Source organism: Agaribacillus sp. DX54, assembly GCF_056858335.1.
Map to the genome: position 1 here is coordinate 115,344 of NZ_JBXEQE010000008.1, position 91,591 is coordinate 206,934.

A 91,591-nucleotide genomic window follows, 5' to 3' on the forward strand; every position below is an offset into this window, starting at 1 on the left:
ATGTTGCCATGCAAATTGCAGCTATGAATCCTTTGGCGGTCGATAAAGATGGTGTGGATCAAACTTTGGTTAACAAGGAAATTGAGATCGGCAAGGAACAGGCCCTGGCCGAAGGCAAACCTGAAAACATCGTGGAAAAGATTGCCATGGGCAAACTAAATAAATTCTTCAAAGAAAACACCCTGTTGAATCAGGCATTTGTCAAGGACTCATCCATGACTGTTGCCAAATACCTGGAAAGCGTAAAAACAGGTCTAACGGTAGCGTCTTTTAAAAGGATTTCTATTGGCGGATAACCGGTATTTGGTTATAGACAGGATGTTTTTCTCCTATAAATAGCGTAAGCGTCTTGTTATTGTTGCTTGACGTTTACGGTTGAAATTCTTTATCCCTCGGTATCTCCTATGTTGAAAAGCAAGGCCAAGCGCTGTTTTTTGATATAGGAAACACTAAAGCTCAAACAACTTTGTGGAAAACGTTATATAAGAGCCACTTCTATTATTAACCATAACCTTAGTGACTCTTCGTGTTTCCGTGACTTCGTGGTTAAAAAAGCCCCCCCACAGAGACAGCAGCCCACAAAAAATTTAAAAAAAATACTATTTAGTCGACTCTATCCCAGACTCCTGCAAATCAATGGTTTGCGGACTTTTATTCTCATAAGTCACCCGGTGGATAGATCTCCGAAACGAGTAGGGCATGAATTCAGAGTAACCCAACCTTATCAGCAACAAAGGTTGTTGATTATCAGGAAGTCCTAAATATGCGGCCAGTTTTTTTCTGACTTCAATTTCTTCGCAAGGCATATTCAGATGTGCATGTTTAATATTCAGGACTGTAGCGGTAAGTGCTACCCTTTCAAAGGCCCTTCCCAGGTTTATCCAGTTTTTCTTTTGATTTGACTCTGCGATAAAAACCATCATTGCCGAAGAGGACTTTACCAGCTTTTCAACCCTTTTAGCTTCTCCCGATGGTTTAATGAGCCTCATTATCAACCTTCCGAGCCAGCTTGGAACAGAGGGAAAACCCATTGAAGCCGCGTATAGTCCATCACCTGTTTGTTTTGCTGCCCGGGTATTAAACCTGATCCAATAAATAAGTTCATGCTTGAATGAGCTATTTGAAAATTGCAAAAAACTGGCTTCCTTGATAAATTCAATCAATGGCAGAATTTCCTGTTGCCCGGAAAAAACAAGGGTTCTTACTCCTTCATAATGTGCAGCATTTTGCAAAGCTTTCATGTCTTCCCCCGGGATTTTGCGTCCGTTATAACGATTTCGGGCAGATTGTCTGTTATCTATGGCCTCAAACAGCCGGTTGTCCGGATCAACGCGGCCCTCGGTTAACCTGATCCGGATACATTCATTGTTTTCCAGGGGAGGGAAATAATCAATATCCGCCCGATAGCCAAAGTGATTGGCGGCAATGACCAGATTTTCTACCGCACAACCCAAGCTGATAAACAGCGCATGGTCGTCCTGATCCGCCACTGGCAACCTGCGGTTATAATCCGGGAATACTTTTAATTACATTGTTTCGGTAGGCAAATCTCCAGGGCTGTGTATTGTGACCTGAGGGTGCCTTAATGGCATATTTGATTAGTATTTCAATGATATTCCGCATGACTTAGAAGCAGTTACAGTTAAGTTTCAAGCTAACATTTTTGAATAAAGATCGAAATGATATGGATCAGCACACGTGTTGATTTGGCTTACCAATCCTCTTTTGACATAAATCCGGACCACGGCCGTAAGATTTGATGATCTTACCCAATTGTCGCAATGCATTTCAGTTCAATGGCTATGGGGGTCGGCAGGCTACTGACCTCTACAGTTGTGCGGCAGGGCTGATTGTCTTTGAAATATGCTGCATAAACTTTATTGTATTTTTTAAAATCATCTTTCATGTTAGTCAAAAACACGGTAACATCCACGAGCCTATCCCAGGATGAACCGGCGTCTTCAAGAATGAGTTTTACGTTGTTAAAAACCGAATGACACTGTTTTTCAATGTCATATTCAACTATAGTCCCCTGCTCGTCCAAAGTCACACCCGGAATTTGCCTGGTGCCTCTTTCCCGGGGCCCTACCCCGGACAAAAACAATAAATTACCTACGCGCCGGGCGTGTGGATATAATCCTACAGGTTCCGGGGCTTTGTCCGAATTCAAAATATGATCTGCCATTTTCCTTTTTTTAGTAACTTTCAGGTAACCGGATTTTTCGGGATCTGATCGGTTCATACCTGTTGGGTATGCTTAATCTGTCTTTTGCTTGAGTGTAAAACAAAAACCCCTTGTAACTGGTCATATATTTCCAAACCTTTGTAAATACACCTGCCGGCGCTTCTGCAACCAATGCGTTTCCCATTTTTGCCATTAATCCTGAAAAGTCATCAGGATCAATTTTAATAATGGCCCCTGAGGCCTTGATGGCATTTTGAATGGCTTGCCGGGCTGCCGCAACCCCTGCTGCTCCGCTCATAATTTATTTACTTTGTGTTCATGATTTCTTCAATTTCTTCCGCATCAATGGGTATTTGCTTCATTAAGTTTAAGGTCCCCTTTTCGGTAATCAACACATTATCTTCCAGGCGTATTCCCAGATTTTCCTCTCTGATATATATGCCCGGCTCCACAGTAAAAACATTCCCTGCGCGCATCGGCTGACTTAAGCTACCCACATCGTGTACATCCAATCCCAGGTGGTGGGAGGTGCCATGCATGAAGTATTTCTTGTAAGCCGGATTTTCCGGATCCTGATTTTTTATATCTGTTTTATCCAGTAGTTTTAAGCCCAACAGTTCACTTGCCATAATTTTTCCAACCTCCTCGTGATAGGCTTTTATGGTATTCCCCGGTGCCAGCATTCCGGCCGCTTCATTTTTGACCCTGAGTACAGCGTTGTATACTGCTTTTTGTCTATCCGTAAACCGGCCGCTGACAGGAATAGCCCTGGTCATATCAGCATTGTAATTCGCATACTCTGCCCCTACATCCATTAGCAACACATCACCGGCCTGGCACACTTTGTTGTTTTCGATATAGTGCAAAACACAGGCATTTAATCCCGAAGCGATAATCGGGGCATAAGCAAATCCTCGCGACCGGTTTCTAACGAATTCGTGTATGTATTCCGCTTCAATTTCATACTCCATTACACCTGGCTTCACAAATTCCAACACCCGCCGGAATCCACCGGCCGTAATATCACAGGCCTTTTGCAGTAAAGTGATTTCTATCTCTGATTTCACAGATCGCAAATCGCGCATGATTGGCGCCAGTCTTTCATAGCAATGTAATGGGAAGCGTTTTTTACACCAGTTGATAAACCTTTCATCTCTGGTTTCCACAACATTATCAGCCCTGCTATGTTCATTAGCGTTGAGGTAAATATACTCGGCCTGCTCCATCAGGAGCGGTAACATCTTCTCAAGTTCGGTGTTTGGAAAAACGCTTTTTATCCCACTGATCTCAGTAGCTTCTTCCCGGGTAAGCTTATGCCCTTCCCAGATAGCTATTAACTCACTGGTTTCTTTAACAAACAAGATCTCTCTGAATTTTTCTTCATAAAAATCCGGCATCAATACCAGCGTTGTTTCCTCCTGATCAATGCCAGAAAGATAAAAAAGATCGTTATTTTGTCTGAAAGGCATGGTACCGTCCGCATTGGTAGGCATAATATCATTGGCATTTAATACTGCAATGCTGTTAGTTTTTAGCTGTTTTATCAAATTGGACCGGTTTAATTTGAATAGTCCTGCGCCAATGGGTAAATATTTCATAAATAAAACAAACTTTTTGTCCATGTTTTCCGTGAATTTAACAAATAATATGGCATGTTGATTTGATTATTATTTATTAACTTGGTAATTACATAATAAAATTTGTCGGTGTATAATGCGGTTTCGTTACCATTTATTCATGCTGTTTTCGCTGATACCTGTCTGTCTTTCCGCACAGGAATCGGGCCGGTATTGGGTTAACTTTGCCGACAAAGGGTATTTTCCCGAATTAAAACCCGCGATTTCTTCCGAAACGATCGGCAATCGAAAGAAATTGGGCCTGGATCTGTTCCAGCAAAGTGATCTACCGTTAAATCAGACATACATCGACAGCCTGGCATATTATGGTATCGAACCTATACATCGCTCGAAATGGTTAAATGCTGTCAGTGCCGAAATTCCATCGGAAATCATCAAAAAAATTGAATCACTGGATTTTGTGGATGCCGTTTCCAGGGTGGATGGGCGGATGAAAGTGCTGCACGTAAATGACCACGTCAATCCGGAGTACACGGTCGTCTTGGACCAGATCAATGCGCATGCCATAAAAGCGCAAGGGTTGGATGGCAGCGGGGTTAAAATCGGAATTATTGATGTGGGGTATTTTGGCGCTAAAATCAATGCCAGCCTGAAACCGATTTTTGCCGATGGACGCGTGTTGGGTTTCAGGGATTATTTACAGCCCGATAACGTTAAACCTTTCAGCAATCTTCAGCCTTTCTCCAATTCCCACGGTACAACCGTCTGGAAAATGGTAGCCGGGTATAACAAATCTTCCAACACACAATATGGTTTGGCCACAGGCTCGGGATATTATCTGGCAAGGACCGATAATACCAATTATGAGTACCGGGGTGAAGAGGATTATTGGATTGAAGCCATAGAATGGTTAGATAGCCTGGGTGTGCGCCTGGTAAATACGTCTTTGGGTTATTCTTTGGGCTTTGATGATCCGAAAGAAAACTACCGCCCGGAGGAAATGGATGGTAAATCCAGTAAAATTTCTATTGCTGCCCATATAGCGGCTGAGGAGAAAGGTATGTTGATTGTTGTGGCGGCAGGCAATGAAGGACACGACCCCGACTGGAGGGTGGTTTCGGCACCGGCAGATGCGGAAGGTGTCATTTCTGTAGGTGCTACTGTTGCAGGAAGTTGTGCAAAAATTCGTTATAGTGCCCTGGGGCCTGATTTTTTAGATTACATTAAACCAAATATTGCCTGTTTTTCAAACAACGGCACTTCATTTTCAGCCCCTATTATCACCGGCCTGGCAGCTTGCATTATGCAAAAAAACCCGGAGCTGACCAATCATGAAGTCAAAGAAATCATCGAACGCTCGGGTAACCTGTATCCATTTGGAAATAACTACGTGGGTTATGGCGTGCCGGATAGCTACCGGATTGTAAAGTTGATAGAAGACATCGGCCATGACTTCAACAGAAGTGAAAAGGTATGGGCTAAAAACAATCATTACAATCTCCCTATCAACTCAGAGCAAGAAGAAAGAGTGGTTGTTTTTCACAAAAAAAACGCTTTCGCCGTTATCAATCAGCAGGAACTCATCCACAAAGAAAACAAACTAAAAATTCACCGCCCCGAAGGCTGCCGGCAAAGTACCATAGCCCTGAAACATCGTGTAATAGAAATTATCTGGCCCTAACCCCACACTCAAACTCAAACCCAAACTCCATTCACCCTTTCCACCCACCTTATTCCTCCAAAGCGATAAGTTCCTCACCTGACACCTTCCCCAAAAAAGTAGCAATACCCCTCACACCCAAACCCACACCCACTCTCACGCTCGATTATCCTATTTCGATGGTAACATCATCAGTCAAAGGGTGCCCGACACAGGTAAGTACGTAACCTTCTTCGCGTTCATCCTGGGAGAGGCCTTCGTCTTCATCCATTTTAACCTTGCCCGAGAGGCATTTTCCGCGGCAGGCGGTGCATAATCCGGCCTGACAGGAATATGGTAAGTCGATATTTTCATCCAGGGCTGTTTCCAAGATGGTTTTCCCGGGTTCTACGGTAATACTATATTCCTCGCCTTCGTACTTGATTTTAACCGTTCTGGTTTTTAGCGTGGCTTCGCCCTCCTGGTCAGCTTTATCTTCTTTGTCGATAGTGCCGGCTACGAAGCTCTCTTTAATGATCTTGTCCCTGGTGACGTTGTGTCGGGCCAGCAATGTTTCCACGTTATTCATCATTCCTTGCGGCCCGCACATAAGGTAGGTGGTTTTTTCCTCGCCCCAATCCGGGATCCTTTCCAGCAATTTAGTCAGCATCTCATGGTTAAGCAAACCTGAATGGCCTTGCCAGTTCATCGGCGCCTCATCCAAAATATGGATTACCTGCAACCTGCCTTCGTGCCGGGTTTGCCACTTATCCAATTCGGCCTTAAAAATGATAGAGTCGATGTTCCTGTTGGCGTAAATTAGTGATACAACGCTTTCAGGCTCCTGGGTAAGGATTGATTTCATCAAGCTCATCATTGGTGTGATACCGCTGCCACCGGCAAACATGATAATGTGCCTTTTATCGCCCGGGTCAAATTCTGTAGTAAAATTACCCATAGGTTCCATGACCCTAACCGAATCGCCGACATTCAGGTAATCGGGCAGGTAATTGGACATTAATCCCCCTTCCACTCTTTTGATGGTAACAGCAATGTCTTCGTCAATGCCTGGCGCACTGCAAAATGAGTACGATCTTCTTACTTCCTTTCCATCAATTTGCCGGATGATGGTAAGGAACTGCCCTGATTTGTAAGACATTTCAGGTGCTGGCATCTCAAAAACAATCGATATAGCATCCTTTGTTTCACGGACTATATTTTTTACTTTTAAATTATAGTAATGGCTGTTGGAAGGTTTCCCATCTTCCAGGCCAACTGAATGCTGCTTCTTATCTTTATTTTTTTTAAAAAATCCAAACGCCATGTCAAAACTATATTATGCCTTCACTCAATACTGATTTCCTGGCAAAACTAATAAATATCACCTAATATCAGGGGCAAATTATCATATTAATAGTGCCAATAATTTATCAACATCCAGGAAGGGATTAGGTTCTTTTTCAGGGATAAATTTATATTTTTGTCTTCTCCAAAAGCATAAAATATGATGGATCCGAACCCTTTATCCGCCATTTCACCAGTTGACGGCCGTTATCATCAACAAACCCAGGTACTTAGCGAATATTTTTCGGAATTTGGGTTAATAAAATACAGGGCAATGGTTGAGATAGAATATTTCATTGCCTTATGCGAGTTACCGTTGCCACAGTTGAAAGGCTTTGATCAGGGGCTTTTTGGAAAGCTAAGGGATATTGCCGGTGGTTTTAACCACCATGATGCCCAAAAAGTCAAAGAAATCGAGAAAACCACCAACCATGATGTAAAAGCTTTGGAATACTTTTTAAAAGAAAGGTTCGAGGCCCTGGGCGTAGGGGATCACAAGGAATTCATCCATTTCGGGTTAACCTCACAAGATATTAACAACACAGGTATTCCGTTGTCGTTAAAAAATGGCCTGGAAAAAGTGTACCTGCCATTACTGAATGAAGTCAATGATTTATTAGGCACACTGGCTAATAAATGGAAGGATATACCCATGCTGGCCAAAACGCATGGTCAACCGGCTTCCCCCACCAGGCTGGGTAAAGAATTGTCAGTTTTTAAGGAAAGGGTGGATAAACAGCTATTATTACTCCAATCAGTGCCCTATTCGGCTAAATTTGGCGGGGCTACGGGAAACTTTAATGCCCACCACATAGCATACCCCGGTTTTGATTGGAAAAAGTTTGGAGACAGGTTCGTAAATAGTTATTTAGGGTTGCAACGTAGCGACCCAACTACACAAATTGAGCATTACGATAATCTGGCGGCCTTGTTTGACAACCTGAAAAGGATTAATAACATACTTATCGACTTGTGCAGGGATGTTTGGCAATACATCAGTATGGGCTATTTCCGGCAAAAAATCAAAGAAGGAGAAGTTGGTTCATCGGCTATGCCACACAAAGTTAACCCGATAGACTTCGAAAATGCGGAAGGTAACATGGGCATGGCCAATGCATTTTTCACCTATTTATCAGCCAAGCTACCTATCTCAAGGCTGCAAAGAGACCTGACAGACTCGACCGTGCTGAGAAATATTGGGGTACCCTTATCACATGGGTTGATTGCTTTCAATGCTCTGAAAAAAGGATTGGGTAAAATTGAATTAAACCAGGCTCCTATGAACGCCGACCTTGAAAACAACTGGGCGGTAGTAGCAGAGGCCATCCAAACCGTGCTAAGAAGAGAAGCTTACCCACAGCCCTATGAAGCCTTAAAAGCGCTCACCAGGAAAAATACCGCAATCACCGCCCAAACCATTGCCAACTTTATCGATTCACTGGAGGTAAGCGAAGCCGTTAAAAAAGAGCTGAAGCAGATCAGCCCGTTTAATTATACTGGTATATAATCCTATCGATATTCTTTTATTTTTTATGCATTGTAATAATGGTGGCAAGTTGATTGCTTTCAATAAATTGCGTTTCCACAGAAGCCAAAAACTCATCATTTTCGTACAATTTGATTTTTTCATCTGTAGAGGGGATTTCCTCAAACTGCTGTTTTTTCAACTCCATAGGAAAAGTGTGAAAAGCTTCGCCAACTGTCAGATAATTGACCATCTGGTTAGGCTTCACCTTAATCAGCAAATTTTTTCGTTCATTCACCCAGGCCTTGTCCGTTTTTTCATAGGTCCACTGATAGTTAATCTTGTTTAAGATAGGTCCTACGCTGTCGGGGCTAAACGTTACCAGTTTCATTAAATCTTTCGGATTAATTTCCCTGTCTTTTACCCCCGCGTAGGTTTCAATGGTAGAACTATTGGTCAAAAGCTCTATCATGGTAGGGTCTTTGGCAGAATAAACCAACTCCACCTTCTGGCCCTTGTAAAAGCTTTTAAATTCATCTTCCCCGACGCTCTCTTTGACGATCATTTGTTTACCATCCTTGGTTTTAAACATTACGGTAACATCATAATTACCTCCTCGCCGTGTTTTAAGAGAACTACCGTCAATAATTTTTCCGGTAACCTTCAGCCCATGAGCCAGTAACTCCTCCTTTTCGTTGGAAGAGAAATTCATTGCGAAAACAAATACCATAACAATACCAGGCAAGACCATCCATGGTGTAATCTTGTGCGCCAGGGTTTTCTTCCCGGATTCAGGGTTATTAAATTCCTTGTAAGATTTATAATCCCCGATAGTCTGGACAAGAAAAAAGGTCCACAATGTCGCTCCGATCATCGAAACAATGACCGGTGACAGGTTGAATATTGAATTTGGTATCAAATAGTAAAACAGCACGAAAGTGGCAATCACTCCCAATAGCCAGAATGCCTTTCTTTTGTTCATGTCTAATAATCGTTAAGAGTCGAATTGAAAAATCTTCGGACAAAGAAAGGGCATTGATATATACAATACCTGATGAATAAACCCAATCCTTGACAAGAGTGAGTTTTTGTCAAAAATAGCACAATTATCCGGGCCTAGCCGATTACGGACCGGTATTTATCTCCACAAAATGGCCGTTGTATAATCCAGAAATCTGGCATTAATTCTGACGGTCAGGCTAATGCCCGCACATCTTAATTCCCATTTAGTAACGTACATAGGTAATCCAAAATTCATCATGCCTCTCATTTCTACCTGAAAAGTCCCGCCAGGTCTTTGCTACCTGTTAACTATCACAGACATGTAAACAGCGGTATATACTGATCAGCCATCACCACATACTGGCGCAACCTGTCTACCCTGTGTTAGTTTTTACCTTTTTTTGAAAATATAGCTCTCATGTAAATAGGAGTATTCAATTTCTTCTCCTGTAACAACCCTTAGGTCACCAATGATCCTATATACTGTTCTTTCGGAAATAGAAAACTTATTAGCCAGCATTTTAGGGGAGCCCGTTGCCTTTAACTCGATGAGTCTCCTAACGCCTTCCATACGTTCATAAACTTTTAATCCAGACATAGCACAAGTTTTATTGTTAACACTTATTTAAAACTCCTGTGCCCTATCTGAGTAATAAACTCACTTAACAATTAACTTATCTCTTTCTAGATTTTGATTCTAATTTGTACATTAAAGTTACAAATTTTTTACATAAATAAATAATTAATATTGCATAGTATACATAATTATTTACATAAGCAGATTATAACAACCTCAGTTTACCTTTCCAACTCCTTCAGTAATAAATCGTCTCTTTCAAAATCATATAAACTAAGCATTCTCAATCTGAAGTATGCCTCCCAGAAATTCTGCAAAGAGGTGATATAGTTTCTTTTGGCGGCATCTTTATCCCTGAGGGCTATGTTTAAAGTGGTGATATCAATCTTTCCTATTAAAAATAGCTGTTTACTGATTTCATATTTTCTGGACTCAATATCGTCCGATTTTTTCCGGACTTTGACCTGTTCCCGCAGCATGTCAAATCTTTTAACATGGGTTATGATTTCCTGTTCAAAATTTAATTTTTCCTGGTTGATCTGATATTGTACAAGCTGTTGATTAGCTTCGGCTGTTTTGATCCTGGATTTCTGCCTGCCCCAGTCGAGAAGGGGCACTGTAAGGTTCAGGGAAACTGTCTGCTGGTTATTGGGGTCCGTGTAGATGTCGCCCAGTTCACCTCCACTGTTGTTTAACCCGAAGGAGGCAGCCAGATCCAGATTAACGCCATTATCGCCTCTCGCTTGTGCAATCTCCCTGTCCCCCTCCAACAATCTTCTTTTGAATGAGACAGGATCTACCCGGTTTTTATTAGCTTCAAAGAGTGCTTTTTCTTCATCTACTTTAAATTCCGGGATTTCGGCTGGCAGCATTAACAAAATGTTACTTGTATCGACCAATCCCACATAGGATCTCAGGTTTAATGTGGAAGTCTCTAAATCCAGTTTTGCCTGCGCCACATCCAATTCCGAATTTATGAGATTAGCCTCCAGTTGCAACAGGTCATTTTCGCCGATTTTACCCAGTTGGTAGCGTCCCTGGGCAATTTTATAGATCGTATCATTGTTTGCCAGGTTTTTTTGTGCCATTTCCAGGTTGATCTGGGCCAATAGAACCGCAAAATATTGTTGTGTCGTTTCAATAGAAATGTCTTCCAACTCTTCAAAATACTCTTTCTGCGATTCCTCGTATCTCAAAGGTTCGATTTTTTTATCCCACGCAAGATTGTTGAACTGAAAGATAGGCTGCACAAAGCCAATAGAAACCGGAGCTCCGTTGTAGGTTGTAAAGTCATTATCAAAGTCATCGAATCTTGCCGCACTGGAATTGATAGAGACCCTTGCCCCGGTTGCACTGATATTCTGTATAAGCCGTAAGCTTAAATCGGAGTTATTATTGGAGACTGACCGGAATACTATATTACCATCAGGCTGGGTTACTCCGGTAAACCGTCTCTGATAGTCTGGCAGCGAACCTTCCAGTTGTAACTGGGGATTGTAATTGGATTTAAAGGTACGGAACTGCCAATAGCGGTTTTCCTTTCTTGTTTCTGCCTGCAACCAGGCCGGAGATTGTGATTTAGCTAATTGTATGATATCTACAAGATCATAAACGCTGCTGCTTGGGTTTTCCTGGGAAAAACAAAAGTTAATCGAAGCTGTAAGTAGAAAATAGGTTAGGATTAATTTGTATTTATTCATGTCTCAACGATGTAATTGGATCCTGGCTGGCGGCCCGTCGAGCGGGAGTAATACCAAAAATCAAACCCACCGTTGCCGCTACACCAAAAGATAAAATAATAGATGGAATGGTAATGATTGTGGGGATGTCAGCTACCTGTGAGACGACCGTGGCCAGGGTAATCCCTAAAAAAATACCAATCAAACCACCTGAGACGCTAATCATTACCGCCTCGCACAAAAATTGCAGCACGATATCCAGTTTTTTCGCTCCCAAAGATAATCTTAAGCCGATTTCTTTAATTCTTTCCATAACTGAGGCCAGCATGATATTCATGATCCCAATGCCTCCTACAAGTAATGAAATCCCCGCAATCGCCCCTAAAACAAAGTTGAAAATACTTTTAGTGCGTTGTTGTTGCTTGAGTAGCAATTCCGGAATTTGTATTTCATAATCCACTACATCATAGTGACGCCTTTTTAAAAGCCTGGAAATCACCTCCGCAGCCGGACTGATAGTATTGGTTTCGGCTACCTGTACCACCAGTCTGTCCAACTGATGGTAATTGGTAGGCCCTTTGTTCTCGCTGCTATGCTTTTGTTCTCCATTATCAATGCTTTTACTTTGCCTCTTAATCATAGCTTCAGTGACCAAAGAACGGTTTTTGTAACGGATCAATACCGTTTTCAGCGGTGTGTAAACATCCATATTGTAATCACGAATCCCCAGGTTATCAATGCTTTTGGTTGAAATATTCCGTTCTTTCAATACCCCCACTACCTTTAACCAATGCCTGCCAACCTTGATATTTTTTCCCAGCGGTTCCTCCCGGCTAAAAAATTTAGCAGCTATTCCACTTCCTATGATACATACAGGTTCTCCCTTAATCAAGTGGGTTTTACTGAAATATCTGCCAGTTGCCAGCTCAAAGGATGAAATTGAAAAATAATCGTTTTCCACGCCCACCAGTTTTGCAGTTCGCCGAAGACCATCCTTGATGATATAGGTTTCAATCAGAATTTCCGGACTAACCGCTTTGATGCCAGGGATTACATCCTGAATACTTTGCATGTCCAAAAGTGTCAATCCTGTTGAAAACTTCCTTTGCTGACTGGCTTTATCAGGATCGGCCTCCACTTCCTCCTCTGATTGCTCCACAACCGGGTTTACAACAATGTTGTTTAATCCTACCAGCTTTATCTGCTCCAGAATTTCCTGCTGGGCACCGCTACCGATCGCCAACATGGCGATCACGGCCGCCACACCAAAGATAATTCCTAATGCAGTAAGCAAAGAGCGTATTTTGTTGGCTATAACTGCTTCCAGGGCTATATAAAAATTCAATAGTATCTTTTGTATCATTATCCGGGAATTACGGCTGGTTGTCAGCTACCAACTCGTCCTTTAAATAAACTACATTAGCTTCCTGGGCACCTTCAGGAACCGATAAATAAATTCTGTCACCTTCACTTACGCCTTCATTAATGATAATATCATTGGTATTTGATTTACCGAGCGATACCTCCTGCTTAACAAAGCCTATACCGCTTTTTTTAATTACAAAACTCAATGAATCTCCCTGACTATGCAGGCATTCCAGGGGAATAAAGACTTTATCGGAAATGACTTCAGCGATGATGGTATTACTGGTGGTCATAGCCGGCCTCAGGGTTGTATCCCTTTGATGAACTTCTACTTTTACCTGAAACACTTTGGCATCAGAGTTGGGTTTCTGTTCACCAATGTTGGCAACACCGATTACTTTACCTGTTAGTTTTTTATCCGGAAAAGCATCCAGTCCAATCTTTACGTCCTGACCTCTTTTGACAACCCTGATATCCACTTCGTTGATATATGTGGTAGATATCATCCTACTCAGGTCAGGTAACGTGGCAACGGTAGGGTCCCAGGGACTAATAGTAGAGCCGGCGGTAATTTTTGAACCGTCCCAATCCCGGCGGTAAATAACCATACCATCTTCAGGCGCCAGAATGTTAAATTCTTCCAGGAGCTTGTTCAGATAATCGAACTTATTCTGGTCCTCTGCCAGATTGGCCGCGGCTTCCTGCATTTGGGCCACGGCTTTGTTGGATTTCAATTTGTAGTTTTCTATCGCCTGGCTATACGTTCTTTTCGCTTTTTCCAAATCGATTTCCGCTTGTTTGATAGTAGCAGGGGGTTCAAATTTAGATTGGGATAAAACGATTTCCTTTTCCTCTACAGCGAATTTGAGATTGATTAACTCATCCCGGGCGGCTCGTAGTTCAAGGGCCGTGTCAAGTTTTGTCTGGGTGTATTTTGAAAGGCTTTGCTGGAGGTCATTATTCCGGTTTTGAATTTTATCAATTAATTCTGACTGATCAAGCCGAGCAATGTATTCACCTTTTTTTACCTGCGTACCTTCATCAACAATGTGCTCAATTTTTATATTCCAGATTTGTGCAGCCCGTAATCCGTTAGGACCCTGGACTTTTATCGAATTCTTAGCCCCCAACTCTCCGGTGGTGGTGATATCTATCTGAAAATCACCCTTTTTGGCCGTTATTAAAATATCTTCATTGCCCTCAGTACTTTTGCCCCATACTAAGAAGTATAAAAGTATCAAGCCAACAGTTACTCCTAAGGCGATCAAGACTTTTTTTTGCATTTTGGTAGATTTGGATTAGTAAAATTCAAAATTCGTATATTCTAGGTCGAAACCAACCAACCATTAAAAAGTCACCGAATCCATGTCCTCCACTAGTAATGCTGGTCGTTTCCCCTTCTGAATTCAATGGTACAATTGCTTTAATTAAATAATGCGTTTTCAGCCCAATTATTATTTTATACTCTAAAAAAAAACAATGGTTGCGGCTTCGCATGGATAAAAAAATTATTTAATAATAAGGGCTGATTTTCGAATAATTCATCCTCTCGTTTGATTTACCACTTGCTTTCGCCGCTTATCTCTTTTTCAGTAATGCTTTCCACGGCCTGCTCCAAAGTTATTTTCTGCTGATTGTAATCTTTTAGTACAGAGCCTTTGACAATCAGATTCAACTTTTCAGGTTGGTCACAACTGAGACAGTCGGACATTTTGGTTGCCATCATTAAAATCTCATCAGCCTGCAGGCTTTTGAGCGTTTTTCCATACCTGATCAGATCTTGTTTAAGCTTTAGTTTCAATTCCAGGTAAGCCTTTTCCCGTTGCTTTTTGTACGCATCCATTTTTTCATTGTATTTTTCAGGAATTGTATAAATGTTTGCCCGGTCTTTTCGATCACCAATTTCTTTGATCCCCGAAGCAATCGAAAAGGCAGACACACCGGCAGATCCGACTAATAAAGAGAGCCGCAGTGACATTTCATATATAACCCCCAATCCATCTATCCTTTCAAAACCAATCGGCCGGTCATGGCCAAATGAACCGGCCCGGTGGCTATATAACTTTTCAAATATACGTGACAGTATGATAAATTCCTGATCTACAGCCTCATTTAAGGATTTTTCAGAAAAGCGGATGTTTTTGACAAACTGTTTTTCAGTGGTATTGGCCTTTTTGTAACTGAGGATGTCCTCAAAGTCGACCTGGGCGGTAACCTTTGAAGCCGGTTTTATTTCTTCCACCCCCTCGTCTTTCAACCTCCGCCGGATAAATGGGTTGACTGCATAATTTGGCTGACCATAGATATCCGATCCGTAGATTACCAGAATATTGTCATTTGCATCCAATTGACTGATTAAATCACCATAGCCTGTGAAAAATGACTTAACAGTTTCTTTGAAATGATTGTTTTCAGCTTTGTGAACGCTATCTATTTTGTCTTTCGCAAAAACATTTTTATCAAAGGCAGATTGCGCGTAACTTTCTGAGAGAATAGTATTAATTCTGGCTAAATTCTCACTTCCCAGGAAATAGTTTTTACTTCTGGGAATTTTAAATACAAGTCCAAATCCAGGCAGGTAGTTACCACTCACCTGGTTCCAGCCTGAGTTATTTCTATTGTTTTGAAAAAACATCTGGCTAAGGATGCTTTCCATTACCTCAATATCCTGATCCATTTGATTTTCATCCATACCTTGTGCCAGACTCACTGAGGAAATCATAGTTATCAATAAACCTATTGTTATAATTTCGATCTTATTCATCGCAGTATTAATTAATAATTCTTGTCTTTAACAGTTTGAATCAGGCTGGCTATTACCTGATCGGTTTCCAGTTTTTTCAAATCCGAATCCTGCTTTAAGGATTCCAGGCTTGCTTCTATCTTTCTAAGATCTTCAACTCGTTGTGATTGCAAGTAAATCGCAAATTCCGAAAATAGTGATTTGATGTATGCCTCCTGCTGCACCTGGGAGGCTTTGACTACTTCGGAAAACAATTGCAGGTTTTGCTCCGATATTTTCCGTGCCAGTTCTTCCATATCCTGTTGGTCACCCCCTGGTATTTCTTCTGAAGCGACAACTGCCGGACGTTGTGCCTCGTTTTCCAAAACCTTGACATCGAATTCCAGTGAAGCCAGTCTTCGGGTTAATATCCGGTTTTCCCGGATTAGCAATGCATTTACTTTTTCCATGAGTTGTTGTTGCGTGGAATCATTTCGATTCGATACCGTTTTGATTTCTTGCCCAGGGTTCTGTGGCGATGTAGCCGGGGTTACCTGATTTTTGGAAAAAGCAATGGTCAAAGCCTGATTACTGTAGGTGAGATTCAGCCCTGTGACTTTGGCCAATATCAATCCTATGACAAACACGGCGGCGGCCGCGGCAGCTTTTTGAAAGAAACGGTTTTGAAATATATTCAAAAATGAATAACTGCCGGGCTTATTGCCCAGCATAATCACCGGCTGGGTCACTTCTATATCTTCGATGTTCTGAAGGATGCCACGTAGTTGCTGCAGACCCTCGTACTCCGCAGCTTCCAGCGGGTGATTCTGCAAATAGGTAGCTACCTCACTTGCCTCTTCTTCTGACAACTCGCCATACAAATAGGCGATAATCTTTTCTTTACTTGCCTTAGGATCCATAGTATATTTCCTCCTTGTTTATTTTCCATTGATCTAAGATTTTTTTCAGGGCTTTTAAGCCATAATAAAGCCTGGATTTGGCCGTATTCTCTGAAATCCGTAACGCATCCGCGATTTCCCTGAATTTCAATCCTTCGTATTCTTTCATTATCAAAACTACTTTTTGCTCGGCCGGTATTTGTGCCAATGCCTTCATCAATATCGTCGACAGCTCTTCTTTTTGGAAGCAAACCTCAGGGTCATACCTATTTTCATGATGGCTGTGCAAGCCGGGTGACTCAAAGTCTGTTTCCTTTTTCTTTAAGGAATTAAAGGAAACTGCCCATTTTTTGTGGTGCCTCCTGTCTTCCTCACGACAATAGTTTACGGCAATGGCGTACAACCAACCGGAAAAACTGTTTGTGTTTTTTAACTTACCAATGTTACTGTAGGCGGCAATAAAGGTTTTTTGCGTCACTTCCATGGCCAGATCGTAGTCAAAAAAATACTTGTAGTTGAAATTAAATATTCTTCGATACCATGACTGTACCAATTTGGTAAAAGCCTGTTCGTCGCCTTGCACCGCCCTATCAACCAAAACCATTGTATCGCTTCTTTCTGGCATTTAGCTATTTTTTTGCCTGAGCATTGTCTATTGGTTAGATGAATTGATTTGTAAAAAAGTTTTAATGAATTAATTAAATTTACTCATTGCCCTGACAAGCCCCTGTAACCGGGCATACGCAATCATTTTACAATTTGTATATTTGCTTCACTTTTGCCAATAAGGTAGCAAAATCGATAGCCATGAAAAAGATTATTAGTTTAATAATCAGAAAGGTTCCACGAAAATATCTCCAGATGGTAAGCCCCCTGGTTTTAAAGTCCATTGGCTTTTTTTACCGGGGACATAATGTTACCTGTCCTATTATCAACCGGAGTTATCGTAAGTTCCTGCCCTATGGGAGGGTCAACCCAAGACCCAATGCTCTGTGCCCTGATTCCCTGTCATTGGAAAGGCACCGGTTGCTGTGGCTGTTTTTGAAAGAAGAGACTAACTTTTTTTCCGAAAAGCTGAAAGTTCTCCATATTGCCCCGGAGCAATGTTTTTTGAATAAGTTTGAGGAGCGGCATGGTGAAAATTATATCACGGCCGATATAGAATCACCCCTGGCCAAAGTCAAAATGGATATCCATGATATCCCGCTTGAAGAAAATACTTTTGATGTGGCTATTTGTAATCATGTGATGGAACATGTCGATGATGACATCAGGGCCATGGGTGAGATCAGGAGGGTTTTGAAACCTGGTGGATGGGCTATCATTCAGGTGCCATTTTTTCCACCGCTTCCCGATAAAACGTTTGAGGACTTTTCTATCACCGACCTCAAAGAACGGGAGAAGGTTTTTGGGCAGGATGACCATGTAAGGCTGTATGGCAAGGATTATGCAGAAAGGCTGGCGAGCGCGGGTTTTAAGGTCCGGGAAGATGACTATGTGAAGCGAATCAGTGAGGAAAAAATCCGGAAATACGCCTTGCCCAGCGAAGAGATCATTTATTACTGCGTAAAATAACCGTTTATAAATCTTTTTATGCCCTCTTTTACAAGGGGTACATTAAAGTTTATTAGAATACCCAAACGTTTGTCTGCCAACTTCAGGTATGTGAGGATTTGAGCATAGTGTACACGTAAAATGATTTCAACTGCCTTTATTTCTACGATGATGTTTTCTTGTATCAAAAAAATCTATCCGAAAATCCGCGCTTAGTTCTTCACCTTTATAATGAACCGGCAAATTCAATTGACTTTGAAAAGATATATTTCTCTTTGAAAATTCTTTGCATAGGCAAACTTCATATACCCGTTCAAGAAGACCTGGTACGAGCTCTCTATGTACATGGTATGCGCAGTCAACGATTTCTTTTGCCAGTTCATTGTGTTCTGACTGGTTCATAGTTTAAAAAATCAAAAAAAAGTCTAAAAAATAAACATATTCAAGTTACAACAATTTCGATATGTTCCAAAACCTCTGTGCCTCTTTGTGTCTTGGTGACTTTGTGGTTAACTTTTTTACCACGGAGGCACGGAGACACAAAGTAGGTAAGATGTATTTGTTATCCCCTAAAGACTCTCCGGATTCCTTCGGTGAAAAATCCCAGGCCGTAGGCCGATAGCTGGATGAAAGAGGCGGCAATACTCAGGATACCGACTTTGAGACTTTTGTTTTTTACCGAGGCATCCAAAAAAATCAGGAAAAAGTAGACTCCGAATAGTAAGGAACCCCATTTAAACAATGACAGGCTGATGAGCGGCAAAAGGAAATACGATATCACACCTAACAAAAACAACAGCGGAAAAAAGTGGACTGCCTTTAATTCACCAGCATAAAACCGGGATACATTGATGCGGGCCCTGCCAAAAAAGTGCAATTGCCTGAAAAACTGGCCAAGACTGGTTCTTCGTTTATGGTACACATAAGCATCCGGAATCAGACCGGTCTTGAAGCCGTTTTCAATAATCCGGATGCTAAATTCAATATCTTCACCCATAAAGGGTATAATATAGCCCTTCGTTTTTTCAAATACTTCACGGGAAATGCCCATGTTAAAACTGCGGGGATGAAAGGTGCCGATATGTTGTTTTCTTCCCCTTATGCCTCCGGTTGTAAAAAGGGAGGTCATAGAATAACTGATGGCCTTTTGTATAGCAGTAAAAGAATCATGCGACTTATCAGGGCCTCCATAGGCATCCAGACAGGTGGCATTCAGGTGCTTTTCAACTGCTTCAAAGTAGTGAGGAGGAATGATGCAATCGGAATCAAAAACCACAAAATAGTCACCTTTAGCCCTTTCATAGCCATAATTACGGCTAAATCCCTGCCCTGAATTGGTTTTATACAAATAGGTGACATTCAGCCTGTCACCAAAAGACGCAACAATATCTTCACACTTGCTGGTGGAGCCATCTTCAACCACCAGCACTTCAAAATGATTGTAGGTTTGCTTTGTAAGACTTTCAAGCAGTTCCCTGATTTCAGCAGGGCGATTATAAACAGGAATGATAACCGAATACAGGCGCATAAAACAATGTTAAAAGCAGCGATGCAAAAAATTAGTCCAATCCGATCTTATCTTCAATGAGATACCCCCCTTTTTTATAGCTGCCAATGGAAATCATCTCAGCAAGAAATCCTGCTAAAAACAATTGCACGCCAACAATCAAGGCAACGATGGCCAGAAAAAACAAAGGTTGCTCAGTGACCCCCCGGGCCGATTGATGCAGGTACCAGTTGTAATACACCTTTTCGCCAATTAACCAGCCGGTAATTACCAACCCTAAAAGAAAAGAAAATGTACCCATCGTACCAAAAAAGTGCATAGGCTTTTTTTTAAACTTCGATACAAATGTAATAGACAGCAAATCCAGGAATCCGAAAATGTATCGCTCAATCCCAAATTTGGTAACCCCATATTTTCTGGGCTGGTGCTGCACTTCCTTTTCAGTGATTTTTGTAAAGCCATTCCATTTGGCAATGGCCGGAATATAACGGTGCATTTCCCCGTACACGTCAATGCTTTTTACCAGGTAGCTTTTATAGGCTTTCAAACCGCAATTGAAATCGTGGATTTTTATCCCGGAAATTTTTCTGGTGACGTAATTAAAAAATTTCGAAGGCAGTTTTTTACTTAAAGGATCAAACCTTTTTTTCTTCCATCCTGAGACAAGATCGAACCCATTTTCCTTAATCATTTGGTAAAGCTCCGGAATTTCATCGGGACTATCCTGCAAATCCGCATCCATGGTGATGACAACCTCTCCCTGACTTTCCCTGAAACCTGTATCGAGGGCAGCAGATTTCCCATAATTTCTTTTAAATTTTATGCCTTTTATACAAGGGTTTTCTTTCGTTAACGCCTGGATTTTCTGCCAGGATGAATCAGTACTGCCATCATCTACAATAATTACCTCATAATTAAAGCCGTGCATCTGCATTACACGGCCTATCCATTCACATAATTCCCTGATAGATTCTTCTTCATTATACAAGGGAATTACAACCGAGATATCCTTGGTTTCTGGCATATTAAAATTCCTATACTTCTACTTCCGGATTTGAATTTTTGGTGATGGCAGCAACGATCAATGAAATGATAAAACCAACAAATAGGGTGTATAACAGTCCTAACAAGACCAACATGGCCGGTGTTTGAAACATGGAGGCCATTTCCATCGCCTGGTCAATTTGTGCATCGCTCAATCCCTGTTCTTCCATTTTCTCTATTTGCTCCTGCATCGCCTGTTCCATAACGGAATTGTCCACGAATTTGATATAAATGGCAGAGAAGATACTGGATATCAGGCCAGAAACAAGCGCAATCACCATTCCAATGCCCAGCCCCTGACCATAAGACATAAAGCCATCCCCTCCTTCTTTAAAAGCCTTATGTCCCATGAAGCTTACGATACTGAAGAAGATCACCATGAGCGCGAAAGCCAGCCAGCGGTTGGCTGCCAGCCCCGCAAGGTTCAATATCAATGAATAAGCAATAGTGATCAAGGCCAAAATAAGTCCATATTTAAGTCCTGTTTGAAAAACTGTAGGTTTTTGTTCCATGTTTGTAAAGGTTTAGATGGTTACTTTCTAAGAAAAATTGAAATGATAAATGTAGCTATAAATCCAATTAACATTTTTCTTGCAAAATCATCCAGTGCAATGTGATAAACGGTCGTCTTTCTTATATCAGCCAGGACTTTCTCATAAGTGTCTTCATCAAATGTTTCAATAAAACCGGCTTTATTCCGCTCAAAATTTAAAATATTAAAATTGATCAATTCCTGTAGTAATTCCTGGTCATAATAACTTAAAAAAACGAATATAAAAACGGAAGAAATTAAAGCAATAATCAGGTAATTTACAAATCCTGTCACCAGTCCCTGCCAAAATCTAAGCTCGCCGCCATTAAAATAATCCCTGAACTCTTTTATACTGAAAAAGACCAATAGTGGAAGCAGAATAATTCCAAAGGGTATTTTTTTTGTCGTTAGGAGGGGATTTTGGTCAAAAACATACAATATAATGAAAAGTATTGCCGCCAGGAATCCGCCAATGATTCCAAACTTTGCACCTGTCTTAAGTATGGGGTTTTTCAACATCATATTACAAAAGTCCGTCTTCCAGGTAAGCTTTTCCGTTGTTAAACACCCCTACAGATTTGCCGGTGAGTGTTTGTCCCAAAAAAGGAGAGTTTTTCGATTTCGAAAGATTACTTTCCTCACTGTAATCCCATTTTTTCTCCGGATCAAACAATGTCAGATCGGCTATTTCCCCGACTTTGATTTGTGGTACCGGTAAGCCCAGAATTTCCCTCGGTTTGATCGTGAAGCTGGGAATCAAATCTTCCGGAGGTATACCCCGGTAGTGGCCTATAATCACGGCAATGAATGTTTGCAGGCCGATGATCCCAAAATCGGCCAGGTCAAACTCCAGGTTTTTGCTTTCTTCGTCCTGGGGGTTGTGGGCCGAAACTATCAGGTCAATTGTTCCATCTTTCAGACCTTTGATGAGTGCACGGTTATCATTGCTTTGCCTGAATGGGGGATTTACCTTAAAGTTGGTATCGTAGTTTACCAGGGCTTTATCATCAAAAGCGATTTGGTGTACAGCCACATCACAGGTAACAGCCAGCCCGCTTTTCTTGGCTTTTCTGATTAAATCGACCGAGCCGGCGGTAGAAATGTTGCTGAAATGGATTTTCCCTCCCGCATAGGCCAGCAATTGCAGATCACGTTGTACCATAACTTCTTCTGCCAAACCTGGCATCCCTTTCAGGCCCAGCAGGGTGCTTTGCTTCCCTTCATGCATACTTCCAAATATGGTTAACATCTTATCTTCAGGACGGTTGATCAGCAGCCCATCAAATTTTTGCAGGTATTGCAGCGTCTTAAGCAAAATATCGGTATGCCATATCGGATTAAAACCATCAGTAAAACCTACCGCTCCGGCATGATGTAAATCGATCATTTCTGTCAGTTCCTTTCCTTCCGTCCTGTTGGATACCGCCCCCAGGGCATATAGCTGGGTCAACTCATTCCGGTTACTACCGGTGATATAGGAAACTTCATTCTTGGTTTGAACTGTGGGGTTGGTGTTCGGCAAAACCGCCACTCCGGTAAATCCGCTTTTTTTAGCCATGTTTCTTCCGCTTTCCAGGTTTTCTTTATGCTCAAAACCCGGATCGGCAAAGTGTGCCCCCATATCAAACCAGCCCACCGAAAGTTTCAATCCTTTCCCATCGACCGATTTTCCGGCCTCTATCTTGCGGCTTGAAATAGCAGTGATGATGCCATTCTTGATATGGACATTTCTTTGTTTACCATGGAAGGGCGATTGTTTATCTATTATCTCTACTGAATTGAGGACTATATCCATTTATAGGTAGCGTATGATCAAAATTTCGGCCAATAATGCTAATAATGAAACAATCAACATGTATTTCCACAGGGGAATCCCGCTATGTAATTCTCTTAGCGAACGTGTAAAGTCATTAGTATCATCGGCGTTGTAAACATTTACATTTTCGTGGTTTCCGGCCACTTCATTTAAGGCTGAAAGGTCGTATTGTGCCAGAATCGACTCATCAGGATTGTAGTTAAATGACAAAACCTTTTTAATTCCGCTGTCATTGAAAACATCATAATAACCTGTATTCATAACATTTTTTGGCAATTCCATGATAAGGTCCCGCCCTAATATCCGCTGAGCCGGAATAAGCTCCTGGTCTTCATTTTTCAGTTTGTAGATCACATTCTTGGAGATTGAATCGACCCTCAGGCTGACGATCGACTGATTCAGCGAATAATAGAGATCATCGCTCAGCACATTGCTCAACGATGCAATCCGGTACATGACAGGAACAAATATAGCATGCTGGTGAAAGTTGGTGAATTCCTCTTTTAAAGGTGCTGCAAACAAAAATATATTTTTGTTGCCTACCACTCTGGATAGAAAGGGATCCCTGTTCCTGAGGCTCAGTATCGTTTCTCCTGGCGCCAAGGTAGTGATTTTTCCTGAACCCAGCGGCATTTCAAATATATCATCACTTTCGATGAACATATTGGCGAAGAAAGGATGGGATAAATCCGGTGTTCGCAGCGTTGCTTTCAACACGTCGCTACCGTTAACAGACTTTTCACGTACCGGTAAGATACGGGCGTACGTATTCACATCTGTTTGCTGCGCAGGAATGATGGCGATGGTGCCGTTATTTTCAAGAAAGCCCAATAATACATTGGCCAATGAGGGAGATATGGTGGATACTTCATTTAACACAATTAAATCGGTATTATCAACCGCGTTGTAGTTCAGGTTGTCAACCGGAAAAGAGGTGAAATTAAAAAGTTTATCGTTGGCATACACCTGGGCCACGTTATCTGAGGATTGATCCGACCTGATTTCCAGCACATCCACCCGGGCATCGACATTCAAAGTAAAGTAAAAATCATTGTCGAAAGTTACCGGAAACTCTTCAAAAGAAACTTTTCCCCGGTTAATCCGCTTCAAAGATTGAGTAAGTTCGAAGCTTTCATCCAAAGTACCATTAGCAACTATGGTCAGGCTGGTATTGGCCACCTGGTTATCATTGATAAAAAGTTTTACCGGAAGATCCTCAACCGCTTTATTTCCTGCATTTTTAAAAGAAATGATCAAACTATTCTTTTCATTCTCCAGCAAAAAAGGACTCGACAGATAAATGGAATCGATATAGACATTATCAGGGGCCCGGTACGCAAAGGGTACCAGGTAGTAATTGGCACTTGTATCAAAACTTATACGCTGCCAGTCACCAACCGTGGATCGCTGAAAATCAGAAAGCCAAAAAATATCTTTTTTATCCTCCTTAACATTCAGAAAGTCCTTCAACTGACGGTTGTTCGCTTCTTCCAAAGTCCTCCCTATACCGGAAAAGCTGATTTCTGCCAAAAGGTCTTTGATCTCATTTTTAGTTTTCAGTAAGTCCCCGCTTGGAAGAAATTCATTGGTCAATAGCTTAAATCTGGTGTTTTGAGGATAAATATCCACCAGTTCATCAATAAAACTGATCCCCTGATCAAGTGATGTTAAGTCCTGTGCCACCTCATTGGACATGCTGTAGGAATTATCCAGGTAAACATAAACCAGATCGTTTTTCAGGGACTCTTTAAGCCCGGGGATAAAAGGCTGGGCAAAAGCTAAAACCAGGAACAAAATAAATAATAACCGCGCTGCCAGGGTGAGGTAGTGTTTCAGCTTTCTTTTGGCGGTACTGACTTCTTTAATATTTTTTAGAAACAGGTTATTTGAAAATTGAATTTTCTTTGTCTTTCTAAAGTTAAAAAGATGAACAATGATCGGAATTGAAAGAGTTAATAATCCTAAAAGAAACTGGGGATACAAAAAATTCATTAATTGCAAAAGTACAAAACTCTGACAATACCGGAAACTAATTTATCGGTAACAATTTAAACCATTGGTTAAATATTGTTAAATTGCAGCAGACCCCTATTCCGGGTAAAACAGTTGAATTATATTTACGTTAATAAGGTTATGAAATCTTACAATTTGTGGAGTTAATTATGCAAATATCAATAATATGGGAAAAAGACAATTTATCATAGGAATAATATTTGCCTCATTGTTGGGTGGGGTTATTGCTTTGGGAGGTTATCAAATCTTTGCTGAAAAGGAAGCAATTCCTTACGAAAGCTTTGAAGAACGACAAAGTGTGGTATTGTCCAGGTTTGAGGATGGTAACGCGCCCAAGGTGGTAGTACCGGAGGGACTTAATTTTGTAAATGCGGCCAAAATTGTAACACCGGGGGTGGTGCATATAAAATCCGAATATGAAGGGAGTGAAGGATATGCTTCAAGAAATCCCATCTATGATTATTTTGGATTTGGAAATCCCAACGGAAGAAAATCAAGGGCCTCGGGCTCAGGGGTTATTATATCTGATGATGGTTACATCGTTACCAATAACCATGTCATCGAAAATGCCAGCGAGGTGCAGGTGACCCTTAATAGCAATCAAAAATACCAGGCCAAAGTGGTAGGTACCGACCCAACAACTGATTTGGCGTTGATTAAAATCAAAGGAAAAGATTTACCATTTGTCAAATTTGGAAACTCAGATGAACTGGAGATTGGAGAGTGGGTACTGGCCGTGGGTAATCCTTTTGACCTGACATCTACAGTTACCGCCGGTATTGTGAGTGCCAAAGGAAGAAATATCAACATTTTGAGAGATGAAAATCACCGACAGATAGAATCATTTATTCAAACCGACGCGGTGGTAAACCCAGGTAATAGTGGGGGTGCCCTGGTGGATTTGAATGGTCAATTGGTCGGAATCAATACAGCGATAGCTTCGCCGACAGGCTCTTATACCGGATATTCATTTGCCGTACCGGTTTCTTTGGTAAAAAAGGTAATGAATGACCTGCGGGAATTCGGGGAAGTGCAGCGGGCAATGCTCGGTGTAAGAATCGCCGATCTGGATGATCCAAGGGTCGGAGAGGATGTTGATGAATTGAAAGGCGTGTATATTATAGGAATAACACCTGGTAGTGGTGCAGAGGATGCAGGATTGGAAGCAGGGGATATTATTGTAAGGGTAAATGATGAAAGGGTAGGTTCTGTACCGGAGTTACAGGAAAAGGTTGCTCAAAACCGACCCGGTGCCAAGGTCGATATCACCTATAAACGTAACGGCAGGGAGAAAACCGTCACAGCGACGCTTAAAAATATCGAGGGTACCTTTGCAGTTGTCAGAAGAGCCGAGCCGGTAGAAATTGAAGGCGCCATATTTGAGGACGTTTCATCCAGGGATAAGGCAAGGCTGGATATCAACGGAGGCGTGCAGATAACGGATCTAAATGGTGGAAAATGGGAAGAGGCCGGTGTTAACAAAGGGTTTATTATTACCAACATTGATAAAGAAAGTGTAAACAACGTGAAAGGTCTGAAAGAGGTTCTGAAAGGAAAGAATGATTATATAACCGTGCTGGGTGTTTATCCGGACGGAACTAAAGACTACTATTCGATTAAATGGTAAATAAATCTTGATGAAAAAACCCTGGTAACCAACACCGGGGTTTTTTTATGCCTGTTTTTTTTTAAAATAATTGTTCCTGAAACCCCTCTTATTAAACCGATACTTTTTATAGCTTTGTGAGAATTTAATAAACAACAACAGACAATGTCGGAAGATCAATTTGGAGTTAAACAGGCCCTTGCGGCCCTAGGGATCAGAGAGTTAAATCAAGGGGCTTCAACGGGCGGCAAGTGGCTGACTACCACCGGCGCTAAAATCGACGCTGTTTCGCCTGTCGATGGCAAACTAATAGCCAGCGTCAACTCCGCTGCTGAGACGGATTATCACAAAGTGATAGAACAGGCAAGTGGGGCATTCAAATACTGGAGGGCTGTACCTGCTCCCGGAAGGGGCGAAATTGTGAGGCAAATAGGCGAAGCGTTACGCAGACATAAGGAAGACCTGGGAAAATTGGTTTCGTATGAGATGGGCAAATCGTACCAGGAGGGACTGGGTGAGGTACAGGAAATGATAGACATCTGCGATTTTGCTGTGGGCTTATCCCGGCAGTTATACGGGCTTACGATGCATTCGGAACGCCCCTCCCATCGTATGTATGAACAATACCATCCTCTTGGTATCGTAGGCATTATTTCCGCATTCAATTTTCCTGTGGCAGTATGGTCGTGGAATGCCATGCTGGCATGGGTTTGTGGTGATGTCTGTGTTTGGAAACCCTCTGAAAAAACTCCGTTATCCGCCATCGCGTGCCAGCTTATTGTGGGAAAGGTATTCAGGCAAAACGACGTTCCCGAGGGTGTGTCGAATTTAATCATCGGTGACCATACCGTTGGTAAGTTATTGTCTCATGACCAGCGGGTTCCACTTGTGTCGGCTACGGGGTCCACCCGTATGGGAAAAGCAGTGGGGCAGGCCGTGGGCGCAAGATTGGGCAGGGCACTTTTAGAATTGGGCGGAAACAACGCCATAATCATCAGCAAAGATGCTGATCTCGACATGTCAATTCGCGGGGCTCTTTTCGGGGCCGTAGGCACAGCCGGGCAAAGATGCACCACTACCAGAAGATTGATCATCCACGAAAGTGTGTACGAGCAAGTAAAAGAAAAGCTTGCAAAAGCCTATGATCAGCTAAAAATCGGCAATCCGCTGGATGAAAATAACCATGTAGGGCCTTTGATAGACAGCCAGGCGGTCAGATCATACCTAGGCGCTATAGAAAAGATCAAACAGGAAGGTGGGAAAGCCGTGATACCCGGAGGAGTACTTGAAGGTGTCGATTACGGCTCAGGCTGTTACGTGAAGCCTGCTGTATATGAGGTGGAAAGTCACTTTGAGATCATACAACATGAAACCTTTGCCCCGATTTTGTATTTAATCCGGTTCTCAGAAATCGAAGAAGCAATTACCATACAAAATAATGTACCTCAAGGGTTATCTTCGGCAATTATGACTAACAACATATTGGAGTCAGAATTATTTCTCTCCAACGCCGGCTCCGATTGCGGAATTGCCAATGTAAATATAGGCACCTCGGGAGCAGAGATCGGAGGCGCCTTTGGCGGTGAAAAGGAAACCGGAGGCGGCAGAGAATCAGGGTCAGATGCATGGAAAGCATACATGAGAAGACAAACAAACACGATCAATTACGGAAAGGAACTACCTCTGGCACAAGGTATTAAATTCGACCTTTAACCAGAATAAATTGGCTATCTAATTAAAATAATCAATTTTTTTGAGGAAATTGTTTAAATCACTTATATTGCCTTATATTTTTTATTTACTACTGATAATTATATCTTTAATAGCGATTCAAAGCATATAGAATATGGCGGATAAAAACAGCGAAAAATACCACGCAGTCATGTTGATCGACGACAATGAGATCGATAATCTCATCAACCAAAAAATGATAGAGGCGTCGAATATCACAAACAATATTTTTACCCATACTGGCGCCAGAAGTGCCATAGAGTTTTTGAAAAACATTGAAAAGCTGGAAGGTATATCTGACAATGCGCTGCCGGACATTATATTCCTGGATATCGATATGCCGTTAATGGATGGATTCCAGTTTCTGGATGAATTTGAAAAGTTAAATGACAAAACGAGGGAAAAATGCAACATTGTCATGCTCACATCTTCTATCAACCCTCAGGACCTAAACAAGTCAAAAAAGTATAAGTCTGTTAAAAAATATATTAATAAGCCACTGACCCAGGAAAATCTTTTAAAACTGGATGTATAAGAATAAGTTGAGCATGTTAGCTCAACTTATTGATAAATTTCTCATCTAACTTCACATACAGGGTAGGTGCAAAGTAATTCACGGTACAGTTTTTCATCTTTTCTACAAGTGTCCTGATTTTATCCGATTTATTCTTCTTTACATCATTGATAGAGGTTTTCAGAATTTTAGTGAAGATCAGGATATGCTCGCAGTTGTCTTTACCCAGCAACCTGATTTGTCTCTGAATACTGTTTATTAATTGATTGAAAAGATCATAATCATTCATTAAACAATATTGCAGGGCCAAAATTACCTTTACCTCAAGTTGTGCATATGGAAAATTTTTTAAGCTTATTTCATTTAACAAATTGTTGATCCACCTGGCTGCCTCATCAGGTTTGTCCGAATAGTAGCACGACAATGCCCGGTAAGTGACATAGGTGACATACTTTGGAATGTCATTTTTATCACATTCAAAGTCGTGGAATAACAAATCATTTTCTTCATACATTTCCAGCTCGTTGCCCAACCGGTTATGCCGTTTGATTTTGGTCAGTAAAAACTGGGGCGGATAGGAAAACAAGCTGTAATTGGACATCAGGTTGCCAGCAGCTTCATTTACCTCTTCAAAAAAGTTTTCAGCTTTTCGATATACTTTGTAATGGTTATAATATTCGAGCTTCAGGAATTCGTAAACCAGCTTAAGGTGATAATAAATGGAGTCAAGATGATATGAGTTAAAGATCTTTTCAATGTTATCGAGAATATCTTCAATGGGTTCGAGGTCATCGTCTATAGATTCGTCTACTTCCACAAACATGCGGTGAAAAATATTCATACAACTTTGGTATACATACAACCGGTGTGAATCATAGAGCCCGCAAACGTTTGACATTTCTTTATTTAACAAAGTCAACTCGAGCTTATCGTTTTCGGAACCGGAAAGTGTATAGTGACCGTATTTCTTGAAATATTCGGCCAGCAGATCTTCCGCCTTATCCACAGCCAACATATAGGCAACATGCTGGTTATACAGTTGGGAATAGTTGAAGTGATCGGGAGAGTTTATGTGTAGTTTTTTTAATGACTTATAAACTACCGTTAGCTCATTGGACAGATCATAATCCAGCAATTCCTTTTCCAGCTTTTTTAATGTAGCTATGGCAATGGCTTTTTTCTTGGTAAATAAAATTTCATTGATGTTTGCAACTTTTTTAAGGATGTCCGTGCGTGGATTTTCCATTTGCTGCAACAAATACTCTTCAATTTTTTGGTTAAGTCTGGACCGAAGCGTATAGTAAGCATTGGTATTTACTTCCAACTCATCCATTACTTTATTGTCAGACATTTGCTTTTCACGCATGGACTTCAACAAATAAGCCGACTTTTCAGCATTACTCTCTATTAACTGGCTATGGATTGCCTCGTAATCTCCTTCCGAAAGTTGCTTTATAATATTTTTTAGTTTAGCCATATAAGCTCCTGAATTTTAATTAATTAGTGATTTCAAAATCTTGTTAAATCTAAGAAAAATATTACATCTAAAAAACTTGATTATTTGCAGAACATATTAAATTATTTTAATAAATATTACGTTTTCAGCCTATTTTTCTCAAAAAATCGCGTGCCAGAACTTATCAAAGTAGGTAGGGCGCGGATTGTTACATATCAAAATATACCTGATAACTTTTAGAATCGCAGTTTAATTATTTTAATTTTCTTACACTTTTTTTTGGAACGCATTCCACAATATTTCTACCGGATGCAAAGCCTGTTTCCCGGTGCCATCCATAATCTGATGACGGCAACTCGTGCCCGGCGCAGCAATCAAAACGTCTTCAGGCTGGTTTCTGACAGTGGGAAACAATACCAATTCGCCGATGTCCATTGATAACGCATAATGTTCCTTTTCATACCCAAATGAACCGGCCATACCGCAGCAACCCGATGGAATTAACTGAACCGTATAATTGGCAGGTAACGAGAGCATCTTTTTGGTACTGGTTAAGGATGACAACGCTTTTTGATGACAATGTCCATGAAGTTTTATCAGTTGCTTTTCCGTGGTAAACGCATCCCTGGTTATATGGCCCCGGTCAATTTCCCCGGCTATAAACTCATCTATCAAAAATGTATTGGCCGCCAGTGACCGGGCTGCCGCCATGTCCTCTTTATCGGCCAGATCGGGATATTCATCCCTGAGCGTCAGAATGGCCGAGGGTTCAATACCAATTAATGGTGTCGTCTCATCCACTTCTTTTTCCAGCAATCTGATATTCTCTTTAGCCAGTTCATGAGCTTTTTTAAGCATACCTTTGGAAATGTAGGTTCGGGCACTCTCCTCATGGTTTGGCAACTGTACTTTATAACCCAGACCCGTAAGCAACCTGATGGCTTTGATACCAATCTCTGTGTCATTTAAATTGGTAAACTCATCACAAAACAGATTAACCGTCCCCCGCCATTTCGTTGCAGGTGATAAACCAAAATTGTTTTTCCTGTTACGCAGATACCACTTACGTAACGTTGTTTTATGCAGTAATGGTAGTGATCTTTCCCGGGCAAAACCCATTACCGATTTGATCAGTAATGAAGAAAGCCGGTTTTTTGCAAAAAAATTGAAAAACTGCGGGAACATGGCGCCCATCGCATAGGCCCTGTTAAAACTCCCTATCATACGGGTACGAAATGGAATTCCATGGGACTGATAGTACTGAAAACTGGCTTCTGCCTTTAACTTGGCTATGTCAACATTGGATGGGCATTCTGATTTACAACCTTTGCATGATAAGCACAAATCCATAACCTCCCTGATCTCTTCACTGTCCAAGGGGTTGTCTTTCTGCATATAGGTAATTGCCTCTCTAATGATATTGGCCCTTGCCCGGGTGGTATCTTTTTCATTACGGGTCACCATGTAACTCGGGCACATGGTGCCACCCGTCAGGGCTATTTTCCGGCAATCTCCCGATCCGTTGCATTGCTCAGCCGCCCTGAGAATACCCTGGTTGGCATCAAAGTTCAGCAATGTCTTCAATTCCGGATACTTGTGCTCCGGTTGATACCTCAATTGCTGATTCATCGATGGTGTGTCAACGATTTTTCCGGGATTAAAAATATTGTTCGGATCCCATGTTTTTTTCACCTTTTCAAGCAACGCATATGTTTCAGGGCCAACCATGTATTTGATAAATTCACCCCTTAACCTTCCATCTCCGTGCTCTCCGCTTAAAGATCCGTTATATTTTTTGACCAGCGTAGCTATTTCCCCGGCGATTGTTCGAAAGAGTCGATTTCCCTTTTCTGTTTTAAGGTTTATGATAGGCCTCAAATGTAATTCACCAGAGCCTGCATGCGCATAGTGTACACTGTAGAGATCATGTTTTTTGAGAATATCGTTAAAGTCCCTGATATAATCCGGCAAGTCCTCAACCGCCACCGCCGTGTCTTCAATAACCGGCACCGCCTTGGCATCGCCCGGAATATTGGCCAACAAACCCAGGCCTGCCTTTCTCAACGTCCACACCTTATTGATGTCATCACCGGTAACCAGAGGAAAATGATACCCTAATTGATGATCTTTTAAATCCTCAATCAGCGCCGCTGCTTTTTCATTGACCTCCGCCGCTTTATGCCCCGGCAGTTCCACCACCAATATGGCCTTGGGATCCCCTGAGACAAAAAACCGGTTTTGGCTTTGTTCAATATTCTTTTTGGTGCATTCTAAAATATAATGATCCATCAACTCGCAAGCTGACGGATTGTATTTCAGGGCAATAAGGTTAGCACGGAGAGAATCATCAATTGAATTGAAATGGGCACATAGTAACCCCTTATGCTTTGGTGGCAAAGTATTTACATGGAGTTTTATCTCAGTAATAAAAGCCAGCGTTCCCTCAGAGCCCGCTATTAGCTTGCAAAAGTTAAAAGGTTCATGCCCGATACCGAAAGGCTCAGCATTCAATAACAAATCAAGGGCATAACCCGTATTTCTGCGTGGAATAGCAGGTTTAGGGAAAGATTGACGTATCAGTCCCTGATTCTCAGGCTTTTCCAAGATTTGTTTCGCCCCCTGGTAAATTTGTTGTTCCAGGCTGCTAACCGTGCCAATACCCTGGCATTTTTCTTCAAATGCTTCGCGCGACAAAGATCTGAATTTCGTTGCTGAACCATCGCTCAATAATACTTCTACTTCCAGCAAATGGTCCCTCGTACTGCCATACACCACCGAATTGGAACCACAAGAGTTGTTGCCTACCATGCCTCCGATCATCGCCCTGTTGGCTGTCGATGTTTCAGGACCGAAAAACAATCCATGCGGCTTTAGAAAATGATTCAGTTCATCCCTGATCACACCAGGCTGAACACGTACCCATCCTTCGCTTTCATTTAACTCCAGTATTTTGTTAAAATGTTTGGAAACGTCCACCACAATACCCGCACCAACTACCTGTCCGGCCAACGAAGTACCCGCTGTTCTCGGTATAAGGGAAACATGATGCGTTAACGCTAGATCGATCAGTTTTTTTATATCTTCCTTTGATTTGGGTATAGCTACCGCCAGGGGCATCTCGCGGTAAGCGGACGCATCTGTGGCATAAAGGGTTCGCATTACTTGGTCGACGTGTAGGTCGCCATCAAAGCCCCCGGCCATGTCTTCGATCAGTTTGCTCAGCTCCTGCATATTTGCATTTTGATGACAGCCAAAATTAAAACATGATGTTTAGTTTATCTGCACAGTATTAAAAAATTTTGCCGGTTAGCTAAATTATTTGTGGCCACAGCAACAACTTAAATAAGGGCAAGCCTTGTCAACTGTTGCACAATCTATGCCTGTTCCTTGTCGGTGACAAGGATTCTATCGTGCTGAATTTTCAACTCCATTTAATCCCATAGTACAAGTGTCAGTGGTTATTGCACAACGCAAGAATGTGCCTGTATTTTTATTCTATAGCCGAAAACCTCTGTGTGCCTTGGTGGTTAACCATTTTTCACCACCAAGGCACCAAGCCACCAAGAGACACAAAGAATTTTGTCAAAAACGTTGCGTAACGGCTACGGATGCTCATGCCAGGTTAAGAATTAAGTTTATAGAGTGATTATACCGGTTCAGCCGTAACTTTTTACCCCCGGATAGACGTATAATGAAAATTAAACGTTACTATCCAAAAATTCCTAAAAAAGAAACGGCTCGGACAATTATGAGTAACACCAGACCCATTCATTGGATTGCTTTTGTTTTTGGTTTGACTTTTCTTGTACTTTTTACCTGGTGGACCACACCATTTAAGTCCTATGATTTCAACAAATCACCCGGAATTGTCAAAAAAGACAGTACTGCGCTTGTTATTCCGGTTAAATTAAAAAGTGTCATTAATAACTATGACTCCTGGGTAAAAGAGCATATCAAATCCAATCAATCACCGGGAGCCGCTGTGGCTATTGTCAAGGGAGGAAAGGTCATTCATTTGCAGGGCTATGGCCTGAAATCCACCACAGCGTCCGACTCCATTGACGAGCATACGGTTTTTCGAATTGCTTCGGTCTCAAAAGGGTTTGCCTCGGTTTTGGCGGGTGTGCTTGCCGAAGACAGCGTCATGCATTGGAATGATCCGGTTTCCACGTATTTGCCTGACTTCGCTCTCAAAGATACCCTAAATAGCAAGGAACTGACTATCAGGCATATATTAAGCCATACCACAGGGCTACCGAGACATGCCTATACGGACCTGATTGAATCCGGTTCCAGTTATCAGAATATGCTCAACAGCATTCAGCAATTACCCTTAATCGGTCCGGTAGGTAAATATTATTCCTACCAAAACGTCATTTACAGCCTTTTTAGCGATATAGCGGTTGCCGCTACCAACATTCCTTACGACCACCTGATGTATCAACAGCTTTTCAATCCCATTGGCATGAAAGATGCTTCGGTAAGCTATGAGTCCATGATCAAAAGCCGGAATTTTGCCTTACCCCACATCAGAACCTACGAAGGATGGCTGCCTACCGACCTCAGTAAGAGTTATTATAACGTCATTCCTGCCGCAGGAGTAAATGCCAGCATTTCAGACATGGCCAAATGGCTGATCACACTCATGGGCAATACACCCGAGGTCATTTCTTCCAACACCCTGGAAAAACTGTTTACCCCGGTGATAGAAACACCACGACGGCGGTACCTCCATCACTGGCCGGCATTGAAAAAAGCCTATTATGGACTAGGATGGCGAATCTTTAAGTACGGAGACCATGAGATAATTTATCACGGAGGTTATGTAAATGACTACCGGGCCGAAATTGGCTTTGACAACGATGAACAGGTCGGTATCGTCCTGCTCACCAATGCCGCATGCCATTTGGCTAACGAAGGTATAGCTACCTTTTTTAAGTCTTACTTTCAGCAATATTCCCAACCCGTACTCTAAGATAAGTGCAAACAAGTAAGTGCAATTGGCAATTGATAGTTGACAATGAACAATGGACAATTATTTTACAGTAGACACCTTTGGGCCGGCAATTATAAAATCATCTGATCCTCTCATCATTAAGGCCATCGGATAGGGTAAGCGTCGCGGTTGTGCTACTCCGGCGTTGAGAGGCACAAGCAAGACGTGGATGTTGCACAACTTGAGAATTTAACTGAATTTTCATTTTATTCGGCAAAACCTCTGTGTGTCTTGGTGTTCTTTTTGATACCGGTACTTTTCTTCCCTGGAAGGACTGGTCGAACCATCGGTCTGTGCAAACACCATTGGATGCATAAAAACTGCAAAAATCAATAAAATCCGTCGTGTACCCATGGTGTTTAAAATTTCCAGGATGGCCATGGTAAAACACACTACAAAATTCCTGCCTGTATAGCATCTGGTTCGGTCATGGCTGGTGGCAATGAAAGTGTTGAAGATTTAGTAGATAGATAGCTATGTCAGGATTTTAAGTAACCGGCTTTTGAAGACCCTAGAGAAGCTAAAAGAAGAAAACCTTGTTGTTTAGGAGAAAATGATTACGAAATCAGATTTCAAACAAGCTTTTTTATTATATTTAACTATATATTACAATTTTTTCAGAATATTATTATACTTACTAGCCCGACCATGAACTTCTTACAACGCTTTAAAACCAAGATCAAAAGATCCCTGAGTATGCTCAAACCAGCTATCGTCGAAGAGGTGCCGGCTGAGGTTGTCGGCTGTATGATGTGTAACGAGACCGGTTGTACACATGAGGAGATTCAAAAATGTCCAAACAGGCAGTACCATGAGAAAATGTACAGTTCTCTTCCGCAAAATCCCCCTACTCCACCCCCGGATAACAAAGCAGGTGAATGAGCTTTTTATTCCGGTAATCAATATCCTTCAGTTGGTTGGAGCGGCTGTTTCCGATAGCTATCCAGGTCCTTGATTCAGGTTCACTTAATAAAAGTCTATGATAGCAAATACCCCTTTTTTAATCGTTTTTTATATAGTGGTGTCTGGATAATTATTCCTCTTCATCTGATAAGTTTTACATTGGTTGTTCGGTTAGTCTTAAGGAAGGTGCTTCTTAACCATTACCGATAAAACCCAAACAACCTTTTTAAAAAAAATTACATCCAAATTATTGCAAAATAGGAATCGGAAAGCTAATATTGCAGTCCATTTTTGGGATATAAAATTCCCCCTTAGCTCAGTTGGTTAGAGCGGCTGACTGTTAATCAGTAGGTCCTTGGTTCGAGTCCAAGAGGGGGAGCTTGATAATCAGTCAGTTACGCGCGGTAACTGGCTTTTTTGTTTTAGTGCGGCGTGCTTTCGGCGTGTTATTCTCTATTTGCTGTATTTTGCATCAGACTCATGATATTCATTATATATCTTAGCTAATGCCTCTATTAGGTTGGGTATGTATTTGATCTCTATTTCCGGCCCGGGGTAGATATGCCCATCTTGTGATTTGCTTAATCTTACTGTTCCACCCTTTACAAATGTAGTACGGAGCTTGGTATCTGGATCATCCCATCCTAATGGTACTTCCAAATATGAGTTGTTAGATTGATCTGATTGGTATTCCATATTTTAGATATTAGTTATATTTTACTCGCCTTGGTTTTTAAAACCACCATCTGTAGGTTCGACCAATTCCAGTTCATCAAAGCTAAACCACTGTGGTTTGAAAGTAGTATTCGGAAGCAAATGTTCACATAAAGCCTGATCGTCTTTGACTTCCTGAACATTCATTGGAAAACCTCCGTTAATTAGTCGGTTCTTATGTCTGACACTGTCACCTTCTTTGATTGGTATTTTCATATTTCTATAATTGTTTTATTTAAAGATACCAAAAAATAAACAACCTAGTGCTGAGGTAACGGCACGTTATATTGAAGATAAATTTAACCAGTATTTTATTTGTAGAGTCTGTTATAAAAAAGAAACCCGGCACTAAGGCCGGGTCTTGAATTAATCTACTCACATTGGGCGCAGGAGTTTATTTTCAGGGTAAAAAATACCCTAACCAAATAAGCTAAGAACAAAAGCAATGATAAGAATACCACCCGCCAAAAATAACAGGTTCGCAAGGATGCGGGCAAAGTGTTCCGATACATTGTTTTTGACGGCATCCTTGTAGGTATCAAATTCCTCTACCCCATAGGCGTTTCTGCGATTAAATTTTTTCTCGCTTATCCGGTTATTGATTTTGTACGCAATAACCATCAAGACAATGCCGAATACCAGTAATAACACGATCATAGCAAATTGAATTAATCGAGAAAAAAAACTTCAACATTTCCCGCATATTGCCCGGTGATAATCAGATCATCTGCACCACGAAACACTTTAGCGTTAAAATCAACAAACAGGCTGTCGTTTTCCAACCGGACATCCACCGTGCCCGTATCAATGATATGGCCGATTTCTCCGTCATCCAGATTGGCATGAAATTGCACCCAATAGTATTCCTGATCTTCATTAACTCCGGCGATTTTTTCATACCTGCCTTCCGTAAAAAAGTCACCGTCTTTAACCGTAAGCCACATGAAAATTTCATTGTTATCATTGATAACGTCTCCTTCTTCTTTATCCCAGGTTCCGTCAGTTAGAAAAAGAAGCCGGGTTCTTTTGGTATTGTTTCCTCTAGGGCTTAAATCCGCAATATAGGCTTCTGTAAGATTAAATCTATTGCCATTAGCTTCAACATACCCGCTTATTAATTCGCCGGCTTCCTCATCATCACTACCGCATGAGGTAGCGAGTATGGCCAGCGCACTATGTATCAAGGTTTTAAATAAAATATCTCGTTTCATTTCGTTATTCTTAAAAAAGTTTGGACAAATAAATTGAGGTGTCCCCCGCAACAACAAGGGACATTTATAAATGAGGTTTCCTGCAGAAAGGCCGAATTCAAAAGTATAAAAAAAATAGTTATGGGACAAAAAACCGTAGTTATATATTTTCACTCTTCCTAGTTTCGACCATGACGGTTGAAGAAGCCTTCGGGGTTGTATTAAAAAAACTGCGTGAAGAACGCAGGCTTTCGCAAATGGAAATTGTGCGGCGTACGGGGCTGGATCGGACAACCGTACCCAAATACGAAAAGGGCGTACGATCCCCCAATCTTAAATCAATCCTTCTTATAGCGGACGCGCTGGACATCCCGGCCAGTGAGTTCATTGACAAGGTTGTCACCGTTTTGAAAAAAGGGTAGCCGGATTATTATTCTTTCCAGAACTTATAAGCCAGATCAAGAATGGTTCCCGGGGAAACATCCATAGCTTCGGCAATCAGGATAATGTTTTTGACCATAGGAACACGGCGGCCAGAGTCATAACGCTGGAAAACGGCTCTTTCAATGCCAGACCGTTTGACGACATCCGATTGTGATAGTCCTTTTTCCTTGCGTAACTGTTTGAGTGCTTTCCCAAAAGCCTGTTCTAGCGATTTCATTATGCGGTAAAACTAAAAATACCAACGCGCTAATCCTACAACCGGACGGCAGGCATCCGATTGGATGCTACCATTAAAATTCATAACTTTATGATGCCGGTCAATAGTGGCCTGTGGGCTTTTTAAATAAAAATATAATATGGATAATTTAATGGATAACTTAGAAGAAATGATAAACAATACCTATGGAAAGGATCATTTGCTCATGAAAATTGAAGAATGGATACAGTTTGTGGTGCTGGATATGGAGCCGGAAAATCATGCGGGCAAAGATTTGCACCTGGAGTTGCTTGATTTTTTATTCACCTTCAAAAAGGCACTGAAATCCGAATGAGCAAGGGGAGTTGCAGTGTGAGTAACAGGAAGGCCGGATTGTTCTAAAATCGGGAAACACTATTAAAAACGGAAAATCTGAAAAATACCCCTCATCGTAACGGATGAGGGGTATTTATTTTCAGGTCGTGTCACCGATTATTTTCTTGGTGATACTAAAAATATCGTTTTTGTCAACATCCTGACTATGGCCATTGTCATTAGCCGGAGGGGTCAGTAAAGGATCACTGCCAAGCAGGGGGAAGTGTTCATTCGGTAAGAACACAATCCGCCCATTCAACACATCTGCCCAGCAGTACAGATTGAAAGAAGTGGGTGTCCTTGCACCGCATTCCCACTTGCTGACCAGGCGATCGGCAACATTAAGCGCGTTATTAACGTCCTCTTGCCTTAATTTAAGCTTTATTCGTCGCCTGACCATTGGCCTGACCACATCATGCAGAAAGTCCTGTCGGACTTTGGGGGGATAATTGAATTTTTTATTCATAATAACTCTCCTTTCTTGTTTGAGTTTGAGACATCAGAAAGCAATATCCCCGAATGCTATACGCACAAAAAGGTCTGTTCGGTTATTGGATTACAACAAATACGACTGTGTTTATGGCCTATAATCAGTGCGTGTATTAATGGGCAGCAAAGAGGTATTCCCGAGTTCAATCTTAAAACTGAAAGAGGAAAAACTATGGTAAACACGATTGATAACAATTCCGTCATCCTTATCGACCCTGACGAAGAAATTAAGGTTGTGGCGCGGCTACTGCTTGATATGAATGCATTCGCATCTATCAAAACGGCGGAACTGGCAACAACGCTGGATAAAGCCACCCAATACCGCGAACGTAAAGAGGGACGTTTCCCCAAGCTCCATTGCTTAACCCATCATGGGCGGCGCAAAGCCTATAAAATAAAGGACTTGAAAAGCTGGCTTGATAATCCGTTAGAATACAAGCCTGAATAATTACTTAGTCTGGCTCAATTAAAAAAACTGCCCTGCTTGTTGATGAGCGGGCAGTTTTTTTATTTATCGTTTCAGTTTTTGGTAATATCGGTTTTTCTCATGATGCCTTGTAGGTGCTCCAGACTTGCACCTTGCCCGTATTTGGGGCGGTGGAATTTATGCCCCATCAGTTGGCATTGAATGCGGTCTGGCAATTCAAGGGCATTCAAACGGTCTTGGAAGCTGTGCCTAAGAGAATACAGGCTGTGTTTCTCCGTTGGCCGTAAATTGTTTCTGGTTAGAAACTGATTGATCGCGGACGTGGCCTTATCCGATTTGCCCCGGTAATGATCAAATCCGCTTGGATAGGTCTTAAATGCTTTTGAGGCACAGCCAACCAGCGGAATTTTACGCTCACTCTCTTTGGTTTTAAGCGAATAACCCTTTCTTGGCCGGATATGGATATGGGGGACAGGCGTATCCAGATAGATGTCATCCCCTGCCAGGTTGACCAACTCAATCGGCCTTGCCCCTGTATTGGCGCAGGCATAAAGGATATGTCGCGCTTCCTTATCCAAATCTTTGAGGGTTTCAGGGTTCAGGATTTTCTTTTTGATAAACGCCGTTGTATAGGCATGTCTTGTGCCCTGTTTGTCCTCCTTGATATGGATTTTCTTGAATATCGCCTCAATATTAAGGTCAAGCTGCTCATGGGTGCTAACGGTTTCAAGAATGCCTTTAAGGTGGGTAAAATCCTTATTAACCGTATCAGCCTTAATATTGTCATCTTTCATACGTTCCAGCCACCAGTCCCGAAACCGGATAAGGTCAAGATTGGTTATCTCGGTCATGTTTTTGTCGCCAACCTGATTGATAAAGTTCCTGACCGCCTTGATACGTGGGTTTTTCCATTTGCGTTGCTGATCCTTGTTTTTATTCAGCAGAACAGGTTTTGAATAGTCCCAAAACTTTTCCAAAGCTTCGGACAAAAAAATATCCGGCCTTTCCTCTGTCCCTAACACTACCTTGACACAATCAGGTTCATTAAGACCGTCCCTGACTGCAAAAACACGCTCCAATAAATCTTGCCAAGGTATATCAACCAGTTTACTGGATGGCACATAGGTAAAGCCGAGTTGTCTGGCTGTGGTCACCAGCGCCTTGAATTTGTCTTTTGTGTGCGTTTGTTTAAGCCTGATTAGTGTTTTCCAATAGCTCTCAATCTCATCATTAATGACGGTGAGTTTTTTCATAGCTGTTGTTTCACATTTGGTATTGAGGGCAATACGCACACGCTGCCGGGTATCAAAGGCTTTCAGGTAGTCAGGCACACGGCGGTTATAGACATACCAGCCGTTGCGAAGGGTAAGATATTTCATGGTGCACTCCACGGTTCATATAATGGTTCACATATCGAACGGTGTGTCCCTTCATGAAAACCAATGACACCATAAAACAAATTATTTCAATGAGTTACGCACCATAATGAGTGCAAAACTGGCGGAGAGGATGGGATTGATTATTCAAACCATTACTCTACCAAACCATTGAAATAAAACAAAATCCGTCATCTGTCTTGTTTTATAAGTCGCGGCGTGGTTCACATTGCAGTACACATCGTAACGATGATTAATTATGGATCATTGGCCGCAATTTGTAAAGCAATACTTCTGTAGGAAAGTTCTTTTTTTCTACGTTCGATTTCATTGTGAATGCGTATGAAGGCTGGTAAATATTGATTACCATATTTTTCGACCACCTTCGCCATTATCTTGCGAGCTTCTTCGAGCATTTCTATATCAATGTCTTTAGTCTGTATTGGTCTTTTTTTATAAGGCAAAGCTCTTGAAATCAAGTCTTGTGGCTCTTTTGTGGTGAATTCATTCATATAACTCTCTAATACATTATATCCTCAGCACTTAAATACGCACCAGAAACGATCTGCCGTCAAAAAAACCTTGACACTACTAAGCCGGTGTTATAAGTAAAAATCATAAAGCGCGGGAATAGTCCCACACGGAAGGTCAGGAGACCTGTTATGACTGCTCAAAAATTAAATCACGCAAATCAAAATTACGTAAATATAAACATCGTATGGACAGCCGATTGGGGGTATCAACAGACAAGCGGCGCATTATGTGATGGTGAGTTGGTCTGCGACAAAGATATCAGCGTTGTTGATAATTTTGAAACCATAGATGAGGCTATTTCTGATCTAAAAACATTACATAACGAATGTCCTGGCGCATTTAGTTTCGACGTTTACATTATTGCAATTGATCAAGACGGTTATGCTCACACCGTTGCATCAAGAACATGGGACAGTTTAAGAAAAAAGCGTGGTGGTTTGGTTTATGCATAAATCGGCAAAACAAGCGTTAAGCTCTTTGGAGAAAGCCATTGAAAAACATGGCCTTTCCGAACCATTTGAATTTTTTATCACACAGTATGATGAGGAAGCCGCGGACGCTTTTGGTCAGGAAAGTGTCGAAGAAAAAGCACAGATCAACGCTGATATCATTGCTGGTTGTTGTGAACGGGGATTACCGAAACCCTTTGTTAAAGTTTTACGCTACAAAGAGTATAAAAAATGGCTTCGCTTTGAAAAACTGCGGGACTCCCGGAAAAACCGTGCACGTTTTATCTCTGAAGGGCCGTTAAAATACAGGCTTGGAATGTCTATACATGGTGGTGCCGTTAGTGGTAGTGGTCAAGGCGCTATTGGATGGGCTATTCTTAAGCTTTCGTCTGGTAAAAAAATTGATAGCTGGGAGGAGATTGTTGAATGATTTTACCGATCACCATAACAATAACGACACTGACACTTATCATCGTATTGCCATTTTCATCATTTATAAACCTTTGGTTTTATTACGGTCTAAATAAAAAAGACCAAACTATTATGTTTATAACAACAACTCTAGTTTTAGGTATACCTGTGGCCTACATAATGATAGATTCTGTGCTTCTAGCACTTAAGGTTACAGGTATTTCTATAAAATGATTTTTTTAGACAACAAAAAAATTATCATTATCACCGGCTTAATATTCATTGCCATCTTTTTTCCCATAATAGTGTATGGAGCTTGTAATATTGCAGGAAATTTAGGATTTGACTGCAAAGCAAAATTTGTCAATGAAACACCTTCAGGTCTGCCGATTGAGGTTAGGGTAAAATGACCCTGTTTAAATTATTTTTACAAAGCACCGGCCTCTCAACACGGGAGGCCGCTCGCTTTTTAAATGTCTCGCTGGACAGCGTAAAGGGCTGGTCATCCGGAAAAAATCCTTGTCCAGATGGCGTTCTTTATGAGATTTCAGAATTAATTGATGTACAAAACAGGTCTGCGGATGAGATAATAGAAGTTATTGAAAAAAATAGTAAGGTTGGTGAAATTGAAATTGGTTATTGTACAGACGACCATGAAGCACAGAGCTTGGGTTTACCAACAAAATCCGCACATGATGCGATAATTCGGCGCGTTATTGAATGTATTGATGAAGAAATTCTCGAAGATATTATTTTAAAACCGCGTGGATCGACAGTATCGACAGCACTGGCTATAGCTGCGCATAAAAAATAAGTAAATCCTCTGCATTGAAGGAAGACACAACTTAGTTTTTTCCCCTAACAAAGTCGCCCAAGGTCTGAAAATCGCTGTGTCGGTGGTTCAAATCCGCCCCGAGGCACCACCATTTTCAAGGGTTTGCCGGGATAAGACCCCTTTACAAATTCCCGTGGTTAGGGATTTGGTTAGGACTATATCACATCTGCGAAAAAATGTGAATCGGTATTATATAATGATATTCCCGTTAGTAATCAGATCATCAATAATCAGATCAACCGTATTATCCAGGGTCACCACATTCTCAAACGTATAGGTCGTTCCTGATCCGTCCCTATCAACAGCCACCGTTGTATCACCCCCGTTCTCACTTGTTGACACATAATCATTGATCTGGTCAACAAGGGGGTCATAGTCGGTCAGAAGGTCGGACAGGTCAAGTTTGTCCCCCTCTGCAACAGAAAAATCATTAACCGTATCTGTCCCGGACAACGCATCATAATCAAACACAAACGTATCCGCTCCTAAACCACCGTTAAGTATATCGGCCAATGCACCGCCATTGATAATGTCGTCACCGTCCTGACCGTTGATGGTATCAGTACCAGCACCGCCAAAGAGCCTGTCATCTCCCGCACCGGCGTTGATGGTATCATTGCCATCCTCGCCGGTGATAATATCAGCGATTGATGTCCCGGTGATCGTTTCTGCAGCTGCAGTTCCGTTAATATGAAGCTCAACCGCTTCAAACCGGCTGATAGTCAGGTTAAAGGCGGTAAAGGTATAATTTGCGCCACTGGACGAGCCAAGATTAAAGTTATTATCGATAAAGCCGGACAGGGCTAAAACGTCATCGATAATGGCCTGTGTTGCTCCGCCGATACCGACATGCACTTCCAGCGTGTCATAGCCTTGTTCACCGTAGAAATTATCAGTCGCCCCGGTATTGTCAGCAACATTGTAGATAAAGGTATCACTGCCCGTTCCCCCTTCAACACTGTCATTACCGCCGCCATCGCTTAGCGTGTCATCCCCCTGGTTTCCGGACAGAAAATCATTCCCGGCATCACCGAAAATGAAATCATTCCCAAAATCGCCTGAAAGCGTATCGGAGCCGTCCCCACCGTATAGGTGATCGATATAGCTGCTGCCCCAATTGGTATCATTGCTGCTGCCCCCATTAAAGGTAACGCCCAACCCGGAACTAACGGCCAGGGTGGTCAGATCAATGGTATTCACCCCATCAAGGTCAATCGTCTCAATTACAAAGCTGCCAACCGTGGCATACTGGTTTTTGACCACAATACCGTCATTGTTATAACGGATATGCAGGTCATCGCCATAGCGTTCAAAAACAAGACTGCTTGGTGAAAGGAACCATTCCGACATATCCAGTGTATCATTGCCCCCGGTATCGGTAATGGTATTGCTGTCGCCGAAAAATCCAAAATCATAGGTATCATCATTTTTACCGCCATGCATGAAATTGACATCCCGGCCAGCTTTCAGCGTATCGTTGCCATTCCCGCCATCAAGGGTTTTCAGGCCGTAATATTGGGCATTGAGAATATCAGCCCCATCACCGCCAAACAGGGCATCATTGCCCGCCCCGGAATCCAGGGTATCAACACCGTCATCCCCATACAGGGTATCATTGCCGTCCTGACCGTTGATCGTATCGTTGCCCAAGCCACCATAAACCAGATCATCCCCAATCCCGGCATTGACGGTATCATTACCAGCATAGGCATAGATCACGTCATCGGTATCGGCATTCTGCGCGATACCGGTGATAACATCATCCCCGGAGGTTCCATGCGTTTCAAATGACAGGGTTGTTAAATCAAGTGTTGTCTGGTCACCAAACTCAATGATATTGACCGGAGCCAGGGAGAATTGCCCCTCAATCTTGATTGAGTCCCCGTTAGAGGCTTCAATCAGCAAATCATTCTGGCCGCTACGAACCATCGTCAGGTCATTGGCGGTTATGGTGCTGTCGTTAAATTTGATGGTATCGGTATCAATCTGGCTGGCATTGCGGATCGTATCATCGCCCTGGATAATGAAGGTATCGCCGCCACTGTTTTGACCGTCCAGAATATCATTGCCAATCCCGCCGTCTAACAAGTCCTGGCCACTCCCACCCTGCAATGTATCATTGCCTTCTTCGCCGTAAAGCTCGTTGGTTCCGGCAAAGGCCGTTATAAAGTCATTACCCTGGCCGCCATAGACAATATCATTGCCCTGGTCAGCTTCCAGAGTGTCATCCCCGGAAAGCCCATGAATTATATCGTTGCCAGCCCCGCCACCGATATAGTCATCGGTCGCTGTCCCGGAAATAATATCATTTCCGCCAAGTCCCAGGAAATCAGACCGGCCGTAAGCCCCGACCATCACATCATCTCCGGCAGTTCCATCGCCGGTTGATCCCAGGACATAATGAACACCGCCGATCGTACCGCTTTCAGAATCCGTCAGGTTATCGAACCACATTTGCGTGCGGTCAAGGGTAATATCATTGATGGTTCTGAATTGGGCCAGGGTCAACGGAATACCACTGTTATCGACCGCCTGTTGGAGTTGGGTATTATAGGTTGACTGTGCGACTGACAGGTCATCGGCAATGTTGTCAACCGTGGCAATCATCTGCTGCCAATACTGGACTTTGGCATCGGCATCCGTGGGAACATTTAGCCCAAGCGCAGTTATGAAGGCGGCAAAATTGAGTGTGCCGCTATACGTGTCGGTGTTAAAGTCATAGGTCAGGTTTGGCGCATCATTGGCCAGTTGGCCTTGTACCATGAAGTTTTTGGTAAAGACCTGGTGAAAGCGTGACCAGGTTGCCCCAATAGCCCGGCTGACGGTAATATCAGAAATCGCCTGGGTATCATATCCCATGAGTTTAATAATGCCGGCCTCAATCCGGCCATCAATGTCATTTTGTACGCCCCCGGCAGGATCAGCATTATAAGTCCCCGTCCAACGGATCATAATGTCCGTGACTTTTTCCTGATACGCCTTGTAATCGGAAACTGAAGCATTCATCAAGTCCTGCACCATGTCCAGCAGGGTTTCATCCTGGCTCATAGCAATGTGAAGGTCTGGCACGTCGCCATATCCGCGAATGTTCGGTAATTCCAGGGCACGGACGCTTATATCATAATCTTCGGCATAATTGCTGTTGGTCTGGTTGAATTTAAACCACACGTCCCAAATATCCGTTGTGGTGCTGTTTTGCCATGTAACCTGACTGGTGTGCGAAATATGATGACCGCTATCAAAGAAATCAACACCAGTAGCGTTCAGGTCGATTGATACCAGGCCGGCGGTTGATAATGATGTTAATTCCCCGGCCTCACTTTGGCCGTTGGCGTTCAGATCACGCCATAACAGTAAATCGTTAAACTGGGTATCGCTGATATTGATAACACCATCGGTGTTTGAATCCAGGTCATTCAGGAAGGTAAAACCGTCCGTTGTCCCGTTGCCAAAGAGTTCGGAATTGTCATTGATGATCCCGTCGCCGTTCAGGTCGATGGCCAACAACGCATCGTCCGATAAAACCCACCCGGTATGTTCGGTAAAACCGTCCTCGTCAATGTCAAACATGACCTGGGTATTTTCCAGGGCAATCAGTTCAATCCCGTCCCCATCCATATCAATGACCAATGGGCTGGTATGCGGGTTAAAGCCATATTGTAATTCGGTATCGACAATGGGTTGTGCCAGGTCGTAAAAACCATCTGTTGGCTGTATGGCAAGCACCTGGGGCGGGTAGCTTGTGACAAAATTCGGCAGGGAGATCACCCCGTCATCCAGTTCAATATTATCAAACAGGGATGTTAAATTGCCCTGGCTGTCATAGGCGTTTTTAAGGACAAGCTCATTGCGGTTGCCGTTGCTGTCCTCAAAGACGATATTGAGATTATCGCCGACGCGATAAGTGTTAATGGTGTCGGTGCTGCTATACCCGTTGACATCAACGGAATTAGTTCCCTGGCTGTCATTAATGACCAGGCCGTCATCCAGGTTTTTATCCAGAACATAGGTATCATTGCCCGCGCCGCCGTCAACAACGGCCACATGATCACCAACGGTCAGGGTGTCATTACCATTCCCACCAAATATAGTTTCATGACCGATTAACTTATCAAGTGAAATCCTATCACCATTTCCTTGCCCACCACCGAGTATTGGTAACTGATCTTCAATCGCTATACCTGCGGATGATAAGACAGATGCTATAACGGAATTGCTATTAACATTATTTCCAATGAAATTTGTTGTTACATAAGGAATATCAGTATCTATTTTACCCTGGCCATTCACAACGCCTAATGATTGAGTAAATGATAGCATATCATTCCATACATCAAGCGCATTTTGACCACTTAGATCTAATTCTGTGTAGTTGCGATCGCTTGTTGTGTCCTGGACTACTACAGGATTTTGAGGATCGCTTGTATCAACATATTCAAGGTCATCTTCAGACTGATGAAGCATAAACCCGTTTTCAATTACAATGTCCCCAAATGCGAGTGGGTTATTGCTTTCCGGCCCACCTCTTATAACAAACTGATCAGAGACAGTACTTAAATCCCCGTCAGAGTCATATACTAAGTATGTATGGTCATAACCAGTATCAAATCCAAGTTTTTCAACATCCTTGGAAGCAATGTAAATTTTACTTGATGACATCGGTTCATCTCCTTTATGGCCAGGTGGTTACAGGTAATATTTGTGAGGTGAGGTAGAGAGAAGGAAGGTAAAGTATTGTCCAGGAAACAATCAGCATACACAAAGGCAAATATGAAACCTTATCAGGATATTTATTCTTTAGAATGATATCCGACACAAAACAGATGCCGAGATGGAAAGGAAATACAAAGAGCAAGGGTAATACATAAATCAGGAAAAAAAACTTTGCTCCTGGCGAATCAGTCAGATATCCAAAACCATAAATACCGGTGAATAAAACAAGCCAGATCAAGAGCCAATATAAAGCAAACCTGGTAGTTCTACACATTGTATCTTTCATTCTTTCCCTTTCATATGAAAAATCGAGTAAAATCACTCAACTTTGAGGTGATCTTTAAACGATCAAAAAAGAGATGTCAAAGATTATTTTCTTGCCATAAAAAACAGTTTTTCAATAATTTTTTTGCAAGGCATTTCCATTCTGGTCAGGCAAAGATAGCCGGCGCTTGGAAGAATTCAAGGGTATATGGAATGGTGAGATATTGTTTGTTTTTAATGGCCTCACCACCCTTGAGTTCTTCCGCGCTTTGGCTGTTAGCGGCCTAACAGAAAGGAAAGGCAGGCATTATATGTAAACGGGTGTTAAGGGTAATCAACCCCATACCACCCGTGACTATTCCTGATCCTTCATATCCCCTTCTTTTTTCCATGTCACGGCAATATGAGTAACAAAGGCTTTGCCGTCCTCAATGGTAGACGCATAGCGCACATCATGAGCGTGTACGCTTTTGATATTTAATTCTGTCAGGTGATTATAGATTTCATCAAGGCAGTAGCCCTTAATCGTTACCAGATGGGTAGCAAAAAAGATTTTAAGGACCCTCTCACTTTTCTTGGCGTCACCGTCCTTGCCAAGCCATGAAGTCAGGTAATGAATATAGGGAAAGTTTTGCCGTGTGCCGTTGAGCAACACAAAATCAATAGTTTTGGTATCTCCTACCTCAAAAACCGTCAACCTGTCCGGGTCTTTTTGTGGTGTTGATTTTTCCTGACTGTTTTGAGCGATTGTCAGGCTCTTAAACTTATAATTCCGGCTCATATCCTTTATCTTTTGTTTCTGTGATGGTCATATCCGGTTTTTCCATTTCTTTTCCAATATCAACCGTTTTAGGGGTCAGGTCGCCGTCCTTTATCAATTCGGTGGCACCCTGCCTGTCACCCCGTTTTTCGATATGGGTCAAAAGGTCGTCCTCATCATCCGTGTAAATCGTAACATTTTCCCTGCCGCGTGACACGGATACGTAAAACTGTTTCTGATTGGAGGCCGGAAAGGTTGAGGCCGGTTGCGATATAATCACATGGTCCACGGTTTTACCCTGTGAGCTATAAGACGTGACCGCATAGGCATAATCAAAATTACCATGCTCTTTGTCCAGGACAAATTCCGTGCTCCGTTTGGCAGATTGTTTGACCGTCCTAATGTCACCGTCTTTTGTAAAGCCCGCTACCGTTAAAATAGTGCTGTTGTTAAGACGTTTGCCATTCTTGTCAAAGCCGTTTTTATTGATCCGGATTTCATCTTTTTTGCTCAAATTAATCTCCTTTGGGGAATACACATCATAGTCCTTTGCCTTATGTGTGGGCAGGACATGATGTGTGCCTTCACCGTCCCGGACAATCACCTTTTTATCCTCAATACCGGCAACGCTTAAAACCGAACCTTTTCTTATGCCTTTCAGATTTTGATGGGTCTGAATAATCTGCCCTGATCGGTAGAACCGGACATCCCGCTTTTGCGCCGCGGTGAGATAATGGTTTTCATAGATGGTAAAGCTTCTTTCCCGTTTGCCGATAAGCTTTGCGCCTCTTAAACCCTCACGAATGGTTTTGTTGATCTCTTTGGCCTGTTCACGGGTCGGGGTAATCACGATTGCTGATTTCTTATCGCGTCTGGCATCCAGATAATCTCCCGTGAGGGTGTCAGATATGCCGGTGTAATCACATTCCTTAATCGCCCCCTGATTTTTAAGCATATAAAAGCCGGTTCTGATATTGCCATTACTGATTTCCTTAACCGCAGCCTTGTAATCCGCTTTCCTTTGCCTATAAATCTTTTCCATTGAGACAATGGGAATTTTGCCAACATCCTGTAACAGCCGCATGGCATCCCCGCGCATCACCGCCGTATGCTGCCGGGGGTCACCGGAAAGGACAACCCGTGCCTTGTTTTTGTCCGCCAGGTCAAGAATTTTCGCCATGTCCTGTGACCCCAACATTCCGGCCTCATCGATCCAGATCACCTGACCGCTTAATTCCTGTTGCCGTTTTTTATCCATAAAAAGCCCTGCCACCGTGTCGGCCTTGTCAAAACCTTCTTTTTTTAAAACATCCCGGGCGGCCTCTGCCGTTGGCGCGAACAGAAACACCTTTTTCCCGGTCTTTTCAATCTGTGGAACAATCTCTTTTAGCAAGGTGGTTTTCCCGGTACCAGCCGCCCCGCGTATCATGGTCAGCCTGTCCTGAGACGTCATCACATGATTAGTGGCGGTGCGTTGCTCACTGTTAAGGTGTTTTAAGTGCGAGGCATCAAAATCATGGCTTAACGGCCTGAGTTTCCCCACGCTCTCACGGGCAAGATTAATCATTCGCCGTTCTTCACGATGGACAAGTTGGGTTGTGCATAGCCGTTGACTGCCCACCTGTATTTTAAAAATCGTTTCGTTTGTCTCCAAAGCCCGGTCAATCTGATCTAATGTGATATTCTTATTGTCAATGCTATGTTTATAGCCTTCCGCCAAAATCTGACGATCTCTTTTTACAGAATTTCGGGTAAAGACATGGTTGATTGCGTAATCAATGGATTGTTCGGCATTCAGGGATAAATCCGTTGTCTTATTCTCACTTTCAGCCGTTTCATCGATACCGGCATCAAGAAGCTGACCTTTCCACTTTTCCCGTAACGCCGGCATGGTTAGGTTTTTTTGCTTTTTGGCACGGGTCTTTGCTCCCAACTTGTCTAATTCTTTTGGGTTGGTAATGTCCTTTTCCCGTGCCACCTGTCCAATATGGTTTGTCCGTTTGGAAAACAGGTCAATGGCGGCCTGTGGGATGACGGCCAGTTCAAACCCGTCCTTGGTTTTGCGGATTTCATAACCAAGACCGGCCAGCTTGTCAGCAAAGCGTTTTTGAAACCGCGCCTGATGATAGGGCATATCGCGCTTAATCATATAAAACTGTCCGGCCTTAAATCGCCCCTCTACCTCGTCATAGGTCACATTGAAGGTAAAGCAGTGTTTATGTGTGTGCATGTCAGGCGGATGACCCTCAACAGGCCGTGCCGTTTCATGGCTAAAATCACACCAGATCATCTCACCGGTATGACGGTCATCATATTGCCCCTGCGCGCGAATACGGGTTTGCATATCCGCCTCTATTTCATTCATGGTTTCATATACGCTTTCGTTAAATGCGCGGCGTACCTTCTCATCGCCTGTTAAGGCCAGAAGAATGGATACAGATTTTGGACAATGAAAGCTAATATCATTCCCGACCCGCCGGTCGTCAACGGTTCTTGGGGTTAAAGACCCGCCGTCCTTCGGGTTGATATTGTCACACAGTTTGTTGAAAGTGTTCTGATCGACAATCTGCCCTTCAATCCCAAGCCTTTTGGCAATTTTACCATTGAAAACCCCGTTGACTTCCTGACCTTCAAGGTAGTAATCGGCTTTTCCCAAAGAACTGCCAAAATAATTCTTGGCCTGTGCCGAAGTCTTGCTTTGGAACATGCGTATCATTCACACCTCAATTTAAAGATTGAAAGAGGTGTTTTTACCTGTCTGTATCGGGGGTTTCTACGCACTGGTTAAACTGGCATTTAAACCACTTAAACTACAAAAATAATGGCAATAGTTTCTTCAATTTCTTCTGTTTGTTTTCTGTGCGTGTCGATCAAATCTCCTTTATTTTAAAAATCAGATGAAAACAAAGCGATAACACCAACGCCCTGATTTGCCTGTCACTGCCCGCCTAAACGTGTTGTGGGCAAATCAGGTCTACCTGATGTTATTTACGCTTCATCATCTGATTTTACAAAGGAGAGAAAAGATGACCAACAACACTCAAAAACCCGAAACCAATGGGAAGAAACCAACCCATACTTTGTATGTTAAAAGCGATGTGTTCAGTTCGCCTCTAAATATTAAACTCGCCGCTATGTGGGAGCATAGCAAGGGCGAAGGACTGAATTTCGGTATGGAAGAACTCATTCTCCAAATCGAGAAAGACAAAATGGGTAATCCCGTTCCGTCCCTGTTTGTAAACTCTAAAATTTATGGACAGCCGGTTAAGGTCAAAATCGGCCATTTTGAAACCACCGAAGACGAGGACAACGCATTTAAAATGAATTTGGGTGATCTCGTAGCTTTCAAAAATAAACCCAGAGAAGAAGTTGCGCCAGCAAAACCAAAGGCACAACCCAAGCCTTAAAACTTCATCCAAACATAAAGGGGGCATAAAAAAGCCCCCTTTATCCTTCAAATACATGGGGACAAACAATGACTGGTAAAAAAAGCAACTTATCGCTAAACAAAATGATACGTTTCGTGCTAATTCCGGTTTTTGGAGCGAAGGAAATTCAAGGGAAATATGTAGTAGCTTTTAAAGCATAATGAGCAGTGTGCGTAAAAAGATTGGACATTTTCCTTCACAAGATTTAGGACTACAAAAGAAAGATGATTTTTTCAAACTTCAAAAACTCATGGGAGAGAAATACGGTAACCTTTCGCTATCCATTTTCTTTTAGTTACCCTAGAAATGAAATCTCAATCCATTTAGTTAGCCAATATCGAGAATAAACTAAAAAGATTAATCAAAAGGAGCGTGTTCAATAGTTAAAAATGTAATTATCCAAGTAATAAATGAAACCAGCCCAGTATATAGCAATGCTCCAATCAGACTTCCCGCTGCTCCCTTTATAATATCCTTGATATCTCTTTTACCAGAATGACTCTGGGATTCATTCTTTACTGGAGTATCATCTTTAATTGGTGCTTGGACTAACTTTGACGGAGTATCAGAGTTTTCAAAGGTTTTATCCAGATAAAGAAATACATCCGTTCTTGCAGCTAAAGTGTAAGCAGTCAATAGGCCTTTATTTTCAATCTTTTTTAAAAGCTCCTCATTTTTTAAATATGAACCTTCAGCAATTGCAATCCCTTTAAATTCATCTTTATCTTGTTTATAATAATAGTAGGCTAAAAGCTGGGATAAAAGATCTCGATCTTGAATCGACTTAGGAATCAATCTTTCAAAAATTTCCTGATCTAATGATTTCCTTCCAGGTTGAGACATTTGAGAGTGTAATCGCTTATTGATTTAGGCTTTTAACCTTTCTCTTCAATTGTCCCCTTAATTTTAGCCATTTTAACAAGTTCCAGTTATTTAATTCTTGTCGGTTTTCTTGAAATTTTCTTTTTCGATCCAAGATAACGTCATCAATTTTCTTCTCTATTTTTTCCAGGATTTCCCCTTTTGCTTCGGGAAATGAAAGAGCTTCTTCTCTAGATATATTGTAACCTCGAGACCTCAATTCTTCCAAAACTGCTTCTAAATTAAAATCAATAATTGTCATGCTTTCATCCTCAACCACCAAATCTCCGTATTCCTCCATTGATTTTTCTTTCAATCTATTTCTTTTTATTGCTCCCATAGCTTTTTTAGTAATTTAGGATATATTAAATATTACAATCATGCTAATCTTTTCCCCCACCATTAGCATATTCTTCCCAAATATTAGGATAATTACCTTTTGCATCTTGCTGTACTAGCGCCCTTATATAGCGAGAAATATTCTGATTCTCTCTATCCCTTTCCTCTACAATTTTCTCTAGCATTTGTTTAAATGCTAAAGTGCAATTAAGTGTTATTTTAGATTTTTTGTTGCTTGGCAGCCTTCTTTTTGCCATATGTTAGTATAATAATTAACGTAGATATTACCTCAAATGTTATCCATTTTAAACTATGAAGTAAGCGATAAGGAATATAAATTGCAATAAAAAAGAGATAAAATATAACAAATTTTTAATAAAAACTTATTAATTTAATAGAAACATTACCCAATGTTATATCAAAAATCCTGAAATACCTACCTAACTATTTTTTAAATTATTGCGAAGATGTTAGAGTTGACCAAACAAAAATCTGCCCCTTAAATAAAGTTCAACCCAAAAAGGTAAGGTCTTTGGCACTTTGAATGATCTCATCCCCCGGTGCTAAAATGGCCTGTCGAACAGGGCAAGCACTGCTTGTATAAATTCCTGCTATCCGGCTTCATCAAAAATTCAAAACATCCCTCATGTTCGCTTATACATGCCTAAACTAAGGGGCAAAATGAACATGGTGCAGTGCTATTTGAGCATAATGAGCAGTGCGTAAAAAGATCAGACATCTCCCCTAAGCAGGGCTTGAGGGTTTTTTGTAATCCGCCCCCTAAGAATAACGGCAAACTGCTTTAAAATTCTTATCTTGTTTATACTTTTTGGGTTAATCAGCTACAACGCACATGTCTATATTAGACCTTCCCTTGATTGAATGGCCGATGGGTCATCCCTTTACGGTCAGAGATGCCTGCGAAGGGGTGCTGATTATGGGCGGTCTGGGGAGCGGCAAAACATCCGGCTCCGGTGCTTTGCTGGCAAAAAAATATCTGACCTGTGGATTTGGCGGCCTTGTACTCACCGCTAAGGAAGATGAGCTGGAGCTTTGGAAATCCTATTGTAAAAAACATGGCCGGGAAAATGACCTCATTATCTTTGGGCATGATACCGACCAGTATTTTAATTTCCTCGATTATGAAAGCAGCCGCCCGGACAAGGGAACCGGGATCACACACAATATCGCCGATACCCTGAAAACGGTTATCAAGGCCGGGGCGAATGAGGGGCAGGAATCCGACAAGGCTTTTTGGGACGCGTCCCTGCAACAACTTCTCGTGAACGCTGTTGACCTGTGCCTGTTAACGCAAAAGAAAATCAGGTTTGAGCATATTTATAAAATTATCCAGTCTGCCCCGAAAAGCAAAAACGAGTTATCAAATGAGGCATGGCGCAAGGGGTCGCAGTGTTTTCGCCTTATGGAATACGCAGCGTTACGATTGAACAGCATCAAAAAATCAAAGGAGTCGGACGAGCTTGCCAGGCGGTTACATATTATTGAGGATTTTTTCTATGGCAACTGGCTATACCTGTCAGAAAAAACCCGCAGCATTGTTGAGCAGATGTTCTTTGGCTTTGGCGACCGTTTTATGAGAGATCCTCTCTACTCACTTTTCAATACCGCAACCACTGTTACGCCAGAGGACACCATTAAGGGCAAAATTATTATTGTTAATTTACCTTACCTTATCTATGAGAATACCGGCAGGGATGGGCAGGTCTTGTTTAAATATGTCTGGCAGCGCGCCATGCAACGCCGCCAAATTCGCAACAACAGCCGCCCGACCTTTCTATGGGTTGACGAAGCACATTATTTTATACATGACCATGACATAGACCACCAATCCACCGCCCGCAGCTATCGCGCCTGTACGGTTTATTTAACGCAGAACCTGCCCAATTTCAGCCTTCATGCCGGTGGCGGGGACAAGGGCGCCTATCGCTTTAAAGCTTTGGCGGGTAATCTTGGCACAAAGTTCTTTCATGCCAATTCCGATGTTGAAACCAATGATTATGCGGCAGACCTGATCGGCAAGGAATTAAAATGGGTCGGCAGTGAGGGCGTGTCGATGGGGGACAGTTCCAGCTTTAGCGAAGGAAGTTCGCAAAACCTTCTACACACGATAGAGCCATCGGAATTTGCCCGGCAAAAGACGGGCGGGGCATTGAATAACTTCGAGATCGAAACCGTTGTTCATCGGCAAGGCATCCCCTTTGAAAGCACAGGGAAAAACTATGCATTATTCACGATTAATCAACTAACCATATGAGCAATTCAACTGATAGCTTGTTTTACAAGTACAACCCGGAGAAACGAAACATTTTTATTGAAATGAGTCAAAGCCGTAACAATATGGTCATTGACTTTTTTCTTGGCATATTTTTGATCTTTGCCAGCCATGCATCGGCGATTGTGGAAGTCTTTTTACGCAAACGCTTTGGCGAACGCTATATCACACTCGCACAGTCCATCGGCATTTTTTTGGTGATGGTGGCGGCCATGATGTTTGATCCTTTGAAAAATCTATTAGGCTTAAGCTGGTTTTTGTTTGCCCTTGTCTTTCTGGCCTTTTCAATAAGGCATAGACTGGAGATTAAAAAATATGGCACAGCCTATGATTTTAAACGCTTTAGCCTGTCTGACGGTGAGATCGCGCCGTTTTGGTGGAACATTATAGCCAGGAAGTTTTTGGGGATTAAAATTACCTATTATACAGTTGTAACTTTGCTGGAACCGGCCATTCCCATCATAGCCGGGATTATTTTAACGATTTTCGCCTTTACCCGGCCTGTCGGCATCCTGTTGTTTTTCTGTGGCATTCTCTATGCACTCAGGAATTTTGACAAAGCCCGGCAGGGGCGTAACTGGGTGCTGGACAACATAGACAAGAAAATTTCCGATGAAATGAAATATGACGTGTTTATCGGGCGTAAATCCAAAAAGGATACAAAGGGCGTTTATCTGCCGATTGAACTGCCGGAGGACGAAGAAACCCGGCAAGCCCTTTATAACGCGGTAAATGCGTCAATGAGTGACGGGCAGGATATATGGGTCAATGACTTTTTGGACGAAGCGCAGGACAGCCTAAAGGAGCATTTAAGCCCAAATCAGGCCGATGGCGCAGGGAACGGTTAGCTTTCAGGTATTAAGGTCTTTCATTTTACTCTTAATAAGTTTGCCAAAGATTGCAACGTGGGTATCCAATTTATCGGACGATAATTCACCGGCGGCTATGCGTGCCAGTGATACTCTGAGGTTTAATTCTGAATTCCAAGAAGCTTTGAGGTCTGGCTCAAAACCGAGCCAGTCAACGAAAAGCTTTTTGGCTTCATCTTTATATTCAGCATTTTCAGTCTCATAGCGGCAAAGAACATCCATATTCAATGTCAGATTATCAAACTTGGTCATAAGTATCTCCTGAATATTTCTTAGATTATATCATCAAATCAATAATATGACAAGAAATTACCAATTTGATCCCAAAGAGTTAAGGGAAATTGCAATGGAATTTCCCGACATTAAACGGCTGAGAATTGAACGGGCGCAAATCAAACAGGACATGAAGGCCACGACCAGATACACCAAACCGGCACCGCGTCCCAAACCGTCCGGGGATATTTATATCCCCAAAACATATCGGTTTAAAAATGACGCCCATCCGGTCAATAAACAAACTTATCAGGACAGGCTAAAGGAAAATGCCCGCCAGATTGAAACCGCCCTGCATGAGAATTTAAAGGAAGCGGGAATAGAAGAATTATCCGACTGGTACAGGCAAATGAACAATGACGAGCTTATGACTTTTATGGATCATGGGTATGACCAGGTACTGGAACAACGGCTGGCCAAAGGGCAAAAAGACATCAGCCAAGACCCTGACAGACTTGTAACGCAAATGGATGACAAACAAGCCAAAGAAATATTCGGCGATCTGGAATCCGGGCAGGAGGTCAAGTCAACACAGGACAAGGACATATCCAACAATAGGGGGATTGATCTGCAAATGGATGAGGAAACCAGCAACAGGTTTTTTAAAGCCGTTGATGAGGATATGGCAGATTTTAGGGAGAATGCAAAAGATATGGAGGTTGACAAACAACCCTTGCCAACGGATGACTATGAATAGAAAAGTCCGTTTTTACAGTTTCAGGCGCGGAGTATTCATATAACCTCTGTCCTCAAAAGACAAATAACCCTCATCGGTAATGATAATGTGGTCAAGAACATCAAGTTCCAGATACTTCCCGGCCATGACCAGTTGTTCGGTTAATCGCTGATCCCCTGTGCTCGCTGCCAAAGTTCCTGAAGGGTGATTATGTCCCAAAATAATATGACAGGCGCGTGCCGTTAACGCGGCTGCGAAAACAAGTTTGGGATCGACCACCAGACCGGTAACGCCACCTTTGGAAAGGGGCACAATACCCAAACAGCGATTACTTCTGTCCAGCAGCAGGATTTTAAATTCTTCAAACAGGTTAATACTCAAATCTTCCCAATTCTCGCGGAACAATTTGTAGGCGTCCTTTGAACAGGTCACCCGGGGGCGCTCACTTGCCTTGACCTTGTTTGTATAGGTAAGCTTGATTTTGCTGATCTGATTGGAGCGTTTTTTTGTCATGCACAGAACATGACACATCAGTCGTTAGCCAGGTACGCACCATTACTATAAATCCATATCAACATCCTTGCCCCTGTCCTTGTCCGGTGTTGGGTCGATATAATCATTATCCAGACTATCCATATCCAATGGCGGGATAATGTCCTGGTCTTTTTGTTTGTCCGGTTGAGTGGATGGCGATTTATCCAGCATGACCTCTTTTTCCATTTCTTTTTGCCCATCCTTTAACCCTTGAAAGTAGTCGCTTTCAAGATTGCTGGCCTTGAGAAGCTGACGAAGGAGGTCAGGTTCATGCTTTTGAAGTTCGTAACCGTGATTAAATCCTTTAACATAGTATTCTTTCGGGTCTTCCATAATCAAAACGTGTCTTTTGCGTGTTTTTCAAGGTATACATTGATAGAATCCACATCATAAAGAATGATCTTTTTCCGGGGCTGGCTAAAACGGATAAATCCTTCATCCCGCAATTTTTGCAAGGTTGTCGTTGATTTGATGTTGAGTTTTTTCATAGCTTCCATGTCATCAATCCATTTCCAGCGATCCCCCTTTTTTTCCTGCTGGCTTTGGATACGGGCAACGACCTTTTCTATCAGGGCATAAAACGCTTCCTCTTGGAGGCAAATGACTTGCATATGTAATTAAGCTGATTAAGCCGTAATATCGGGAAATTCCATGAGTAAACAATAATAAAATTGGAATGTAACTATTTACCGATTATTTTGCAGAAAACGATATAGCATAACTGAGTATTTCTTACACAAGAATTCCTTTTTATTTTGAATTATCTATCTTAATTTGTTTTTTAAAACCGCTGGACAGCTATAAAATACGGAATTTAGCCACTTTGATCAGTATGTGTTTAATTGGATAACATACAATGGAATTGTAAAGCTTTTACTCACAATGAATTGCCTTTCTTAATAAAGAAAAGAATTTTGATTTTAAGGCAATAATACTCTAAAAATAATGGATGGAGTGAAAGAAATGGACAATATAAGACGGTATAAGGATCGTATCAGGATACTCTTCATCTTATACTTTTTTAGTGAAGATTATACTGATCAAGATAAGCCTTCCTACCGAAAATTATTCAAAAGTGAAATTAGAATCCAAAAAATCGACTTCCTGATTAGAAATCCAGACTATTTGGCATATGAACTTTTAAATATTGCCAAAAACCAAGAATCAAAAAGGCTTGAAATTAAACTTTACATAAAAGAAATATTTGATCAGCAGGAACCTAGTTTAAAGAGACTTGAAATGGAAAGGTTCTTTTTTGGAGCTTATGAGGACATTGATGATGTAATCGGTTTTTTAAAAAGTATTGGGTTTGTTGATTTCACAAGTAAGAAAAGCGTAAGTCTCCAAACAATTGAGAAACAGTATTTCATTACTGATTTTGCAATTTCCAAAATACAAAATGGGATTAACAACCTGCCTTCGCTTAAATGGTATGTTGATAGATGTCAGTTGATTAAAAGGTTCTTTGGAGACTTGACAGGGACGGAATTAAAAGTTCGACAGTATCAGATCGATGAATACAGAAATACCTCTTATAAAGAGTATATCGGGAGTATTCAGGACACTGTTCGTGCGGAATATAATAAATTATATGGTGAAGTGTTATGACATTTACTTTCGAAGATTTCACAAAAGATATATCTGAAAGATATAAAGATATCATGTCTCATGAAGAAATTAATGAGCTTTTAGCTCTGAATGAAGACGATAATCGTGATACTCCCATATCCACTGGTAAAAGATTGTTAATTAATCACCTCTCATTTTACGGTCAAAAAGACAGCTCGGGAGAACAAGAATATTCGGGTGATATAATCGAGTTTGAACAAGAAATACAACCAAGTATAAATATTTGGATTGCAGACAATTTAAAAGGAAAATCAAGTATTTTCAGAATTATAAAATATGCTCTCACTGGTAGCAGTAAATCGTTAAAATCCAACATAAAAAAGTGGTTAACTACCGTACTTCTTAATTTTAGTATCAACGAAAAACAATTCACTGTTTACCTAAACCTAGAAAAACCGACATTAAAAGTATCATTTTTTAATGGCGCAATTAAAACTCTTTCTGATTTAGAAAATCAAAAAGAAGATAAAACAAATGAGCTTCTTTTTGAAGCTAAAGGTGAAAAAGACTACCAAGACCAAATACAAGATTTCTTTTTCAAGCAATTCTCTTACTATCCTCTAAAATGGACACAAAAAGCCTCTCAAAAGGATAAAGACGAATTATATGAAGCCAAGACAAGCTGGAAAACATATTTCAAATCCATTTTTCTTGAATCAAAAGACAGTAATGAAATATTTGGGGATCAAGGAAAGAAAATTTTTCAAATGCTTTTAGGTTTAGAGTTAACTCACCCAATTAATCGGCTGAGTATAAAAAAAGACAAGCTGCAATATGAGAAAGCCAAATACTCATCTCTTTCTAGTAAACAAATAAAGTCTCAAAGTGAAGAACAAGAAACCTTGCAAGCCCAACTATTAGAAGTTGAAAATCAGCTTACAAATTATTCTGCTACCCAAGACAGCAAGATAAATCTAAATGAACTGTATAAAGAGTATGACTCCCTTATTCAGAAAATAGAGCAAAACAATAGCAAAGCCCTGTCCATTGAAAAAGATTTGATATTAAGTAGACAAGAATTAATTAAAAGTCAGGAAAAATACGGAATACATCAATCAGAGATTAAAAGAATTTCAAAAGAAATTGAAAACACAACAAAAAAAATATCCGATTTAAAAGAATACATTGATATAGGAATCTTCTTTTCAAATCTTGACATAAAACATTGCCCTAATTGCAATCATTCCATTTCAGATCATAAAAAGAAAATTGAACAAGAAAGCAAAAAATGCTCCGTTTGCAGTGAAACGGTTGATTTTGAAGATGGTCAAATGGATAAAGAAATATATCAAAATAAAGTTGAAAATTTGGAGATGACTAAAAAACAACTCGATATTGAATTAAAGAAATTACAACAAGAAGCTAATGATCAAAAGAATTATCTTGATGAAATCAATTCCAAAATAAAACTGCTCGAAAGAAAAAAAGAAACACAAATAGATGATCCAGACTTGATAATTCGTGTGGAGGAAATTGAAGAAATAATCAATAGTGAGAAACAAAAGATAAAGCCAGATGATGACAAAAAAGCTGCCCTCATTGCCGAAAAAGCAGTTTTAGAATATCAGATTGAAGAATTAGAAAAAGGTTTTACCCTGGATGAGAATAATTTTGATACCAAAATTGATATCCTGTCTACAGCAATTGAAGAATTAAGTAAGCAGAGATATTCAATGGGAAGCAAGGTTCTAGACCGTCTGTCTGAATTGATGTTAAGCGAAATTCATGAGTTTGGATTAAACTCTATAACGGAAATCAAAATTTCCGATAATTTTGATATACAATACAAGCAGGATGGTGATTATATATCTTTTGATGATATTGCAGAAGGGGAGCAATTAAGGACAAAGATAGCCTTTTACCTTAGTCTGATACAATTAGATATTGAATACAATTTTGGACGACATACAAGATTCTTAATTATTGATAGCCCGGGTAAAGAGGAGGCAGATACAAATTATTTAAAGGGACTGTCTGGAGTTTTGAAGAGCATAGAAACACGTTTTGGGAATAAATTGCAAATCTTGATAGGCACCGCCGAAAGAGGTTTAGCGGGTGTAGTCAGTCATGAAACTGTCATTCCTGAAAATACCTTTTTGTTTTGATGCTTAATATTTCTTGCATATCGGATTTTAGCAATCTGACCTTGCCTGAAAAATTTCATTTTTTCGATGATGAAATTGGAAAAAGTATATCAAGGATAGAAGATGACAACTTAAACCATTTGTTAAAACATATTGCTCTTGATTCATCAGAAAATGCCAACATTAGGCAAAAGGCTTTAGAAGCATTTGTAAATTGTGTTCTGTTAGATCGTCTAAAAGTGAGGCAGGCACTTGCCTTATTGATAGATGATTGGAGATCGGATGCGGATACATTTTTGGAGGTACAACGTCTAAAGAAGTTGTTTCTTTTCTATAATGAATCCAAAGATGAAATTGAAAAAATTTACACTTCTCAATCTACCTCGGATAACAAAGAAATTGAATCAGAGGCATCCTTGAATTTAGGGTTAATAAAGTTGCAAAAGGGACTTTTATCCATAGAAAAGCATGAGGCAATGGAGCATTTGAATGAATGCCTGCCTTTATTGACCAAAGCTCACCAAGTCACGGAAAATCGAATTGATGCCCTAATCTTCGAGAAATTTGTTTCAATACTCATTGATATTTTCAACGATCTTTGGGGAGATGTAGAAAGAAGCGTAAAAAACCTTGCAAATCTCTTATTTCAAAAAGAGGCGTTTTCTTTTCATATTACTGATAATCCGTTCTATGTGGGTCTTTACAGAGCTCTTAATTCATTAAGAAAAATAAAGCATGAAAAGCCCAATGACTGGCTTGATTTTCGAAAGGGATTAAAAGAAATCTACTACCAATATTCTCAAATTAAAAATCAAGAATTAAATGCCCAATTGAACGAAAGTGTGTTCTCTGCTGCCTTTTCTACCCTATTGGAGCAAGAGTTTTTAGAACCATATTTTAGATTAAATTTTGAAGCAGAATTGGCAAAAATTGATAATAGATTGTTGGAGTTGGATGAAAAGGACAGCGAATACAAATTCTTGTTATATATCAAGGATGTTATAGAAAACGACGATTTAAAAAAAAAAGAAAAATCTGAGAGTTTAAGAAACCTATTCAGAAATACTTTTCCGCATAGAAACCAAGAGGTAATTGACAAAGCTCTACAGGAAGTTGGAAATGATCCAGACCCCATTAAACTTTTAAAAATCTATTCAGATCTGTCCGAACCATCAATCCAAGAATTTATGGATAAGTTAGTCAATTCATGCATCCGGTTGCAGAGTGATAGGCTATATCGGGGAAATAGACACGAAGATGATCGAAATACGTACATTTCAAATTTACTTGAATCCGGTGGCTGTATTGTTAAAGATCAAACAAGAAGGAGTAAATCTTGGAAAGGTAAAAATGCCGGTGAAATTGATATTTATATACGTGCTAAAGATGGACAACCATTTGCAATAATTGAAGCCCTAAACTTAAATTCTCTAAAGAAGAATTACATTGAATTACACCTAAACAAGATTTTTAAATATGATACGAGTGGCCTTAAAAATAACTTCATAGTCGCTTACTCAACTGCCAAAAAATTTAATTCCCTTTGGAATAAATATGTATCATTTATTTCAAATCACACATATACCCACCAATTTATTGGGTTTGATGAAATACAGCATTATGAGCACACTGATTTAAGGATTGGAAAAGCGAAACATATCAGAAATAATAAAGAAATATTCCTGTATCATGTTATGATAGATTTGAAAGAAAATTGAATTCTAAACGAACACAGAATAAAAAAAGACTAATAAAACCGCGCTGTTATTCAGGTTTCAGCGTATCCGGTTTGGCTGGTTTCGGACTTGAAAAACTGGCTTCGGTGATTTTAGCGTTGATTTCATCGAACAGTGTTTGCTGGATCAAGGCCGCATAATGCTTTTCCGTGACTTGGACGGAAGAATGCCCCAGTCCCTTTGACAATTTGCGAATATCAATGCCCAACTGCAAGCCTATATTCATCCACGTGTCGCGAAAGCTGTAGGAGCGCACCCGTTTTTTAATCCCGGCCATTTTTGCAATTTCCTGAATATGACGGTTAAACCACCCCAAACGATCATTTTTAACCCGGAACAGGCGTTGCGGGGGTGTGTCTTTGGGCATGATAGGGAACAGGTAATCGTCCGGTTCCTTGCCCTGAATGTAGTAATTGATAATATCCAGTGCCTCTTGCGGCTGTTTAACGCCGAAATGATCACCCTCACTTTCGGTTTTCTTGCGGGTATAGTTGATACGCTCACCGTCAAACTGGAATACCCGGATTAAGGCCAGATCAAAAAAATTAAGCCCCATATTATTGAACATCATCAATGCGTAGTTGCGAGCATGAAACTTTGATGTACCCTCTTTAAACTGTAACTGGCGAATAAGATTAACCTCATGCATATCCAAGTCCTCTGTCGGGTTTTCATAGCTGCCTTTCTTAATATTGGCGAGTGGCCGGTGATGTCTTAGATCAGCATGGGAATCACTGGCATCATTCATTATGGCGTTTAGGCTACGCAAATAGATACCGACTGTATTTTTTGAGTATTTATTGCTCATCCACGCTTTAAAGTCCTTCATCAGTTCGGGATCAATCGCCTTGATCGGCATATCATACCGGGCAAACTCATTCTTTACCGTCAGCCCCTGTAGCTGTTCCAGCCAGTTATATTGTGTCACTTCTTCCTTGTTTTCCAGCAGGTCATCAAACAGTGTTTTGATAGTGTCCTCAATCGACTGGCCGACAAGGGTCATCTGGTATTTGACGAAAGATTTCAAGGCATCCTCATAAGACTTGGCCGTTGGCGAGCGGTTTTCCTTATGCAGGCGATAAAGATATTTTGCTCCGTGATTGAGTAGTGTCAGGTCGAATTGCTTGTTAAAGAACTGCCTTTCAATCTCGTCTTTAAGTTTATCAATCGACCACAGCTTGATTTCCGGGGCGTTTTCGTCAATCCATAAATCAGCATCGGCAAAGGTTTTCTGGATGCGCTTGCTATGGCGTTTGGCATTGAGGATGCCGATGATTACGCCGGTTTCCGGATCATATTGCCCTTCAAAAAGATGAATGTTAAAGGGAATATCACGAGTTTTGCTTTTGTGCCCGAGACGCAAAACGAGGGGATATGTCCCGTCACGGTTTTGATGCGAGGCGCGTTTATCGAGTGTAATTTTAACTGTAGCCATTCTAAAGGGTCTTTTCCCGGCGTGCTTTCGGCGTGCTTTTTTTGGGTTGACCCGCATTTTGATGGTTTAAAAATAGCGAAAAAACGCACTAAAACGTCATTTCAGACCATTTAAAATCAGATGGAACCATATGTAGCTGACTGTTAATCAGTAGGTCCTTGGTTCGAGTCCAAGAGGGGGAGCAGTTGTAAAGCCTTGTAAATCAGAGATTTATGAGGCTTTTGTTTTTTGAATAATTTTAACCTAATACCTCCTTCTGTTGATTTGCACACTTTTTGCACACTTTTTTAAGAAACTTTAGAATGAAGGATTATTTCTGACGCTTGTTTAATAGACAAAGATTTCATGGTTTTTAGCGGTTATTTTCGTTTCCTAATTATATCATAACTATCTAATTATCAATTATTTAAATACCATTTGGGATTTTTTGGGTTCGGAAAAAGTGTGCGTAAAGTGTGCATAATTTTTGATTATCTTTGTTTGTAAGAAACCTTAGATATGAATTCGAATCTACGCTTTGGCATACAAAGAATTATCTTTTAATCATGTTCATCTGCAGAGGCATGAATTTTATAGATTTCGCCAAATTGAAAATGGACGCTATAGGGGATGGAAGGGTTTATTATGGTCGAAGCAAAACCGAGGGGCAATTATCGGTTAAAATTACTCCGGAATTGAACAAGCTACTTAAATATTATATGAAAGGGAAAAAAGCAAATGATTTTGTTTTCCCCATAAATTACGATGGCAGTACGGAACAATATTAAAAGTATAAGTCGCAAAGAAGAAGGTTTAATGAGAGGTTGCGTACTATTGCTAAAGATGTCGGAATCAAGGGAAAATTCACAACTTATTCAATAAGACATTCATGGGCAACCATTGCCAAGTATATGGGTATACCCATTGGGGTGATCAGTGAAGGTTTAGGGCACCATTCTTTGGCCACAACCGAAATCTATTTAAAGAGTTTTGAAAATGCTGTTTTAGATGATGCCAATGAGAAGGTGGTTTCCTTTTAAAGTTTCCTAACAAATCAACCGGTTTTTAGGGTTTATTTCGTTGAAAGAAATTATACCCTATAGATTACATCACAACAAAATTCACAATTTATTCCTCGGCGAATGAATCTTTTAGTCATTTTAAACGTTTGCGTAGCATAAGCCCTAATTTCTATTACAGCCTAAACCCCAAAAAGTGAATTACCTCTGGTTCCAGTTGTTTGTTATCTTTTAGTTCCATTTTCATTAGCCAAAGGCAAAACTGGTTTAGCAATAGAAATGGTATTGAGCTATGCCCATTATTTCTGACCGATCTGTCTTACAACAGAATCGTATTACCCTAAAATAGCTCCATAAACTTTATTCGTTTTAATAAACCGAAGAGCCAACAAACCCTATGCCTATGAAAAGTTTCATCCCGTTTTACTGAGAAGTTCTGTTGTGAAATACAAGTCCTCGCAGATAGCACCAGTTTGGAAGGTATCCCACAGAACCATTACCCTGAACAAGAAAAACCAGATCTTGATACGTAGGGTTAACCTGCACACTAGGTAACCTTGCGATACTTTACATACTCAGTTAGTTGTATTTTACTCCTAATATCCAAACAATTATGAAAAGGCAGGCTAAAAAGTTAGTCTCATACGTCAACAAAAAAAACCGGAAGAAAAAAAACCGAAAAATTTGGAAACGTTTTCGTAAAGGGAATGATGCAGCAGTAACCACCATATATGTTACATATTATCCAATTCTTTCTAGCTATGGTCGACAGTTTACCAAGGCTGATATTGTAAAGGATTGTATCCAGGAATTATTTAACTATCTAATAGAAAACCGTAAAAAGCTAGGAAAGACAGATAATATAGAAGCCTATCTGAAAGTGTCCTTACGAAGAAGATTACTTTATAAAGTAAACAAAAAAGAAATCGTGAAAAGTAAGATTGTTGACACCTTGAACATAGCATATGAGCCTATCAACACCGAAATTTGCCCGGAGGTATGGGAACGTTTGCATGACGCCTTTTGCTCACTTCCTCAAAAACAGTTTCAAGTTATTAGACTGAAGTATTTTGAACATCTTCAATATAAGGAGATTGCCCATCTTATGAGTACAACTAAACAGTATGCCAAAACCCTTCATCACAGAGGGTTACAAAGATTAAAGCAGGATTTAAAAGATGTAAAACTTATTTGGCAATCGCCAGATAGCTTTAGCTTGTGACTGGATATCCTCCCGGAATTGTATTTTGTGATGATAGTCTTTGCAAGCCAAGTAAGTTGCCTAATAGAACTTAATGAATTGGCCTATCAGCCTTTAAATCGCTTGCTAATGCTAAAAATTAATATCTGGGTAGCATTGAAAATAATCTTCCTGATTACTAGGTAATTATAAATAAATCAAAAAAAATTAAAATTTTTTTGATTCCCCATTAAGATTTTTTCCTTTATATAAGTACAGTACCTAAAAGTTTGATTGCATTAGACCAGGATGTGTATGATAACATAATATGCTTGGTGAGAAAAAATTACAATCAATCAGCAGCTTTAGATTAAATATAATCAGACCGTTAAAATAATATCCTAAAACCGGCTACCCCATGAAACTGAAAAAACTAGCTATAGAGATCACCTGCTTTTTATTTATACTCCTATTCACTTACGCAGCACTGACCAAACTCATGGACTATCAAAAGTTTGTTGTACAGATCGGTCAATCACCGCTGCTTACTAATTATGCCGGAGTGTTAGCTTGGGCTGTACCGTTAGTAGAGTTAGTTGTTGCAGGGATGTTGGCAGTACAACGATTTCGTCTAATAGGGCTATATGCTTCGTTTGCAATCATGGTTATGTTCACTGCTTACATTTTTGCTATTCTGCAATTGGATTCCGGTATACCCTGTTCTTGCGGTGGAGTACTAGAGAGCCTTGGCTGGACAGAACACCTTATATTTAATGGAGTTTACGTAGGTCTTGGATTTGCCGGGGTGTTATTACATAACACTAGGGAAAAAGGCTCCGAAAGCAATGAAAAAGTTAAACCCGTTGAGAATAACCCACTCCAAGCCACTGCAGATGAGCTGTCAGAAGTAGTTTGAGAATTATTGGAAATTTATTTCACACTGTGCAAAATAACAGGGGTGCAAGAGGTAAAAACCTCTAAAAGAATAGGCTGATCTGAGTTAAACCATACATGACGGTTATACGGGTATTTTCCGGGGATAAGTATCCTGAAAACCGCGATGACCATCGATAAAGATTGGAAAGCATTAAAGATAGGGGGTAAAGGGAGATTTTTCCGGGAAGGTGTATTTAATGAGTCCTTCCCGGGATCTCTAACCTACCATTCCCTTCAAAGAAAATTCAATTATTGGCCAATTGATTGAAGCAGGGTAAAGCCGAAAACCTGGAATAGAGTAGGCAATAATTCTAACCTAAATTTTCAACCATGAAATCAATAGGAAAAAGTGTTCTATCGTTATTAGGCTTTGTTTGTGCAATTGGTGCTGTATTTGCGTTTACTCCATCTAAAAGCAAAACAGAAGTTCAAAGGCAACAGGCATGGTATAACAATGGTGTTGTGACACTTATGGGGTCTATTACAAGTCCGTCAGATACCGACACAAACCCTTGTGTGACTACCGGGGCTAATATATGTCTTGTTGGATCGTTTGACGCTTATCAGGATCAGCAAAGAACAAAACTGTTCAAACGCGATTAGTCATTGGATTTAAGTTTTGAAAGATGTTGGAGTCACCGTACTCCGATATCTTTCTTCATAAAATAGCCTATCGTCATGAAATTGAGGTTTACTGTACTATTAGCCTTATTTATGGTTGGACTGTTGACCATTCTTTATCTATATGTTTTGTCTGCGTCAAAACAGCTCACAAAATATGGGTTCGATCGCAATTTTGCATTCTATCACTTGGATGTGGTAGATACATTAAACCTGCACTACAATTCATATTATTTAGCGGGTGTTACTTCTGATAGCATTTACTTGGGTAATAAAACAGCGCCATCCCATTTATTCATAACATCTACATCGTTAACGGGACACAATAAGGTTAATGTTGACATTGCAAGCGGAATTCCTGAATCCACACAGTTAACCATCCACAGTTCCGAATTTTATGTACGCGATCTAAATCATCATACAATCTTTAAAGGCTCAACGTCTAATTGGAAAGTAACATCGATCATGACGGATAGCACCTTCATTGCTGATGCAATACCGTTAAGTGATAAAACCTTTGCCATTAGAACGTTTGATAAAAATAAAGAGATGGTCTTGGCAAAAAAATCTATGCATGCTCCCTTTTTAGTTGAAGAGGAAGGGTTACTCGAAAAGCAAATTGACGGGATCTTTTGTACAGATGGTATGTTACGGTATGACCCAGGTCTACACTCATTGTCATATGTATATTTTTATCGCAACGAGTATATTTATATGGATACCAGCCTGAATATAATCTACAAGGGCAATACCATCGATACAGTGAGCCATGCCAAGATTAAGGTGGCCAATATTGCATCAGACAACTCAATTACTATGGCGGCTCCCCCGCTAAGAGTTAATAAAAATAGTGCCCTTGACAGGGATTTCTTATTTGTCCATTCAGCGTTACCAGCCGATAATGAAGACAGGTCATTATTTAACAGTGCTTCTGTCGTTGATGTTTACGATCTTGTAAATGCTGGTAAGTACATTTCGAGTTTCTACGTTCCTGATTACAAAGATCATTCGATGAAATACTTCCAGGTATCAGGAAACCGGTTAATAGCTATTCACGATCGGTACCTGGTCACATATTTATTAGATCCAAGCATTTTGAAACAGATAATCTAACTGCTAAAGACAAATAGAATATCAAAGGAAATGTATCATGGCTATGAACTCATAATCCTGCGTGTTGATAATCAATAGTTTCGTTTTCTCTCAAAAACATTAATCTCATGAAAATAATAAGAAAACTGCTAGTAACTACAGCTTTGATTCTGGCGATTGGGAGTTCTTTTTCGGCTTTTCCGCCACAACAGGCTTACTTTTTAGATATGTTCACCAGGATGGTGCAATTGGGCGCAATCACTTCTCCGGCTGATACGGATATAAACCCATGTGGCATAACGGGAATATATATATGTAGAGTAGGTATATACGATGCATATTATAGTGAATACGGAGCTGAGCAACAGGACTTGTCAACTTTGTTAAAACGAGATTAAAAATAGTTTCAGAGATATGAACGTTTCGAGAACACCTTTATTGGTTACTATTTTCATGATAGAAATTAGTATGCTAGTTGTATTGAATTCAAGGAGGCAAGGGTTCTATTATGATCCACCTAGTAAGACCGTACAGTTAGGGGATATCACTCTTCCATCAGATAGGGACAGTTTTTCTTGTGGGTCCACTGGAAGCAAACTCTGCTTGATCGGTCCCTTTACTGCATATTGGGATGAGGAACTCACGATGGCGTTGAGATATGATTAATGCCATACTCAACAAGGAGAGATAATATTGACTCGACTGTAGCCCAGGTTTTGGAACTTCCCGAATTCTACGCCTTGTGCCTGGAATCCACTTTTATTTACTATTTTATTCAGTGCTATCGAATTTGATCAAACCTTATCTTCAAATAAATTCCCCTACTTTTAGATGTAAGCTATAGAGATGAATTTAGAAAACCGCCAGACATCTTTTGTTCAAAAAAAAATTGTCACTGATTATGGAGAAATTCTGAAAGAACGCCATCTCACCTACCGCCCGGTTGATTATTATTACCAGGTTGGAACCCCTAAACAAGTGCAGGGATGGATCTTGCACATTTCTGCTATAAGAATTCAAATACCTACTCTTTTACACGCTATTGTGCCCCTATTGAAAGAGCATTACACATCATTTAAGATTATACAAACCATTGAAAAAGCCTCTATGATTTGCGATGGTAGCCTGGGTTACCACCAGCTTGGAAAAGTGGTTTGTATTTATCCTCCCGATGACTCGATTACGAACATATTAGTAAAAGAATTACTTGCCATCACAAAGGATTTTGTTGGTTGCCATATTCCCACAGATTATCACCTGGGAGGGACCCTTTACACACGTTATGGCAGTTTTAACCCTATTATTCATCCCGATCTCACCGGGCGTATTGAACGCTACATTAATGATCCAAACGGCCAGTTAATAAAAGATGAGTTGAGTATACCTTTCAAATTTCCAAACGATGTAGCATGGCCATTTAAGGATTCTCCAAAACCCGTGGTGGAAAAACCATCTACTTTTCTCAAAGATCGCTATAAGATCATGTCCATATTAAAACAGGATGCCAAAGGACGGGTAATGAAGGCTTTGTGTTTCCAAGGGTTTAAAGTTAAATGGGTTGTTGTGAAAGAAGCAAAACAGGGTATTAGTGCGGATGACAGTGGCCGGGATATCAGGGATCGGTTGCATTGGCAATTTGACTTATTGAAAGATTTACAAGGCAAGCTCGCAGTACCCAAAGTTTATGATTTTTTTATGGATAGGGGAAACTCCTATATAGTAATGGATTTTGTAAAGGGTAAATCATTACACCAGGTGATCATAGACACTTATCAATCTTCAGTATGGTTCAAATTAGATAAAAGCCAAAAATGTCTTTTAGTTAATCTGCTAATAGAACTACTGGATGCTATCCAAGCGATGCACCAGGGCGGGTATTTACATAGAGATATTACGCCAGTCAATTTTATTTTCGATCGAAATAACAGGTTAGTACTCATTGACCTGGAAATGTCCTGGTCGGTAAAAAGTGGCCTGCCTGCTCCTCCGTTTTCATTGGGATCTGATGGATATATGTCACCCGAACAGATAGCCATTCAAAAACCGAAACCAAACCAGGACATTTACAGTCTTGGGGCTATTATGATCAACTTTTTTGTAAACCTGCATCCAAATAAATTTGCATGTAGCGACCCCCAGTTGACCGATAAGCTGAATTTCTTTATTCGGAATGAGCAAATATCCCATCTTATTGCTACTTGCTTAAAAACTAATCCAACCCAAAGACCTAGCCTTGACACAATCCGATCACGATTGAAGACGTTTAGTTCACAACTGGACACTTACAATCACGTGGAAGAGTATGTTTCAAAACCGATAACCAAAGTTATCGCGCAGTTGATCCATGCAATAGGTGGTACTATAATGGTACACGGAAATGACATCTGGCTTTCTAATGCTTCAAAACATGACGAACCATTAGTTAACCCCCAGGCAGGAGTGGCACAAAGCACGGGCTTTTATTTCGGCGTAAGTGGCGTTATCTATGTATTGGCCCAGGCCAAATGTCTAAAATACGATATAAAGTGCATTAGGGAAAAGTATTCGAAAAGTTTGCAATTTCTGCAAAGCAACTTCCTGGACCTATTGCCCAATACCATACCGGGTTTATACCACGGAGCAGCAGGGGTAGCCTTGTCAGTGGCAAAGGGAATAGAAGCAGGTTTAATAAACCAAACTTATCAACTTGGTATTGAGAAATGCCTGGAACTTCCTACACCCGACTTAACCATAGCACATGGGGTTGCCGGCCAGGGAATCGCTACTCTTAACTGTCTGAAATTAATAAAGACCAAAGAGATCGAACACTTGTTGAAACAGCAAGTGGATATGTTACTTGAGCGTCAGCAAAAAGATGGATCGTGGCAGGCTATCTCCTACCATGATCAAAATCCCACTACTTATACAGGCTTTTCCCACGGTGTAGCTGGTATTTGCTACTTCCTGCTAAGATACGTCCAGTATTCGAAAAATGCAGAGGCACAAATGGCAATAAAGAAGGCACTCAACTGGTTGCAAAAGGAAGCAAAAACTAACAAACTAGGCACCTACTGGTTTGTGAATAACCATGACAAACTTTCTGATCCTTGGTTTAATGATGGAGTTACCGGGATTGCTTATTGCTTCATTGAAGCATACCGGGTAACAGGTGATCCAATTTACAAAAAAATAGCAGAGAAGGTGTTACTGGGGCACCCAAGGTACTTGGTTCAATCTAATTTTTCTTTGGCCTATGGTATGACTGGACTTGCCGAAACCTATCTCACCGCTTTCGAAGTTTTCCAAGATAGTGAGTGGAAGAGTAGGGCGGATTTTATTGTAAATACCTTATTACACACCTCTCGATGTTCAAAAGGAGAATCATGCTATTGGGCAGTCGAAGACAAGAAAATACCTACAGCAGACTTGATGTTAGGTAATGGTGGAATATTACATCTCTTAATGAGATATGATTCGCAATCAACAAGTTTTATTCTATAAACACCCACCCTAGTTGTGGCATGGGTGGGTTATTTATCGCATTTGGAGTGGTAAACCGGGGTAATTGGTATCAAGCTACCGACTTATTTAGAAAAACCCTACTAATGATTTCTTGAGCCAGGATTCATAAAAGGAATCAAAAACTATCTATGCGAATAACTTCTAACGTATTATTTCCTTGTCCGTCATCGGATTGACCTATGATGGCAAAGGTTACACTATTAAAAACTGGCCTTGGCCTGCCTGACAGCGGATTAAGCGCGACTGTACCCACCGTGTTATCATCATTATCCTTAAATTCAAATTGGTAGGATCCAACTGCGCTAATAGCACTCAAACTGTTTAGATTAGAAACGTCCTTAAAAGCCAATCCGTCAGCCAAATTTTCAGTTTCCCCGGTAATGTTCACAGTAACAGGGCCAATATCCGGTGAAAAATTGGCAAAGCGGACGCCTACAAGACTGTCAGTTGAATTGAGCAATGCATCTTTGATCAAAAGGCCCTCTATCCCTTGCCCTTCGCTCACCAAAAATAAAGTCTGGATATCACCTGGCGGCAGGTTAACTTCCTGGCGTAGAATAGGACTCAATGTATCCGCTTCCGGTACGATTATGATCTCTCTTGTCGCATCAGGGGGCAAAGTAACACGCGTACTTTTTGAAAATTCAAGAGTGGGAATATCGATATAAGCAATATCATGATCAAAATAATTCACGAGGACTGCAGGAGCGCCTACTGCTACATGAATAACTTTGAGAGACGTACCCACGGAGGGAAGCCCATCGTCTTCTTCACATCCGATCATGAAACCAGGAGTTATAACCAATAAGGCTATGACATAAATTTTTCTAATGTGTTCTATATACTTAATCATTATTTTAATCTTTTTCATGGTTGATGAATATTTATTGAGCTGGATCACGAATTACAACTACCTTCATGGGTTTGGTTGATTTTTCAAGGATCAATCCCAAAGATTCCAAATATGCTCTGAATGCTGGAAAGTTGGTTTGATGATCTTTGTAAAGCACAAAATCAAATTCTATATGATCGATATCGGAGGCATCAATAAATGGGACTTGGTCTTGTAGAGGAAGGTTGCCGTAATCATAATATTGATAACCAAACTTGGTACCTAAGACCCATATTATATCGCGTGTGGTTGCGTTAGTATGGACAAATTTGCCATTTAGACCATCGGGATACGTAACATTCCATGCTTCACCCGGGGTTTCAGTTTTTAGAAGTTTTCTAGCTTTCTTTGTCGCCTTAAGTTTCCAGCATGGCATATCCCGGGTCTCTACTGCTACTTCATAGCCAAAGTAGCTTTTAAGATCACGCTGCATTACTTCCTGGATAAACCGTGCAGATGCACGTTCTTCCGGCACTTCAACACTGTAATCGTATTTACTTTTAAGAGTAGAATTAGCAGCCCATCGATCACGCCATCCCGTTGGCTCGAAGGGTGAGCGGTCACTTACCTCCAAAACCGGCTCATACCAGAATTTTCCATAAGAACGTTTCTCATAGGGATCAGCAATAGTGTCGCCATAATTATAAGTATCCGCATACCTTCCATATACAAAGTTTCTAAGAGTGTCTCCGTAAGCTGCATAATATAGATCAAATAGGGCCATATTTACCCATTGTGCCCTGCCCGGGTGGGGATAATGATAACTTTCTTTATCATTATCGTACCAGAACCTACTACTAACATATTGTTCATTTCCCGATTTTAAACGAACATCGGATTTTTTTATGATCGAACGAAACATATAACCTGTTTCATCAAATCCACCATTGTCATTTACAAGTAAAGGTTTGTTACGATCATAAGTAACCTTCCCTTTTTTTGCTTGCTCACTCTTGTTGACCGCTTCCGATAAGGTGTAGTCATCAGACATGACCCATTCAGCCACTTCTTCCACAATTCTGAATTGAGTACCTACACCTATCCAGGCAATGTATCCATTTCTATCTACTATGAAACTCTGCGGTATCCCGGTAAGACCGGCGGCTTTTAACCATTTTTTTTCTACAGTTTTCCAGGGATAATCTACTGCTACTGTATAATCCATTTTATCTCCTTGTTTTTGCACAAACTGTTTAACCCGATCAACATAAATTGGGTTACTAGTGGTGTCCGGTTCGTTGTTATGTTCCATTACAAAAAAACTCATCACCCGAAGTTTACCTGGATGTTTTTTTGCAAGGGCGGTTAAATGTGGTATAATCTTTATGCAAGGTTTACACCATGTTGAGCCAAACTCCACGACATATACTTTTCCTTTTTCAAATGTTGTAACCGGTGTGCCTTTTATCCATTTGAACGCGCTGATCTTTGGGGCAGGATCTCCGATTTCAAGTTGAGCATTTCGGGCATGAGACTGGCTAATCCACGATAAAAGTAGTATTGTTGATAATATATATCTTGTTAAATTTTTCATTATGATTTTTAATCTTGAGGGTGATAAGCATTACCATAAGAGTAATGCACAATCACTGTTATGAGAGTACTAATACACTTTAAAACCTTAATTGTATCCTGCATTCTGGGGTAGCAAGTTGGGATTATTATCGATTTCCGATTCCGGTATCGGGAATAGGATATCTGTAGTCTGCCAGTCTTTACCGGGCAATGTGGATAGTACTTCATCCGCTTTATTTGTCCGCTTTAAGTCCAGCCAGCGATGGCCCCATTCGGTAAATAACTCCACTCGCCTTTCCCGTTCAATGGCTAATAACAAAGAAGCCTGATCATTGGCCGTTGTATTTGGTAACCCCGCCCTATTACGGATAGTATTTAAATCTGCCTGTGCGCCTGGAATGTTGTTTTGTTGTGCCCTGGCTTCAGCACGAATTAGATACTGTTCGGCAAGCCGCAAAACCATCGAGTATTCAGCTAAAAAATCGGTTACGTTTTTATACTTAAATGGGTAGTAAAAAATATCAGTGCCTTCAACAATAGTACCAATCCAATTCACCTGACGGTTGTCCCCTGGTTCAAAAACGTTGTAAAGATCTTCTTTTAATGCTACTGTATTGCCTGATGAACGAGGTCCCTGGTTGAGTATAAACAAAACAGCCTGGGGCGTTCTAATTGATGGTGGTTCAATTAGTTGTAATTGCCATATGGTTTCCTGGCTATTGGCCAGGAAAACACCGTTTAGATCAGTTTCTAAATGATAGTAACTACTATTATTGATTACCCGGCTACTATATTCCTCTGCTTGACTCCAACTCTCAGTATACAAGAAAACTCGTGCAAGTAGTGCTTGAGCAGCTCCCAAATTGGGACGTACCCGTTCTTCTCTGCCAAAAGAAAATCCCTCTTTAAGCAACATTTCGGCATCTAGCAAATCATCAATAATCTGTTGATAGACTTCATCTTCCGACTTACGATCTACCGAGTTGTTTTTGTCAAAGTCTGTAGTAAGAACCACAGGAACAGGGCCAAACAGATTAACCAGGTAAAAATGACAAAAAGCTCGAATAAATTTTGCTTCACCCTGCAAAACACTTTGAACAGAATCAGTTAGCGTTGTGGTTTTTTCCAAGCCTTCCAGCATTTTGTTGGCATTGAGGATATACCTGTATGATGCACCCCAAAAGCTACCTGTAACTATGCCATTAGTAGGTAATAACATATTTGTGGCAAATTCTTGGTGTGCTGTCGAGTTGGATACCGTAAAAAATTCATCAGATGCAAGGCCCGTAAAGTGTTCTATATCTGCCGAGGTAAAGCTATTGGCAGTGCTGATCATTTCAGCATAAATTCCACTCATTGCAGAAATAGCTGTAGCATCGCTAGTAAAAACCGTCTCGCTGATAATTTCTGAACGGGGAGGATCTACATCAACGAATTCCTCGCATGCAGTACAAATACACATTCCAATTAGTAACAGCGATAAATACTGCTTACCACTTATTATATAAAATATATTTTTCATTGATTTATTTCTTTAATGGTTACAGGGTAAATTGAATACCACCCGTGACAAACCGAAGGGGGGGCAGGTTAGCTCCATTTACCTCCGGATCTAATCCATTATGACCTGTTATTGTTAGGAGATTCTGTGCCTCAGCAAATAAACTGAGGTTTTGTATGTTGAACCTAGAAAGAAAAGTTTGAGGTAGGTCATAGGATAATGAGATATTTCTTAGGCGAATAAATGAATTGTTTACTATCCCACGATCAGAGAATATGTATTGATTATAGTTATCAAAGCCAGTGGCTATGCCAAATGCACTGTATTGCATAAATGTGGCATTATCTCCTGGGTGTTGCCATCTGTCTACCACCACGCCCGGTTGGTTGCTCCGTCCAGATGGCTGTGTAAATAACCTGAAGTAAGTTTCACCAGTTTGTTTTACAAACTGAACAAGAAAACTTAGTTGTAAGCCTTTATACCTTAAAGTATTATTCAGACCCCCAAAGTATTCCTGGCCTACTTCAACATATTTTTGGCGATCAGCATTTGAAATCCTCCCGTTACCATCGTAATCCACGAAATCGTACAACCCGGTCTCTGGATTGAGTCCAACAAATTCAAATTTTTTACCGCTTAAACCCATTATGGATTCTCCTACCTCCCACCGGCCATCAAAAATGGGGAAATCCTCAATATCAGGGAATTCGATTAACTCATTCCGAGGAATGGTTAGGTTAAAGCCGGTTGACCATTGAAAATTGTTACGCTGGATATTCATGCTGTTAATTTCGAATTCCCATCCCCGATTTTCCACGGTGGCGGGTAAATTAAATTGTATACTGTTATCACCAGTCACCAGGGATAAGGGACGACCTACCAATTGATCTGTGGAACGGTTTCGGTACCAACTAATCGTAGTGTATATTTTATCGTTCCAAAGGCCAAATTCTAAACCAACCTCCAGCTTTTTAACCGTCTCCCAGGAAAAATCAGGATTGTCCAGGCGTGTTACAACCAAACCCCGATAACCGTTGTACGGATCATCAGACAAAGTGTAACTGTCCAGGTAGCCATAATCGCCAATGTTATCGTTACCTGTGGTGCCATAGCTGGACCTGAGTTTTCCAAAGCTTAGAAAAGGAAGGGCATTTTTTACGAAGTTTTCTTCAGAAAAGATCCATGCTGCACCTATGGCTCCGAAGTTACCAAATTGCTTACCAGGGCCAAAGCGGCTTGACCCATCCCTTCGACCTGTGAGGTTCAAAATGTACTTACTATCCCAATTATATTGCGCCCTTGCGAAAATGGCGTTATAATGATATTCAACATAATCTGAGGCTTGTATCTCTAAATCCGTGGCTGCTTCCGGGTTTAAGATTAATGCGTCACTTGAATAGCCCGTAGCCCGTAAAGTTTCCCTTTCTCTTGAAGTTCGTTGAAAAGTGCTGCCTACTAGGACACTCAAATTTCCTTTGCTTATGGTTTGTTGGTATTCAAGTTGTGGTTCAGCAATCCAAGTATCTACACGTGCTTTGGCAAAAGTACCAGAACCAGTTACATCTGGCGTAAGCTCTGTCGGATCAAGGGCACTTAGTGGCTCAATGCGAGTTTCGTTAACCCACATACTGTTGTAGCCAAAAGAAGACTTGATCCGCAATCCATCAAATAATTCATAGCTAAACCGGGCATCGGAAACTAGGTTATCAGTTTGATCACTGTATTCTTTTTCAAGAAAGGCAAGGGGGTTATCCCATGTTCCATTTTCCCAGTTTAGGTTACCTGTTTCGTCAAACAGTGATGGAGCATTAGGGGCCAAAGAGAGAGCCACCCGCGTAAGATCTTCAAAAGGTAATGTGCTGTTACTGGAGGTGTAATTGGCAGAAGCTGATATATCTAGCTTTCCATCAAGTGAGTTATGGGAAAAGCTAAAGCGGCCTGAACCTCGCTGAAATGAATTATCCCCAGGATATACGGTCGATTCACTAAAAAAAGCACCTCCAATTAAAAAAGTCGTATTATTGCTACCCCCGGTTAAGGTTATATTAGCATTAGTTTGATGAGCTGTCCCTCCTAATAACTCTTCTTGCCAGTCCGTTTGGCGATTGGAATCCCAAATATAGGCGTGGGGGAAAATTCGTCCCAGGGTCTCTATGGGTAATCCATCTAACCCATCATTGGCTATCCCTTCTAAGGTCATGTCAATGACTTGATCGGTGTTCATAAGATCAATCTTATTAGTTACTTCTCCAACGCCATGTGATAAGTTAACGCTGAGACGAGGCTTTCCACCTTCCGCTTTCTTTGTTGTAATCAACACCACGCCATTTGCACCTCTTGAACCATATATAGCTGTGGCATCTGCATCCTTTAATATTTCAATGCTTTCAATATCATCAGGATGAATTGCACTCAAAGGATTACCACGCAGTTTTGTCCCACTAATAATCCCTTCATTTAGAGAGTTGGATGGGAATGGTACACCATCAACGAGGTATAAGGGGTTATTCCCATCAGAACGTAAACTGTTCTGGCCCCTGATCTGGATATCAAATCTTCCACCTGGCACCCCCGTGTTCTGAGTTACAAACACTCCTGCCATCGTGCCTTGCAAGGCCTGTAGTGGATTGGATATGGCCTGCCGCTCAATATCCTTTGACGTTACTTGCGAAATATTGCCTGTGTTGTATTTTTCCGGTACCTGCCAATAGCCGGTACTTACTACCACCTCGTCTAGCGAAGTCACATCCTGTAGCATCACAATATCAATGATTGAACGACCAGCTATTTCTACTTCTTCCTGTATATAACCGATAAAAGAGATAACTAAAGTTGTAGTATTATCCGGTATAGAGAGGGCATAATTGCCATCCCTATCGGTAACGGCACCCACTGTGGTGCCTTTAATTAGTATGCTTGCTCCTGGTAAAGGCGCGCCCTCGTTATCGGTTACTTTTCCCCTGATTATCCTGTCCAAGGTGTGATCAGCTTTCTTTTCCCCTAGCTTACTCTCACGCTTGGGTGTGTCCACAACAATACTAGTGGCATCAAGCTGTTTAAAAGTCAAACCCGTTTGGCTGGCAATCTCCTGCAAAACAAACGCGACACTTTGTTTTTCAACTTTTAAAGTGATCTGACCAGGTAACTTGTCAATGTTTGTTGGAGAAACTTGGAATACAAATTCCGTGGCTTCTTCAATCCGGGAAAACACCTCTTGAATGGAAGCCTGTTTAAATTCGAGAGATACCTGTACCTCCCGGATACTCTGGCCGGCAGAGTTTCCAGCAAACAAAACTCCTGAGAAAATGGCCGTAAGAACTGTTATAGTGCATAGACTAGACATAAAAAATATCGTTCTTAATAGATATTTTTTCATAATTTTACAATAGTTTAATTGAGTGAATAAATTCAATAAGCTGGGCCTGCTTGGGTGGGGTGCGTAGGAACATTTTCACCTAACAGGCCTTTAATTTTTTTACCTTTACATTTTTATCATATATTATAGTTTAGTTTTAATATCCATTTTTTAGTGTTTCAGTTCATAAGTGTCTAATCGCAATTTTTGCCGTTCAGCACAACCAGCTCCCCGGAAAATTCATATTCTATGTCATACATGAATTTCAGTGATTCAAGAACCTTTGTAAGACTAGGATCTTTAAATTTTCCCCGGAACAAACAACCCCCTATTTCTTTGTTTTCAACAATTACTTTAACATCATACCATTTCTCCAATATTTTTGCAGTCTCCATGATGGTTTTGTCATTGAATATCAAAATGCCGTCCTTCCAGGCAACCAGTTCGGTTATGTCGAGTGTCTCTTTTGTCAATCCCTGGGTGGGTTGATAGTTTGCCACCTGGTTAGGTGTTAGGAGCATTCGATTGCCCGGCTGTTCAGAATTGCTATCATCATTGATTGATACCGCTATCTTTCCTGTGACTACTGAAATCTCAATTTCATCATCCTTGGGATAAGCCCTAATGTTGAAGGAAGTACCTAATACCGTGGTAGTTACTTCACTGGATTTTATTACAAAGGGCAGGTTTACATTCGGGGTTACCTCGAAAAATGCCTCTCCCTCAAGGAATACCTCCCGGACATCACTATTATTAAAAGTTTGGGGATATTTTAGTTTGCTATTGGCATTGAGTTTTACCTTGGTACCATCAGAAAGCGTTACGGTGGATTTTTGTCGGCTTTCCGTCTGGTATACTAAAAAATCCGTTTTGGGGGACGTATCGTACAGCAGATAATAAACAGATAAGGAAGAGAGGATGGCCAGCGCCAATACTGCCGCTACTTTGTACCAGGTACGATCTTTTCTTTTGGTGTTAATCAAAGGGAGAGGGGGTCTCTCCTTTCTCTTATTGATTGTAAGCATTACATCATCCAAAAACTTGTCCCGGTCCTTTGCCTTAGATTTTATGTTTTTGGCCTTGGATTTCTTTTCCAACAACAACGCCTTAAAAGAATCCAGTTTCTTTTCATCTGCATTTTTTTTCCAATAATCAAATAGGATATCAAACTCCTTTGGAGTAATTGAATCGTTAATATATTTTTTATACAGTTGATCTATATATTTTTTATTTTCCATCAGTTCCAGGAAACAGGTATACTCTAAACTATTGGGAGCCTCGAGTTCAGTAAGTCGGTCTAGGATACAAAAAGGTCGAAATACCTGGCAAAGGTACCAGGTGAGAGATAAGACTATCGCCGGGTTGCGGCAAGTTCGTGAAGAAGTTTTTGCTGGAGAATTTTATTGTGAATGGCCCGGATGATAAAAGTTTCTTTTTTATCAGCAGTTGTTTCGGGTACAATACGATCCTTAAAGGTAATAGAATTTTGAATTTCTTGCCTGAGTTCCTGGTCAGAAGCTGCCTGCCCTAACAGGGAACAAACACAGTTTTCAAGAATCCTAAATAATTGAATGCTTAAATCAACATTGGGATCAAGAGATGCCCTCTCATCATAGATCCGTACGAATGTCTCTTTAAGCACAGACTCCGCTAACCGCTGTGACTTTAACGCACTCAATGCATAGCTCAAAAACTGTTCATAGTATTTTTCGTAGAGCTCCCTGTATAATTTCTGGTCTCCTTTTCGCAGTTTTTGTATTTGCCTTTTTTGTTTGTTAAGCATGTAAGAATGAACTTAGCGAATAACGAATATTGTTCTTTAAATGTAATCCTATTTCACAATATGTGTCAAGTCCAGAATGTATTAATTTTTTATGAAATGTGTTATTTTTCCATGAAGCAGGCTGAAAATTTAGACATGTTATCTTCATAAAGTACAATAATGGAGACAATTTTATTACTAATGGATTTTAATAATACAATTCATAAAACTTCGCAAGACTATGCATACCCGAGTAAAACTCATGTAAGATTTCTGTTAACTTTACATTAATTTTACTTTTCATCAGGGTGCATTATCCCTGGCACTAAAAATCTTCAATATAGGTTGTTCAGGACTTAAGGGGAGTCGGGATTATTGCAGTTTTTTTTGCAAACGGCCTTAAAGGTAATCAGCGAAATGAAAATCCCAAAGATCAGGAAATAAAATATACCTACATTTGGAATTCTCTTGAAATGACTTATCGTCTCAAAAGCCTTTACACTTTACAATTGTTTAATAAACCAATTTTCTTTTAAAATACTTACTTAGTCCTACAGTTATAGTCAGCAATTGTTTAGAATGTGTTATAAATTGGTGTGATAGTGAAAGAAATCGACCATATATTGAAAGTGGTAATGGGGATTTCACTCGGAGAGACCCTATTTAGATAATCCCTTCTTCCGTTCCAGCACAAGAGTAAAAAGACTATCAGCCTTAGAACCGGGATTTTCAAACCTGATCTCGGCAACAGCCCGTTTTCTTTTGAAAATATTAAAAGGAGCTTTCCCCGGTCGTTTGTAGTAGTAAAATATGTTGAAATTATGGATAACCCGGTAATCCACCATTAGGGTGTCAAGACTGGGAATATATAATCCGTCAAACTTCAAATCTCGGTTATCTAATATAAACTTCTTAGCGGGTAGTGGCTCGGGTTGGTTGATTTTGTAGATGGTATCAATCGAACCTGTTTGAAAAGATCCTAATGTGGAAGCTTTGACGGATGAATAGCTAATTAAATTTCTTTGTAGGTTACCTACTTCTTTCTCTATAACCTTTTTCAAATCTGCCTTTAACACGAGCTTAGCATTGGCTGCACGGATCTCGGCAATTTCAGCCCGTGCCCGATTTTTTCCTGCCTCATCTTTCCAAGTGCGGATCTCCTTTTCCTGGATTTGATAAATCTCTTTAAAATCATTGACTTTGCTTTTCTCTGTTCCTAATAGATGAAGTAGTAAGGCAATAGCAGCCATAAGAAACAAGGGATAGTATTTTTTCAGAATTGATAAAACTTTTAGCAACACCATGATCATTTACTTTGAATTGAAATTTTCAAGCAGCATTCGAACATATTGGTTAGTATTCTCTACTTTTTCGAGTAGCAGCTCATATTGCTTTTCCATAGTGGTTTTAAGCGTCTCCCAATAAAGCTTACTTTCATTTTCTACTTTGATGATCTGAGTCTGGAGATCGTCTTGCTCTTCAGCATGGGCCTTCAGGTCTTCATATTTCTTTTGGAGGTTTTCTGTGGCATGGAGAGCATCCTTTGAGTTTCCGATAGCTTCCTTGTGTTCCAGGTATAGATTGCGAAGGAAAAAAGCAATAATACCAATCAGTACCATGGCAATAAACCCTAAAATGGCCAGTATGGGTTGATTTATATTTTGCAACATATTATTAACTATTAAAAATTTCTGGTTCTTTTTTCTTTATCTCACCTGGCTTCTCAATATGGTCCCCCATAATTGCTTGTTGAGATATATTGTATCTGGTTCCTGTGACTCCATAGCGATTTTTAGTGGCCACGGCATAATTATTTACAAAGCTATCATCCACTTTCACTACCTCTATATTGATACCGGCATCAAAAAGGGGAGCCGTACCACCTCTGATCGTTTTCTGGGTAGTACGTTGGAAGATAACCAGGAATATGGTATCCTGGTGTTCCTTCCTAAGCCGGTCAAATTCAATAGATGGTACACCAACCTTATTCCAACTATCCAGGACGATAACATCAAATTTTTTAGCAGCTTCTTTGATCGTACCCAGGCCTTTAGGTAATTGATCGGCAATAAATATATTTTTAAGGTTTTCAGACTGAATATAATCTTCTCGCATTCGTCTGATCAGGTCGGACTTTCTTCCAATTTCCAGAGAAAAGACAGCTACCTCACTCCCAATATTTGCAAAGGCATTGGCCAACTGATAGGCTAACCTGGTTTTCCCTCCCCCCTGATCGCCTTCTATAGTTATGGCCAACTCAAAGCGTTCCAAATCACCAAGAAATTTCCCCAACTCGCCCTCCAGCCGGAAAATGTTTTCGGAGGGCTCACTTTCTATCTCATCCATTGAGTCGAAGATTTCAAGGGCTCTTTTCTTAGGCTTTATAGGGGCTATGTTAATATCATCGATGCCATCAAAGCCATTTAAATAATCTATGGAATAAGGCCGCTCCATTATAATTTCCTTCAGCTCAGCCAACCATTGTTCGTTGATTTTGATCTTAACCGAGCCGTTTTCCGGTAAGATGTTATACTGATAGATGAGTTTCTTTTGAATCTGCTCAATATGATCAGCATAAGACGAGGATTTTCTGATTTCCTTTCCGACAATAGCTTGTTGCAAGGCCTTGATGTAAATACCAATTTGTTGTTTCGTTTGAATTTTGTTGTGCAGATTGATAAAACGTTCAATGAAAGTCAGGTCTTTAGCAGACCTGTTTTTTGACCTACTGGAGTTAACTATATTAGATTCTTTATTTGCCAGATGTTCATTAAGGCTTTTCAGATATAGATCCAAGGTTTCTTTAACAGTTTCATCTATTTGATACAAATGCACCGCATCAACAAAGAACTGATGTCCTTCCTGTAAAACCTGCGGTAACTTTCTTGTGTCAATAATCTCTATGGATTTTAAGTAATTGGAAGCTGAAATCATTCTTTACCTTTTTAGCAATAATGGGTGGAATGAATGATGTGGTTTCCGGTTGGTTCGGGTTGAGTATTGTTTGTAATGAGAAAATATATGATCTTTTAATCTTAGCCACTTTTTGAATCATCATCACCATACTTTGGGCCCTTTCAAGGGTGATGAATCTGAGAATGATTTATACCAATTGTTTAAATACATGATTGATAAGCAAATAGAAATTTATCAAACAGAGGATGGAGAAGCTCAATTAGATGTTCAAATAGGAAATGAAACGGTTTCGTTAACTCAGCAACAAATGTTGGAGCTTTTTGATAGTAGTCCAGTTAATGTTACAGAACATATTAATAATGTGTTTGATAAAGGAGAACTTAATAGAGAAGCAACTAGTCGGAAAATCCGACTAGTTCGTATGGAAGGTGATAGACAAGTTGGTAGGAATATAGATCATTACAATCTTGGTGTTATTATAGTCAACATTCTCATGGAAAGGGAAAGCCGAGGCATAACAAGTATAATTGTATGCAGCTATCAGTTTGAATTTACTCGCCACCAGATATTTATTGTAGCTTCAGCCTCAATTTCAGGCTACGGGCTTTCATTTGTAACTGTCTGGTACCAACACCGGCAAGATTATCACTAGCAACTTTCTTCCGATCATTTTCCAGTAAAGCATGGATATCATAATTAGCCGTCAATACCTCGGTTTTAGTTTTCTTTTTATCATGTACAGACACATATTGCTGCATGCTGTGGAAAGTCCATTTGTTTTTCCGAGTGTATTTGGTCAACACTTCTGACGGATAGCTACTAAGTAGAAATTGGCCGTTGATGCCACTTAGCAGGTCGAGTAAATTGATAAAATCTTTCTGCGTGTAACCTTTATAATGTCCCATATCTGAATTAAAATAGGGCGGATCAAGGTAAAAGAAACTAACATTGGTATCCCGGCTTTTAATTACCTGAAGGGCATCATTGCATTCTATAGATACCATATCCAGCCGATCGGCAATGTTTTTTGTGAAACTCAGCTTTTTATTGACGAATTTTCTCAAAGTGCCATTGCCCTTTCTTTCATAAGCATAACCACCAAAGATTACTGAGGAATAACTCATATTGGTTTGCACCCAAAAAGCCCAGGCCCGCTTTATTTTGCTTTGATCCTTCGGTTTTTTTAAGATTTCCACCGTTTCACGGTGAATTTGACGGCTGTGAGGTGTCGCCTGAATAAGCTTTTCTAATTTTTTGAAATCAGTTTTGCAAACCTGGTAAAAGTTGACCACCTCTCCGTTGAGGTCGTTAATCACCTCTATTTCACTTTTTTCTTTGGCAAAGAAAACTGCAGCACCGCCCACAAATGGCTCACAGTAAAGCTTATGTTCAGGTATTAAAGAAAGAATCAGACCTACCATTTTTTGTTTACCACCATAATAGGTTATGGGGGTTTTCACATTGATGTAATCCAGGCCTTCAAGAGGTGACTCTAATCCGGAAAATGATTCTAGTTTTAACATTTTGGATTGGACTGCCTGTTCACAATTGGTTTCTGCCAGGTTACAATATTCCCTTTTAGCATCAATACCGATAAACTTCCTCCCAAGCTCAATGGTTGCAATCCCAGTGGTTCCTCTACCACAGAAAGGATCCAACACTATCCCTCCTTCCGGACAACCGGCCAAGATAGGTTTGGTGATCAATTCAGTGTTGAAACCAGCATAATGATTATCTCGATTACCTTTGGTACATATCTTCCAGAAATCAGTCACATCACCGGGGTTCTTACCTTTTGGGTGTAGGTGATTGCCTGGTTTGATCTCTCGATTTACGGCCAATTGTTTATTCTGCTCCTCCGACTTGCCGTATTGATTTCGCTCTATACTGGCCTGGCTGTATTTTCCCCGAATTGCATCCAAATTAAAATAGTACTTCCCATTTTTGGTGAAGAAAAAAATGTGCTCATAACGAGTTGAAAAGCGGTCTTTCACACTTTCTGGTGTGCTGTTTGGTTTAGCCCAAATAATATCATTTCTCAATATCCAGCCCTCTTCAATACATTGTATGGCAAACCTGCAAGGGATCAAAGAAAGGCATTTCTCCGGAAGCCCCTGATCTACAACCCTTGTAGTGGAATAATCATAGTCTTTGCCACGATAGATAGTCTGAGGTAAGTCTTTTATATTTGTCCATTTCTTAGAGTTATGGTAAGTATCCCCGAGATTAATAAAAACGGTTCCATCATCTCTGAGCACCCGTTTGCATTCTTGCATGAAATTCTGAAGATTTTCCAGGTACTGGTCAATGGTCTTTTCCAACCCCCATTGGTTTTTAAACCCATAGTCTCTTTTCTGCCAATAGGGTGGCGAAGTAATGATGCAATGAATGGATGAGTCTGGAATGGTAACCATCACCTCAAGCACATCTCCACAGAGAATGGTGTAAGGGTTAAAATCTGACGAATTCAATAATCCCTCTTTTAATCGCTTCCTTGCCATTACAAATTACCTTCTCGTTTCAACTCTTTGGTAGCCCGTTGTATAGTCCTTGTCCAGGGTTCATTCTTTTTTCTGATCTTCTTTGCCCGGCGGCTTATCAGGGTTACTCGCTGAGTATTGGCACGCTTGCCTGCGGTAGATTTTTTTCTTTTGTAATGTTTCATCCTTATCTACTTTTTTAGATAAGGATAGAAAAATTATGAATTATGATTTCTGGTTGAGTCGGGTTGGTTCTATTTAAATCAGTTTAAAATGACTATAAGTTTCAAAATTCGGACATTGCTACTAATTGAAATCATAAAAGTGTAATCAGGCGGTGTGATTTTTTGCAGTAGTTATCATATTTTGATTACTTTCGCAAAAAATCACTCTCTTGTAATAGGCTCCTTTGTTAGCTATCTAACCTTTCCTCTTTTTTGGCGCATTTCATTCTATTTACCCCGACTTTGTTACAAGAAATCCAATAATTTACCCATACTTTATGACAAGAGTATAGAAAAATTACCCTGACTTTGTGTCACGTTTAATAGGGCAATCATCTCTGAACTTGGAAAATGGGCTGAAAATCCAAGACGCAAACCGCTTGTTTTACGAGGTGCCAGACAAGTAGTAAAACCACGGTGGTAGATATATTTTCAAAGCATTACCTCAACCTGGAATTGCTGGCATCCAGCTTCAATGCGCTGGGAGGGCTCCATTCTTGAGTAAGTGAAAAGATGATTTCATCGGCAGAAATAGATTTTTTGTACCTGTATAATAACCTCCTGATATCATTGGAAGTTAAATCTGGTGCTACTGGTAAATTAAAGTCTTTACATATTGTTATGGATCATGTACCGCATGCCATAGCGATCCGATAATATTCCGGAAAGTTTCAAATTGATAAATTAACAACGGTTAGTGGAAAGTCCTTTTCCTTACTGAATTTACCATATTATCTGGTTACTCAAATAGACAGCTATTTAAATTGGTTTCTCACAGCATATCCGGACCGGATTGAATGATAATAGCATTAAAGAATGAAGGTGTTTTAAGTTGCCAAAGTGGTATTTATTTCGCATTCATTACCTTTGATTGGTACTTTATGCTGAATTATTCCTATAAGGTTGCCAGGTTAACGAATGCATTTTTAACTATCAAAAAATACAAAAAGCGCCGTTTCAGTCTTGTAATATCGGTTAATCTAGAGAACCTAAATTCCCATTGACTGTGCCTCTTAAATACAGTATTCAGATCCAATTTGTTTTAGATAGAACCTATTTTATCAACAATAGCCTCATTATGAATAGTAAATATTTTCCGGTATAAAGCGAAAAACCAGAAATTCATAAAAAATTTTCCAGTATAAGGCCGATTTAAGAAAATATTTTCCATTATAAATAAATGTGAGATCAATTTGACAGTTTAAGCCACAAGAATCGGTTTTAAGGGATCTATATTTAATGAGTGGGATTTTTCGTCACCAAAAAGAGCATTAAAATGCACTTTTGAAATCCTTGTCCATGAAAGCAGTGTTGAATAATTGAAATAGTGCATTTTAATGCACTATTCTAAGGTAGTAATATTATTTGATCGCATACATTAAAATGACTGTATCCATTCTTGGATCACTTAAACTTCTAACATTAGAAGTTATTTGGACAACACAGAGCGGCAAAATATCCGATTTCATATTGCATATTTGCCGTTATTTTAGTATATTCGTGTATTGGTAAAGTGTTAATGAAAATTTCAAAGGAAAAACAACTATGGCTAAAGCTAGTCTCGAGTTATCAAAAAGAATTATTCAGGTTGCACTTCTGAAATCAAAGAGCCTCGATGTACTTTTGGGAATTCAAAAAACCGAACGGCACGCTACAAAGGCATATGATGTCATTAGTGGTAGCACCATTGTATTAAATGCAGAACCAACCAGTTATGATGAAAAAATGGAAATGGTAGAATATGCTAAACAGGGTGTTAATGCCGCAACAATTGTTCGTCTTGCGGAACTTCTTGAAATATCCCAAAAAAAAGCGGCTGAATTTTTTCACTTTTCTGAAAGAACACTTCGTGATTATATCAAACGTGATGAGTTATTAGATGTTGATTCCAGTGAAAAAATCATTAAAATGTTTTCATTATATTTATTTGGTTCTGAAGTATTAGAAGGCCCTGATAATTTTGTAAAATGGCTATTCAAAGAATCTCATGGTCTAAGAAATAAAATTCCTGCCGATTTAATGCATACCTCTGATGGTATAGATTTGGTTTATGACGAATTAAGCCGAATAGAACACGGAGATTTTGCATAAAAAATTCAATGGAAATCTTTAGAATTACCAAACCCAAATATGCAGATTCTTTGAAGGCATCAGGGAATGAAGCCAGATGGAATCACAAAGGTGAAGATGTAATCTATGCTGCCTCTTCAAGAGCACTTGCTTCATTGGAGCTGATAGTTCACCTATCTGGATTCATATTAAAAAATCCATATAAAATTAATGTAATTGGTGTCCCAAATGACCTGTTAGTAATAAATATCAATAAAGAAGAAATGCCTAGAAATTGGGGTTCTTTATCTCCCTATAAAGAAACTCAAAAGTTAGGATCAGCCTGGTTGAAATCGAAAAAAAGCAGTATACTGAAAGTGCCGTCATCTATTGTGATTAATGAATATAATTATGTCATCAATACAAATCATACCGATTTCGACAAACTTGATATTGTTGATACGGAGGACTATTTATTTGATCCCCGCATTATTGATAAAATGAAATAATTAATCATCTATAACCATATGACATATTGAATTTGATTACCCACCAAGTCCTATCGCGGATCGTTAACAACACGTATTTAATTACTTATGGCTTCCTTCTATGTTGAAAAACAAGCTTATATTACATCATGCGCCTTTCATTCTTAACGTGTTTTTACCAACGGTGTAAGCATATGTGGCTGCAGGGAAAAATGGAGATTAATTCCGTCCAAATTTTGAGTCCCCTCTTTATCAATAGTAGTTACCAACACGTTACTTGGTTTATTCTCGGAGCTAAATTTTATCAGACTTTTTAATTCTCCAGGCTTTTGCAAATATCTGTTTGACCATTTAACTTCCAATGATGATAAGGCTACAAAAACTTCTATTTCCATTCAATTCGTCTTGGCCCTATGGTTTTTGCATTTCCCAAACCCTGTTTAGTTAATTCCATCAGGTATTCCCATTTCTTTCGAGCAGACCACGTTAAATATTCTTCTACAAATGAATTCTCTTGGTCATCAGGTGTTTTGTAACTGGGGTACCATTCTATTCCTCTAGACATAATGGTTCATTTATGGTACCCTAAATATGCATATTGTAAAACCAATTAATTATACT

The 91,591-nt window shown here is 40.6% G+C and carries 86 protein-coding genes, 1 tRNA gene and 2 pseudogenes (1 of these 89 running past the window's edge); 34 read left to right on the plus strand and 55 right to left on the minus strand.

The features are described 5' to 3' along the window. Window positions 1–296, plus strand: partial view of a translation elongation factor Ts gene (gene tsf / locus AC04NP_RS11385; protein ID WP_482859869.1) — the 3' end only. 538 nt of this gene lie to the left of the window's left edge; 296 of the gene's 834 nt are visible here — the last part of the coding sequence; its start codon lies beyond the left edge, outside the window; the stop codon is at window positions 294–296. Window positions 297–599: 303 nt separating this feature from the next. On the opposite strand, the pseudogene AC04NP_RS11390 reads toward tsf, so the two are convergent. The 4 genes and pseudogenes from AC04NP_RS11390 to AC04NP_RS11405 all read right to left on the minus strand — a co-directional run. After that, window positions 600–1,511: pseudogene (locus AC04NP_RS11390) on the minus strand (Acg family FMN-binding oxidoreductase); the annotation flags it as partial. Between the two features lie 254 nt (window positions 1,512–1,765). Beyond that, on the minus strand, window positions 1,766–2,185 hold the full coding sequence (locus tag AC04NP_RS11395) for a RidA family protein (protein ID WP_482859870.1): 420 nt from the start codon (window positions 2,183–2,185) through the stop codon (window positions 1,766–1,768). 10 nt (window positions 2,186–2,195) lie between these two features. Beyond that, on the minus strand, window positions 2,196–2,483 hold the full coding sequence (locus AC04NP_RS11400) for a hypothetical protein (RefSeq protein ID WP_482859871.1): 288 nt from the start codon (window positions 2,481–2,483) through the stop codon (window positions 2,196–2,198). Window positions 2,484–2,490: 7 nt separating this feature from the next. Then, window positions 2,491–3,783, minus strand: coding sequence for an aminopeptidase P family protein (locus AC04NP_RS11405; protein ID WP_482859957.1), 1,293 nt, complete (start codon window positions 3,781–3,783; stop codon window positions 2,491–2,493). A 115-nt stretch (window positions 3,784–3,898) separates the two neighbouring features. Between AC04NP_RS11405 and AC04NP_RS11410 the strand changes: the two genes are divergently transcribed. Next, a complete protein-coding gene (locus AC04NP_RS11410) occupies window positions 3,899–5,443 on the plus strand; it encodes a S8 family serine peptidase (RefSeq protein ID WP_482859872.1) in 1,545 nt (514 codons plus the stop codon). 145 nt (window positions 5,444–5,588) lie between these two features. Here AC04NP_RS11410 and AC04NP_RS11415 read toward each other — a convergent pair whose 3' ends face one another. Then, window positions 5,589–6,725 carry a 2Fe-2S iron-sulfur cluster-binding protein gene (locus tag AC04NP_RS11415; RefSeq protein WP_482859873.1) on the minus strand — a complete coding sequence of 379 codons (1,137 nt, stop codon included), beginning with the start codon at window positions 6,723–6,725 and terminating at the stop codon, window positions 5,589–5,591. A 183-nt stretch (window positions 6,726–6,908) separates the two neighbouring features. Between AC04NP_RS11415 and purB the strand changes: the two genes are divergently transcribed. Further along, window positions 6,909–8,252 (plus strand): adenylosuccinate lyase, encoded by a 1,344-nt coding sequence (purB, locus tag AC04NP_RS11420; protein ID WP_482859958.1) that lies wholly within the window; start codon window positions 6,909–6,911, stop codon window positions 8,250–8,252. A gap of 16 nt (window positions 8,253–8,268) precedes the next feature. On the opposite strand, the gene AC04NP_RS11425 is transcribed toward purB, so the two are convergent. The 8 genes from AC04NP_RS11425 to AC04NP_RS11460 all read right to left on the minus strand — a co-directional run bounded on the left by AC04NP_RS11425 (window position 8,269) and on the right by AC04NP_RS11460 (window position 17,079). Beyond that, window positions 8,269–9,192: a hypothetical protein gene (locus AC04NP_RS11425; protein WP_482859874.1), complete on the minus strand. Its 924-nt coding sequence runs from the start codon at window positions 9,190–9,192 to the stop codon at window positions 8,269–8,271. A gap of 411 nt (window positions 9,193–9,603) precedes the next feature. Further along, window positions 9,604–9,810, minus strand: a complete 207-nt coding sequence (locus tag AC04NP_RS11430; protein ID WP_482859875.1) for a hypothetical protein — start codon at window positions 9,808–9,810, stop codon at window positions 9,604–9,606. Window positions 9,811–10,010: 200 nt separating this feature from the next. After that, window positions 10,011–11,489, minus strand: coding sequence for a TolC family protein (locus AC04NP_RS11435; RefSeq protein ID WP_482859876.1), 1,479 nt, complete (start codon window positions 11,487–11,489; stop codon window positions 10,011–10,013). Continuing rightward, complete coding sequence (locus tag AC04NP_RS11440) at window positions 11,482–12,831, minus strand: ABC transporter permease (RefSeq protein WP_482859877.1); 1,350 nt, start codon at window positions 12,829–12,831, stop codon at window positions 11,482–11,484. Before AC04NP_RS11440 ends, AC04NP_RS11435 begins: the two co-directional genes overlap by 8 nt. A 10-nt stretch (window positions 12,832–12,841) precedes the next feature. Next, window positions 12,842–14,116, minus strand: coding sequence for an efflux RND transporter periplasmic adaptor subunit (locus AC04NP_RS11445; protein WP_482859878.1), 1,275 nt, complete (start codon window positions 14,114–14,116; stop codon window positions 12,842–12,844). A 275-nt stretch (window positions 14,117–14,391) separates the two neighbouring features. After that, entirely contained in the window at window positions 14,392–15,597 is a 1,206-nt protein-coding gene (locus AC04NP_RS11450; RefSeq protein ID WP_482859879.1) for a hypothetical protein, read from the minus strand. Between the two features lie 11 nt (window positions 15,598–15,608). After that, entirely contained in the window at window positions 15,609–16,475 is an 867-nt protein-coding gene (locus AC04NP_RS11455; RefSeq protein ID WP_482859880.1) for an anti-sigma factor family protein, read from the minus strand. Then, entirely contained in the window at window positions 16,465–17,079 is a 615-nt protein-coding gene (locus AC04NP_RS11460; protein WP_482859881.1) for an RNA polymerase sigma factor, read from the minus strand. The genes AC04NP_RS11455 and AC04NP_RS11460 overlap by 11 nt, the downstream gene beginning before the upstream one ends. A gap of 182 nt (window positions 17,080–17,261) precedes the next feature. Between AC04NP_RS11460 and AC04NP_RS11465 the strand changes: the two genes are divergently transcribed. Further along, window positions 17,262–18,029, plus strand: coding sequence for a class I SAM-dependent methyltransferase (locus AC04NP_RS11465; protein ID WP_482859882.1), 768 nt, complete (start codon window positions 17,262–17,264; stop codon window positions 18,027–18,029). Here the strand turns inward: AC04NP_RS11465 and AC04NP_RS11470 are convergent. The 8 genes from AC04NP_RS11470 to AC04NP_RS11505 form a co-directional block, all read right to left on the minus strand. After that, window positions 18,014–18,196: a GxxExxY protein gene (locus tag AC04NP_RS11470; protein WP_482859883.1), complete on the minus strand. Its 183-nt coding sequence runs from the start codon at window positions 18,194–18,196 to the stop codon at window positions 18,014–18,016. The two genes, AC04NP_RS11465 and AC04NP_RS11470, sit on opposite strands and share 16 nt — an antisense overlap. Then, on the minus strand, window positions 18,156–18,410 hold the full coding sequence (locus AC04NP_RS11475; RefSeq protein ID WP_482859884.1) for a GxxExxY protein: 255 nt from the start codon (window positions 18,408–18,410) through the stop codon (window positions 18,156–18,158). Before AC04NP_RS11475 ends, AC04NP_RS11470 begins: the two co-directional genes overlap by 41 nt. A gap of 160 nt (window positions 18,411–18,570) precedes the next feature. Then, on the minus strand, window positions 18,571–19,536 hold the full coding sequence (locus AC04NP_RS11480) for a glycosyltransferase family 2 protein (protein ID WP_482859885.1): 966 nt from the start codon (window positions 19,534–19,536) through the stop codon (window positions 18,571–18,573). Window positions 19,537–19,567: 31 nt separating this feature from the next. After that, window positions 19,568–20,539 carry a glycosyltransferase family 2 protein gene (locus AC04NP_RS11485; protein WP_482859886.1) on the minus strand — a complete coding sequence of 324 codons (972 nt, stop codon included), beginning with the start codon at window positions 20,537–20,539 and terminating at the stop codon, window positions 19,568–19,570. A 10-nt stretch (window positions 20,540–20,549) separates the two neighbouring features. Next, window positions 20,550–21,071 (minus strand): DUF4199 domain-containing protein, encoded by a 522-nt coding sequence (locus tag AC04NP_RS11490; RefSeq protein ID WP_482859887.1) that lies wholly within the window; start codon window positions 21,069–21,071, stop codon window positions 20,550–20,552. Window positions 21,072–21,091: 20 nt separating this feature from the next. Then, complete coding sequence (locus AC04NP_RS11495; protein ID WP_482859888.1) at window positions 21,092–21,613, minus strand: DUF4199 domain-containing protein; 522 nt, start codon at window positions 21,611–21,613, stop codon at window positions 21,092–21,094. A gap of 1 nt (window position 21,614) precedes the next feature. After that, entirely contained in the window at window positions 21,615–22,886 is a 1,272-nt protein-coding gene (locus AC04NP_RS11500) for a dihydroorotase (RefSeq protein ID WP_482859889.1), read from the minus strand. Further along, window positions 22,887–24,899, minus strand: coding sequence for a BatA domain-containing protein (locus AC04NP_RS11505; protein WP_482859890.1), 2,013 nt, complete (start codon window positions 24,897–24,899; stop codon window positions 22,887–22,889). A 187-nt stretch (window positions 24,900–25,086) separates the two neighbouring features. Here AC04NP_RS11505 and AC04NP_RS11510 point away from each other — a divergent pair, with 187 nt between their 5' ends. The 3 genes from AC04NP_RS11510 (at window position 25,087) to AC04NP_RS11520 (ending at window position 28,792) form a co-directional block, all read left to right on the plus strand. Beyond that, a complete protein-coding gene (locus tag AC04NP_RS11510; protein ID WP_482859891.1) occupies window positions 25,087–26,547 on the plus strand; it encodes a S1C family serine protease in 1,461 nt (486 codons plus the stop codon). A 144-nt stretch (window positions 26,548–26,691) separates the two neighbouring features. Next, window positions 26,692–28,239 carry an L-piperidine-6-carboxylate dehydrogenase gene (gene amaB, locus AC04NP_RS11515; protein ID WP_482859892.1) on the plus strand — a complete coding sequence of 516 codons (1,548 nt, stop codon included), beginning with the start codon at window positions 26,692–26,694 and terminating at the stop codon, window positions 28,237–28,239. Window positions 28,240–28,372: 133 nt separating this feature from the next. Then, window positions 28,373–28,792, plus strand: a complete 420-nt coding sequence (locus tag AC04NP_RS11520; RefSeq protein ID WP_482859893.1) for a response regulator — start codon at window positions 28,373–28,375, stop codon at window positions 28,790–28,792. Between the two features lie 16 nt (window positions 28,793–28,808). Here the strand turns inward: AC04NP_RS11520 and AC04NP_RS11525 are convergent, their stop codons facing one another. Then, on the minus strand, window positions 28,809–30,248 hold the full coding sequence (locus AC04NP_RS11525; protein WP_482859894.1) for a hypothetical protein: 1,440 nt from the start codon (window positions 30,246–30,248) through the stop codon (window positions 28,809–28,811). A gap of 246 nt (window positions 30,249–30,494) precedes the next feature. Beyond that, window positions 30,495–33,458, minus strand: coding sequence for an FAD-binding and (Fe-S)-binding domain-containing protein (locus AC04NP_RS11530; RefSeq protein WP_482859895.1), 2,964 nt, complete (start codon window positions 33,456–33,458; stop codon window positions 30,495–30,497). 517 nt (window positions 33,459–33,975) lie between these two features. Between AC04NP_RS11530 and AC04NP_RS11535 the strand changes: the two genes are divergently transcribed. From AC04NP_RS11535 to AC04NP_RS11545, 3 genes are all read left to right on the plus strand, one after another. Further along, entirely contained in the window at window positions 33,976–35,202 is a 1,227-nt protein-coding gene (locus AC04NP_RS11535) for a serine hydrolase domain-containing protein (protein ID WP_482859896.1), read from the plus strand. Between the two features lie 669 nt (window positions 35,203–35,871). Beyond that, window positions 35,872–36,105, plus strand: a complete 234-nt coding sequence (locus tag AC04NP_RS11540) for a hypothetical protein (protein WP_482859897.1) — start codon at window positions 35,872–35,874, stop codon at window positions 36,103–36,105. Between the two features lie 326 nt (window positions 36,106–36,431). Continuing rightward, window positions 36,432–36,505: transfer RNA gene (locus AC04NP_RS11545), tRNA-Asn, on the plus strand. Window positions 36,506–36,579: 74 nt separating this feature from the next. Here AC04NP_RS11545 and AC04NP_RS11550 read toward each other — a convergent pair. The 4 genes from AC04NP_RS11550 to AC04NP_RS11565 all read right to left on the minus strand — a co-directional run bounded on the left by AC04NP_RS11550 (window position 36,580) and on the right by AC04NP_RS11565 (window position 38,051). Continuing rightward, the gene (locus AC04NP_RS11550; RefSeq protein ID WP_482859898.1) at window positions 36,580–36,822 is read right to left on the minus strand and encodes a hypothetical protein; all 243 of its coding nucleotides are present in this window, start codon (window positions 36,820–36,822) and stop codon (window positions 36,580–36,582) included. Between the two features lie 21 nt (window positions 36,823–36,843). Continuing rightward, complete coding sequence (locus AC04NP_RS11555) at window positions 36,844–37,056, minus strand: hypothetical protein (RefSeq protein WP_482859899.1); 213 nt, start codon at window positions 37,054–37,056, stop codon at window positions 36,844–36,846. A gap of 201 nt (window positions 37,057–37,257) precedes the next feature. Beyond that, a complete protein-coding gene (locus tag AC04NP_RS11560) occupies window positions 37,258–37,497 on the minus strand; it encodes a hypothetical protein (RefSeq protein WP_482859900.1) in 240 nt (79 codons plus the stop codon). Window positions 37,498–37,508: 11 nt separating this feature from the next. Next, entirely contained in the window at window positions 37,509–38,051 is a 543-nt protein-coding gene (locus AC04NP_RS11565) for a hypothetical protein (RefSeq protein ID WP_482859901.1), read from the minus strand. A 170-nt stretch (window positions 38,052–38,221) separates the two neighbouring features. On the opposite strand from AC04NP_RS11565, the gene AC04NP_RS11570 reads away from it, so the two are divergent. Next, entirely contained in the window at window positions 38,222–38,452 is a 231-nt protein-coding gene (locus tag AC04NP_RS11570; RefSeq protein WP_482859902.1) for a helix-turn-helix domain-containing protein, read from the plus strand. Window positions 38,453–38,460: 8 nt separating this feature from the next. Here AC04NP_RS11570 and AC04NP_RS11575 read toward each other — a convergent pair whose 3' ends face one another. Continuing rightward, window positions 38,461–38,691, minus strand: coding sequence for a helix-turn-helix domain-containing protein (locus AC04NP_RS11575; protein ID WP_482859903.1), 231 nt, complete (start codon window positions 38,689–38,691; stop codon window positions 38,461–38,463). Between the two features lie 139 nt (window positions 38,692–38,830). On the opposite strand from AC04NP_RS11575, the gene AC04NP_RS11580 reads away from it, so the two are divergent. Continuing rightward, entirely contained in the window at window positions 38,831–39,025 is a 195-nt protein-coding gene (locus AC04NP_RS11580; RefSeq protein WP_482859904.1) for a hypothetical protein, read from the plus strand. A 120-nt stretch (window positions 39,026–39,145) separates the two neighbouring features. Here the strand turns inward: AC04NP_RS11580 and AC04NP_RS11585 are convergent, their stop codons facing one another. Beyond that, on the minus strand, window positions 39,146–39,511 hold the full coding sequence (locus AC04NP_RS11585; protein WP_482859905.1) for a helix-turn-helix domain-containing protein: 366 nt from the start codon (window positions 39,509–39,511) through the stop codon (window positions 39,146–39,148). Between the two features lie 15 nt (window positions 39,512–39,526). On the opposite strand from AC04NP_RS11585, the gene AC04NP_RS11590 reads away from it, so the two are divergent. Further along, a complete protein-coding gene (locus AC04NP_RS11590) occupies window positions 39,527–39,982 on the plus strand; it encodes a hypothetical protein (RefSeq protein ID WP_482859906.1) in 456 nt (151 codons plus the stop codon). A gap of 71 nt (window positions 39,983–40,053) precedes the next feature. Here the strand turns inward: AC04NP_RS11590 and AC04NP_RS11595 are convergent, their stop codons facing one another. After that, complete coding sequence (locus tag AC04NP_RS11595; RefSeq protein WP_482859907.1) at window positions 40,054–41,340, minus strand: DUF6538 domain-containing protein; 1,287 nt, start codon at window positions 41,338–41,340, stop codon at window positions 40,054–40,056. Between the two features lie 254 nt (window positions 41,341–41,594). Beyond that, window positions 41,595–41,849, minus strand: coding sequence for a hypothetical protein (locus tag AC04NP_RS11600; protein ID WP_482859908.1), 255 nt, complete (start codon window positions 41,847–41,849; stop codon window positions 41,595–41,597). A gap of 150 nt (window positions 41,850–41,999) precedes the next feature. Between AC04NP_RS11600 and AC04NP_RS11605 the strand changes: the two genes are divergently transcribed. The 3 genes from AC04NP_RS11605 (at window position 42,000) to AC04NP_RS11615 (ending at window position 43,545) form a co-directional block, all read left to right on the plus strand. Then, window positions 42,000–42,323, plus strand: coding sequence for a hypothetical protein (locus AC04NP_RS11605; protein ID WP_482859909.1), 324 nt, complete (start codon window positions 42,000–42,002; stop codon window positions 42,321–42,323). Window positions 42,324–42,348: 25 nt separating this feature from the next. Beyond that, complete coding sequence (locus tag AC04NP_RS11610) at window positions 42,349–42,750, plus strand: hypothetical protein (RefSeq protein ID WP_482859910.1); 402 nt, start codon at window positions 42,349–42,351, stop codon at window positions 42,748–42,750. A gap of 387 nt (window positions 42,751–43,137) precedes the next feature. After that, entirely contained in the window at window positions 43,138–43,545 is a 408-nt protein-coding gene (locus AC04NP_RS11615) for a helix-turn-helix domain-containing protein (protein ID WP_482859911.1), read from the plus strand. A gap of 210 nt (window positions 43,546–43,755) precedes the next feature. On the opposite strand, the gene AC04NP_RS11620 is transcribed toward AC04NP_RS11615, so the two are convergent. The 3 genes from AC04NP_RS11620 to mobF form a co-directional block, all read right to left on the minus strand. Further along, entirely contained in the window at window positions 43,756–48,225 is a 4,470-nt protein-coding gene (locus tag AC04NP_RS11620; RefSeq protein ID WP_482859912.1) for a calcium-binding protein, read from the minus strand. 673 nt (window positions 48,226–48,898) lie between these two features. Continuing rightward, window positions 48,899–49,324 carry a hypothetical protein gene (locus AC04NP_RS11625; RefSeq protein WP_482859913.1) on the minus strand — a complete coding sequence of 142 codons (426 nt, stop codon included), beginning with the start codon at window positions 49,322–49,324 and terminating at the stop codon, window positions 48,899–48,901. Further along, window positions 49,308–52,019: a MobF family relaxase gene (gene mobF / locus AC04NP_RS11630; protein WP_482859914.1), complete on the minus strand. Its 2,712-nt coding sequence runs from the start codon at window positions 52,017–52,019 to the stop codon at window positions 49,308–49,310. The genes AC04NP_RS11625 and mobF overlap by 17 nt, the downstream gene beginning before the upstream one ends. Before the next feature lie 265 nt (window positions 52,020–52,284). On the opposite strand from mobF, the gene AC04NP_RS11635 reads away from it, so the two are divergent. Further along, complete coding sequence (locus AC04NP_RS11635; RefSeq protein WP_482859915.1) at window positions 52,285–52,710, plus strand: hypothetical protein; 426 nt, start codon at window positions 52,285–52,287, stop codon at window positions 52,708–52,710. Window positions 52,711–53,088: 378 nt separating this feature from the next. Here the strand turns inward: AC04NP_RS11635 and AC04NP_RS11640 are convergent, their stop codons facing one another. The 3 genes from AC04NP_RS11640 to AC04NP_RS11650 are packed head-to-tail and all read right to left on the minus strand — an operon-like array spanning window position 53,089 to window position 54,188. Continuing rightward, window positions 53,089–53,574, minus strand: a complete 486-nt coding sequence (locus AC04NP_RS11640) for a hypothetical protein (RefSeq protein ID WP_482859916.1) — start codon at window positions 53,572–53,574, stop codon at window positions 53,089–53,091. Window positions 53,575–53,590: 16 nt separating this feature from the next. Beyond that, window positions 53,591–53,932 carry a hypothetical protein gene (locus AC04NP_RS11645; RefSeq protein ID WP_482859917.1) on the minus strand — a complete coding sequence of 114 codons (342 nt, stop codon included), beginning with the start codon at window positions 53,930–53,932 and terminating at the stop codon, window positions 53,591–53,593. Window positions 53,933–53,975: 43 nt separating this feature from the next. Further along, complete coding sequence (locus tag AC04NP_RS11650; protein WP_482859918.1) at window positions 53,976–54,188, minus strand: hypothetical protein; 213 nt, start codon at window positions 54,186–54,188, stop codon at window positions 53,976–53,978. A 596-nt stretch (window positions 54,189–54,784) separates the two neighbouring features. On the opposite strand from AC04NP_RS11650, the gene AC04NP_RS11655 reads away from it, so the two are divergent. Together AC04NP_RS11655 and AC04NP_RS11660 are read left to right on the plus strand one after the other, a co-directional pair. Beyond that, window positions 54,785–56,206, plus strand: a complete 1,422-nt coding sequence (locus AC04NP_RS11655) for a type IV secretory system conjugative DNA transfer family protein (protein WP_482859919.1) — start codon at window positions 54,785–54,787, stop codon at window positions 56,204–56,206. Further along, window positions 56,203–57,072 carry a hypothetical protein gene (locus AC04NP_RS11660; protein WP_482859920.1) on the plus strand — a complete coding sequence of 290 codons (870 nt, stop codon included), beginning with the start codon at window positions 56,203–56,205 and terminating at the stop codon, window positions 57,070–57,072. The genes AC04NP_RS11655 and AC04NP_RS11660 overlap by 4 nt, the downstream gene beginning before the upstream one ends. Window positions 57,073–57,075: 3 nt before the next feature. Here AC04NP_RS11660 and AC04NP_RS11665 read toward each other — a convergent pair whose 3' ends face one another. Then, window positions 57,076–57,345 carry a hypothetical protein gene (locus AC04NP_RS11665; RefSeq protein WP_482859921.1) on the minus strand — a complete coding sequence of 90 codons (270 nt, stop codon included), beginning with the start codon at window positions 57,343–57,345 and terminating at the stop codon, window positions 57,076–57,078. 46 nt (window positions 57,346–57,391) lie between these two features. On the opposite strand from AC04NP_RS11665, the gene AC04NP_RS11670 reads away from it, so the two are divergent. Beyond that, a complete protein-coding gene (locus AC04NP_RS11670) occupies window positions 57,392–58,063 on the plus strand; it encodes a hypothetical protein (RefSeq protein ID WP_482859922.1) in 672 nt (223 codons plus the stop codon). 12 nt (window positions 58,064–58,075) lie between these two features. On the opposite strand, the gene AC04NP_RS11675 is transcribed toward AC04NP_RS11670, so the two are convergent. From AC04NP_RS11675 to AC04NP_RS11685, 3 genes are read right to left on the minus strand one after another with little or no spacing between them, the layout of a single operon-like run. Next, window positions 58,076–58,555: a JAB domain-containing protein gene (locus AC04NP_RS11675; protein WP_482859923.1), complete on the minus strand. Its 480-nt coding sequence runs from the start codon at window positions 58,553–58,555 to the stop codon at window positions 58,076–58,078. Between the two features lie 45 nt (window positions 58,556–58,600). Then, window positions 58,601–58,909, minus strand: a complete 309-nt coding sequence (locus AC04NP_RS11680) for a hypothetical protein (protein WP_482859924.1) — start codon at window positions 58,907–58,909, stop codon at window positions 58,601–58,603. Window positions 58,910–58,911: 2 nt separating this feature from the next. Continuing rightward, complete coding sequence (locus tag AC04NP_RS11685; protein ID WP_482859925.1) at window positions 58,912–59,187, minus strand: helix-turn-helix domain-containing protein; 276 nt, start codon at window positions 59,185–59,187, stop codon at window positions 58,912–58,914. A gap of 334 nt (window positions 59,188–59,521) precedes the next feature. On the opposite strand from AC04NP_RS11685, the gene AC04NP_RS11690 reads away from it, so the two are divergent. From AC04NP_RS11690 to AC04NP_RS11700, 3 genes are read left to right on the plus strand one after another with little or no spacing between them, the layout of a single operon-like run. Then, window positions 59,522–60,184 (plus strand): hypothetical protein, encoded by a 663-nt coding sequence (locus tag AC04NP_RS11690; protein WP_482859926.1) that lies wholly within the window; start codon window positions 59,522–59,524, stop codon window positions 60,182–60,184. Then, window positions 60,181–62,310 carry a hypothetical protein gene (locus AC04NP_RS11695; protein ID WP_482859927.1) on the plus strand — a complete coding sequence of 710 codons (2,130 nt, stop codon included), beginning with the start codon at window positions 60,181–60,183 and terminating at the stop codon, window positions 62,308–62,310. Before AC04NP_RS11690 ends, AC04NP_RS11695 begins: the two co-directional genes overlap by 4 nt. Continuing rightward, window positions 62,310–64,007: a hypothetical protein gene (locus tag AC04NP_RS11700; protein ID WP_482859928.1), complete on the plus strand. Its 1,698-nt coding sequence runs from the start codon at window positions 62,310–62,312 to the stop codon at window positions 64,005–64,007. The genes AC04NP_RS11695 and AC04NP_RS11700 overlap by 1 nt, the downstream gene beginning before the upstream one ends. A gap of 46 nt (window positions 64,008–64,053) precedes the next feature. On the opposite strand, the gene AC04NP_RS11705 is transcribed toward AC04NP_RS11700, so the two are convergent. Continuing rightward, window positions 64,054–65,460: a tyrosine-type recombinase/integrase gene (locus AC04NP_RS11705; RefSeq protein ID WP_482859929.1), complete on the minus strand. Its 1,407-nt coding sequence runs from the start codon at window positions 65,458–65,460 to the stop codon at window positions 64,054–64,056. A gap of 563 nt (window positions 65,461–66,023) precedes the next feature. Here AC04NP_RS11705 and AC04NP_RS11710 point away from each other — a divergent pair. The 8 genes and pseudogenes from AC04NP_RS11710 (at window position 66,024) to AC04NP_RS11745 (ending at window position 73,767) form a co-directional block, all read left to right on the plus strand. Continuing rightward, a complete protein-coding gene (locus tag AC04NP_RS11710) occupies window positions 66,024–66,227 on the plus strand; it encodes a site-specific integrase (RefSeq protein WP_482859930.1) in 204 nt (67 codons plus the stop codon). A gap of 21 nt (window positions 66,228–66,248) precedes the next feature. After that, a pseudogene (locus tag AC04NP_RS11715) lies at window positions 66,249–66,479 on the plus strand (tyrosine-type recombinase/integrase); the annotation flags it as partial. A 592-nt stretch (window positions 66,480–67,071) separates the two neighbouring features. Beyond that, complete coding sequence (locus AC04NP_RS11720; RefSeq protein WP_482859931.1) at window positions 67,072–67,680, plus strand: RNA polymerase sigma factor; 609 nt, start codon at window positions 67,072–67,074, stop codon at window positions 67,678–67,680. Window positions 67,681–68,056: 376 nt separating this feature from the next. Further along, the gene (locus tag AC04NP_RS11725) at window positions 68,057–68,554 is read left to right on the plus strand and encodes a MauE/DoxX family redox-associated membrane protein (protein ID WP_482859932.1); all 498 of its coding nucleotides are present in this window, start codon (window positions 68,057–68,059) and stop codon (window positions 68,552–68,554) included. Window positions 68,555–68,904: 350 nt separating this feature from the next. Beyond that, on the plus strand, window positions 68,905–69,177 hold the full coding sequence (locus AC04NP_RS11730) for a DUF6520 family protein (RefSeq protein ID WP_482859933.1): 273 nt from the start codon (window positions 68,905–68,907) through the stop codon (window positions 69,175–69,177). Between the two features lie 75 nt (window positions 69,178–69,252). Then, window positions 69,253–70,308: a hypothetical protein gene (locus AC04NP_RS11735; RefSeq protein ID WP_482859934.1), complete on the plus strand. Its 1,056-nt coding sequence runs from the start codon at window positions 69,253–69,255 to the stop codon at window positions 70,306–70,308. 107 nt (window positions 70,309–70,415) lie between these two features. Continuing rightward, complete coding sequence (locus AC04NP_RS11740; RefSeq protein WP_482859935.1) at window positions 70,416–70,685, plus strand: hypothetical protein; 270 nt, start codon at window positions 70,416–70,418, stop codon at window positions 70,683–70,685. Between the two features lie 448 nt (window positions 70,686–71,133). Continuing rightward, window positions 71,134–73,767 carry a lanthionine synthetase LanC family protein gene (locus tag AC04NP_RS11745; RefSeq protein WP_482859936.1) on the plus strand — a complete coding sequence of 878 codons (2,634 nt, stop codon included), beginning with the start codon at window positions 71,134–71,136 and terminating at the stop codon, window positions 73,765–73,767. A gap of 136 nt (window positions 73,768–73,903) precedes the next feature. Here the strand turns inward: AC04NP_RS11745 and AC04NP_RS11750 are convergent, their stop codons facing one another. The 9 genes from AC04NP_RS11750 to AC04NP_RS11790 form a co-directional block, all read right to left on the minus strand. Further along, the gene (locus AC04NP_RS11750) at window positions 73,904–74,641 is read right to left on the minus strand and encodes a DUF4397 domain-containing protein (RefSeq protein WP_482859937.1); all 738 of its coding nucleotides are present in this window, start codon (window positions 74,639–74,641) and stop codon (window positions 73,904–73,906) included. 31 nt (window positions 74,642–74,672) lie between these two features. After that, complete coding sequence (locus AC04NP_RS11755) at window positions 74,673–76,214, minus strand: DUF3738 domain-containing protein (protein WP_482859938.1); 1,542 nt, start codon at window positions 76,212–76,214, stop codon at window positions 74,673–74,675. Window positions 76,215–76,301: 87 nt separating this feature from the next. Beyond that, window positions 76,302–77,717 (minus strand): RagB/SusD family nutrient uptake outer membrane protein, encoded by a 1,416-nt coding sequence (locus tag AC04NP_RS11760; protein ID WP_482859939.1) that lies wholly within the window; start codon window positions 77,715–77,717, stop codon window positions 76,302–76,304. A gap of 19 nt (window positions 77,718–77,736) precedes the next feature. Beyond that, a complete protein-coding gene (locus tag AC04NP_RS11765; protein ID WP_482859940.1) occupies window positions 77,737–81,072 on the minus strand; it encodes a SusC/RagA family TonB-linked outer membrane protein in 3,336 nt (1,111 codons plus the stop codon). Window positions 81,073–81,245: 173 nt separating this feature from the next. Further along, on the minus strand, window positions 81,246–82,289 hold the full coding sequence (locus tag AC04NP_RS11770; protein ID WP_482859941.1) for a FecR family protein: 1,044 nt from the start codon (window positions 82,287–82,289) through the stop codon (window positions 81,246–81,248). Between the two features lie 113 nt (window positions 82,290–82,402). After that, window positions 82,403–82,834, minus strand: coding sequence for an RNA polymerase sigma factor (locus AC04NP_RS11775; protein ID WP_482859942.1), 432 nt, complete (start codon window positions 82,832–82,834; stop codon window positions 82,403–82,405). 638 nt (window positions 82,835–83,472) lie between these two features. Next, window positions 83,473–84,063 (minus strand): hypothetical protein, encoded by a 591-nt coding sequence (locus tag AC04NP_RS11780; RefSeq protein WP_482859943.1) that lies wholly within the window; start codon window positions 84,061–84,063, stop codon window positions 83,473–83,475. Between the two features lie 60 nt (window positions 84,064–84,123). Beyond that, entirely contained in the window at window positions 84,124–84,483 is a 360-nt protein-coding gene (locus tag AC04NP_RS11785; protein ID WP_482859944.1) for a hypothetical protein, read from the minus strand. A 4-nt stretch (window positions 84,484–84,487) separates the two neighbouring features. Further along, window positions 84,488–85,747, minus strand: a complete 1,260-nt coding sequence (locus tag AC04NP_RS11790; RefSeq protein ID WP_482859945.1) for a hypothetical protein — start codon at window positions 85,745–85,747, stop codon at window positions 84,488–84,490. Window positions 85,748–85,937: 190 nt separating this feature from the next. Between AC04NP_RS11790 and AC04NP_RS11795 the strand changes: the two genes are divergently transcribed. Continuing rightward, window positions 85,938–86,381, plus strand: coding sequence for a virulence RhuM family protein (locus AC04NP_RS11795; RefSeq protein ID WP_482859946.1), 444 nt, complete (start codon window positions 85,938–85,940; stop codon window positions 86,379–86,381). Here the strand turns inward: AC04NP_RS11795 and AC04NP_RS11800 are convergent. Together AC04NP_RS11800 and AC04NP_RS11805 are read right to left on the minus strand one after the other, a co-directional pair. Further along, window positions 86,299–88,200 carry a DNA methyltransferase gene (locus tag AC04NP_RS11800; protein WP_482859947.1) on the minus strand — a complete coding sequence of 634 codons (1,902 nt, stop codon included), beginning with the start codon at window positions 88,198–88,200 and terminating at the stop codon, window positions 86,299–86,301. The genes AC04NP_RS11795 and AC04NP_RS11800 overlap by 83 nt on opposite strands. Window positions 88,201–88,229: 29 nt before the next feature. Further along, on the minus strand, window positions 88,230–88,394 hold the full coding sequence (locus AC04NP_RS11805) for a hypothetical protein (RefSeq protein WP_482859948.1): 165 nt from the start codon (window positions 88,392–88,394) through the stop codon (window positions 88,230–88,232). A 1,584-nt stretch (window positions 88,395–89,978) separates the two neighbouring features. On the opposite strand from AC04NP_RS11805, the gene parS reads away from it, so the two are divergent. Together parS and AC04NP_RS11815 are read left to right on the plus strand one after the other, a co-directional pair. After that, entirely contained in the window at window positions 89,979–90,524 is a 546-nt protein-coding gene (gene parS / locus AC04NP_RS11810; protein ID WP_482859949.1) for a type II RES/Xre toxin-antitoxin system antitoxin, read from the plus strand. Between the two features lie 8 nt (window positions 90,525–90,532). Continuing rightward, window positions 90,533–90,991, plus strand: a complete 459-nt coding sequence (locus AC04NP_RS11815) for an RES family NAD+ phosphorylase (RefSeq protein ID WP_482859950.1) — start codon at window positions 90,533–90,535, stop codon at window positions 90,989–90,991. Window positions 90,992–91,134: 143 nt separating this feature from the next. On the opposite strand, the gene AC04NP_RS11820 is transcribed toward AC04NP_RS11815, so the two are convergent. Both AC04NP_RS11820 and AC04NP_RS11825 read right to left on the minus strand, forming a co-directional pair. Beyond that, on the minus strand, window positions 91,135–91,365 hold the full coding sequence (locus AC04NP_RS11820; protein ID WP_482859951.1) for a hypothetical protein: 231 nt from the start codon (window positions 91,363–91,365) through the stop codon (window positions 91,135–91,137). Continuing rightward, on the minus strand, window positions 91,356–91,535 hold the full coding sequence (locus tag AC04NP_RS11825; RefSeq protein ID WP_482859952.1) for a hypothetical protein: 180 nt from the start codon (window positions 91,533–91,535) through the stop codon (window positions 91,356–91,358). Before AC04NP_RS11825 ends, AC04NP_RS11820 begins: the two co-directional genes overlap by 10 nt. Between the last annotated feature and the right edge of the window lie 56 nt (window positions 91,536–91,591).

What these genes read in the sequence shown, in the direction of transcription:
- AC04NP_RS11670 (WP_482859922.1), top strand. Translation starts at nt 57,392, where the DNA reads ATGACAAGAAATTACCAATTTGATCCCAAAGAGTTAAGGGAAATTGCA.
- AC04NP_RS11720 (WP_482859931.1), top strand. Translation starts at nt 67,072, where the DNA reads ATGAAAAGGCAGGCTAAAAAGTTAGTCTCATACGTCAACAAAAAAAAC.
- AC04NP_RS11620 (WP_482859912.1), bottom strand. Translation starts at nt 48,225, where the DNA reads ATGTCATCAAGTAAAATTTACATTGCTTCCAAGGATGTTGAAAAACTT.
- AC04NP_RS11645 (WP_482859917.1), bottom strand. Translation starts at nt 53,932, where the DNA reads ATGGGAGCAATAAAAAGAAATAGATTGAAAGAAAAATCAATGGAGGAA.
- AC04NP_RS11785 (WP_482859944.1), bottom strand. Translation starts at nt 84,483, where the DNA reads ATGTTGCAAAATATAAATCAACCCATACTGGCCATTTTAGGGTTTATT.
- AC04NP_RS11415 (WP_482859873.1), bottom strand. Translation starts at nt 6,725, where the DNA reads ATGGCGTTTGGATTTTTTAAAAAAAATAAAGATAAGAAGCAGCATTCA.
- AC04NP_RS11410 (WP_482859872.1), top strand. Translation starts at nt 3,899, where the DNA reads ATGCGGTTTCGTTACCATTTATTCATGCTGTTTTCGCTGATACCTGTC.
- AC04NP_RS11650 (WP_482859918.1), bottom strand. Translation starts at nt 54,188, where the DNA reads ATGGCAAAAAGAAGGCTGCCAAGCAACAAAAAATCTAAAATAACACTT.
- AC04NP_RS11775 (WP_482859942.1), bottom strand. Translation starts at nt 82,834, where the DNA reads ATGCTTAACAAACAAAAAAGGCAAATACAAAAACTGCGAAAAGGAGAC.
- AC04NP_RS11535 (WP_482859896.1), top strand. Translation starts at nt 33,976, where the DNA reads ATGAGTAACACCAGACCCATTCATTGGATTGCTTTTGTTTTTGGTTTG.
- AC04NP_RS11485 (WP_482859886.1), bottom strand. Translation starts at nt 20,539, where the DNA reads ATGCCAGAAACCAAGGATATCTCGGTTGTAATTCCCTTGTATAATGAA.
- AC04NP_RS11525 (WP_482859894.1), bottom strand. Translation starts at nt 30,248, where the DNA reads ATGGCTAAACTAAAAAATATTATAAAGCAACTTTCGGAAGGAGATTAC.
- AC04NP_RS11815 (WP_482859950.1), top strand. Translation starts at nt 90,533, where the DNA reads ATGGAAATCTTTAGAATTACCAAACCCAAATATGCAGATTCTTTGAAG.
- AC04NP_RS11450 (WP_482859879.1), bottom strand. Translation starts at nt 15,597, where the DNA reads ATGAATAAGATCGAAATTATAACAATAGGTTTATTGATAACTATGATT.
- AC04NP_RS11790 (WP_482859945.1), bottom strand. Translation starts at nt 85,747, where the DNA reads ATGATTTCAGCTTCCAATTACTTAAAATCCATAGAGATTATTGACACA.
- AC04NP_RS11685 (WP_482859925.1), bottom strand. Translation starts at nt 59,187, where the DNA reads ATGCAAGTCATTTGCCTCCAAGAGGAAGCGTTTTATGCCCTGATAGAA.
- AC04NP_RS11435 (WP_482859876.1), bottom strand. Translation starts at nt 11,489, where the DNA reads ATGAATAAATACAAATTAATCCTAACCTATTTTCTACTTACAGCTTCG.
- AC04NP_RS11605 (WP_482859909.1), top strand. Translation starts at nt 42,000, where the DNA reads ATGACTGCTCAAAAATTAAATCACGCAAATCAAAATTACGTAAATATA.
- AC04NP_RS11750 (WP_482859937.1), bottom strand. Translation starts at nt 74,641, where the DNA reads ATGATTAAGTATATAGAACACATTAGAAAAATTTATGTCATAGCCTTA.
- AC04NP_RS11490 (WP_482859887.1), bottom strand. Translation starts at nt 21,071, where the DNA reads ATGGAACAAAAACCTACAGTTTTTCAAACAGGACTTAAATATGGACTT.
- AC04NP_RS11575 (WP_482859903.1), bottom strand. Translation starts at nt 38,691, where the DNA reads ATGAAATCGCTAGAACAGGCTTTTGGGAAAGCACTCAAACAGTTACGC.
- AC04NP_RS11700 (WP_482859928.1), top strand. Translation starts at nt 62,310, where the DNA reads ATGCTTAATATTTCTTGCATATCGGATTTTAGCAATCTGACCTTGCCT.
- AC04NP_RS11745 (WP_482859936.1), top strand. Translation starts at nt 71,134, where the DNA reads ATGAATTTAGAAAACCGCCAGACATCTTTTGTTCAAAAAAAAATTGTC.
- AC04NP_RS11595 (WP_482859907.1), bottom strand. Translation starts at nt 41,340, where the DNA reads ATGAAATATCTTACCCTTCGCAACGGCTGGTATGTCTATAACCGCCGT.
- AC04NP_RS11825 (WP_482859952.1), bottom strand. Translation starts at nt 91,535, where the DNA reads ATGTCTAGAGGAATAGAATGGTACCCCAGTTACAAAACACCTGATGAC.
- AC04NP_RS11640 (WP_482859916.1), bottom strand. Translation starts at nt 53,574, where the DNA reads ATGTCTCAACCTGGAAGGAAATCATTAGATCAGGAAATTTTTGAAAGA.
- AC04NP_RS11455 (WP_482859880.1), bottom strand. Translation starts at nt 16,475, where the DNA reads ATGGATCCTAAGGCAAGTAAAGAAAAGATTATCGCCTATTTGTATGGC.
- AC04NP_RS11495 (WP_482859888.1), bottom strand. Translation starts at nt 21,613, where the DNA reads ATGATGTTGAAAAACCCCATACTTAAGACAGGTGCAAAGTTTGGAATC.
- AC04NP_RS11405 (WP_482859957.1), bottom strand. Translation starts at nt 3,783, where the DNA reads ATGAAATATTTACCCATTGGCGCAGGACTATTCAAATTAAACCGGTCC.
- AC04NP_RS11560 (WP_482859900.1), bottom strand. Translation starts at nt 37,497, where the DNA reads ATGATCGTGTTATTACTGGTATTCGGCATTGTCTTGATGGTTATTGCG.
- AC04NP_RS11765 (WP_482859940.1), bottom strand. Translation starts at nt 81,072, where the DNA reads ATGAAAAAATATCTATTAAGAACGATATTTTTTATGTCTAGTCTATGC.
- AC04NP_RS11400 (WP_482859871.1), bottom strand. Translation starts at nt 2,483, where the DNA reads ATGAGCGGAGCAGCAGGGGTTGCGGCAGCCCGGCAAGCCATTCAAAAT.
- AC04NP_RS11445 (WP_482859878.1), bottom strand. Translation starts at nt 14,116, where the DNA reads ATGCAAAAAAAAGTCTTGATCGCCTTAGGAGTAACTGTTGGCTTGATA.
- AC04NP_RS11465 (WP_482859882.1), top strand. Translation starts at nt 17,262, where the DNA reads ATGAAAAAGATTATTAGTTTAATAATCAGAAAGGTTCCACGAAAATAT.
- AC04NP_RS11740 (WP_482859935.1), top strand. Translation starts at nt 70,416, where the DNA reads ATGAAAATAATAAGAAAACTGCTAGTAACTACAGCTTTGATTCTGGCG.
- AC04NP_RS11570 (WP_482859902.1), top strand. Translation starts at nt 38,222, where the DNA reads ATGACGGTTGAAGAAGCCTTCGGGGTTGTATTAAAAAAACTGCGTGAA.
- AC04NP_RS11550 (WP_482859898.1), bottom strand. Translation starts at nt 36,822, where the DNA reads ATGGAATACCAATCAGATCAATCTAACAACTCATATTTGGAAGTACCA.
- AC04NP_RS11690 (WP_482859926.1), top strand. Translation starts at nt 59,522, where the DNA reads ATGGATGGAGTGAAAGAAATGGACAATATAAGACGGTATAAGGATCGT.
- AC04NP_RS11430 (WP_482859875.1), bottom strand. Translation starts at nt 9,810, where the DNA reads ATGTCTGGATTAAAAGTTTATGAACGTATGGAAGGCGTTAGGAGACTC.
- AC04NP_RS11660 (WP_482859920.1), top strand. Translation starts at nt 56,203, where the DNA reads ATGAGCAATTCAACTGATAGCTTGTTTTACAAGTACAACCCGGAGAAA.
- AC04NP_RS11820 (WP_482859951.1), bottom strand. Translation starts at nt 91,365, where the DNA reads ATGGAAATAGAAGTTTTTGTAGCCTTATCATCATTGGAAGTTAAATGG.
- AC04NP_RS11460 (WP_482859881.1), bottom strand. Translation starts at nt 17,079, where the DNA reads ATGCCAGAAAGAAGCGATACAATGGTTTTGGTTGATAGGGCGGTGCAA.
- AC04NP_RS11780 (WP_482859943.1), bottom strand. Translation starts at nt 84,063, where the DNA reads ATGGCTGCTATTGCCTTACTACTTCATCTATTAGGAACAGAGAAAAGC.
- AC04NP_RS11585 (WP_482859905.1), bottom strand. Translation starts at nt 39,511, where the DNA reads ATGAATAAAAAATTCAATTATCCCCCCAAAGTCCGACAGGACTTTCTG.
- AC04NP_RS11725 (WP_482859932.1), top strand. Translation starts at nt 68,057, where the DNA reads ATGAAACTGAAAAAACTAGCTATAGAGATCACCTGCTTTTTATTTATA.
- mobF (WP_482859914.1), bottom strand. Translation starts at nt 52,019, where the DNA reads ATGATACGCATGTTCCAAAGCAAGACTTCGGCACAGGCCAAGAATTAT.
- AC04NP_RS11710 (WP_482859930.1), top strand. Translation starts at nt 66,024, where the DNA reads ATGAATTTTATAGATTTCGCCAAATTGAAAATGGACGCTATAGGGGAT.
- AC04NP_RS11615 (WP_482859911.1), top strand. Translation starts at nt 43,138, where the DNA reads ATGACCCTGTTTAAATTATTTTTACAAAGCACCGGCCTCTCAACACGG.
- AC04NP_RS11520 (WP_482859893.1), top strand. Translation starts at nt 28,373, where the DNA reads ATGGCGGATAAAAACAGCGAAAAATACCACGCAGTCATGTTGATCGAC.
- AC04NP_RS11555 (WP_482859899.1), bottom strand. Translation starts at nt 37,056, where the DNA reads ATGAAAATACCAATCAAAGAAGGTGACAGTGTCAGACATAAGAACCGA.
- AC04NP_RS11680 (WP_482859924.1), bottom strand. Translation starts at nt 58,909, where the DNA reads ATGGAAGACCCGAAAGAATACTATGTTAAAGGATTTAATCACGGTTAC.
- AC04NP_RS11755 (WP_482859938.1), bottom strand. Translation starts at nt 76,214, where the DNA reads ATGAAAAATTTAACAAGATATATATTATCAACAATACTACTTTTATCG.
- AC04NP_RS11505 (WP_482859890.1), bottom strand. Translation starts at nt 24,899, where the DNA reads ATGAATTTTTTGTATCCCCAGTTTCTTTTAGGATTATTAACTCTTTCA.
- AC04NP_RS11500 (WP_482859889.1), bottom strand. Translation starts at nt 22,886, where the DNA reads ATGGATATAGTCCTCAATTCAGTAGAGATAATAGATAAACAATCGCCC.
- AC04NP_RS11795 (WP_482859946.1), top strand. Translation starts at nt 85,938, where the DNA reads ATGATTGATAAGCAAATAGAAATTTATCAAACAGAGGATGGAGAAGCT.
- AC04NP_RS11540 (WP_482859897.1), top strand. Translation starts at nt 35,872, where the DNA reads ATGAACTTCTTACAACGCTTTAAAACCAAGATCAAAAGATCCCTGAGT.
- AC04NP_RS11735 (WP_482859934.1), top strand. Translation starts at nt 69,253, where the DNA reads ATGAAATTGAGGTTTACTGTACTATTAGCCTTATTTATGGTTGGACTG.
- AC04NP_RS11760 (WP_482859939.1), bottom strand. Translation starts at nt 77,717, where the DNA reads ATGAAAAATATATTTTATATAATAAGTGGTAAGCAGTATTTATCGCTG.
- AC04NP_RS11805 (WP_482859948.1), bottom strand. Translation starts at nt 88,394, where the DNA reads ATGAAACATTACAAAAGAAAAAAATCTACCGCAGGCAAGCGTGCCAAT.
- AC04NP_RS11770 (WP_482859941.1), bottom strand. Translation starts at nt 82,289, where the DNA reads ATGGAAAATAAAAAATATATAGATCAACTGTATAAAAAATATATTAAC.
- AC04NP_RS11675 (WP_482859923.1), bottom strand. Translation starts at nt 58,555, where the DNA reads ATGACAAAAAAACGCTCCAATCAGATCAGCAAAATCAAGCTTACCTAT.
- AC04NP_RS11510 (WP_482859891.1), top strand. Translation starts at nt 25,087, where the DNA reads ATGGGAAAAAGACAATTTATCATAGGAATAATATTTGCCTCATTGTTG.
- AC04NP_RS11705 (WP_482859929.1), bottom strand. Translation starts at nt 65,460, where the DNA reads ATGGCTACAGTTAAAATTACACTCGATAAACGCGCCTCGCATCAAAAC.
- purB (WP_482859958.1), top strand. Translation starts at nt 6,909, where the DNA reads ATGGATCCGAACCCTTTATCCGCCATTTCACCAGTTGACGGCCGTTAT.
- AC04NP_RS11425 (WP_482859874.1), bottom strand. Translation starts at nt 9,192, where the DNA reads ATGAACAAAAGAAAGGCATTCTGGCTATTGGGAGTGATTGCCACTTTC.
- amaB (WP_482859892.1), top strand. Translation starts at nt 26,692, where the DNA reads ATGTCGGAAGATCAATTTGGAGTTAAACAGGCCCTTGCGGCCCTAGGG.
- AC04NP_RS11395 (WP_482859870.1), bottom strand. Translation starts at nt 2,185, where the DNA reads ATGGCAGATCATATTTTGAATTCGGACAAAGCCCCGGAACCTGTAGGA.
- AC04NP_RS11580 (WP_482859904.1), top strand. Translation starts at nt 38,831, where the DNA reads ATGGATAATTTAATGGATAACTTAGAAGAAATGATAAACAATACCTAT.
- AC04NP_RS11600 (WP_482859908.1), bottom strand. Translation starts at nt 41,849, where the DNA reads ATGAATGAATTCACCACAAAAGAGCCACAAGACTTGATTTCAAGAGCT.
- AC04NP_RS11475 (WP_482859884.1), bottom strand. Translation starts at nt 18,410, where the DNA reads ATGAACCAGTCAGAACACAATGAACTGGCAAAAGAAATCGTTGACTGC.
- AC04NP_RS11625 (WP_482859913.1), bottom strand. Translation starts at nt 49,324, where the DNA reads ATGAGCCGGAATTATAAGTTTAAGAGCCTGACAATCGCTCAAAACAGT.
- AC04NP_RS11480 (WP_482859885.1), bottom strand. Translation starts at nt 19,536, where the DNA reads ATGCGCCTGTATTCGGTTATCATTCCTGTTTATAATCGCCCTGCTGAA.
- AC04NP_RS11695 (WP_482859927.1), top strand. Translation starts at nt 60,181, where the DNA reads ATGACATTTACTTTCGAAGATTTCACAAAAGATATATCTGAAAGATAT.
- AC04NP_RS11440 (WP_482859877.1), bottom strand. Translation starts at nt 12,831, where the DNA reads ATGATACAAAAGATACTATTGAATTTTTATATAGCCCTGGAAGCAGTT.
- AC04NP_RS11530 (WP_482859895.1), bottom strand. Translation starts at nt 33,458, where the DNA reads ATGCAGGAGCTGAGCAAACTGATCGAAGACATGGCCGGGGGCTTTGAT.
- AC04NP_RS11665 (WP_482859921.1), bottom strand. Translation starts at nt 57,345, where the DNA reads ATGACCAAGTTTGATAATCTGACATTGAATATGGATGTTCTTTGCCGC.
- AC04NP_RS11635 (WP_482859915.1), top strand. Translation starts at nt 52,285, where the DNA reads ATGTTATTTACGCTTCATCATCTGATTTTACAAAGGAGAGAAAAGATG.
- AC04NP_RS11730 (WP_482859933.1), top strand. Translation starts at nt 68,905, where the DNA reads ATGAAATCAATAGGAAAAAGTGTTCTATCGTTATTAGGCTTTGTTTGT.
- parS (WP_482859949.1), top strand. Translation starts at nt 89,979, where the DNA reads ATGGCTAAAGCTAGTCTCGAGTTATCAAAAAGAATTATTCAGGTTGCA.
- AC04NP_RS11565 (WP_482859901.1), bottom strand. Translation starts at nt 38,051, where the DNA reads ATGAAACGAGATATTTTATTTAAAACCTTGATACATAGTGCGCTGGCC.
- AC04NP_RS11655 (WP_482859919.1), top strand. Translation starts at nt 54,785, where the DNA reads ATGTCTATATTAGACCTTCCCTTGATTGAATGGCCGATGGGTCATCCC.